Origin of the sequence: Spirosoma endbachense (assembly GCF_010233585.1) — a bacterium.
Taxonomy (GTDB): Bacteria; Bacteroidota; Bacteroidia; order Cytophagales; family Spirosomataceae; genus Spirosoma; species Spirosoma endbachense.
In genome coordinates this window covers 3,059,450-3,174,792 of the sequence record NZ_CP045997.1, presented here as the reverse complement: position 1 = coordinate 3,174,792, position 115,343 = coordinate 3,059,450, and the positions used below count along the sequence as shown (strand labels likewise).

General features: G+C 48.1%; 99 protein-coding genes (2 of these 99 running past the window's edge). 53 read left to right on the top strand and 46 right to left on the bottom strand.

The window, feature by feature from the left end; translation table 11 throughout:
- The 5 genes from GJR95_RS12630 to GJR95_RS12610 all read left to right on the top strand — a co-directional run.
- Nucleotides 1–3,270 carry the 3' portion of a SusC/RagA family TonB-linked outer membrane protein gene (locus GJR95_RS12630; RefSeq protein ID WP_162386206.1) on the top strand. Its footprint begins 180 nt before the window's first position, so only the last 3,270 of its 3,450 coding nucleotides appear in the window; the start codon falls outside the window, past its left edge; its stop codon occupies nucleotides 3,268–3,270.
- Between the two features lie 21 nt (nucleotides 3,271–3,291).
- Nucleotides 3,292–4,827, top strand: a complete 1,536-nt coding sequence (locus tag GJR95_RS12625; protein WP_162386205.1) for a SusD/RagB family nutrient-binding outer membrane lipoprotein — start codon at nucleotides 3,292–3,294, stop codon at nucleotides 4,825–4,827.
- Between the two features lie 129 nt (nucleotides 4,828–4,956).
- Nucleotides 4,957–6,270 carry a bile acid:sodium symporter family protein gene (locus tag GJR95_RS12620; protein ID WP_232541168.1) on the top strand — a complete coding sequence of 438 codons (1,314 nt, stop codon included), beginning with the start codon at nucleotides 4,957–4,959 and terminating at the stop codon, nucleotides 6,268–6,270.
- A gap of 27 nt (nucleotides 6,271–6,297) precedes the next feature.
- Nucleotides 6,298–7,221, top strand: coding sequence for an RraA family protein (locus GJR95_RS12615; RefSeq protein WP_394370003.1), 924 nt, complete (start codon nucleotides 6,298–6,300; stop codon nucleotides 7,219–7,221).
- Between the two features lie 73 nt (nucleotides 7,222–7,294).
- Nucleotides 7,295–8,773, top strand: coding sequence for a mandelate racemase/muconate lactonizing enzyme family protein (locus tag GJR95_RS12610; RefSeq protein WP_232541167.1), 1,479 nt, complete (start codon nucleotides 7,295–7,297; stop codon nucleotides 8,771–8,773).
- A 51-nt stretch (nucleotides 8,774–8,824) separates the two neighbouring features.
- Here the strand turns inward: GJR95_RS12610 and GJR95_RS12605 are convergent, their stop codons facing one another.
- The 5 genes from GJR95_RS12605 to yidD all read right to left on the bottom strand — a co-directional run bounded on the left by GJR95_RS12605 (nucleotide 8,825) and on the right by yidD (nucleotide 12,082).
- Complete coding sequence (locus tag GJR95_RS12605; protein ID WP_232541166.1) at nucleotides 8,825–9,742, bottom strand: YihY/virulence factor BrkB family protein; 918 nt, start codon at nucleotides 9,740–9,742, stop codon at nucleotides 8,825–8,827.
- 132 nt (nucleotides 9,743–9,874) lie between these two features.
- A complete protein-coding gene (locus GJR95_RS12600; protein WP_162386202.1) occupies nucleotides 9,875–10,561 on the bottom strand; it encodes a CAP domain-containing protein in 687 nt (228 codons plus the stop codon).
- Nucleotides 10,562–10,839: 278 nt separating this feature from the next.
- Nucleotides 10,840–11,277, bottom strand: a complete 438-nt coding sequence (locus GJR95_RS12595) for a DUF4174 domain-containing protein (protein ID WP_162386201.1) — start codon at nucleotides 11,275–11,277, stop codon at nucleotides 10,840–10,842.
- An 84-nt stretch (nucleotides 11,278–11,361) separates the two neighbouring features.
- Nucleotides 11,362–11,742 (bottom strand): co-chaperone GroES, encoded by a 381-nt coding sequence (locus tag GJR95_RS12590; RefSeq protein ID WP_162386200.1) that lies wholly within the window; start codon nucleotides 11,740–11,742, stop codon nucleotides 11,362–11,364.
- Between the two features lie 130 nt (nucleotides 11,743–11,872).
- Nucleotides 11,873–12,082 (bottom strand): membrane protein insertion efficiency factor YidD, encoded by a 210-nt coding sequence (gene yidD, locus GJR95_RS12585; RefSeq protein ID WP_162391679.1) that lies wholly within the window; start codon nucleotides 12,080–12,082, stop codon nucleotides 11,873–11,875.
- A 97-nt stretch (nucleotides 12,083–12,179) separates the two neighbouring features.
- On the opposite strand from yidD, the gene lgt reads away from it, so the two are divergent.
- The 6 genes from lgt to GJR95_RS12555 all read left to right on the top strand — a co-directional run bounded on the left by lgt (nucleotide 12,180) and on the right by GJR95_RS12555 (nucleotide 17,343).
- A complete protein-coding gene (gene lgt, locus GJR95_RS12580; protein ID WP_162386199.1) occupies nucleotides 12,180–13,028 on the top strand; it encodes a prolipoprotein diacylglyceryl transferase in 849 nt (282 codons plus the stop codon).
- 249 nt (nucleotides 13,029–13,277) lie between these two features.
- The gene (locus tag GJR95_RS12575; RefSeq protein ID WP_317167057.1) at nucleotides 13,278–13,892 is read left to right on the top strand and encodes a transposase; all 615 of its coding nucleotides are present in this window, start codon (nucleotides 13,278–13,280) and stop codon (nucleotides 13,890–13,892) included.
- A gap of 172 nt (nucleotides 13,893–14,064) precedes the next feature.
- Nucleotides 14,065–15,204 carry a serine hydrolase domain-containing protein gene (locus tag GJR95_RS12570; protein ID WP_162386197.1) on the top strand — a complete coding sequence of 380 codons (1,140 nt, stop codon included), beginning with the start codon at nucleotides 14,065–14,067 and terminating at the stop codon, nucleotides 15,202–15,204.
- Nucleotides 15,201–16,253, top strand: a complete 1,053-nt coding sequence (locus GJR95_RS12565; protein ID WP_162386196.1) for a sensor histidine kinase — start codon at nucleotides 15,201–15,203, stop codon at nucleotides 16,251–16,253. Before GJR95_RS12570 ends, GJR95_RS12565 begins: the two co-directional genes overlap by 4 nt.
- Entirely contained in the window at nucleotides 16,234–16,935 is a 702-nt protein-coding gene (locus GJR95_RS12560) for a LytR/AlgR family response regulator transcription factor (RefSeq protein ID WP_162386195.1), read from the top strand. The genes GJR95_RS12565 and GJR95_RS12560 overlap by 20 nt, the downstream gene beginning before the upstream one ends.
- Before the next feature lie 120 nt (nucleotides 16,936–17,055).
- Nucleotides 17,056–17,343: a hypothetical protein gene (locus GJR95_RS12555; protein WP_162386194.1), complete on the top strand. Its 288-nt coding sequence runs from the start codon at nucleotides 17,056–17,058 to the stop codon at nucleotides 17,341–17,343.
- Nucleotides 17,344–17,430: 87 nt separating this feature from the next.
- Here GJR95_RS12555 and GJR95_RS12550 read toward each other — a convergent pair whose 3' ends face one another.
- The 13 genes from GJR95_RS12550 to GJR95_RS12490 form a co-directional block, all read right to left on the bottom strand.
- A complete protein-coding gene (locus GJR95_RS12550) occupies nucleotides 17,431–17,766 on the bottom strand; it encodes an MGMT family protein (protein WP_162386193.1) in 336 nt (111 codons plus the stop codon).
- A 52-nt stretch (nucleotides 17,767–17,818) separates the two neighbouring features.
- Nucleotides 17,819–18,385, bottom strand: a complete 567-nt coding sequence (locus GJR95_RS12545; protein WP_162386192.1) for a DUF3109 family protein — start codon at nucleotides 18,383–18,385, stop codon at nucleotides 17,819–17,821.
- Nucleotides 18,386–18,453: 68 nt separating this feature from the next.
- A complete protein-coding gene (locus tag GJR95_RS12540; RefSeq protein WP_162386191.1) occupies nucleotides 18,454–19,839 on the bottom strand; it encodes a T9SS type B sorting domain-containing protein in 1,386 nt (461 codons plus the stop codon).
- 169 nt (nucleotides 19,840–20,008) lie between these two features.
- Nucleotides 20,009–22,378 carry a lytic transglycosylase domain-containing protein gene (locus GJR95_RS12535; RefSeq protein ID WP_162386190.1) on the bottom strand — a complete coding sequence of 790 codons (2,370 nt, stop codon included), beginning with the start codon at nucleotides 22,376–22,378 and terminating at the stop codon, nucleotides 20,009–20,011.
- Between the two features lie 41 nt (nucleotides 22,379–22,419).
- Entirely contained in the window at nucleotides 22,420–23,061 is a 642-nt protein-coding gene (locus GJR95_RS12530; protein WP_162386189.1) for an O-methyltransferase, read from the bottom strand.
- A 141-nt stretch (nucleotides 23,062–23,202) separates the two neighbouring features.
- Nucleotides 23,203–23,580: a DUF2237 family protein gene (locus GJR95_RS12525; RefSeq protein ID WP_162386188.1), complete on the bottom strand. Its 378-nt coding sequence runs from the start codon at nucleotides 23,578–23,580 to the stop codon at nucleotides 23,203–23,205.
- The gene (dtd, locus tag GJR95_RS12520; RefSeq protein WP_162386187.1) at nucleotides 23,580–24,032 is read right to left on the bottom strand and encodes a D-aminoacyl-tRNA deacylase; all 453 of its coding nucleotides are present in this window, start codon (nucleotides 24,030–24,032) and stop codon (nucleotides 23,580–23,582) included. Before dtd ends, GJR95_RS12525 begins: the two co-directional genes overlap by 1 nt.
- Nucleotides 24,033–24,119: 87 nt before the next feature.
- Nucleotides 24,120–24,860, bottom strand: a complete 741-nt coding sequence (locus tag GJR95_RS12515; protein WP_162386186.1) for a hypothetical protein — start codon at nucleotides 24,858–24,860, stop codon at nucleotides 24,120–24,122.
- Nucleotides 24,861–25,141: 281 nt separating this feature from the next.
- Entirely contained in the window at nucleotides 25,142–25,678 is a 537-nt protein-coding gene (locus GJR95_RS12510) for an arsinothricin resistance N-acetyltransferase ArsN1 family B (protein WP_162386185.1), read from the bottom strand.
- Between the two features lie 16 nt (nucleotides 25,679–25,694).
- Nucleotides 25,695–27,047: a magnesium transporter gene (mgtE, locus tag GJR95_RS12505; RefSeq protein ID WP_162386184.1), complete on the bottom strand. Its 1,353-nt coding sequence runs from the start codon at nucleotides 27,045–27,047 to the stop codon at nucleotides 25,695–25,697.
- A 57-nt stretch (nucleotides 27,048–27,104) separates the two neighbouring features.
- Nucleotides 27,105–27,929, bottom strand: coding sequence for a 16S rRNA (adenine(1518)-N(6)/adenine(1519)-N(6))-dimethyltransferase RsmA (gene rsmA, locus GJR95_RS12500; RefSeq protein ID WP_162386183.1), 825 nt, complete (start codon nucleotides 27,927–27,929; stop codon nucleotides 27,105–27,107).
- A gap of 283 nt (nucleotides 27,930–28,212) precedes the next feature.
- Entirely contained in the window at nucleotides 28,213–29,220 is a 1,008-nt protein-coding gene (locus GJR95_RS12495) for an ankyrin repeat domain-containing protein (protein ID WP_162386182.1), read from the bottom strand.
- Between the two features lie 83 nt (nucleotides 29,221–29,303).
- Nucleotides 29,304–31,091: an Ig-like domain-containing domain gene (locus GJR95_RS12490; protein ID WP_162386181.1), complete on the bottom strand. Its 1,788-nt coding sequence runs from the start codon at nucleotides 31,089–31,091 to the stop codon at nucleotides 29,304–29,306.
- Between the two features lie 313 nt (nucleotides 31,092–31,404).
- Between GJR95_RS12490 and GJR95_RS12485 the strand changes: the two genes are divergently transcribed.
- The 6 genes from GJR95_RS12485 (at nucleotide 31,405) to GJR95_RS12460 (ending at nucleotide 40,847) form a co-directional block, all read left to right on the top strand.
- Complete coding sequence (locus GJR95_RS12485) at nucleotides 31,405–32,721, top strand: hypothetical protein (protein WP_232541165.1); 1,317 nt, start codon at nucleotides 31,405–31,407, stop codon at nucleotides 32,719–32,721.
- Nucleotides 32,722–32,730: 9 nt separating this feature from the next.
- Nucleotides 32,731–33,105, top strand: a complete 375-nt coding sequence (locus tag GJR95_RS12480; protein WP_162386180.1) for a hypothetical protein — start codon at nucleotides 32,731–32,733, stop codon at nucleotides 33,103–33,105.
- Nucleotides 33,106–33,190: 85 nt separating this feature from the next.
- Complete coding sequence (locus tag GJR95_RS12475) at nucleotides 33,191–34,687, top strand: hypothetical protein (protein WP_162386179.1); 1,497 nt, start codon at nucleotides 33,191–33,193, stop codon at nucleotides 34,685–34,687.
- A gap of 107 nt (nucleotides 34,688–34,794) precedes the next feature.
- Nucleotides 34,795–38,355: a hypothetical protein gene (locus GJR95_RS12470; protein WP_162386178.1), complete on the top strand. Its 3,561-nt coding sequence runs from the start codon at nucleotides 34,795–34,797 to the stop codon at nucleotides 38,353–38,355.
- A 4-nt stretch (nucleotides 38,356–38,359) separates the two neighbouring features.
- Entirely contained in the window at nucleotides 38,360–39,178 is an 819-nt protein-coding gene (locus tag GJR95_RS12465) for a hypothetical protein (RefSeq protein ID WP_162386177.1), read from the top strand.
- 103 nt (nucleotides 39,179–39,281) lie between these two features.
- Entirely contained in the window at nucleotides 39,282–40,847 is a 1,566-nt protein-coding gene (locus GJR95_RS12460; RefSeq protein WP_162386176.1) for a WG repeat-containing protein, read from the top strand.
- A 67-nt stretch (nucleotides 40,848–40,914) separates the two neighbouring features.
- Here the strand turns inward: GJR95_RS12460 and GJR95_RS41835 are convergent, their stop codons facing one another.
- Genes GJR95_RS41835 through GJR95_RS12445 form a run of 3 tightly spaced genes read right to left on the bottom strand, consistent with a single transcriptional unit; the run spans nucleotide 40,915 to nucleotide 43,982 of the window.
- Entirely contained in the window at nucleotides 40,915–42,654 is a 1,740-nt protein-coding gene (locus GJR95_RS41835; RefSeq protein WP_198424839.1) for a hypothetical protein, read from the bottom strand.
- Between the two features lie 12 nt (nucleotides 42,655–42,666).
- Nucleotides 42,667–43,644, bottom strand: coding sequence for a hypothetical protein (locus GJR95_RS12450; RefSeq protein WP_232541164.1), 978 nt, complete (start codon nucleotides 43,642–43,644; stop codon nucleotides 42,667–42,669).
- Nucleotides 43,645–43,646: 2 nt separating this feature from the next.
- Complete coding sequence (locus GJR95_RS12445; protein WP_162386175.1) at nucleotides 43,647–43,982, bottom strand: PKD domain-containing protein; 336 nt, start codon at nucleotides 43,980–43,982, stop codon at nucleotides 43,647–43,649.
- Between the two features lie 203 nt (nucleotides 43,983–44,185).
- On the opposite strand from GJR95_RS12445, the gene GJR95_RS12440 reads away from it, so the two are divergent.
- Nucleotides 44,186–47,881, top strand: a complete 3,696-nt coding sequence (locus tag GJR95_RS12440) for a PAS domain S-box protein (protein WP_162386174.1) — start codon at nucleotides 44,186–44,188, stop codon at nucleotides 47,879–47,881.
- Nucleotides 47,882–47,954: 73 nt separating this feature from the next.
- Here GJR95_RS12440 and GJR95_RS12435 read toward each other — a convergent pair whose 3' ends face one another.
- Nucleotides 47,955–48,392, bottom strand: a complete 438-nt coding sequence (locus GJR95_RS12435; RefSeq protein ID WP_162386173.1) for a WapI family immunity protein — start codon at nucleotides 48,390–48,392, stop codon at nucleotides 47,955–47,957.
- 350 nt (nucleotides 48,393–48,742) lie between these two features.
- Between GJR95_RS12435 and GJR95_RS12430 the strand changes: the two genes are divergently transcribed.
- The 4 genes from GJR95_RS12430 (at nucleotide 48,743) to mnmE (ending at nucleotide 52,548) form a co-directional block, all read left to right on the top strand.
- Nucleotides 48,743–49,123 carry a response regulator gene (locus tag GJR95_RS12430; protein ID WP_162386172.1) on the top strand — a complete coding sequence of 127 codons (381 nt, stop codon included), beginning with the start codon at nucleotides 48,743–48,745 and terminating at the stop codon, nucleotides 49,121–49,123.
- 84 nt (nucleotides 49,124–49,207) lie between these two features.
- Nucleotides 49,208–49,969: an MBL fold metallo-hydrolase gene (locus tag GJR95_RS12425; protein ID WP_162386171.1), complete on the top strand. Its 762-nt coding sequence runs from the start codon at nucleotides 49,208–49,210 to the stop codon at nucleotides 49,967–49,969.
- A gap of 96 nt (nucleotides 49,970–50,065) precedes the next feature.
- Complete coding sequence (locus tag GJR95_RS12420) at nucleotides 50,066–51,097, top strand: oxygenase MpaB family protein (RefSeq protein ID WP_162386170.1); 1,032 nt, start codon at nucleotides 50,066–50,068, stop codon at nucleotides 51,095–51,097.
- A 74-nt stretch (nucleotides 51,098–51,171) separates the two neighbouring features.
- Entirely contained in the window at nucleotides 51,172–52,548 is a 1,377-nt protein-coding gene (gene mnmE / locus GJR95_RS12415) for a tRNA uridine-5-carboxymethylaminomethyl(34) synthesis GTPase MnmE (RefSeq protein ID WP_162386169.1), read from the top strand.
- Nucleotides 52,549–52,773: 225 nt separating this feature from the next.
- Here the strand turns inward: mnmE and GJR95_RS12410 are convergent, their stop codons facing one another.
- A complete protein-coding gene (locus tag GJR95_RS12410) occupies nucleotides 52,774–53,223 on the bottom strand; it encodes a TonB family protein (protein ID WP_162386168.1) in 450 nt (149 codons plus the stop codon).
- Between the two features lie 475 nt (nucleotides 53,224–53,698).
- Here GJR95_RS12410 and GJR95_RS12405 point away from each other — a divergent pair, with 475 nt between their 5' ends.
- The gene (locus tag GJR95_RS12405; protein WP_162386167.1) at nucleotides 53,699–54,388 is read left to right on the top strand and encodes a TlpA family protein disulfide reductase; all 690 of its coding nucleotides are present in this window, start codon (nucleotides 53,699–53,701) and stop codon (nucleotides 54,386–54,388) included.
- A gap of 113 nt (nucleotides 54,389–54,501) precedes the next feature.
- On the opposite strand, the gene GJR95_RS12400 is transcribed toward GJR95_RS12405, so the two are convergent.
- Both GJR95_RS12400 and GJR95_RS12395 read right to left on the bottom strand, forming a co-directional pair.
- Entirely contained in the window at nucleotides 54,502–55,347 is an 846-nt protein-coding gene (locus GJR95_RS12400) for a M23 family metallopeptidase (RefSeq protein ID WP_162386166.1), read from the bottom strand.
- Between the two features lie 148 nt (nucleotides 55,348–55,495).
- Nucleotides 55,496–55,831 carry a hypothetical protein gene (locus tag GJR95_RS12395; RefSeq protein WP_162386165.1) on the bottom strand — a complete coding sequence of 112 codons (336 nt, stop codon included), beginning with the start codon at nucleotides 55,829–55,831 and terminating at the stop codon, nucleotides 55,496–55,498.
- A 581-nt stretch (nucleotides 55,832–56,412) separates the two neighbouring features.
- Between GJR95_RS12395 and GJR95_RS12390 the strand changes: the two genes are divergently transcribed.
- The 5 genes from GJR95_RS12390 (at nucleotide 56,413) to GJR95_RS12370 (ending at nucleotide 63,716) form a co-directional block, all read left to right on the top strand.
- Nucleotides 56,413–58,494: a T9SS type B sorting domain-containing protein gene (locus GJR95_RS12390; protein ID WP_162386164.1), complete on the top strand. Its 2,082-nt coding sequence runs from the start codon at nucleotides 56,413–56,415 to the stop codon at nucleotides 58,492–58,494.
- Nucleotides 58,495–58,636: 142 nt separating this feature from the next.
- Nucleotides 58,637–58,849: a helix-turn-helix transcriptional regulator gene (locus GJR95_RS12385; protein ID WP_162386163.1), complete on the top strand. Its 213-nt coding sequence runs from the start codon at nucleotides 58,637–58,639 to the stop codon at nucleotides 58,847–58,849.
- A 799-nt stretch (nucleotides 58,850–59,648) separates the two neighbouring features.
- Nucleotides 59,649–59,984, top strand: a complete 336-nt coding sequence (locus tag GJR95_RS12380) for a hypothetical protein (RefSeq protein ID WP_162386162.1) — start codon at nucleotides 59,649–59,651, stop codon at nucleotides 59,982–59,984.
- Entirely contained in the window at nucleotides 59,977–61,911 is a 1,935-nt protein-coding gene (locus GJR95_RS12375) for an FAD-dependent oxidoreductase (protein WP_162386161.1), read from the top strand. The genes GJR95_RS12380 and GJR95_RS12375 overlap by 8 nt, the downstream gene beginning before the upstream one ends.
- An 11-nt stretch (nucleotides 61,912–61,922) precedes the next feature.
- Nucleotides 61,923–63,716: an ATP-binding protein gene (locus GJR95_RS12370; RefSeq protein WP_162386160.1), complete on the top strand. Its 1,794-nt coding sequence runs from the start codon at nucleotides 61,923–61,925 to the stop codon at nucleotides 63,714–63,716.
- 322 nt (nucleotides 63,717–64,038) lie between these two features.
- Here GJR95_RS12370 and GJR95_RS12365 read toward each other — a convergent pair whose 3' ends face one another.
- Complete coding sequence (locus tag GJR95_RS12365; protein WP_162391676.1) at nucleotides 64,039–65,058, bottom strand: transglutaminase domain-containing protein; 1,020 nt, start codon at nucleotides 65,056–65,058, stop codon at nucleotides 64,039–64,041.
- A gap of 72 nt (nucleotides 65,059–65,130) precedes the next feature.
- Here GJR95_RS12365 and GJR95_RS12360 point away from each other — a divergent pair, with 72 nt between their 5' ends.
- The 3 genes from GJR95_RS12360 to GJR95_RS12350 all read left to right on the top strand — a co-directional run bounded on the left by GJR95_RS12360 (nucleotide 65,131) and on the right by GJR95_RS12350 (nucleotide 68,802).
- A complete protein-coding gene (locus GJR95_RS12360) occupies nucleotides 65,131–65,598 on the top strand; it encodes a PPC domain-containing DNA-binding protein (protein WP_232541163.1) in 468 nt (155 codons plus the stop codon).
- Between the two features lie 637 nt (nucleotides 65,599–66,235).
- Nucleotides 66,236–68,002: a histidine kinase dimerization/phosphoacceptor domain -containing protein gene (locus GJR95_RS12355; protein ID WP_162386159.1), complete on the top strand. Its 1,767-nt coding sequence runs from the start codon at nucleotides 66,236–66,238 to the stop codon at nucleotides 68,000–68,002.
- A 41-nt stretch (nucleotides 68,003–68,043) separates the two neighbouring features.
- Nucleotides 68,044–68,802: a response regulator gene (locus tag GJR95_RS12350; RefSeq protein ID WP_162386158.1), complete on the top strand. Its 759-nt coding sequence runs from the start codon at nucleotides 68,044–68,046 to the stop codon at nucleotides 68,800–68,802.
- Nucleotides 68,803–68,908: 106 nt separating this feature from the next.
- Here GJR95_RS12350 and GJR95_RS12345 read toward each other — a convergent pair whose 3' ends face one another.
- The 3 genes from GJR95_RS12345 to GJR95_RS12335 form a co-directional block, all read right to left on the bottom strand.
- Nucleotides 68,909–69,505: a bifunctional nuclease family protein gene (locus tag GJR95_RS12345; RefSeq protein WP_162386157.1), complete on the bottom strand. Its 597-nt coding sequence runs from the start codon at nucleotides 69,503–69,505 to the stop codon at nucleotides 68,909–68,911.
- A gap of 93 nt (nucleotides 69,506–69,598) precedes the next feature.
- Entirely contained in the window at nucleotides 69,599–70,561 is a 963-nt protein-coding gene (locus GJR95_RS12340) for an electron transfer flavoprotein subunit alpha/FixB family protein (protein WP_162386156.1), read from the bottom strand.
- A 75-nt stretch (nucleotides 70,562–70,636) separates the two neighbouring features.
- The gene (locus GJR95_RS12335) at nucleotides 70,637–71,374 is read right to left on the bottom strand and encodes an electron transfer flavoprotein subunit beta/FixA family protein (RefSeq protein ID WP_162386155.1); all 738 of its coding nucleotides are present in this window, start codon (nucleotides 71,372–71,374) and stop codon (nucleotides 70,637–70,639) included.
- A 318-nt stretch (nucleotides 71,375–71,692) separates the two neighbouring features.
- Here GJR95_RS12335 and GJR95_RS12330 point away from each other — a divergent pair, with 318 nt between their 5' ends.
- Nucleotides 71,693–72,022, top strand: coding sequence for a tetratricopeptide repeat protein (locus tag GJR95_RS12330; RefSeq protein WP_162386154.1), 330 nt, complete (start codon nucleotides 71,693–71,695; stop codon nucleotides 72,020–72,022).
- 63 nt (nucleotides 72,023–72,085) lie between these two features.
- Here GJR95_RS12330 and GJR95_RS12325 read toward each other — a convergent pair whose 3' ends face one another.
- On the bottom strand, nucleotides 72,086–72,889 hold the full coding sequence (locus tag GJR95_RS12325; protein WP_162386153.1) for a hypothetical protein: 804 nt from the start codon (nucleotides 72,887–72,889) through the stop codon (nucleotides 72,086–72,088).
- A gap of 224 nt (nucleotides 72,890–73,113) precedes the next feature.
- Between GJR95_RS12325 and GJR95_RS12320 the strand changes: the two genes are divergently transcribed.
- The 4 genes from GJR95_RS12320 to GJR95_RS12305 all read left to right on the top strand — a co-directional run bounded on the left by GJR95_RS12320 (nucleotide 73,114) and on the right by GJR95_RS12305 (nucleotide 76,934).
- Nucleotides 73,114–73,938 carry a hypothetical protein gene (locus GJR95_RS12320; RefSeq protein WP_162386152.1) on the top strand — a complete coding sequence of 275 codons (825 nt, stop codon included), beginning with the start codon at nucleotides 73,114–73,116 and terminating at the stop codon, nucleotides 73,936–73,938.
- 246 nt (nucleotides 73,939–74,184) lie between these two features.
- On the top strand, nucleotides 74,185–75,204 hold the full coding sequence (locus tag GJR95_RS12315; RefSeq protein ID WP_162386151.1) for a SlyX family protein: 1,020 nt from the start codon (nucleotides 74,185–74,187) through the stop codon (nucleotides 75,202–75,204).
- A 182-nt stretch (nucleotides 75,205–75,386) separates the two neighbouring features.
- Nucleotides 75,387–76,202: a DUF6597 domain-containing transcriptional factor gene (locus GJR95_RS12310; protein ID WP_162386150.1), complete on the top strand. Its 816-nt coding sequence runs from the start codon at nucleotides 75,387–75,389 to the stop codon at nucleotides 76,200–76,202.
- Nucleotides 76,203–76,271: 69 nt separating this feature from the next.
- Entirely contained in the window at nucleotides 76,272–76,934 is a 663-nt protein-coding gene (locus tag GJR95_RS12305) for a response regulator (RefSeq protein WP_232541162.1), read from the top strand.
- Here GJR95_RS12305 and GJR95_RS12300 read toward each other — a convergent pair.
- Nucleotides 76,900–78,798 (bottom strand): sensor histidine kinase, encoded by a 1,899-nt coding sequence (locus GJR95_RS12300; protein ID WP_162386149.1) that lies wholly within the window; start codon nucleotides 78,796–78,798, stop codon nucleotides 76,900–76,902. The genes GJR95_RS12305 and GJR95_RS12300 overlap by 35 nt on opposite strands.
- 147 nt (nucleotides 78,799–78,945) lie before the next feature.
- Here GJR95_RS12300 and GJR95_RS12295 point away from each other — a divergent pair, with 147 nt between their 5' ends.
- From GJR95_RS12295 to GJR95_RS12245, 11 genes are all read left to right on the top strand, one after another.
- Nucleotides 78,946–79,140, top strand: a complete 195-nt coding sequence (locus GJR95_RS12295) for a LuxR C-terminal-related transcriptional regulator (RefSeq protein WP_162386148.1) — start codon at nucleotides 78,946–78,948, stop codon at nucleotides 79,138–79,140.
- 21 nt (nucleotides 79,141–79,161) lie between these two features.
- Nucleotides 79,162–79,497, top strand: coding sequence for a DUF6616 family protein (locus tag GJR95_RS12290; RefSeq protein WP_162386147.1), 336 nt, complete (start codon nucleotides 79,162–79,164; stop codon nucleotides 79,495–79,497).
- A gap of 50 nt (nucleotides 79,498–79,547) precedes the next feature.
- Nucleotides 79,548–80,891, top strand: a complete 1,344-nt coding sequence (locus GJR95_RS12285) for an aldehyde dehydrogenase family protein (protein WP_162386146.1) — start codon at nucleotides 79,548–79,550, stop codon at nucleotides 80,889–80,891.
- A 110-nt stretch (nucleotides 80,892–81,001) separates the two neighbouring features.
- Entirely contained in the window at nucleotides 81,002–81,148 is a 147-nt protein-coding gene (locus tag GJR95_RS12280) for a hypothetical protein (RefSeq protein WP_162386145.1), read from the top strand.
- 28 nt (nucleotides 81,149–81,176) lie between these two features.
- A complete protein-coding gene (locus GJR95_RS12275) occupies nucleotides 81,177–81,488 on the top strand; it encodes an EthD family reductase (protein ID WP_162386144.1) in 312 nt (103 codons plus the stop codon).
- A gap of 41 nt (nucleotides 81,489–81,529) precedes the next feature.
- A complete protein-coding gene (locus tag GJR95_RS12270; RefSeq protein ID WP_162386143.1) occupies nucleotides 81,530–82,405 on the top strand; it encodes an SDR family oxidoreductase in 876 nt (291 codons plus the stop codon).
- 7 nt (nucleotides 82,406–82,412) lie between these two features.
- Entirely contained in the window at nucleotides 82,413–83,234 is an 822-nt protein-coding gene (locus tag GJR95_RS12265; protein WP_162386142.1) for a Cif family virulence factor, read from the top strand.
- 168 nt (nucleotides 83,235–83,402) lie between these two features.
- Complete coding sequence (locus GJR95_RS12260; protein WP_162386141.1) at nucleotides 83,403–84,452, top strand: hypothetical protein; 1,050 nt, start codon at nucleotides 83,403–83,405, stop codon at nucleotides 84,450–84,452.
- Between the two features lie 167 nt (nucleotides 84,453–84,619).
- A complete protein-coding gene (locus GJR95_RS12255) occupies nucleotides 84,620–85,438 on the top strand; it encodes a hypothetical protein (RefSeq protein WP_162386140.1) in 819 nt (272 codons plus the stop codon).
- 4 nt (nucleotides 85,439–85,442) lie between these two features.
- Nucleotides 85,443–86,069: a DinB family protein gene (locus GJR95_RS12250; RefSeq protein WP_162386139.1), complete on the top strand. Its 627-nt coding sequence runs from the start codon at nucleotides 85,443–85,445 to the stop codon at nucleotides 86,067–86,069.
- Nucleotides 86,070–86,093: 24 nt separating this feature from the next.
- Complete coding sequence (locus GJR95_RS12245; RefSeq protein ID WP_162386138.1) at nucleotides 86,094–86,534, top strand: nuclear transport factor 2 family protein; 441 nt, start codon at nucleotides 86,094–86,096, stop codon at nucleotides 86,532–86,534.
- Nucleotides 86,535–86,619: 85 nt separating this feature from the next.
- Here the strand turns inward: GJR95_RS12245 and GJR95_RS12240 are convergent, their stop codons facing one another.
- From GJR95_RS12240 to GJR95_RS12215, 6 genes are all read right to left on the bottom strand, one after another.
- Nucleotides 86,620–87,810 (bottom strand): NRAMP family divalent metal transporter, encoded by a 1,191-nt coding sequence (locus tag GJR95_RS12240; RefSeq protein WP_162386137.1) that lies wholly within the window; start codon nucleotides 87,808–87,810, stop codon nucleotides 86,620–86,622.
- Between the two features lie 86 nt (nucleotides 87,811–87,896).
- Nucleotides 87,897–88,370 (bottom strand): Dps family protein, encoded by a 474-nt coding sequence (locus tag GJR95_RS12235; RefSeq protein ID WP_162386136.1) that lies wholly within the window; start codon nucleotides 88,368–88,370, stop codon nucleotides 87,897–87,899.
- A gap of 93 nt (nucleotides 88,371–88,463) precedes the next feature.
- Nucleotides 88,464–89,402 carry a sugar phosphate isomerase/epimerase family protein gene (locus GJR95_RS12230; protein WP_162386135.1) on the bottom strand — a complete coding sequence of 313 codons (939 nt, stop codon included), beginning with the start codon at nucleotides 89,400–89,402 and terminating at the stop codon, nucleotides 88,464–88,466.
- 121 nt (nucleotides 89,403–89,523) lie between these two features.
- Complete coding sequence (locus tag GJR95_RS12225) at nucleotides 89,524–90,747, bottom strand: dipeptidase (protein WP_162386134.1); 1,224 nt, start codon at nucleotides 90,745–90,747, stop codon at nucleotides 89,524–89,526.
- Nucleotides 90,748–91,310: 563 nt separating this feature from the next.
- Nucleotides 91,311–92,669: a hypothetical protein gene (locus GJR95_RS12220; protein WP_162386133.1), complete on the bottom strand. Its 1,359-nt coding sequence runs from the start codon at nucleotides 92,667–92,669 to the stop codon at nucleotides 91,311–91,313.
- Between the two features lie 137 nt (nucleotides 92,670–92,806).
- A complete protein-coding gene (locus GJR95_RS12215; protein ID WP_162386132.1) occupies nucleotides 92,807–93,535 on the bottom strand; it encodes a class I SAM-dependent methyltransferase in 729 nt (242 codons plus the stop codon).
- Nucleotides 93,536–93,964: 429 nt separating this feature from the next.
- Between GJR95_RS12215 and GJR95_RS12210 the strand changes: the two genes are divergently transcribed.
- Nucleotides 93,965–94,921, top strand: coding sequence for an amidohydrolase family protein (locus GJR95_RS12210; RefSeq protein WP_162386131.1), 957 nt, complete (start codon nucleotides 93,965–93,967; stop codon nucleotides 94,919–94,921).
- A gap of 171 nt (nucleotides 94,922–95,092) precedes the next feature.
- On the opposite strand, the gene GJR95_RS12205 is transcribed toward GJR95_RS12210, so the two are convergent.
- A complete protein-coding gene (locus GJR95_RS12205) occupies nucleotides 95,093–95,509 on the bottom strand; it encodes an OsmC family protein (protein WP_162386130.1) in 417 nt (138 codons plus the stop codon).
- Nucleotides 95,510–95,671: 162 nt separating this feature from the next.
- On the opposite strand from GJR95_RS12205, the gene GJR95_RS12200 reads away from it, so the two are divergent.
- Nucleotides 95,672–96,280 (top strand): Crp/Fnr family transcriptional regulator, encoded by a 609-nt coding sequence (locus GJR95_RS12200; RefSeq protein WP_162386129.1) that lies wholly within the window; start codon nucleotides 95,672–95,674, stop codon nucleotides 96,278–96,280.
- A 28-nt stretch (nucleotides 96,281–96,308) separates the two neighbouring features.
- Here the strand turns inward: GJR95_RS12200 and GJR95_RS12195 are convergent, their stop codons facing one another.
- The 4 genes from GJR95_RS12195 to GJR95_RS12180 form a co-directional block, all read right to left on the bottom strand.
- The gene (locus GJR95_RS12195; protein WP_162386128.1) at nucleotides 96,309–96,629 is read right to left on the bottom strand and encodes a hypothetical protein; all 321 of its coding nucleotides are present in this window, start codon (nucleotides 96,627–96,629) and stop codon (nucleotides 96,309–96,311) included.
- Between the two features lie 176 nt (nucleotides 96,630–96,805).
- Nucleotides 96,806–98,038, bottom strand: coding sequence for a PQQ-dependent sugar dehydrogenase (locus GJR95_RS12190; RefSeq protein WP_162386127.1), 1,233 nt, complete (start codon nucleotides 98,036–98,038; stop codon nucleotides 96,806–96,808).
- A gap of 115 nt (nucleotides 98,039–98,153) precedes the next feature.
- Nucleotides 98,154–102,026 (bottom strand): hydantoinase B/oxoprolinase family protein, encoded by a 3,873-nt coding sequence (locus GJR95_RS12185; RefSeq protein ID WP_162386126.1) that lies wholly within the window; start codon nucleotides 102,024–102,026, stop codon nucleotides 98,154–98,156.
- 3 nt (nucleotides 102,027–102,029) lie between these two features.
- Entirely contained in the window at nucleotides 102,030–102,782 is a 753-nt protein-coding gene (locus tag GJR95_RS12180; protein WP_162386125.1) for a DeoR/GlpR family DNA-binding transcription regulator, read from the bottom strand.
- Between the two features lie 55 nt (nucleotides 102,783–102,837).
- Here GJR95_RS12180 and nudK point away from each other — a divergent pair, with 55 nt between their 5' ends.
- Together nudK and GJR95_RS12170 are read left to right on the top strand one after the other, a co-directional pair.
- Nucleotides 102,838–103,443 (top strand): GDP-mannose pyrophosphatase NudK, encoded by a 606-nt coding sequence (gene nudK, locus GJR95_RS12175; protein WP_162386124.1) that lies wholly within the window; start codon nucleotides 102,838–102,840, stop codon nucleotides 103,441–103,443.
- Nucleotides 103,440–103,805: a DUF4406 domain-containing protein gene (locus GJR95_RS12170; protein WP_162386123.1), complete on the top strand. Its 366-nt coding sequence runs from the start codon at nucleotides 103,440–103,442 to the stop codon at nucleotides 103,803–103,805. Before nudK ends, GJR95_RS12170 begins: the two co-directional genes overlap by 4 nt.
- A gap of 104 nt (nucleotides 103,806–103,909) precedes the next feature.
- Here GJR95_RS12170 and GJR95_RS12165 read toward each other — a convergent pair whose 3' ends face one another.
- The 3 genes from GJR95_RS12165 to GJR95_RS12155 form a co-directional block, all read right to left on the bottom strand.
- Entirely contained in the window at nucleotides 103,910–106,429 is a 2,520-nt protein-coding gene (locus GJR95_RS12165; protein ID WP_162386122.1) for a PIG-L family deacetylase, read from the bottom strand.
- 106 nt (nucleotides 106,430–106,535) lie between these two features.
- Nucleotides 106,536–107,966, bottom strand: coding sequence for a SusD/RagB family nutrient-binding outer membrane lipoprotein (locus GJR95_RS12160; protein ID WP_162386121.1), 1,431 nt, complete (start codon nucleotides 107,964–107,966; stop codon nucleotides 106,536–106,538).
- Nucleotides 107,967–108,047: 81 nt separating this feature from the next.
- On the bottom strand, nucleotides 108,048–111,335 hold the full coding sequence (locus GJR95_RS12155) for a SusC/RagA family TonB-linked outer membrane protein (protein WP_162386120.1): 3,288 nt from the start codon (nucleotides 111,333–111,335) through the stop codon (nucleotides 108,048–108,050).
- Between the two features lie 740 nt (nucleotides 111,336–112,075).
- Here GJR95_RS12155 and GJR95_RS12150 point away from each other — a divergent pair.
- Nucleotides 112,076–113,956: a beta-N-acetylhexosaminidase gene (locus tag GJR95_RS12150; protein WP_162386119.1), complete on the top strand. Its 1,881-nt coding sequence runs from the start codon at nucleotides 112,076–112,078 to the stop codon at nucleotides 113,954–113,956.
- Between the two features lie 251 nt (nucleotides 113,957–114,207).
- The gene (locus GJR95_RS12145; protein ID WP_232541161.1) at nucleotides 114,208–114,732 is read left to right on the top strand and encodes a DinB family protein; all 525 of its coding nucleotides are present in this window, start codon (nucleotides 114,208–114,210) and stop codon (nucleotides 114,730–114,732) included.
- 85 nt (nucleotides 114,733–114,817) lie between these two features.
- On the opposite strand, the gene GJR95_RS12140 is transcribed toward GJR95_RS12145, so the two are convergent.
- Nucleotides 114,818–115,343, bottom strand: the 3' portion of a protein-coding gene (locus GJR95_RS12140; RefSeq protein WP_162386118.1) for a hypothetical protein. 170 nt of this gene lie beyond the right edge of the window; only the last 526 of its 696 coding nucleotides appear in the window; its start codon lies beyond the right edge, outside the window; it ends in the stop codon at nucleotides 114,818–114,820.

Below are 115,343 nucleotides of genomic sequence, written 5' to 3'. Positions count from 1 at the left end.
ACTCAGATCGAGAAAATCGCCAGTGTTAAATTTGTCTATAGTACCCAGACGATTCAGACAGGTAAAAAAGTATCCGTATATGCCGATAATCGAAAATTATCTGCTGTTTTGAGCGAGATATTAACGCCAATGGGCGTTGCCTATGAGGAAGTTAGCTCGCGGATTGTTCTTCGGAAGGTGGAAGTAGAAAGCGGGGCCAACCGCCCAAACGTCGAAGCCCCCAATCCGATGGCCGTCGTAACCGGTCAGGTTTCCGATGAGAAGGGGGCTCCCATCCCAGGCGCAACAGTCTTAGTGAAAAACAGCCAGCTAGGAACCACATCCGATGCGGCCGGTAAATTTTCGATCAATGCGCCCGATAATTCGATTCTCGTATTCAGCGCCATTGGTTTTGAAGGAAAGGAAGTGACCGTGGGTAATCAAACCCAGATCAATGTCGTCCTGAAAGAGTCATCACAAAACCTCAATGAGGTTGTCGTTACAGCGCTGGGTATTAAGAAGGAATCCAAAAAATTAGGATACGCTACAGCCACAGTAAATACGGACCAGATCACCGTTAACCGGACCACGAACCTGGGAAATAGTTTGCAGGGGAAGGTTGCGGGCGTAAACGTCACGGCTCCGGCGGGTGGACCCGGCGGCACATCTAAAATCCGGATTCGGGGCCAATCGTCATTTAAAGGCGATAACTCCCCATTGATCATCGTCAACGGGGTGCCGATCAACAATACCAACTTTTCGAGCCGTCAGGGCGATGTTGACGGAACATCGAACCGGGGTGGTTCGGCTGCCGATGGCGGAGATGGTCTACAAAGCATTAATCAGGATGATATTCAGACACTTACCGTTCTGAAAGGGTCAACGGCTGCGGCACTTTACGGATTCAGAGCGAAAGATGGTGCCATTGTAATTACAACAAAAACGGGTCGATCTGGTGGCGGAATCGGTGTTGATTATAACTCCAACTTCACTGCCGATCAGGCCCTCGATTACACTGATTTTCAGTATGAGTACGGCCAGGGTGAACACAATATCCGCCCGCAAACGGTTGGTGAAGCGCAAAGTACGGGCGTCTATAGCTTTGGCGAAAAAATCGATGGTAAGCCTACCTATCAGTTTGATGGCGTACAACGGCCCTATACAGCGAATAAAAACCGGATTCGTCAGTTCTATCGCACCGGTACAAACTGGACGAATACGATAGCCCTGTCGGGTGGCAATGATAAAGGAGCGTTCCGGCTATCGTTTGCCAACAATGATGCCAACTCCATCATGCCCAACTCGGACTATCACAAACGAATCATCAACCTGTCGCTGAATTACCAGTTCACGCCCAAGTTTACGGTTCAGCTGAACGGGAACTACTCGAACGAGTTCAACCACAATCCTCCGCAGATCGGCTTGCAGGATATGAACGCCAATACAACGGTCTATACCACGGCCAATACGGTTGATATGCAGGTGCTCAAAGATGGTCGATATGACGAAAATGGGTACGAGCGGGCTACGTCCCGGCTTACCAACCGGAACAATCCGTACTGGGTTGCCTACGACCGTTTCGAGAATATCCACCGGGACCGGCTCTTTGGCAATGCTACCTTGCGGTATCAGTTTACCGACTGGCTTTATTTGCAGGGTCGGGCGGGGCAAGATTACTATACCCGTCCTTATGATTACGACAAACCGACCGGTACACGTTCGTTAGCGGCAGCGGCCAGCGGTTTTAATGGCTATTATTATCAGGAAGTAATCACCTTCCGGGAGAAGAATTTCGATTTTCTGCTGGGGGCGAACCGCACATTTGGCAACTTCAGTATGGACCTGACCCTGGGCGGCAACCAACTGCAACAGGAATATACCAACAATAGCGCGGCTGCTACCAACTTCTATATTCGGGGTCTGTATACGATCATGAATGGTCAGATTAAAGACCCCCAATATGCCTATAGCAAGAAGAAGGTCAACTCGTTGTATGGAGCCGCTGAGTTCTCCTATAAAAACGTTGTGTTCATCAATGCAACCGCGCGGAACGACTGGTTTTCAACGCTGAACCCACAATCGAACAGTTATCTGTATCCATCGATCAGTGGTAGCCTGGTGTTGAGCGATGCGCTCAAACAGCGCCCGACCTGGTTGAATTATGCGAAAATCCGGGCAGCCTATGCTGAGGTTGGCGGTGATACGGACCCGTATCAAAGCAACCTGTATTATAGCCTGAATGCCAATTCGTTTCAGGGACAGGCGCTGGGAACAATTGGCACCAATGTCAGCCCAAACGCCAACCTCCGACCGCTGAAAGTTAGGGAAGCTGAAGTCGGTATCGAACTGCGTGCGCTGAACAACCGGGTGAGTTTAGACATGGCGGTGTACCGTAAAAACACGGTCGATGAAATTCTGAACGTTGGTATTTCCAATGCGTCGGGTTATGACAACACGAAAGTAAACGTAGGCCGTCTGCGCAATCAGGGGGTTGAAATGCTGTTAACCCTGGTGCCTGTTAAAGCCAAAGACATTAACTGGGAAACGAGCTTCAACGTTACCTATAACGAAAGCCTGGTACTGGCGCTGGCCGACAACCAGCCTGGGTTTAAAGTCGGTCAGGGGGACTTTTTCGGCGAAGTATGGCAGGAAGTAGGCAAACCAATGGCCTCTTTACGGGGCTTTGCCTACAAGCGTGATGCACAGGGGCAAATCATTACGGCGGGCGGGAAGCCTGTAGCCGGTGATTTCGTGACCTTCGGCAGCGCCATTCCGAAGTGGACGGGTGGCTGGTTGAACACGGTTACGTATAAGGGTATCCGTATCTTTACGCAGATCGATTTTAAAGCGGGTAACAAAATTATTTCGAACTCGAACCTGAACTTCCTGCGTCATGGCTTGTCGAAAGAGTCGCTGGTTGGGCGTGAGGGTGGTGTGGTTTTCAATGGTGTCAATGCGGATGGGTCGAAGAATACGCAGGCGGTCGATGCCGAAGATTTCTACGCCAGTTACCGCAGCACGAACCTGGCCGAACCGTTTATCTATAACGGTGGATTTGTTCGGTGGAGAGCCCTGTCAGTTGGTTATGATCTGTCGCGTTTTGTCAATAAAACCTTTATCAAAGGCCTGACACTGTCGGCAATCTGTAACAACGTACTGATGATTAAGAAATTTCTGCCGAACCTGGACCCGGAAGCCGTTAACGGAGCATCGGATAATATTCAGGGAATTGAAACCCATACCTTACCGACAACACGTAGCTACGGCCTGAACCTGAGTCTGAAACTTTGATCCTTTTTTGCTTATAACACTATGAAAAATAAACTCTGTTTTCTGGCCCTTACGGTAGTAGGCATAGGGCTGAGCAGTTGCGATAAAGGCTTTCAGGAAGTAAACATAAATCCGGTACAGCCAACGGTCGTCGATCCGATCTACCTGTTTTCCAATGCCGAGTTTTCAACTACAATATCCTCTCAGACTATTATTTACGAAGAGGCCATTGTTCAGCAGGTTTTGACGCCCTACAATGGTGTCAACGAAGGGGGCAATCACAATGTCGACGTTCGGGCGAATACCATGATCAACTGGAACTACCTCTACAGTGGGACCGGCAATGGCAACAATGGGCCAATTAAATTATTGGCCGATGTCATGAATCAGACCAAAGCCAACACGGCCCGCAGTAATCTCTACAACATGGCTCGTATCTGGAAGGCCTACGTTTTCCTGATTCTGGTCGATACGTATGGCGACATACCCTACAAACAGGCCGGGCAGGCGTATCTGTCGGGGGTTAATTTGCCGGTTTATGACAACCAGCAGGAGATTTATACCGACCTGCTGAACGAAGTCGATCAGGCTACCACCGCCCTCGATGCGACGAAAACCATCGAAACCGGCGATATATTCTTCAAGGGTAATATTGCTCAGTGGAAGCGATTTGGAAATTCGTTACTGCTCCGGATGGCGATGCGACTGACGAAAGTCGATGCGCAGAAAGCCCAGACGCTGGTTCAGAAGGCGTTTCAGAACGGGGTGATGCAATCGAATGACGACAATGTCAAAATACAGTTTACGAGCATTTTCAACAGTCCGCTCAGCAATCTATGGAATGGTACCGAGAAGGCCAATTTTTACCTGGCCCAGCCTTTTATCGATTACCTGAAAACGACGAAAGACCCACGCCTGAAGGTAATTGCGACCAAATATGCCGAACCGTCTAAAAATCCGGATGCAACCACCGAGGATAACACCCCGGCTAATCAGGTGGGTATTCCGGTTGGCTACGATGATGGTAGTATCAAAACGGCTCCTGGTTTCCCCGGAACCGTAGGATCGGGTGGCTGGAAGTACTCGCAATTGAACCGGCGCACGCTGGGTAAGGTCGATGCGGTTCAATATTACATCACGCATGCACAAACTCAGCTCTTGCTGGCCGAAGCTGCACAGCGGGGCTGGATTCAGGGAAAAGCCAGTGACTTTTATCAGGCTGGCGTTCGGGCGCACATGAGCCAGATAACCGATCCGGCCTACCCCATTACGGCGGCTGATATGGACGCATACCTGACAGCCAATCCATTCGATGCAACGAATGCGCTGAACCAGATTAATTCGCAGTATTGGGTGGCATCACTGCTCAACGGCCCCGAGGCATGGGCCAACTGGCGCCGAAGCGGTTACCCAGCCCTGGCCCCTAACCCATATCCGGGTAAAACCATTAAAGGGGATTTCATTCATCGATTGACCTACCCATCCAACGAGCGTTCGGTGAACGTGACTAATTACAATCTGGCTGTTGCCCGGCAGGGTGCCGACGATCTCGATACCCGACTATTCTGGGATAAATAAGCAACCTGGTTCTGGCTGGCATAAAACCTCCCGCTACACGTGCATGAGTACGTGTAGCGGGCAGGCAGAGGATTGCTGTGCCCACCTGACTGCATTTCTGTATCGTTGATTTGCCTTGTTTCTGATGTCATGAAGAATTTACACGCCGTTGCACTGGCCGGAGCGGGATTGCTGCTGGTAATTGCGGCCAGTATGGCCATCGTGGGTTATGGTGCTTCTGCTGGTTGGTTCGTTATTGGTGGTTTGTTGTTGCTGGCATTTGGCGTCCGGCGCTTTCCGGCCTATGCGGGTCTATCGTTTACGGTACTGATATCGGTAGCCGTTGCCCTGGCTATGTACCACCCGGACTGGCTGCAGAATTGGGGTGGTTTTGAATTGAAAAAGCTGATCATCCCCTTGCTTCAGATCATCATGTTCGGCATGGGGTCACAATCGAGCCTCGACGATTTTGCAGGGATTCTCAAAAACCCGAAAGGGGTACTGGTAGGCATTGGGAGCCATTACATCATTATGCCTTTAATTGGTTATCTGCTGGCCACGTTACTGCCGCTTCCGCCAGCCATTGCCATGGGAATTGTACTGGTGGGTTGTTCGCCAAGTGGTTTAGCCTCGAATGTAATGGCATTTATTGCCCGAGCCAATGTGCCGCTTTCGATCACCGTCACAGCTTTTTCAACGCTACTATCGCCTTTTCTGACGCCAGCCCTCCTGAAGCTATTAGCTGGTCAACTGGTTCCGGTCGATTTCTGGAAGATGGTCATGGAAATTCTCAACATTACCATTCTACCCATCGTGGCCGGACTTCTGTTCAACGCCTTTGCCTATGCCAATCAAACGCGTCGCAGCGTGGGTATTCAACTGGTTATCTACCTGGCAATCATTGTGCTTAAGAACTACCTCGCCATCCAAACAGGCGAAGGGTCTATGCTGGAGGGTACACTCTGGAATATTGGCTGGTTTTTGGTAGTACCGATTGTTGGCGGGTGGTTGTTTCATCGGATCTCGGGCGGTCGACGCGATATTCTCGACCGGGTTTTGTCGATGCTATCGATGGTGGGCATCACGGTTATTGTAACCGTCATTACGGCAGCGGGCCAGAAAAGCCTGCTCGACGTAGGGTTACTGTTGCTCCTTGCCTGCTTTCTTCACAACACGCTGGGGTATCTGCTGGGTTACTGGACTTGCCGGGCAGTTGGCCTCAATGAGCAATCAAGTCGATCGGTGGCCTTTGAGGTGGGTATGCAAAATGCGGGCATGGCTTCTGGCCTGGCGTTGCAGATGGGCCAGCTAGCCACAACCGGATTAGCCCCTGCCATTTTTGGACCGCTCATGAATACATCGGGTTCGATGCTGGCCAACTGGTGGCGGAATCGCTCAGGCGACGATCGCGAAGAAAATCTTGCCCAGCCGTTAAGCCAAACCCCGAAGGCATTGGAATCCTGAAAATTGATTATACCTAATCCTGCTACGATCATGAAAACGACTTTACTATTCACCGCTGCCCTGTCTGCATTGTTCATGCAGTGGCAGGCTCAACAAATTGCCGCAACCAAAGAGACGATTTCGGCCTATTCTCAGGAATGGAAGGGGGAGCGCTACCCCGATGGCCGTCCTAAAGTATCCGACGATTTAGTAAAACGCCTGAAAGATATATCCATCGAAGAAGCCTGGGGTGTGTTGAGAAACGAAGGCTACACCAACCAGTTTGAAGCCGGTTGGCAGATTATTCACCCCGATAAGGTGCTTGCCGGGCGTGTTGTAACGGCTCAATACATGCCATCGCGCCCAGACATGGAAAAGCCGATCAAAGAGAAAGGGAAAACCGAAAAACGCTCGGGAGGCCCCAATGCCTGGCCAATTGATGTGCTTCAGGAAAATGACGTTTATGTGGCCGATGGGTACGGTAAAATCATTGATGGTACGTTGATTGGCGACAATCTGGGCAATTCTATTTTCGCCAAATCAAAAACGGGTATCGTATTCGATGCCGGGGTACGTGATCTGGAGGGCCTGGAAGAAATCGACGGATTCGTCGGGTTCGTGCGTGGTGTCGACCCGTCCTTCATTAAAGACATGCTGATGACCGGCATTAACTACCCCATTCGCATTGGGCGGTCAACGGTGCTGCCCGGCGATCTTATTCTGGGCAAAAAAGAAGGCGTAATCTTTATTCCGGCCCACCTGGCCGAGAAAGTGATTACCAGTGCCGAGTGGGTTGCTTTACAGGACGATTTTGGCCATCAGATGCTGCGGGAGGGAAAATACACGCCCGGCGAAATCGATATGAAATGGAGTCCTGCCATTATTACAACGTTCCGGGCCTGGCTCAAGCAACATCCCGAAAAAGTAAAAATGTCGGCTCAGGAGCTGGAAAAACGGATTACCGCTCTGTAATCCATGCCCCAGAGTGCACAAACAAGACAAACGCTAGTAATCGATTGATCCAATTTAAAATCTCAGAATCAGCATGACAACTATTCTTGATCGCTTCCGCTACAAAGGGCCTGAAGCGCCCACCCAAAAACAGGTTGAACAGGCTGTCAATCAGTCTATAAATCCGGCTGCTGACCGTCGCGGTTTCCTGAAGAAAACTGCGTTGGGAGGCCTATCACTGGGTATGTTATTTGACCACGATGCCCATGCCGAGATGGAGTTTATTACGCAGAAGGTAAGTCGTGATTCCAAACCATCGGAACTGAAAATTACCGATATGCGCATTGCAGTGCTAAATGGTGTGCCCTTCAGCAGCCCCATCATTCGCATCGATACCAACCAGGGACTCGTAGGCTGGGGGGAGGTTCGCGACGGAGCCAGCGCCAACTATGCCCTGATGCTTAAAAGCCGCCTGCTGGGTAAAAATCCCTGCAACGTTGAACAGATCTTCAAACAGATTAAGCAGTTTGGCGGGCACAGCCGGGCAGCCGGTGGCGTCTGCGGAGTTGAAATGGCCCTTTGGGATCTGGCCGGTAAAGCCTATAACGTACCAGCTTATCAGTTGCTGGGCGGTAAATACCGCGATTTCATTCGGTTGTATGCCGATACACCCGAAGCCGATACTTACGAAGGCTTTGCCGAGAACATGAAGAAACGCCGGGATCAGGGTTATACCTTCCTGAAAATGGACTTTGGTATCGGCATGCTGGCCGATCAGCCGGGCATGCTGGTCAATGCCAATAACTGGAGCGTGAAGCAGCAGTGGAACGATCGGGAAGTCGGGAAACTGGGGAATTATGCCAATACGAAGCACCCGTTCACCCGTATTCAGGTGACGAAGAAAGGGCTTGATCGACTGGTCGATCACGTTGGCAAAGTACGCGAGATTGTCGGTTATGATACGCCACTGGCTGCTGACCACTTTGGCCACTTCGATGTGAACACGGCCATCCAGATTGGTAAGGCGATGGAGCCTTTCCGGCTGGCCTGGCTCGAAGACCTTGTTCCCTGGATGTACACCGACCAGTGGAAGCAAATTTCGGATGCGATCGATACGCCCACGCTGACGGGCGAAGACATCTACCTGAAAGAAGGCTTCATCAAATTGATCGACGCCAAAGCCATTGATATGATCCATCCGGATCTGGCGACCTCGGGTGGTTTGCTGGAAACCAAGAAAATCGGGGATTATGCGGAGGAGAAGGGCATACCGATGGCAATGCACTTTGCGGGTTCACCGATTTCGATGATGGCCAACGTGCATTGTGCGGCTGCCACCGAGAATTTTGTGGCGCTGGAACACCACGGTGTGGATGTGGCGGGTTGGGAAGATCTGGTAACGGGTATGAAGCCAATTGTTGATAAGGGCTTTGTTCGGGTGCCCGAAAAGCCGGGCCTTGGTGTTGAATTGAATGAGGATGCGGCCAAGAAGTTCCTGAAAAAAGGAGCCACCTGGTTTGCACCGACCGATACGTGGAATACCCGTGATTCGGCCGATCGGGAGTGGAGTTAGGCGGTGAGCAGTCTTCAGTAGGGAGTACTCAGTAGACAGTCAACCCACTGTCTACTGAGTACTCCCTACTGCATTTTCAGGATTCTCGGTAATGGTGTAGGCGACCGCACGGCTGTTGGGTGCTGCGTTTAAATGAGTCCACTCGCTATACTGACGGGTAAAAGCGGCTCCGTAGTAGAAAATCAACGAGGAGTAAAAGACAAAGAGAAGCAGTAAAATAATAGACCCTGATGTTCCGTATAGCGACGCTATCTGACCATGAATCAACAGCCGATTTAAAACAACCTCACCTATTTTAAACAGAACGCTTGTAAAAAGGGCCCCGAGCCAAATGGCACGCCAGGCAATTCGGATATCCGGCAAAAACTTGAAAAGTAACGCAAACCAGACCGTGCGGATAAGGATAGAGGTTAAGGAATTCCAGAGCGTTACCATGCCACCGTAATAGGCGAGGGAAGAAAAGAATGATTTGATCGGTGTCTGCGCCATAAACTGCTCCAGCGTTACGGATAAACTGAATAGAAAGCCAGATCCAACAATAATAGCCAGTGCAATCAGCTTATCCGTCAACACATACAGGAAGTTACGCCCTGGTTTCGTTTTGATATTCCACAGTTGATTTATTGAGTTTTTGACGATTGCAAACAAGGTAGTTGAGGCCACAAAGAGTAATACAACACTAAGCACCGTTAATGGGAGCCCGGCCCTGGGTTGTTGAAGTCGATGCGAAATAGCTTCCAGTTGATTGGCACTTTTAGGGCCAAACAAGCCTGCTAACTCATCGAATAGCTGGCCACTGACTTGCTGATAATGGTCGTTGAAGACATGGCTAAGTACATTGCTGAGAATAATAACAATGGGTGGTAAAGCAAAGAAGGTAAAAAAGGCCGTTGCCCCGGCCATGCGTATCGGATCGTTAGACCGTAAGTTGTCGAAAGCTTGCTTTAGGAGTAAGAAGACAGGGATCACGTTTTTCAACGGCTAAACAGGTCAGGTACAATGAAGTAACCCGATGTGCAGCCATAGAGTTTTACCGATGTCCTGATTTAATAATGGGCACCGATCTGCCAACTCACTATGGCTGGACTTATTTGGATGTGGTTAGTTGGAAGCCTGGGAAGAACCATGTTTCGCGCCAAAATTTTGCACCAGCCGACCAAAAGGAGCATGAAGCTCGACGTACGGATTAGGTGATAAACGACCGGCACAACCTACGTGCGAGTAGGCCGGATTGAGCAGATTAGCCCGGTGATGAGGAGAAGCCAGCCATTGCCGAACAGCATAGCGGGCAAAATCAGCATAGCTGTAGGGTTGATACAACTGCTTTGTCTCACTATCTAAATACTCATAACGCCCCATACGGGCATTACGACGAACACCAAACCATTCGGGCGTATCAATGGTCTGGTATTGTCCGATGTTCTCGGCCGTCCAGTTGAACCGATCCGTTCGCTGACGGATACGCCTATCTGCGGTTAGCTCAGCTAAACTGTATAAGTTTTCGTGACTGTAGTACTTCATTTTAATCATCGACTCGGCATGAGAACTGGCCGCCAGATAAAGTGCCAGGTCATACTGCAAGGGTTGTAAGCCTGCATGATGGCGAGCCTCATTGGTAGCATGAAACAGAGCGGCATCCAGCAGCAGCGTGTCGGGGTTGGCCAGCGCTATGAGTTGGCAGCTCGCAGGTTGGGCGAAAAAAGCTTCATCCGTCAACTGGTAATAAGCAGGTATGGTGTTCGCTGCGGTTATCCAGTGGTAAAGTTGAAAAATGATCCACCAGTTCATGATTTCAGAACTACGTTAAGGCATTCTCTGTGAGTCGAAATGAATGATGCAAGGCGAAGGAAAAAGCGGCTGAAAACACTATTCTACTTTAGCCGGGCTTTTTGTCTGGAGGTGTGCCACGCTTTACAATGATGCGCAAACAAACCGTGACACACCTCCAGACAAAAAGCCCGGCTAAGCACAAAAAAAGTCCCGCAAAAACGGGACTGAAAAAGAATAGCGCTATATATAGGCAGCTGTAGATCGTATCGCAAGCCAGCCCGTCAACGCAAGCCGGGTTATTGCTTTGTTTCCTGTTTCCGCATCGGCATACTATCAATGGTGCGAAACAGGTCCTGCGAAGTAACAGGCTTTTGGTAGGTTTGCTTGACACCGCCATCTTTACCGATGAGCCAGCCAATGAAATCTTCGGAAGGGATCAGTTTGTAATCGTGCATCAGAAACTGGCGGTCGGGTTCCTGTAATTCAGAGGCTACGATGACAATAACATCAAGGTCGCGCTCGGTGAGGCCATCTTTCGCTTCATTAAGAGATTCCTGCTGCTCAATGAGGTAGTGCTGAGCGTCGTCGCGGCCATAAAGCAATAACACACGCCGATGGTCTTTCTTTTCACTCAATATCGCCTTAAGTGATTTCTGCTGATTCGCTACGCTTTCCATAATAGGGGTGAGTCCAATTAATAAACCAATTAGTGGTATCAACCAATGATAGCGCATAGTGTTTATCGACGATAAAAGATGTTGGACTTGGATACTGGACGCTGAATTAAATCAGGCTAGCGTCCGGTAGCTATGTTCAGCTCAATTAAATAAATCCTCAGACCGCTCCAGCATTAGAATAGAAGCCTGTGGAACAATGACATATTGCTCGCCTTCGTATTGCAGATCAATGGCATTTCGTTGCAGGTAAATCGCAACGTCACCTTCCTGCGCCTGAAGCGGCATATATTTCACTTTCTCTTCCGTTTCTTTCCAGGGTTCATCATCAACAGGCGAAGGAATCGGATAACCAGGCCCCACTTTAATAACGTAACCAGACTGGACTTGTTCACGCTCCTGCACCGTTGGAGGCAGGTATAAGCCACTGGCCGTGCGGTCGGAGGGATCTTTGGGTTTTATAAGAACCCGATCGCCAACCACAATCAGGCGTGTAAGTTTATTATCAGCTGTAATATTAACCATGTCAGTTGCTAGTCAAAAATCAATAATCGTCAGGGAAGGGTAGAAGCAACTTTGGGACAAAAGCTGCGTAAACAGACAAATTGACAGTCAGAAAATACGTAGTCGTCAGAAGGACCGACTGTCGGTGCAGTTAGGGTACCGGATCGTAACCCTGACCACCCCAGGGATGACACCGACTGATCCGTTTCAGGCCAAGCCACCCGCCCCGAATTGGTCCATGCTTATGAATAGCCTCAATCGCATACTGCGAACAGGTTGGCGTATATCGGCATGCATTCGGGAAATAAGGGGAGATTGCGGCCTGATAAATCCTGACCACCCCAATCAGAACAGATTTCATCATACGTCTATAACACGAAAACGACTAAAAACTTTCCCGCAATCCGTATATTTGTCCGCCGTCGCTCGTTATCAATCGACGTTGACTCTGATTCGTTATGCTGCAATACGTGATTTGGGACGTTAATCCCGAAATTTTTCACATTGGGTCATTCTCAGTGCGTTGGTATGGCCTGTTATTCGCAATGGGTTTTTTGATCGGAATGCAGATCATGACCTACATCTTCAAAAAAGAAAACAAACCCGTTGCCGACACCGATACCTTGTTGATTTACATGGTCGTTGCCACCATTCTGGGCGCTCGTATTGGGCATTTTCTGTTCTATGAACCCGAAGTTCTGTTTAAAAATCCGCTCGAAGTAATTCTGCCGCCCTATCGGGGACTGGCCAGTCATGGTGCTACGATCGGTATTCTGACTGGTTTGTGGTTGTATTCGCGCCGGAAAGAAAGCCGCCTGACGAAGCAGACTTTCCTCTGGGTAACCGACCGTATCGTGATCACGGTAGCTCTGGGTGGAGCCAGCATACGGCTAGGCAATTTGATGAATTCCGAAATTGTTGGCCGCCCAACAGACGTTCCCTGGGCGTTTATTTTCCTGAATAACAGCGAATACGCGAAAATTCCGCGCCATCCTGCACAGTTATATGAGTCGCTGTCTTGCCTGGTTCTGTTCTTTTTTCTGCTCTGGTTCTGGAATTATTACAAAGAACGTACTCCTCGCGGCAGTATGCTGGGGATCTTCCTGATCTGGGTATTCGGCCTGCGTTTCTTCTACGAATACCTGAAAGAAAATCAGGTACCTTTTGAAGATAGTCTGCCATTGAACGTAGGGCAGATTCTTAGTATTCCGGCCGTTTTGCTGGGCGTTTACTTCCTCGTTCGTAGCTACCGAACACCGGTCGTATTGGCAGAGCCGGACGATATACCGAAGAAAATCAAGTCATGATTGTCTGCTTAAAAAGTAGATGAAAAGGGGGCATTTCGCCCCTTTTTCGGTTTTACGACGATTCGGCCATACGTTTACTCAAAAGATTGACGGTTGCGTTGCCAGAAACCCGTTATTTGAATCCAGAACCAGAGCTTAAGTCGTTCCGTTAGCCAGATCAGGTTTTAAATTCATGTGGTAAACACGATATGGTTGACAGAATGGCGAAAGTTCTGGTTTTCTTTTATAACCCTTTTTCCTGTTATGCAAATGAGTAATAACCTGCTCTATACCGGCCTGCTTTGTGCGGCACTTCTGACCAGCTGCGGGGGCAATAAAGAAGAAGAGAAAAAAGATGAAGAATCCGTTTCGGCATTGGGTGCGGTAAGTGCCATGAAAGAAATGGCTGAACAGGCCGAAGAGTTACAAAAAAACGGCCCTGTTGAAGCGATTGATTTTCGAACGCTAAAAGAGTTGCTTCCGGCTGATGCTGATGGGCTGGCCCGTAAAGAAGCAAACGGCGAGAAAAATGGGGCAGCTGGCATGGTCATTTCGACAGCCAATGCAAAATATGCCAATGACGATAATAGCGAAACGGTTGAACTGGCAATCGTTGACGGGGGCGGTTCCAGCATGCTGATGGGACTGGCTGCCTGGTCGATGATCGAAGTTGATAAAGAAACCGAGAACGGCTACGAAAAGACAGGTAAAATGGGTGATTATAAATCGTACGAAAAGTACGATAATGCCAATAAAGAAGGTGAGATCGCCGTATTGGTTGCGAAACGGTTTATCGTAACGGTTAAAGGGCGGGGCATGAGCATGGACAAAATAAAATCGGTACTTGAAGACGTTGACTTGTCGAAGCTGGCCGGTTTGAAATAAAACCTGTACCGGTATTCGGTTGTGTTCGTACGATCTAAACCAAATACCGGCAGCAGGTTAACTGCCAGAATGGGCCTTTCGCAGATAAAAAATGGCTGTATGCAGACTGGTTTTAGGAACGGGAACAAGGCGTTGCAATTTTGGTCTATAATTCAACGAACAACGCCCTGCCATGAAAAAACCAGTATTATTTTTTTGCCTGATTTCGTTTAGTGCTGCTGCCCAGTTCTCCTCATCACCCGACGCTCTCAAGGACAAAGCCCACCGTCGGGCCATTCAAAAAGCAGAACAATTTGTCGATTCACTCCGGATCAGGCAAGACATTCCCGGCATCTCGATAGCCGTCGGAACTCATGATAAAATACTCTGGGCGGAAGGTTTCGGCTATGCTGATGTCGAAAATAAATTGCCCGTTACCGTGCAGTCCCGGTTTCGATTGGGCTCGGTCTCCAAATCGGTTACTTCGCTGGCAGTCGGCAAACTGGTTGAAGACGGAAAACTGAATCTGGATATCCCCATTCAGCAGTATGTGCCGGGATTTCCCCTGAAAAAATTTCCAATCACCGGCCGGCAACTTGCTACCCACACTGCCGGTATCCGTCATTACCGAAACGACGATCCGCTGAATTGCCTCAAACGATACAAATCTGTCAACGAAGCACTAATTATCTTTCGCGACGACAGCCTGTTGTTTCAACCGGGCACGGCCTACAATTATTCGACCTATGGCTACAACCTGCTGAGTGCCGCTATTGAAGGGGCCAGCCACACCGATTTTCTGACGTTTTTGCAGACTACAGTTTTCAATCCGCTGCATATGGTGCATACCGGACCCGACTACAGCGATAGCATTGTGGTGAATCGTGTGCGGTTTTACGAACACAGTAAAGGCCGACTGGTCAATGCGAACCAGGTTGACAATAGCTACAAATGGGCCGGTGGCGGCTTATTATCAACTCCTTCCGATTTGGTTAGTATGGGTCGTGAGCTCTTGCAGCCAGCGCTTTTCAAAAAAGAAACCCTTGCGTTATTGTTTACCCCACAGTTACTCCAGAATGGAAAGAATACAGAATATGGCCTGGGCTGGCGTATTGGGAAGGACAGTAAGGGCCGGAAAATTATTCACCACGGCGGAACAATTGATGGCGGAAGGGCTTTCCTGATCCTATATCCGGACGATGATCTGGTTGTTGCAATTACGGCCAATATGAGCGGTGTTAACATCAATTTGCCCGAAATGGAGGCATTGGCCAATTTTTTCCATAATGCTGCGCCCATTAGGTCGACGGCTGGCAACGGCGCAAACCGATGAAAAAGCCGGTCATTATTTTTCTCCATATTGGCTATTGGCTGCTCTACTGGTTTCTGTTCACCTTTCTCTATTTCCTGTCCAGAGCTACCTCGCAGGCCATTTTCGACGACGATTGGGCGGTCATTATTGGACTGGCATCACTCACCGGATTTATCAGTTTCTACGCATTTTACAGCTGGCTGGTTCCAATTTATCTGACGAAGCAGCGAGTCCCGGAATTCATCGCGTACGGGCTGGCCGTCAGCGTTGTCACGGGCTTTCTGACGACGCTGGTTATATCCCTTACAGTTTATAGTATTGCGTCAATTTTTCCGGAAGTAGAAGGGGAGGTGACCCTGGTGAGCACCTTTACCGTGCTGGCGTTGGTCAATGGATTGCTGGGCACCATCATTCGCGGATTCATTACCTGGTTCGCCGAAATCCGCATAAAGGAGGCTTTAGTCAACAAGAATCTGCAAATTGAACTGTCGTTGCTGAAAGCCCAGATCAATCCTCACTTTTTGTTCAATACGCTCAATAATATCGATGTGTTGATCGAACATGATGCCAAAACGGCGTCACTTTATCTGAATAAGCTCTCTGATTTGCTGCGATTCGTACTGTATGAAACCCAGGCCGATCAGATCTCGCTGACTAATGAGCTGGAATACATCCGGAAATACGTTGAATTACAGAAAATAAGAACGACCAACCCGCACTTTGTCGATCTGCAGATCATTGGTCAAGCCGGATCGCTGACCATTGCGCCAATGATCTTTATTCCTTACATTGAGAATGCCTTTAAGCATGCCACCAATAAAAAAGTGAACGATGCGATTCGTATTCAGATTGCAATTGACGGTGAAGCAGTACGATTTTGCTGTGTCAATGTGATCGACAAAGGCAAAACAACCGTGCAGACTCATGGCGGCTTAGGCAATCAATTATTAAGACAACGGTTAGCTCTCCTGTATCCCGATCGGCATAAGCTGGACGTACAGGCAAAGGAGGACGAATACTGTGTCGATTTACTTGTACAGGTAAAAGCCCATGAATTGCCTCATCGTTGAAGACGAACCTCTGGCCATGCTTCGGCTCAAAGAGTACGTACAGCGCGTACCGTTCCTGCACCTAAACCACGCGCTGGACAATGCGCTGGATGCGATTGGTGTCCTGCATAAAGAGAAAATCGATCTGCTTTTTCTGGACATTGAGATGGATGGTTTTTCGGGAATTCAGCTTCTGGAGTCATTACCCAAACGACCCGCCGTTATCTTGACGACTGCTTTCGATCAATACGCCCTAAAAGGATTTGATTTGCAGGTGGTAGATTATTTACTTAAACCCTATACATTTGAGCGTTTCCTGCAGGCCGTAACGCGGGCCTACGAATCCATACATACGGGCAAAGAAAACGAAGCGACACAAAGCAGTTTCCTGTTTGTCAAGACGGAATACCGGCTCCAGAAAGTATCCCTTGATAACATCCTGTTTGTTGAAGGAATGCGGGATTACCGACGGATTCATCTCGACACGGAGAAAATTATGACGCTCGAAACATTCGGCGAACTGGCGCAGCAATTGCCCGAATCGACGTTTTGTCGCGTTCACAAATCATACCTGGTTGCCCTGAATAAAATAGAAGCCATTGAGCGCGACCGGATTCGGATTCAGAATACCCTGATTCCTATATCGGATACGTATCGGGAACGTTTTTATCAGTCGATTGGCCGCCCCTTGAAAAGCCCCTAGTAGAGTGCATCTAAAAAAGCAACTAGACCATTTACCCGGAAAATTACACCGTTGGCTCAGTGGTATTGACTTCGTTAAGCATTAAACTAACTTCGCTTATCGGTTTCGATAAATACTACTATGCCAGACGATCCACATGAATGTTTCCGTGCTGCTGTTCGTCAGCTCTGTAGGCTACCCGATACGGCCAGTACGCTCGACATTACTCGGGCTTTCGTAGAGGTTCGAACCGAAATGCACTGTTTGCTCGACTCTGTGGAAGACGATGACGTAGTGCCTTATATACCAGCGGGCAGGCTCGTGGAAGAGATTTGCAGGACGGAGCTTGTTGCTTATTTAGAGGGCGATGACTCAGCTTTGTGGCGACTTCGGAACAAGGCCAGGCAGGCTGCGAAGCTGTTGCCCTAAACTTTCTACGACTTTAATAAAGATCAGCCCTGGCCGCTTTTCTTCAACTCGGTTCACCTAATCAAGAAGTCAGAATTATATCAAATACTAGATAGCTAATTCCAGCGATGGGTCCCAAAGTAGCGTTTTGAAATCCACCACCCGGTCTTTTTCGATCCGAACCCCCTCGTCTTCCAGCAATTGCTGCATGATGGTTGGGCCACCAAAGAAATGCTTGCCAGATAATAGCCCAACGCTGTTAACCACCCGATGTGCCGGTACATCGGGGCGATTGCGGCAACCGTTCATGGCCCAGCCAACCATACGGGCACCCGCCCGCAGGCTCAGGTAGCGGGCAATGGACCCATAGGTTGTGACCCGTCCTTTAGGGATAAGACGCACAACCTCATACACTTCTTCAAAATAGTCGCGCTGTTCGGCCATCGGGAAATTCAGAAAGCAGGATAACTGATCAATTCGTTTTTGCCATCAGCCATTATTCCTTCTCTTCGATGGCTTTTGTCAATCGGCTGTACCATTCTTCGCCGTAGGCCCGAACCAGGGCTTCGCGAACAAACTTATAGATGGGTACATTCAACTGTTCGCCGAAACTACAGGCAGGGCTGCAAATGGGCCAACGGTCGTAATTAAGGGCATGAAATGATTCATATTTGGTAACGCGGATCGGGTAGAGGTGGCACGAGATGGGTTTTTTCCAGTCTACTTTGCCATCGTTGTAGGCTTCTTCAATGCCACATTTTAGAATGCCGCGATCGTCCCAGGTAGCATAGACGCACTCACGACCGCCAACTGTATTAGTGACGTAGCCGCCATCACCATCGGATTCGTAGCCACCCTTTTGCTCAATTACCCGAATACCTTCCGGCGAAAGGTAAGGTTTTATATCGTCATAAATCCGGTCCAGAATAGCTGGTTCGTCGCCTTCGAGCGGGGCACCCATATCGCCCTCAACGCAGCAGGCTCCTTTGCATTTATCCAGATTACAGACGAAAAATTTTTCAGCAACATCGTCACTGATGCACGTATTGTCAATAAGAATCATAGCAGTAAAGCGGATAGAAAACCGCCATATCGTATCAGATGCAGGTTTTCCCTGCTTTATACTGAATTCTATCGTGCCAACACAACCGATCCGCGCAGCGGCTCGGCATCGGGCGATAGCTTCAGTATGTAAAGATACACTCCTGTAGGCAAAGGTTCACCATTGTATCGTCCATCGAAAGGAGTGATATATCCGTCCTGAGAACGGAATACGACCTCGCCCCAGCGGTTTAAAACGGTCATTTGCGCCTTTGGATATGTCTCGATACCAGGCAATTTCCAGGTGTCGTTGATCTGATCACCATTGGGAGTAAAAGCATCAGGAATGCTGGCTTTTGAGCGGACAATGATTCGTATCGATCCTTCAGCTACGCAACCGAACACATCCCGCACACGAACGATATAGGTCGTATCCTGCCTGGGAAAGATTACCTTGACCACCGGTTGTGTTGAATTGTTAAGCCAGATGGCCGGGCGCCACTGGTACGAAAAAGGTCCGGTACCTGTTACGATTGGTTCAAGCGTGAAAATACCCTGAGGACTAGTCTCGATTTGTTCCGGAAGCTGGACCGTCGGTAGCGGATTCACGCGAATTAGCCGCTGGTCGTTTTCGCCTGAACAGCCATTGGCAGGTGGAGACAAATAGCTGATCGTATGGACCCCGAATCCGGCCAACTTTGGGTCGAACGACGAACCACTGACGCCCGGCCCGCTGAATGTACCTCCCGGCGGAGAGGCACGAAGGCTGATCGCCGACGCATCGATTCCGCAAACCGGCGGAATGGAATCGATTGCAGGTTTCGGACGAGCCTGTACCGTAATCGTAAGTGGGTCTGAATTAGCATGGCAACCGTTTGCATCAGTTACCGTTGCCGAATAGCGTCCGGCCTGTTTAGCCTTAAATGTTGGGCCATGTGGTCCAATAATCTCCCGATCGTTTAAAAACCACTGATACGAAAGGCCACCTCCGGCTGTGAGTTGTAACGAATCACGTTCGCAGAAGGTACCCGTAGAATTCGCTGCACTAAGCGTGGCTGTTGGATTTATTGCTTTGCTCAACGTGATGGTATCGGTATTCGTTTCCAGGCCAGTACTCTTGTCCCGAACGCGGGCATAATAGCTGCCCGGTTGCGAAACAACCTGCGTATTGGCGTTTAAGCCGCTGATCGCTGAACCGTTCCAGTACCAGGTGTACGTTGCTGGTAATTCGGGCGCTTTCAGTACGATTGCGTCAGAACCCGGACATAGGGATGTTTTTGCCGGACGTTCGAGCTTTATAGGTCCATAGGCCTGAACTACTACCGATTGGGCATAACCGCTTTTACAATCACCCCACCCACCAGGGGCAGCAAGGGTTGTCGTAACGTCCGCATGCATTCCCCAAAGATGATACGTTGGTAGTAGCCAGGAAAACAGAACTGCCAGAACTCCGCCTAAGCGTAGAAACCGGTTCATTTATGAGTAGTTGAATAAAGGTAAAGCAGTTTATACAGCCATACCGATTACTCTAAATTAAGTGTATAATTGATGCGTATCAATTGGTGTTGTAAGTTGAATGCATGAAAAAAGCCGCTCTGTTATCACTGAGCGGCTTTTTTGAAAAAAAATGAGGCAATAAACTTATCTACTGCTTCAGTATTTTAATCCGTTGACCCACTTTGACACTATTGTCGGTGAGATTGTTCCATTCCTGAATCTGTTCGATCGTTACGCCATACTGCTTCGAAATGCGGAACATCGTTTCGCCTTTTTCGACGGTATGATAGGTCACGTCTGCTTTTGTTGCCGGGGCATCACTGGTGCGCGATGGCTGAACTACACGGCCAGCGGTTGGTTTTACCGTTAACTGCTGACCAACTTCAAGCACGTTGTTCATGGTCAGATTATTTAACGCCAGTAACTCCTCAACACGTAAGCCATATAGTCTGGAAATACTGTAATAAGTCTGGCCAGGCTCAACCGTGTGGGTAGCGGCTGATTTATTGACCGAACTGGTTGGCGGAGTTGTCCGATTCATAACGGATGGCGATGGCTTAACCGGCTCTGGCAAAGGTTTTTCGGCAGGAGGAGTTGAGCGGGGTTCCGTTTTGACGACCGCTGGTGGAGTTGGGCGGGACGATGGGGGAGTTACTGCCGATAAAGTACCATCGGCCTGCTGTTCACGTGGGCCTTCGTAGCCGCTTTGCTGGATAGGCGCTGCCTTGGTGGTCGGGCGGTTACTGGCGTACGTGTCCGATGGCTTCGTTGTTTTTACGGGCGTGGCTGGCATCTCTGTCGCCGGTTGCTCGCGCTCAGGAGCAGTCGCGACCGGAACGGTACGGGGTGCTTCTGATGCATCGGGGGTGCGAACGATTACCACACGCTGCGAGCCGTCGGTGGTGGTTGACCGACTGGTTGTGGTTGGAACCGGACGATCGTTGGAAACCGGATTATTATCGCCAACGGGACTGATCGACGGGCGCGCTGGCTCCTGACGGGGCGCAGTTGCTGGTTCCGACGTACCATCGTTAGGCGTAATCCCTCCTTCAACCAGTTTAGGCTGGTATTTTTTTCGCTCTGACGCATTCCGGGGAACATTGTCAATACCCGTTACCGGTCGATTCGGCCCCCCGGAGCTGCGGTCAGCCACATCTGCACGGGTGGGCGGAGTAGGCGTCTGATCATAAACTGGTGGTGTTGGCGCATTGATGATCTCAATGGGCTTGTTCGCTGGCCGACGTTCGCGCAGCCACATGACCCGGCCAACGGCCAGTTTCTGAAGCCGGTCGAGACGGTTGTAGCGCATCAGTTTTTTGAGCCTGATACCGTAGCGTTGCGAGATGCTGCGTGATGTTTCGTCCTGGCGTACTGTATGAAAAGGCACCAGGGCTTTTTTCATTTTCTTGGCCAGGTAATACACATCATTGACAATGATCGGATCGCGCTCGTTCATGTCATTGTAACGCAGAAAGCTCGACAGGCTGATTTTTGCTTTTCGAGCCAGTGAAGCACTGTTGTCTCCCGCTTGTGCCTGAATGCCCGGCAGACCATTGATTTCATACAGGACCGGCTCGTTTTTGCTAAGGCCCGTTGTTACGCGACGCAGAACCGGGAAACCCACATCATTCTGCACAAAATCGGGAGTTTTCCGGGCCCCAACGCTAACGATCTTCTGCCGAACGTCATTGATCTGATTATTTAAAACCGGGATGGCCATCACATAGGCCTTGTCTGTCGGAACCGCGTCGCCCAGAATCCAGCGATTGTATTTACGAAGTTCGTACTCATCAACACCCAGCTCATCCGAAATGGATTTAAGGCTTTTCCCACCACCGTTTGCATATTCAATCAGCGCGAATTGATTCGTTGTCTGGTGGAATTTCAGAGCATTTTCGATGGCTACCTTATGGGCGAAGAAACGTAGAATATACCGATCCGTGCGACCATCCAGTGCTACCTCGCGGGCATAGGACCAATCGGGCGGAATCAGTTTGGAAATACCGCCCGCACCAAGGTAATATGAATAGAGTGATGCAACCCAGTTGTTAAACTGCGCATTGCTCTTTTTTAAGTATTTAGCAGCCCCGTGGGTAGAAGCCGTAATACTTTTACGCTCATCAATCTCGTCATCGACCCGTAAGCCATGATCCGTGGCCGTTTCGCGCTTGAACTGCCAGTAGCCAACAGCCGTTGACGCCGAGACGGCATCGGGAGTGAGCGAGCTTTCCTGTACGGCAAGGTATTTGAAATCGGTAGGTACATCTTCATCAATCAGAATCGCTTCGATCATCGGAAAATACAGGGCCACACGATCGAGTTTGGCCGTCCAGTATTGTCGGTTCGACAGTAAGGCATTGACATCCTGTTGCACGATGCGTCGGGCGTCGGGGTCTAACCGAACCGAAATATCGGCAAACGTCACTTGCTCAGGTACAACGGGCACCGACGTTTGGGCTGCTACTACCAGGCTGATTAGTGCGAATAAAAGGGTTAGGGAGTACGTCAATTTTTTCATAAATCGTACCGCTACGGCGGCCCGTTTTTGTCAATCGTAATTCAGCGTTTGCGTATCATCATTATCCCGTCCCGGACGGGCAAAAGCACATTTTCGATGCGTGAGTCGGCCTGTATCTTCTGATTAAAAGCCAGCACGGCGGGCGTATCCTGATCAGATGATTTTACGGATTCAATAACCTTGCCACTCCACAAAACATTATCGGCCAGGATGAAACCACCCGGTCGGAGTTTGTCGAAAATCAGGTCGAAATACAATGAATTATTGCGCTTGTCGGCGTCAATGAAGACCAGGTCGAACGTCTCGTCGAGGGTTGGAATAATGTCAGCGGCCAGACCAAGGCGAAAATCGATTTTAGTATTCAGTGGCGATTGCTGCCAGTAGGAGCGGGCAAAACCTTCCAGTTCTTCGTTGTGATCAATCGTGATCAGCCGCCCGTCTTCTGTTAGCCCTTCGGCGAGACAAAGCGCTGAATAACCTGTGTAAGTGCCTATTTCGAGAATGCGCCGGGGGCGAATCATCCAGGAAATCATGGATAGGAAACGACCCTGCATATGTCCGGACAGCATCCGGGGAGCCATAATGTGGGCATGGGTATTGCGGTTGAGCTGACGCAGCAGATCGCTCTCGGGCGATGTGTGCGCTTCGGCATAGGCAGTAAGATCGGAGGGCAAAAAATCCATTCGGCTGACTTAGTTATCCCGTCGCTTTGGGCGAATGGCATAACCAATGGGCTGGTTTAAGTAAAAGTAGTGTTTTTTAGGTAACGAACGTTCAAAATGGTTTCGTAGTACTAAAAAAATAGAAATGGGAACTTAAGGTAGTTATTCTTCGAATGCAAGCTCACGTAACATATCGATGGTAACGTACTGGAGAGCGCGTTCATGCGTGCAGGCCAGCAATATAGGCGGGGCCATGCCTGCTTCGTAAGCTTCGAGCCAGCGAAGGACAGAGAGACACCACCGGTCGCCGGGTTTTAAGCCGGGAAATTGAAATTCCGGATAAGGTGTCGAGAGGTCATTGCCCCGGCTGCGGGTGAATCGCAAAAAAGGCTCGGTCATGATCGCACAAATGACGTGATGACCCGGATCCTGCGCATTCGTCCGGCAAAATCCGTCGCGATAGAACCCGGTCATGGGGCTGGTGCAGCAACAGCCGAGGCTACTTCCCAATACATTCCGGGGTTCTGGATTTGTTGGCATCAGCTTCGGTTTTTTGAGTCGATCACAATTGTTACAGGGCCATCATTAAGTAAAGATACTTTCATGTCGGCGCCAAATTCACCGGTCTGAACGGGCTTGCCTAAGTCAGCCGATAATTGCTTAATCATTGCTTCGTAGAGCGGAATGGCTATATCAGGCCGGGCCGCTTCGATAAAGCTGGGGCGATTTCCTTTTTTGGTGCTGGCATGGAGCGTAAATTGGCTTATGAGCAAAATATCTCCGCCAACAGTAGCCAGATCGAGGTTCATTTTATCATCGGCATCGTTGAAAATCCGCATACCAACGATCTTCTTGCTGAGCCAGTCTACATCGTCGCGGGTATCTGAATGAGTTACACCAACCAGAACAAGAAAGCCGATCCCGATCTGACCTTTCACCTGATTGTTGATGGTAACGGAAGCGTGAGAAACACGCTGAATAACGGCGAGCATAGACCAATACAACAGTTAAGCCCATCCTGCTTTGCGCAAAACGGGGCTTAAAAGTAACGACGAACAGTTGGAAGTCGAAAAGAAATGTCAATCGGGTTGTTTGCGGGTTATGTAAACACTCTCGAAAATATAAGCCGGATTCGCGTTAAAGCTTTCATTCTCGTAGCGTAAATAAATCGCCGGTTTTTCAAAATCTAAAACGGGCCTGCCGGGGCTTGGCTCGGTCAGTACCGGCACATTCAACCGATTGGAAGCGGTTCCTTCCCGCGTACCAAATACGGTAATATTGTAGGTTCGGGCAGCAGGTCTAAGCGAAATAATGATGGTGTGTGTTTGCGTTGGGTTAAAGTGGCCAAGTACTTCCCGTGTACCCGTGCCAAGGTTGATCGTGCGAACAAGCTGGCCGTCGGGCAGAATACGAAGGCGGGCAACCCATAAGCCCTGTACGCCCTGAATATCGATCATCAACTGCCCCTGCGAGTTCCGTTGTTTGGCTGTCCAGTAGAACCAGATCGGTTGGGCGTAGTCAGATACGGTGCCTTTGAAGGCAAGCCACTGATTAAAAGCGGTTTCACCCGTGATTGGAGCTTCCGAAAAAACCAGCGATTTACCGCCGGATGTTACACTGGAAGCCTGAATGCCAAGCCTCGGATGAATCACCGATGTATACGAGACGGAGTCGCCAGCTGGATCGCCAGGAATATAATGCAAAGGCAAGCTGCCGATGGCATCGCCCGAAAAATTTTCCTTGAGCAAATAGGTAGATCGGCAAGACGAAAGGGATAGAATCAGGAACGTTAACGCGACAAAATAGGCTAATCGATTCATGGCAAAGAGGTTTGATGTTGCCAGTTGAGTCGCGATAACCTATCGAGCTATTAACATAGCATAGCGTTTCGATGTCTTCTTTTGAGTGAACGGTTTATGGTTGATCGCTAACAAATCGTTAATACGGTCGCTAAAATTGCTCAACTCGTGAATCGACGTGTTAATAGAGAATTCGTGATAAAGATAGACAAAGCCCATATTGACTACATGAAAGCCAATGACACCACTTTCTGACCGCGCAACTGGCAAAATCAGCCTCCAACAAAATGAGTTGTCGGTTGTTAGATAATCCGGGTAATCGGTACCGGCCTTGTCGGATTGACCTGATGAGGCTGCAAAATCAGTTTAAACCAGGCAACATCGTGCCAGGCACCGAGTTTATAGCCCACGTTTGGGTAGATGCCGATTGGCTCGAAACCCATAGCCTGATGAAGTGCTTCACTTTTCTGATTGGGCGCGGTTATCCCGGCATAGGCATTGTAATAGCCCTGACGGCGTAGAAGGTCGAACAGGGACGTATAAAGCTGTCGGGCAATTCCCTGCCGTTGCCCATCCGGATGAACGTAGACCGACGTTTCGACAGCCCACTGGTAGGCCATTCGATCGCGGTGCCGCGACGCATAGGCGTACCCAAGTACCCGGCCATCTGATTCGGCAACCAGATAGGGAAACTGCTCCTGAATGATCTGAATACGCTCCGAAAAATCACTCAGGGTGGGGACAACATACTCGAATGTAATCGCCGAGTTATTGACGTAAGGTGCATAAATGGCCAGAATAGCTGGCGTGTCGGTGAGTTTGGCAAAACGAATGGTCATGGTACCTGCAAAATAATCAAACTTCGGCAAGTAACCACTGGGCAATCAGGAAGTAAACACCAATGCCGATCAAGTCGTTGGCCGTTGTAATAAACGGTCCGGAAGCTACGGCCGGATTTATGCCAATGCGGTTGAGGAGCAATGGCGTTACCGTGCCCATAAACGAGGCCAGTAGCACCACCGCCAGCAAGGACGTGGCAACGACAAAAAACAAACGTGGTTCACCAATAATGAAGGTGTAGGTTCCGGCAATTAACCCAACGACCAACCCATTGATAATCGCGACGAGCAGCGTTCGGAGTAATCGTTTGGCAAGTGTCATGCTTAGCCCTGAGGTATCGGTCAGGCTTTGCAGAATGAGCGAGGAGGTCTGAATCCCGACATTTCCTCCCGTTGACCCAATGATGGGAATGAAAGCTGCCAACGCTGCTACTTTGCCCAGTTCGCTCTGAAAGCCATTAATGACCGTGGCCGCCAGCAAACTCCCGATAGCACCCGCCACCAGCCAGGGTAACTGTACTTTCGAGCGTTGCCAGACACTATCAGCCTCTTCCACTTCGCCCGACAAACCCGAAATAACCTGAATGTCTTCTTCGGCCTGTTCGGTAATAACGTCGACCACGTCATCAATGGTGATCCGGCCGAGTAATCGTTGCTGAATATTGACGACCGGAATCGCATCTAAATCGTACTTCCGCATCACTTCGGCCACCTCCGTCACCGGGCGATACGTTTCTACGAAAACAACGTCGTCGTCGTAGATGTCAGCGATTTTAGCATTCTTGCGGGCGAGCACAATTTTTTTGAGCGAAACCAGTCCCAAGAGTTTACCAACATCATCGACCACATAAACGGCATATACGTTTTCGACATCTTCGGCCTGTTGCCTGATTTCTTCAATACAGGCATTGACGGTCAGATTCACGTTGATTTTGATGAGCTCTTTCTGCATCAATCCCCCCGCCACACTGTCGTCGTAATGGAGCAGATCCAGAATAAAACGAGCCTGTTCGCGGTCTTCGAGCAAACCGATAACTTCTTCACGAACCTGAATGGGCTGTTCGTTGAGCAAGTCAACGGCGTCGTCGGAATCCATCTGGTTGATAAACGGGGCCAGTTCTTCCGACGTAAAGGTTTTGATCAGGTTCGTGCGATCGGTGGGGTTGAGGTTCGCCAGAATCTCAGCACCAACGGGTTGATCTAATAAGCTCAGCAGGTAATGAGCAGGTTCGGGTTCTAATTCATAGAGAATTCCCGAAATATCGGCTGGATACAACTCCTCCATTTCGGTCCGAAGCAGCGCGTCGTCGCCCGCTTCAATAGCCGACTGGATATGCTCAAGATAGTCTTTGGTGAGTTCGAAAGTCATAGTCAAGAATGAGGAATGAAAGGTGAAAATGAAGAGTTACTATAGATTCTTCACCTTTCATTCCTCATTCTTCATTAACAGCGTCAGTTGCACGAACTCAGCCACGCTTAGCTGTTCAGCCCGCTTGTCCATGAACGGACTGGCCAAAGCAGCTTCGGTCGGATTAAGCGGTTTAAGGGCATTACGGAGGGTTTTTCGACGCTGACTGAAGCCGTGCTTAACGACCTGAACAAACTTTCGCTCGTCGCAGCCAAGATCGGTTTTGTCGTTGCGTCGGAGCGAGAGTACACCTGAGTATACTTTGGGCGGAGGGTTAAAGACCCCCGGATCGACGGTAAATTCATACTTGATGTCATACCAGGCTTGCAGCAGCACGCTTAGAATGCCATAATCTTTATTGCCGGGTCCTGATGCCACACGCTGGGCGACTTCGCGCTGAAACATGCCGACTACTTCGGGAACACGATCACGCATATCCAGCACTTTAAAGAGGATCTGGGTTGAGATATTATACGGGAAATTGCCGATCACCGCAAAAGGCTCGGTATTGTCGGGCTGTTTAGTCGGTAGCAGATCGGGCCGGATATTCAGAAAGTCGGCCGCCAGGATGTGCCCCTCCAGTTTAGGGAAATGTAGTTTGAGATAATCAACCGACTCGCGGTCAATTTCAATGACATAAGTTTCGAACTTGTCATTGGTCAACAAATATTGCGTCAGCACACCTGTGCCTGGCCCAATTTCGAGTACTTTTTTATAAGATCGTACCGGCGCATTACCATCATTGCGGGTACCATGACCGGTCAATAATTCGGCAATACGCTGGGCGATGCTGAGGTCTTTCAAAAAATGCTGACCGAGTTCTTTTTTAGGCTTAACGTACACGATGCTGGAGGGTCAGATCGCAGGTTGCTGTCGCCGAAACGGAACGGCAACCCATGCGATTAGTTTTCGACCACAAAGGTACGGGGCATTGGGCGAATTATATGGACGGTTTTCGTTTATTGTGTGTAACCTGAGTCGTCTATTGTTTCGAATCGAAGCTACTACACGGCATCAATAGCTGTAAAAGCCTGCAAATGATCTGGTAGCCACTTTATTGACTTGTGAAAATGGTGACTGTTCATCTGCGCTGAATCCAAGTCTGCAACTGTCTGTGTACATGCGATTACTGTATGGTACGCAAACGTTCTTTCACGGCAGTAAGCGCTTGTGGTGGTGTTTTGCCAAAATCGGTATACCCTTTTTCTTTGTAATCAATTACCCGATATACATCGAGGCCACTGGCTGTTTTATAGGCCGGGCTGGCTCCTTTATCCAGCAGCAACTGACAGATATCCCACAGATCGTTGTCGGTTGCATACATCAACGCTGAGGTAATAATAACGCGCTCATCGTATTGGGGTGGAATGGCGTTTGGGTTAGCCCCATGCGCCAGCAATAGATTTACCTTTTGAGTTTTAAAGCCATCATCATTCCCCGAATAGAGGGCATTGAACAGGATTGGCGTCCCTGTAGGGTATTCGGTTGCATTTGGATTGGCGCCGTTCTTTAAAAACCACTCTAAAAGAGTTGGGTCGCCGTCGGTCACCAGAAAATGGGTTGGTGATCGAAGCTTATCCGCAGTTTCTACCGTGGCTCCGTGAGCCATGAGCAAATCGAGGCACTGAATGGCTTCGGGTGAAGGATTCTCTTTCGCGCGAAGAGTGGCAAAATCGAGTAATGTCGTATGATCAGTGCCGCTCTCGTTTATGGCAGCAATCGGCTGTTGTAGACCAAGTTTTAGTTGTGCCACATTCCCGCTGGCTATAGCTGCGGCAAGCTGCTGTCTGACAGGGTCCTGAAAGTAGTAAGCACCATTGGCTCGGTCGCTGAGTTCCTTGTCGTAACTTTTCTGTCGCCGATCTGCAATAATGGGCCCGAATACCAGACTCAGCAGGTAGCCGACTATTGGAAATCCGCTAAGAATGAGGGTTAGTATTTTTGTAAAGGAATAGGGTAGCAGGTTTAAGCCCACAAGTACTAGCAGCATGATAACAGCCAAAAATAAAATTCCAGCAGCCATTCCGCGACCAGCCGCATCTTGCCCGGAGCCAGCCGGCGTTAGAAACGCCCAGAGTAGCATAAACCCATAAAAGCTTAAAATGGCCCAGTTAATGAGTGTGATCGTTTTCATGCCGCTAACTAAGCGCTTATGGATGAGCATGTCTATCGGTAATTCATAACTGGTAGTAGGGAGCTAATAACTAGCGGGTGAAATCAAAAATCGATGTCCGTCAGCTCAAAATTCTGCTTGAGTGGAATTATACCCCCTTCTTCGGCACCGGGATGATAAATAATGGTTTCGGGTTGAATACCCTTCTGCACATTGCCAATGTCGCGCCTTCGGTTACCATTGGCGTCGATGATTAGGCGGACCCGGTAGCGGCCTGGTTTGAGCCGGGGGAAACTGTAGTTTGTTGTTCCGTACGACGATCGGATAACCGCGTATTTATCGTCAAGTAGCTCAACGATAAAGCTCTTATTGGCCCCGCCGACGGTTGCAGGGTTGATACGGCCAGCAATCAGGCCGTAGCTGTCTTCATCCGCAATTTTATACCGACCATTGTACCGGGCCAGCGTATCGCCCTGCACACTGATAAATGCCCCTTTTAGTAGCCTGAAGAGCAGTGTGTCTTTAAGATTCGTTTTTCGTTTTATGACCAGTTGACTGAAGCTATTACTCCAGGCCAGCTCTTCTGATGTAAATTTAAAGGGCTTTGTACTGTCGGGGCCAATGATGATAAGATCGGTGCTGAAGCGAAGAATGGGTTTAGAGAATTTGATGGTGAAATCCAGATTGTTATCAATCGGTTCACTGGCCGGTGGTGCCACCTGAACGGTCAGGGGTTTTCGGTCTTTTGCCCGCGATTTGATGGGCGAAAAATAAATTCGCTCCCTGAGTTCCGTGATATTGCCGACCGAATCCTGAGCCATAATGATCAAATTGATCGTATCGTTAGCCGCCCGGTTAGCTGGCCGAAAAAGCCGGATCATCTTGGGACTTTCTAAAAATGACACCAGCGTATCGGTCGACGGGACAAACGACATTGAGGTTGGAACAGCTGTTACCGACGTTGCTGTTGACGAGACCGCTGAGGTTGATACGCCTGTCGTGGATACAGCCGACGTGGAAGCGGCCGACGTGGAAGCGGCCGATGTAGATACGACGGTTGTGGAGACCATTTTGCCAAAGCGCAGTTGATAGCTGGCAATGCCACTACTAAGTTCCAGACCCAATGTTTCGTCGGTGCGCTCGCGTCGGCTGATTCGGGGCTTGGACGATCCCCGGAAAGCCACCATGTTGATGTCGGTATAATTGCGGTTGAGGTTCACAAGACTGTCGCGGAAGGCCACCCGTTCACCCGGTGTGTTGTTAACCAGATTCAAATCTTTATCGTCGAATCCATACACTTTATACTGGCCTGCTTTCACGTTTTCAATGCGATAAACGCCATTGCTATCGGTTCGGGCGTAATAGGCGGGGCGCTTCCGGTTGATAGGCAGCGTATCGGTCGGCGCAAACAGCCCGATTACGAAGTTGAGGATGGGCAGGCGGCTTTCGTCATCCAGAACAGTACCGCCCAAATAAAGTGAATCAATAACAGGGCCGGTACTAAACACAATCTTCGCATCTTTAGCGATATTTCGCTCGGTAATATCCTTTATGCCGTCAGAAAAGTTAATGGTATAGGTGGTATTCGGTTGCAGGGGCCGGTTAAAATTCAGCCGCAGGCCTTTTGGTAAGGCTTTTACGACAAACGTATTGCTATCCTGGGGCGTAACGGTGACTTTTTGCTGGATATTTTCGACATTGACGTACTCGTCGAATTCCAGTTCAACTGTTTTGCCGGTATAATTCAACTGTCGGGCCGTTGGCATGCTGCTTACCAGTTTGGGCGACAGGGTGTCTTTCTTGCCACCGGGTGGCTGAGCAACCTGAGCGCAATTTTGAAGCAGAATGGGAAGTGACAGTAAAAAAAATACTATAAAATGGCGAAGCGTCATACGTTAATTGGCAGTATACAGTTGGCAGTCGTCAACTGAGCGACTTGTTGTTTATGTATTTGCCTGTGCAGAGACTGTCAGGAATAATTTCTGACAACAATCAGCCACAAACTTAAAACCATAAACTAAGTATCCAGTGCAATCAGGCTACAAAGGTAAACGTCCGTTCATCGTTAAACTGTACCGACTGACATAAAATGGACGTCTGCTTCGTTACCTTAAGTAGAATTTTAAGAAAAATTAAAGGTCTCCGCCACAACGGAGGGTAGAGAACGGGGCAGTTTGGTACTTTTGCTCCTCACACATTCCCGTAATGACGAAAAATTTATTCATGGTCCGCACACGAGTCTGCCGGTTCCACCTATTTCTTGGCTTAGGGGTGGCTATCTTTTTACAGAGCTGTAATCTGGCTCCTAAAGAAGAGCAAAAGCCAACCGTTAAAGCTGATACAATAAATCAGATCAATTTTTTTCTGGAAACATCGGCCAGCATGGGCGGTTACCTGAATGGAAGTACGGAATTCAAAAATATTGTTTCTGAGTTTGCCAACAAGATCAGCCAGATTGAACCGGTGCGTAAACCCCTTGCCATTTATACCATCAGTGCCGAAGCGCAGGCCTATCCCGGCGATGTGGATAAGTTTGTGACAAGTCTGGCCACGGTTCCGCTGGCCAACGCCCGTAGCTCAGAACTTCACACGATTTTTCGGCAGGTGGGCGAAAAGGCGCGCAACAACAGCGTGGCGCTTCTGGTATCCGATTGTATTCTCTCATTTCCGGATGGAGACATTAAGAAAAATCCGCAGATCAACGCGACCGATGCATCGAGTGTCCTGAAAAACGAGATCAACCGGCAGTTTGCTGCCTTGAGCAAAGACACCATCAATGCAACGGTTTATGCCTATTCGTCGGCTTTCAATGGTACATACTACGATTATCAGAACAAAAAGCAGAAACTGAATGGCGAATCGCGGCCGTTTTATATCTGGGTTATCGGTAAACAGCGCATCCTGAATCTGTTTAATCAGAAATTACAGGCTGCCTTAACGACTAAACCCGATAAGCAGCTTGATTTTGGCGGGGGAGGCTCAACAGCGGGTTACAACCTGTTTTTTACCCTCAATCGGAAAGGCGAAAACTGGAATGCCGATGGGCAGCGAATCACGAACCTTAAAGGAGTTCGGGCCGATAGACCAGCTGAGTTTGCCATAGGGGTTAATCTGAGCGGATTGCCTGCCTACGCACAAACAGAAGCCTATCTGACCAAAAATCTGATCGTTGCGGCTGGAAATGCCGGGGTTAAATTGCTGAAAATTGAGCCAAAAGACGATGTGAAAGGTACCGAAAAGCTGAAAACCAACGAAGCCCGAATGCTGAGCGAGGCTACCCACGTGCTGACCTTTCGGGTAACACAGCTTTTTGAAAATGAAACGCCTGTTTCCATCAAACTACCTGTTCGCTACGATACCTGGTACCTAAATCAGTCGACGATGGACGACCGTACTTCGGCTGGCCGGGAGGGCAAAACCTTTGCACTTGAACACCTCATGAATGGTGTCCGCGATGCCTATGAAACGGGCTCCGGCGCCGATAAATCGTTTCTACAACTTACCATCACCCTCGAACAATAAACGGCACCCATGTTCACTGCTTTGTATGAATTGCTGATTGGCAAAAACCCTGATCCTACGTACCGCAACACTGTTTTTACACCCGTCGGCCTGCTAACGCTGGTGCTGATGCTGGGCCTGGCGGCTATTTTTTACCTGTTGCTGGGTCGCTGGAAAGCGATTTTTCACCGAACCAGTCACTGGGTGATTACGCTGGTTGTCGCCCTGATTATCGCGTTTTCGCTGGCTGTCAGCTACGCCAAAGACGCAACCGGCGAGCCCGAAGCCGATAGCTACATGCTTGGTTTTGGGGGCGTTAACTTAATTCTGGCCGGACTATTGTTTTTTGGTTTTTCGCTCCTGTTTCGGCGTGGATCGAAGTTCGCCCGGTACACACCTTTTTAAATTTCAGTTTAAAAAAAGTCTTCCGTTTACTGGGTCGAAGCCGTATTGCTCCACGCAGGAAACTAAAGACTGAAATCGTTTAAGTATGAAACTTTTCGTTTTTGCCATCGGTGGTACGGGTGCACGTGTGTTGCGCTCGCTAACGATGCTGCTGGCAGCCGGGGCTAAAGTGCCCGACAACCTGACCATTATTCCGATTCTGCTGGATATGGATATGCAGAACGGCGATACGGCTCGTGCCCTGAACGGCGTCGAACTGTACCGAACGATTCGCAATGCGGCTTATCCAAACGGAGCGCCACCGGCTGGTCAGAGTGATGCACCCCGGCCATTCTTTGCTACCCCGATCCAGTCGCTGGGAACACTCCAGAGCGAAACTACTCAGGAGCGGATCGGCGATTCATTTTTGCCCCAGCTGACCGAGCACCAGGGTACGTTCGAAGAGTTCCTGAATGTCAGTACCATGGACGACATCGACCGTGAACTGCTCAAAGTGCTCTACGATAATTCGGCAAAACCGACCAGTGCCGAGCTTAAACTCGACCTGTCGGTTGGTTTTAAGGGTAATCCGAATATTGGCAGCGTAGTTTTCAACGCGCTGGAAGATTCGGCACTTTACAAATACTTCGTCGGAGCGTTTAACAACGAAACGGACCGGATTTTTATCATCAGTTCCATCTTTGGCGGAACCGGATCATCGGGTTTCCCGCAGTTGGTGAAGCTGTTGCAGGAACCGAGCCAGAAAATGCCGATTCGCAACGCCCGCAAGGGAGCCGTTACGGTGATGCCCTATTTTGCGCTGGAAGAAAACGGGCAAAGTGCCATCGACCAGAATCGCTTTAATTCCAAGACTAAAGCGGCACTGTCCTACTATCAGAACCAGATTCATCTGGATTCGCTGTATTACATTGGCGATAAACCCGGCGCTAAACTTTATGCGAACGTAGAGGGAGGCTCCAAACAGGCCAACAATGCGCATATCGTCGAATTGCTGGCCGCCGAAACCGTACTGGATTTTGCCAATCGGGGAGCGGGTGAGTTTGCCGGGGCGAAAACCTATTACGAATATGGTCTCCGGCGCGATGACCGACAGTTAGACTTCGTTCATTTTGCCGATTCGACTTTTCGCAATGTGATGCAACCGTTGATTCGGTTTGCATATGCCAGTAAGTTCTACACGGAATACATACCGGCAAACCTGCGGGAGTCATTTGCCAAGAGTCTGGGGCTGCAACAGCAACTGGGTAGCAGTACCTATTTTGTGGCGCTGACGAAATTTATGGGTGAAGCTTTCCGGAAATGGCTCGCTGAAATGGGCGATAATGACCGGAAATTTGACCCGTTCAACTTCCAGACGGATTTCAATGGGCTGGTTCGTGCCAAACAGATTGAACCCAAAACGTTCATGGGCTTTGGCGATAAAGGTATCAGCGAAAGCTTCCTGCTCAATGAAGCGGGCGACGCCGAACCGAAACTACTCGCGCAATACCCACAGCCCGAAACGCGCCTGATGCAAATGCTGATGGTCGTGGCGGACAAGTGTATGCAAAAACTTGGCGACCTCAACCGGCAACTTGTTTAAAATGAGTTTGCAGGGTATCGTTTTGGGTGGATTACCTGCTGCGATTATACGCTCGCACGTTGCTACCGAAACATATACCCTGAAAACTGAAAACGGAAAATTTCAGTATGCCCCATATCCTTCGCATTGACAACGACCCGAACGTGGTCGAACAGAATCACCTCGGCTGGACGGGCGGAACCGTCGGGCTGGTTGGTAATCGCATTGAACACATTCCCGACACACTGCTGAATCAGGCTGGTCTGGCGGCCAAAGCAGGTACGTCGATTCCGTCGCCGTTTGCCCGGCTTTATTTATTCGACGCGGCTTTCCGGCTGGTCATGAACGACCTCCGACCGGCTCAGCCGACCATGTATCACGTACTGGTGTCGCACTGCCTCGATCTGCTCGAACTGTTGTTTCAGGCAGGTGGCAGCCCCGATCTGACCTACCGTGTCTGGAGCCGGGCCGATCGTTTGAGCGCCCTGAACCAGAAAGCTCCCTTGCCTAATGCGCCGAATCGTCGGCATCCGCATCGGGTGCTGGCTAAAGCGCTTGAGCTGGATATGCGCCACGATCTGGCCAATCTGCAAACGTTCACCCTGATTTATTACAAAGGGGCTTTGCTGGGTGGTACATCACCTCTAACGCTGGTATTTACGTCGCCCAACTGGGAACAGGAACGTCAGAACAAGTTTCTGGACCCACCCAAGAGCAGTACTGGCCGGGTATTGTTCCAGCAGGAATATGTACCGCTCGAAAGCCGCGACCGGACGTTCGTGACGTATTTAAGCCGGTTATTTGAGCAATACAAAAGCCTGTTGCCTGAAAACAGCGGTCTGACCAAGTTTCTGGACAAACTCTTCCGCGATAACCCGTACCCATTGCCGGTTGACGGTGGCAAAACGCTGAACGATTTCAATCCGATCAGTACGAATATCGAAGGGTTCAGCACGCTTCAGGTTGTAACGGGATTACCGTTATACAGCGTACGCGCCGATGATGTGCTGCGTGAAGTGGAGGGTAATAGTGATTTTGTGATGTTGCCAACCGTTGGGTATTACAAAGAAGAAACCAACAAAAACGGCGTAAAAACCAATGTGCGGCCACCTCTGGCGCTGGCTTCGCGCATGGATGTGCGTGGTCGCTACGTGAAAAACACCGATTGGGATTCGCGGACGGTCATTCCGTCATCATTGCTGAACGATCTGGGAGCGGGTGGGCTACTGGCCGACCGTCGGCTACCGGGTGTTGACAATGTGCAGTACCCGTTTGTCTCGACCGACGATTTCCTGGAGGATTTCCTGATTCGGATGCCGTTCAAGATCAATAACGAACGGTTTTTTACGGGAACGGTCAACCGCGCCGATTGCGATTTTCTGCTGCCGATCCGAAAAGAATACTTTAATTTTTTCACGCTCGCTGATCTCCGGAATTACCTGGTTCTGGACATCAGCGATCTGCGGGTAACGGCTACGCTCAAAGTCCCTGTTCGGGGGCAGGGCGTGCGCTTTGTGGAGTTCCGGAAAACCTATGAACTGAACGAGCCCGAAAAAGTGCTTGATTTGCCGGTCGGTATGGGGTTCTTCCCATTTTACCGACTCACGATTCCCGACCAGCAGGCGCTGAACAAATACACGGTTCTGCTGGCCGATGGCACAACATCGCAGGCGACCCAGGCCAGTTTTTACCGCTTTTCGGATGTCGTCAATCGACACGCGCTCACGAGTGGAAAACCACAGCCCCGAAGCCCTAAAGTGGGCGAACGGCCAGCTTCGTACTACTACAAAGTCAACGAAGCCTTCGATCTGGTCGAGATTCAATTGGCGCATAATGACATCCCATACCGGGGGATTGTGATGCCGGAATTTACAACGGTTTCCAATCGCGGTTACGAAGAGTTTACATTTGCTATCGATTTCGGAACGTCGAATACACACGTGGCCTACCTAGTTAAAGATCAGGGTGGAGCCAAGCCCGATCCAGAGCCATTGACCGTTACAGAAGAAGATCTTCAGATGGTGCTGCTTAACAAACCCTATTCGGGGCCGGGTATTAGTCGCGACTATGATCGGTATAGTGTCAAAAGCAGCTTCGGTGCGTTCGAACAGTTGGAGCCGTTGGTTCGGAGGGAGTTTGTTCCTCCACTCATTGGCCGAAATCCACGGCTTGGAACGCCGTTTGCCTTCCCGCTACGAACAACCATCTACGAGCGTGAGGGATTGACCCAGGGTGGCGATTACCTGTTTACGAAACTGAATCTTGGTTTTAATATTGACCTTGAGCAGGTTACCGTTGGCGACAATAACCGCTATGTATCGACCCTGAAATGGCTGTTCGAAAACAAACCGAACGACACGCTGAATGATCTTCGTGTTCGAGCGTTTTTTGAAACGCTATTGCTTCTGATCCGCCATAAAGTGGTTCAGAACAAAGGCGACGTTGCGCTGACAAAGATTGTCTGGCTGGCACCGTCGAGCATGACCCGGCGCACCCGAAATCGCCTGACTGCCGAGTGGAATAAAGCCATGCAGGAGGTGTTCGGTACTACGGCTTATTTCCAGGATGAACCGATTCTGGAATCACTGGCACCGTATTTTTATCTTCAGCGTCAGGGTGTTCTGCCGACAGCCAATGCCGTGAACGTCGATATCGGAGGGGGTACGTCGGACCTGATGTTTTTTGCGCAGGGTCAACGTCACTACTTCAATACGTCGTTCCGGTTTGCAGCCAACGACATCTGGGGCGGTGGTCTTGACGAAACCGGGGCACCTTCGGGCCGGATGGACAACGGATTTGTGTCGAACTTCCTGACATACCGCAGCAATAACCCATCGAGCCAGAAAACGGGAGCCGATCAAACGCTGGATGCCTTCCTTGACCCCAAACGTCGGATGTCGCCCGAAGATGTGGTCAGTTTATTGTTTAAATACGATGATCACTTCCAGTTTACGAAGGCCATTCAGAATCAGCAGCCTGCTTTGTTGATTGTGCTGTATCTGCACTATGCGGCCATTATTTATCACCTGGTTCAACTGATTGAATCGCAGGAAAAACAGGAAGGTGGTACTGCGCTTGAACTGCCGCGTTTCCTGACGTTTACGGGCCGGGGTAGCCAATACCTGAACCTGCTTGGAACACGGGCCGATCTGGTCGATTACACGAAGCGGTTGTTTGCGGCTTACACCACGAAACCCGTACCGACCAATTTCCAGATTCTGTTGACCGATAATCCGAAGGAAACGACGGCTAATGGAGCTGTGCTTTATCAGACGGCTACGGATCGGGATCAATACCGGGGTAATCAGACTACGGCTTATTGGGGAAATGAACCGACGCATCCGGTAACGTTTACCTATAACGAAACGACCGTTGATACCGTTGGGCATGAGAATGATTTCCATGATTCGGTGTTACGCAACGTGCGTGATTTTCTGGAGAAAACACTGAAAAATAACTCCGTATCAGCGTTTCTGGGTGATTTTGGTATTCGCCGGACACAGGATTATTACGACTTCCTGGTTGGATCAGACGTAACCCGGAGCAGTGTGCTGCATGATAGTTACATGCTGGCTAAACTACCTCTTGAGCGTGATGCTGATGCGCGACTGGCAGAAACGTTCTTTTTCCTGCCACTTAAAAACGCGCTCTACGAACTGTCGAAATACATTGCCAAAAACCAGTCGTAACGGAATGATGATGCAACGATTCAGAAAAGGCTGGCTGTTGGCAATTGGCTTGACGGTCAGTCTGGTAGCGCAGGCGCAGGATGGTGAAACGGCGTCAAAACCATCTTTTTATACGTACCTGGGGCTGATTCTTGCCCTGCTTGCCCTCATTGGTCTTGTTCTGCTCTGGTGGCAGAATCGGCTGGCCTGGGATAAGATCAACTCGGAAAGACGATCCGCTACCGGTAACTCCGATGGCGTTCGGGAGTTAAGCGGGCGGGTGATGTCGCTGGAGCGCGATAACAAAGCGCTGATTGTTAAACTGAAAGCTCTGGACGAACAGGTGATACAACTACGGCAACTTGTTCGCAGCGATAACCGGCAAGTGGCCACGGCTGTTCCGCCAACACCAGCTGTTGAACCACGGCAAGCTCCTGTGCAACAACCGGTTCGGCCCAGTGAACCTGCGCAAAAGTCGCCAGTCGTATCAGCACAGTCGCAGCGGCCAGCACCGGTCAATACCCCCCCGGTTAAACTGTATGCCCGCACTGCCGATGTACCTGGTGGGTTTAGCGTAAGCAGCCTGGTCGAAACGCCCAATCGCCCAATGGTATTTGTGATTACGCCAACCGGGCCAACTCAGGCCACCTTCCGCGTAACCGACGATCCTGAAGCGCAGCGATTGGCTCTGAGCGATCCGTATTCGTACCTGAGCGATGCCTGCAATTACCAGTCACGGCCCGAGATAAATAGTCGGATTCACGTGATTTCCGACGGAAAACTGCAATTACAGGGCGAAAAATGGCATATTGTTGAAAAAGCGGAAATTAGTTTCTATGTCTAATGTGTTAGTGTTTGGTAAGTAAGGTAACTGGGGAATTGGGTTTCGCTCGTTGCCATTTACCTGACTTACCCAATTACCTTTGCTACGTATTTAGGCAGTCAAGATGACGCTTACCGAACTAAAAGAACGAATTAAGGAAGAAGTTGTCCTGCATGAGGGTGACTTGAAAGAATGGCAGTGGCGCAGAAATGGTCTGCTAACCGAAGCCGAGCAGGATGGTATTCCCTCCGCTGAATTCATGCGGCTGGTCAATGATGTTAGTTATCAGCTTGGCGGGCTGTTCCCTCGGATCAATGCGCTGAAGTCCACGGCCGAGACCTATGCCCGTGCCGATAAAAAACAGCTTCTGCCACTTCATCTCGACGAACTAGTTGCTGAAGCCGAGCGATTGACATTATCCAAAAACTTCGTAACAAAACGCTGGCTCCCGGCTATTCTGGCAACTATTCCAGATCCGCCAAAATCAGAAACGGTTGCCGTACCGGTTCAGCCACCAGCGCCCGTTACTCCGCCCTCTGTTGTTCCCGTTGTTCCAACAAGTCTGAGCCGGGACGAGGTGCGCCGGAAGGTTGCCGCCAAACTTGACGACTATAAATCACAACGGACCATTCCTGCCTGGGTATTGCGCGATTTGCTGTATGCGATCAATGGTGATGAGTCGATCGTTACGGAGGAGATATTTTCGTATCTCGTCAGCAATTTTTTCAAAGCCGCGCGCGAACCCCAGGGCAATACCCTGCGCGAACGACTAGTGTCGGCCGATTGGGAAAACGTTCTTTTTAAAGTCAATCCGGAACCTGCTCCCGTTGTAACGCCCGAGCCTTACCGTCAGGAGCCATCGCGAATTCCCGAACCTCAGCCTATTGTACGCTCATTTACGGCCCAGCCCGCCCGTGTCCGTAAAGGCGAAGCCGTAACGCTGGCCTGGGAGGTGGAGAATCTGCTGGCGGTTACGATCGATGATCTCGGAGCCGGGTTGTCTCCTCAGAACAGGGGTTGGGTAAAGCCGACAAAAACCACAGATTATACGCTGTTCGATGTCAATAATAATCCGTTGAGTACCGTTCGGGTAGAAGTTATACGCCCCGACCGGAGCGGAGTTTATGGGGTGCTGTTCGCGCTGGCGTTGCTGGCTCTGATCTATTGGTTTATTAAAAATACGAATTCAGAGAAAACGGAACCAGTCGAAAAGCCACGAACGGAAAAGACCTCCGAACGGTCTGGAAAAACGCCTGTGCATTTGGCTGGAAAAAAGCGAAAAAAATCAGCCAGAACGACTAAGCCGGAGTCAGAAAAACCAACAGAAACCATTGCAAAGGCTGAGCCTGCACCGAAAGCCAAGCCTGAAAAGCAGGAAACGCCGGTTCAGACAACGTCCAAGCCAATCAGAAGCGAACCATCCGAAACACGGTCTTCGTCGCAGGCCGCCAAACCACAGTATTCGGAACCCAGCGATAAACCTTACGACAAAGTAGACAATCGCACCGATGAGCAGGGCTGGCGGATGGCCCGAAAAGGGAAACGCTGGGGTTACGTCAATGAATTCGACGAATGGGTAATTGAACCCCAGTTTGAGGCAACAACCCCTTTTCGGGGAAATGTAGCGTCTGTTTTTTTCAACGGCCAGCTTATGAAAATAAATCGGGCGGGCGAACAGGTGAAGAATTAGTGACAGTGTGCAGTTTGCAGTTCACGATAAGCTCCCTGCTTACTGAAGACTGCCCACTGCTAACCGCCTACTGGCCAGGGGTAATTTCTACATTTAAGTTCTGAAATTTAACCGTTTTAGAAGCCGTTATAACCCCAATTTTATTCCCGCTGAACTTCCTGAAAACGTGTGGACTATCCTCTACTTCTTCACCATTAATGTAAAAATGAAGTTGATTCAACTCTTTTTTTACCATTAATGTATTCCGTTCCCGACTCACATTTACTCGGGGTGGCGTGGGTTTTCCCGGCATGTAGTTCGCAAATGTACCCCCGTTGATGAGCGACTTAATGGATACCTGATTGGTTCCCATCAGCCGGAATTGGCAAAAATTGTTCACATCTTTTACCCCAAGCAGTAAGCCGCCATCGGGTTGGACACCCGGTGGTACGATCATATCGATCGTTACTGTAAACGATTCCGCTTTATTTAAATCAATCGTTGGTGGTAGGCTGATATAGCTGCGAGCGGGATTTACGGTCGATGCAGACGTTTTGTGGATGTAGTAATTGCCAAGACTTATTTCAAGCTCATACCCATTCTTCTGGCCCACCAGCCAGCGATTCTGGTTTTTGGTGAATGTCTCGCTGAACGTGTTTGGCGTAGTGTTCACTGGTTTAGGCGCTTCACTGACGGGAGTTTCCACGATGGGAGCCGATTTTTTTTCCGGGATCGGTGTACTCACGGTTGGTGCTGGCGTCTCCACTATCGTTGTGTAAGTCGTGGGAAGGTCGGGCCCGGATGCCCCTAACGTGACGCTTAATTTCTGAAAAGCAGTCCAATAGGCAGAGGAGATCATACCAACGTTATTGCCTGCCAGCATTTTGAAGCGATACGGGCTGTCACGAATTTCCCGTTCATTGACGTAGAAATGAAGCGCATACCCCTTGCGCCGGATAGTAAGTCGATTTCGGTTTCGATCGACGGGGACGCCCGGCTTGAAAAAATCACCCGGCATATAGTCGGTAAATGTTTCGCCATTGGTCACCCGGATAATCGACACTTCACCTTTGTTATTTAAGGTAAAGGCGCTGAAATTCAACGAATCTTTTACGCCGAACAGCAGCCCACCGGTTGGTACTCGCCCTGAATCGGCTAATACGTCGATCTTGATGGTGAACAGGTCGGCAGCGTTCAGATTAATGTCCGTTGGCAGGGGTACATAGCTGAAGGCGACCTGCTCCGTATTAACATTCCGTTTGCGGATACTGTAGCGGCCCATCCCGATCTGGTAATGATAATCACCTTTAATACCCGCTTTCCAGCCATTTCGGTTCGTGGCAAAATCGCCGGTGAAAGCGGGTCGGAAATCGGGAGACGAGGTAGTTGATGGGGCCGTTCGGCTCGGTCTTGACACCGGTACCTCCGGAACTGACGACTGCTCGGCCGGAACTGTAGCTGGCTGTGTAACCGGCGGGTCAACGCGCGTCGGTGTTGGCACCTCAGGTCGGGGCGCATCGGTACGAACTACGTTTGGCTGAGCGATATCAGGCTGCGATTGGCTCGGTTGGGTAGTAGCGGGTTGAGTTGCTGCTGGCCGATCAACGGGTGTTGCAGCTGGCTGGGACATGGTCACCGGTGTATTGGCGGGCTGAGCAGGCTGGTTTGCTACCGATTGGGCTGGGCGAGTCCGGGAAGTAGACTTGAAGGTAATCTTCTGCCAATCGCTGGTGGCCGAATAAATGAACGGTTTCGAGCGTCGGGGCGCTTGCCCAAAGCTGGCTGTGCTTAGCAAAACAAGAGCGGTAAGGAATGAAAACAGTCTCATGATCGTGTCTGCTTAGAATGAATACCGGACAACGGCTGTTGGCTGGCCAGCCTGTAATCCAGGATAAACCGTAAAGGATTGAATTCGACGCGCTTCTTTCTTCAACTGGTTGTTCCGTAATCCTTTCAAAAATGTCAGAACTACATCGGCGGCTGCCACAACAAGGGCTCCCCGTGTTGCCAGAAAATAGCGATGGTGATGGTCGTTGGCAGTCGCATAATACGGTTCGGCGGCTGCTGTATTTTTCTGTTGTTCATAGATGGCGAAATTATCCATGGCCTTCTCACGCTCCAAGATCCCATAAGCTACCAGCCCGTAACACCCGATGGTTAGTAACGGTCGCAGCCCAATTTTAGGCTTGGGCCATTGAACAAAAATATTGCCAATGCCAGGGGCCACTGCCGACAGCAACGCCCAGGCAGGGCCAGCATATCGTTCTTTTCGGAAGCGGGTCGTATCGGGTTGGTATCCAGGCTCGTTAAGCGTACCAGAAGGTTTTGTTGTCGATTGGGGATCAGGTATCGAGGTTGGCCGCTCGGTTTTAGGCGGGTCGGCAGTAACGACAGGATTAGTCCGGGCTGGTTTTTCCGGAATAACTTCCGGCCTGGGTGTCGTTGAAGCCGGATTGGTGGCTAGTTGGGCTGCATCTGGAATGAGACCGGTTTTAACCCGAATAATTGCCTGTATTTCTTCATTCAGCGAGTAGCCATTGGCCAGTGCATTCCAGACGATTCGCCGGTCGGTGCCAGCGGTGATACGCATGCCAATATCTCCCCGAACAAACTGAGGCAGGACATGTAATGTTCCACGCAGTCGGCTCCGGATATCAAAATAAACGGAGTCGCCAGGGCGGGCTGTAATCAGATCGTAGCGAATTTCCAGTTGCGATGAGTCGACAACGCGCATCCTGATGTTGCGTACGCGTTCCTGAGCCAGACTGGGGGAGATGGCTAACACACTAAATAGAGTGATAAACAACAGACGCATCATATTCAGTTACTGACGGTGATTTGGCGGGTAGTCGTGTATGTATCATCGCAGGTATTGCCGATGGCGATTGATACGGTATAGGTTCCGGCTTTTTGGTAATTATAGGTTACCCGCGTTCCGATGCGATTGACGCCTTTGCCATCGCCGGGATCCCAGCCAACAATGCCAATATCTCCCTGCGCATTTTCCAGGAAAAAGGTCACATCCAATTCATCGATGATAAAGCCAATAGTTGCCGATGGTTTGGCACAGACAGGAAAATTTTTTCGCTCTAAATCAAAAGGTTCACAACCCATCAATGTGAGTACGAGTAACCAGAAAATAGACCGTTTCAGCATAGTCGTGGAATCATTCACAGCAAATTAAGCAATATTATACCAACAGATTGCCGTTCGTCTAATAAATTGGTACCCAAAGGCTAATTCAGACACCTTGTCAAATACCAATATTTTTTTTAAATTTAATCAGTGAGTTATTCACAGATTTTTAGTAACTCACTGATACACTACTTGTATAATTACCCACTCACTGACTGTTAACTATGCGCTGGTCTGCCAAAACGAAAGATGAATTGGTCGCTGAAATTCAACGACTTCACCACGAACGTGATGGGGTAATGCTGGCGGATACGGCTCCGCCTTATACCGATGTTCGTCAGACTCTGGATCAACTCAATCTGATTGGAGTGACCGTTGATCACCAGGGAACCCTGATTTATGCCAATCCCTATACATATCGCGTAACTGCCTGGCAACCAGATGATGTTGTTGGGAAAAGTTTCTTCGATATTTTTATTCCAGCGGCTGATCGGGCACGCCTTGAAATGGAATTTGAGGAAGCGCTGACGAAGCGGAGCGTTCCTGAACAAAAAGAAATCAGTTTGCTGGCGCGTAGCGGAGCCGTCCGGAATGTGCAGTTGAATTCGTTTGTCATTAATCCGTCAGACGATCAAAAGGCCGCGTCGTTTACACTGATTGGCGAAGATATTACCAACAAACGACGGGTAGCCTCGGCATTGTCGAATACCAATGCACAATTGCAGGATCTGGTCGATAATACGTCTGACCTGATTCAACTACTTACCCTCGACGGTAAATTTATTTTTGTTAACAAGGCCTGGCGCGAAGTGCTTGGCTATGGTTCCGACGAAATTGCCGCTCTGAATCTGCGCGATGTGCTCCATCCCGATTATGCAGACAGTACGCTGGCATTGCTCAAGCGGATTCAGGAGGGTGATAAGTTGCCCTATTTTGAAACCGTTTTTCGAAGCAAATCAGGCAAAACGCTTTTTCTGTCGGGAAGTGTAAATTGCCGTTTCGATAATGGACGTCCAACAGCGTTCCGCTGTATTCTGCACGATACGACCGGCAAAATCCGAGCCGAAAAATCACAGAAACTGTACTATAGCATTGCCAACTGGACGATCAATACGCCCAACCTGGATGAGCTATACCATAAAATCCATGAAGAGCTGGGCAACATTATTGATGCCCGTAACTTCTTCATTGCGCTTTATGACTCCAGCAAAACATACCTCTCGTTTCCCTATTACGTCGATGAGTATTTTGGGGGCAACATGCGATTCACGAAGCGCAAGTTGGGGAATGGCCTTACGGAATACACCATCGGAGCGAATAAACCGCTGTTTCTGTACGAAAAAGACATTCGGCAACTGGCCGAAAAACACCAGATCGATTTATACGGGCAGCTTCAGCCGCAGGTAATGCTAACGGCTCCGCTTCGAATTGGCGACGAAATTACCGGCATTATCGGTGTCAAATCGTACGATGATCCGCTAACCTATGGCCCTCGGGATCTGGAACTGCTGGAGTTTATTTCGGGGCAGGTCGCACTGGCCATTGCCCGTAAGCAGTCGGAGGCTGTGCTGGACAAGCAAAATGCACGACTCAATGCCATTTTTGATAGTAGCACGTATCTGATCTGGTCAGTCAATAAGGCGTTGCAACTGACTTCGTTCAATAAAAACTATACCCGGCTTATTGAATACCAGCTGGATGAACTGCCTACGCTTCATGCCAGCGCTCCGAAGCTTGGCTGGCGGATGATTGGGGAAGAAAACCGCCGGATGCTGGAAGAAAAGTATCGGCAAACGTTTCGGGGATTTCCACAAAACTTCGAATTGTTTTTCGAAACGATACGGGGCGAAACGTACCTTGAATTTCACCTGAATCCAATTCTGCTGGCTGGCGGAGTGATTGAAGAAGTGTCGGGTATTGCCCGTGATATTACGAACCGGAAACGCGCCGAGATTGCCACCCGGCAAAGCGAAGAAAAATTCCGTGGAATCTTCGAAAACCTCCAGGACATCTATGCTCGTGTAGATCGGAAAGGCCGGATCACAATGATTAGTCCTTCTGTTTTCAAACGCATGGGCTACACACCCGAAGAGGTTCTCGGACAGGATGCTACGCAGTTTTTTGTCGATAAAACCATCATTCGGCGGGCTATGATCAAGCTGGGCCGAAATCATAGTTTACGCAATTTTGAGGTGAGTATGCGCCGGAAAGACGGCACCGAAAGGCAGTTTATGTTCAACATGCTGCTGCTAAAAGACGAGCAGGGCATCTATTCGGTGGTAGCCGTACTAGCGCGTGATATTAGCGAACTCAAAAGGCAATCGGTCGAGTTAGTCAAAGCCAAGGAGGAAGCCGAACGGTCGCTGAAGGTCAAAGAGCGATTCCTGGCCAATATGAGCCACGAAATTCGGACGCCGATGAACGGTGTTATCGGTATGATCGACCTGCTCAACGATACCCAGCTCGATGAAGAGCAGCGTAGCTACGTCAAAACCATCAAACGTTCGTCAGAAACGCTGCTTAACATCCTCAATGATATTCTGGACCTCTCTAAAATTGAGGCTGGAAAAATGGCACTCCATGAGTCGCCAGTAGCCTTCAAGGAAATCTTTGAGAAACTTATCGCGCTCTTTGGGCAGCAGGCCAGCTCTAAAAACAACGAGCTGACTTATCATATCAGCGCGGATTTGCCGACGTTTGTGATTGCCGACCAGACACGGCTTTTGCAGATTCTGTCGAACCTGACCTCAAATGCCATAAAATTCACCGAAAACGGTACGGTACGCGTCGAAGCGTCGCTGATCAGTAAGCGTGGTAAGTTTAATCGAATCCGGGTGGATGTGAAAGATTCAGGAATAGGCATCTCTCCGGAAAATATCAATCTGCTGTTCAACTCATTCAGTCAGGTTGACACATCATCGCGGAAATCGTTTGGGGGAACTGGCTTAGGATTGTCTATCTCCAAAGAACTGGCTCACTTGATGAAAGGGGAAGTAGGCGTGGAGTCGGTAGTAGGCATGGGCAGTACGTTCTGGTTTACCATCGAACTTAAAGAAACCGCCATCAGCCCAACGCAACAAACAACGGAAGTTGCTGAAATTGCACTGGCCAACTTTTTCAGCGATTACCACCCGAATGTGTTGCTCGTCGATGATAATGCGGTGAATCGTAAGGTTGCCAGCGAGATTTTACGTAAAGCAGGCTGTGTCGTGGTTACTGCCGACAGTGGTCCAGCGGCAATTCTGGAAGCCGAGAAAGGGCAAAGCAGCAAAGAAAAAGGCGAGTTTAACGGCTTCGATGTCATCTTTATGGACATCCAGATGCCCGACATGGACGGGGTAGAAACCACTCAGAACCTGCGCGAGAAATTTGGGAAGCAGCTTCCAACGGTTGTGGCCATGACAGCTTATTCCATGCGTGAAGATCGCGAACGATTTATTAGTCAGGGTCTTGATGATTACATCGCCAAGCCGATTCGTGCCCAGAGCCTGATTGCCAAGGTTAAAGAAATAACGGATGCCAACCGGGCTAAACAGACATCAGCCCCCGTTCAGCAACCAAAACCCGTTATTGCAGCATCCGAGCCTGTATTGCCCGTTATTGACGACGAGATTGTGGGCCAATTGCGCGACATTGGTGGACAGGAATTAGTAGATAGCATTATGGAGGAGTTTGTCACAGAGGCCGACGAACTGGTTAGCGGTGCCGTTAAAGCCTACACGCTCGGCGACATTCCAACGGTTAAAAGCCACCTGCATACGTTAAAAGGCAGTGCCGGAACGATTGGGGTTGCGCGTGTCGCCGATATTGCCCGTACGGCCGAAGGTAAACTTAAAGTGAATGATACGAGCGGCTTAGCGGATGCACTGAAAGCCCTGGAGCAAGAGTTCACCTTGTTTTTGAAGGAATGGAAAAAATAAGTTTTCAGCAGGCAGTAAGCAGTTTTCCGTTGGTAATGGTTAGCTACTTACTGCCTGCTGACGATTTATTCCCTTAGTCTCTAACCGGGAATTGGCTCAGTTGCCGTTCCAGATCAAAAATAGCTCCCTGCAATTCACGCTTATCGGGTGAAACCGGTAAATAAAAAGGTGTTCTGTCCCGCTTCCAGTTAGGAAGGGCATCAGAACTAAGCTTAATGCGAAACCGGTAGTCACCGCGGCCAATCGAAATATTACTGAAACCCAGTGCCGGGTCAATAAACGTCAGCTTAGCGCTTAATTCATCGCCATCGGCAATTGAGCGCATCCATTTCAGGAGTAGCTCCATTTCCCAGGTCGATAGAATTGATGCGGTACGAACGTAGTCGTGTTCCTGATATTGAGTTTTTACGCTCACAATCAGCCAGTTGCGATCCATAAAATAGGGTGAGTCACTACACTCATAATCCAGAATGTTCAGCTCAAAAGAGCCTTCGGGTCCGGTCAGTTTCATGGGTTAGATTAGATAAAAAAGAAGGCCTAACAACGATTGTCTGCTATAACGACGCGGTGTGGAAAGGAAACAGAAACCGTTAACTAACTGTAAGACAGTTGTATGACGGAGCGGAGAGCAGTAACTCTATTGACGTAGTGAATTGGAGGACTAAAATTAGAAAGAAAGTTGGATTGTTGTATTAATTGCGTGTAATTTTTTTAGAATAATAGTCCTAGTAATAAAAAAAGCATACGTAGAGCCTTAAGAATCAAAGTCATTCTGATTAATGAGTAACAAAGCCCTTTTTTGCGTTTGCGGATAAAATGCTAATTTCACCACGCTAAATGTAACATGATTCCCAAAGCCCTATGTCAGCTTCCAAACGCGTCCTGATTGCCGAAGATAGCTCCGTTATCCAGAATCTGGCCCGCAAAATTCTAGAATTTCAGAACTACGACATCACAGCAGTTAAAAACGGTGAACAAGTACTGCAGATTCTGGAGAAAGAAGATTTCAGTATCCTGCTGTTAGATATTAATATGCCCGTAATGGACGGTATGGAGTGTGTCCGGCGTGTTCGCGCATTACCCGAAAAAGAGAAAGCTGCGGTTCCTATCGTAGCGATCACAGGTAACGCTAAGAACTATACGGAAGAAGAATTTAAAACGGCCGGCTTTAACGATGTTCTGGTTAAACCGCTCAACTTCGATCGATTAGTTGAAGTGGTTAATCAATTGACCGATAAATAAAGTATGTAGGAGTGAGGAGCGAGAAGTGAGGAGTTGCTGATGCAACAGTAACTCCTCACTTCTCGCTCCTCACTCCTCATTCCTATGATTATCACGCTGCTTGGTACAGGAACGTCGTCGGGAGTGCCGTTAATTGGGTGTGAGTGCGATGTGTGTCGATCGGTTGATTTTCGCGATAAACGATTACGCTCGTCCATTCATATTGCTATTGACGGGCGCAGTTTTGTTGTCGATACAGGCCCCGATTTTCGGCAGCAGATGCTTCGGCTTGATCTAAAACAGCTCGATGCAGTCCTGTTTACGCACGAACATAAAGATCATACGGCTGGTCTGGATGAAGTTCGCGCGTTTAATTTTCGATCGGGCCAGGATATGCCCATCTATGCCCGTTTACCCGTACTGACTCAACTAGAGCGGGAGTTCTCGTATATCTTCGCCGAGCATAAATATCCTGGAATTCCTCGAGTCAGAGCCCACGAAATTCAGAATGAGACTTTCGACGTATTAGGCGTACGAGTCACGCCAATTGATGTTCTGCACCATAAACTCCCGGTTTTTGGTTTTCGTATTGGTGAGTTCACGTACTTAACCGATCTCAATTACATTTCTGAGGAAGAACTGGAAAAGGTGTACGGGACTAAAGTTCTGGTGCTTGATGCACTCCAGCGTTTACCTCACCTTTCTCACTTCACCCTCAATGAGGCCATCGAACTGGCCAATCGAATAGGGGCCAGTAGAACCTATTTTACGCACATCAGCCACAAACTCGGTCTGCACCGGGAAGTTGAAAAAGAACTGCCTTCTCATATTCGATTGGGGTATGATGGCTTACAAATCAACTTGTAGAGTCGCCACACTGATTGGCCGCCAACCACCAGCGAATAGTTCTACAAACCAATTCCCGTCACACGGCGTTATCCGTTCAGACCAGTTTCTAAAGCGATGTTAACGCCCATAAAGCCGTCCCGAACGTTTTCCGATATTCTGCTACAACAATACCGTCAGCAGGGCGATCCGCCCGCCGATGCGGTTATTACGGCGATTGTTGAAGCCGGTGGGAAAAACGAGCTTCGTTTGCTAATGAACTGGCTGGCCGATAACCAGGATTTTACTGTTAACGGGCAACCAGCCCCTGTTCGTGACTTTTTTGCCAGCTATACGCAACTGCCAGCCTGGGCAGACTCCAGACGGATGGAAAGCGGCATGGAATTCTTTAAAAAACACGCCGGCCAAATTGGCTTGATTCTGGGTTGTTTTTCGCTCCCGTATTGTTATCTGGGAGCTAATGGAGCGCAGGTACTCTGGCTTACAGAACGAATCAAAAACGATACCATTCGCCGGTTGCAGGAAACAGGGGAGTGGGTGTTTGGCGTGAACAATTCGAAGGAATGGGTAACGGGGAAAGCCATAGTCAGGACGCTTAAAATACGATTGATTCACGCAGGTGCGCGCTGGTTTTCCATTCATTCAGGTCGTTGGAATAACGATTGGGGGTATCCTGTCAATCAGGAAGATATGGCCGGTACAAACCTGGCCTTCTCCTACATAGTGCTGCGCGGCTTACGAAAAACGGGGATATCGGCGACTGAACAGGAGGAGGAAAACTACCTTCATCATATCAATGTCATTGGTTATCTAAACGGCGTTGTTGAAGAACTTCTGCCGGAAAATCTTCGCGAAGCCTATGTACTGGATCGGTCCATCGCCCGGCGACAGTTTGTTTCATCGGAAGCAGGCAGAGGGCTTACTCATTCGCTACTTACGGGTATTACGGAGCAGGTAAGAAAGACGACAAAGCGGTCAGTTGATGATCGGCCAGAAGCAATCCGGAACCTCGCAGCGGGTGAAATGCGTTTCTTTCTGGGCGATCAATATGCCGATTGGCTCGGTATTCCTAAAGCTTCCGTCGAAAAACGGATGGCTGGACTGGTTAACCGTCTGCCAATTTTCTCAGGTCAGTTACCGAATTTATAAGTTCGACGTTTGCCGTTCGTGGTTCGTAGTTATCGCTACAGCATCGACTGCAAACTACAAACCAAACACAACACTTGTTTCAGTTAGAACCTATTGCTGCTCTGGCTACTGCGCCAGGCATTGGTGCCATTGCTGTCCTTCGGGTATCGGGCGAAGGCGCCATTGACATAACCAACCGTATTTTCAGAGGGAAAGACCTCACAAAGCAGGAATCGCATACGGCCCATTTTGGCACATTGCGCACGGCTGACGGTCATATTATTGATGAGGTCCTGGTAACGGTTTTTCGAGCACCGAAGTCATTTACAAAAGAAGACGTTGTCGAAATCTCCTGTCATGGATCAGAGTTTATTATTCAGCAGATTTTACGTCGGTTGACGCAGGAAGGAGCCCGACTGGCCCGCCCCGGCGAATTTACCCAGCGAGCCTTTTTAAATGGGCAGTTTGATCTGGTTCAGGCCGAGGCCGTAGCTGACCTGATTTCGTCTGATTCGGAGGCCAGCCACCGTGCTGCTTTGTCGCAGTTGCGGGGGGGCTTCTCAAAACAGTTGAAAGTATTACGTCAGCAATTAATTGATTTTGTTGCACTGGTAGAGCTGGAACTGGATTTTGGCGAAGAAGACGTTGAATTTGCGCATCGCGACCAACTCAGGCAATTAATGCTCGATATCCGGCGCGTATTGCATCCACTGATTGACTCATTCTCGACAGGCAACGCGATTAAAAATGGGGTGCCTACCGTGATTATTGGCAAACCGAATGCAGGAAAATCGACGCTGCTGAATGCCCTGTTAAATGAGGAGAAGGCAATCGTTTCGGATATTCCGGGTACAACGCGTGATGTCATCGAAGATGAACTGTTCATTGATGGCATCCGGTTTCGGTTGATTGATACCGCCGGTTTACGGGAAGCTACCGACCAGATTGAAGCGATTGGTATTGAGCGCACCCAACAAAAAATGCGGGACTCTGCCCTGGTCGTTTATCTGTTCGATGGAAAGAATATTTCGCCTGACGAACTCCAGGAATCACTTGCCGACATACGTTTATCGGGCAAGCCGTATTTACTGGTTGGCAACAAACTGGATGCACTGACTGATGAAAAGAAACAGCTACTGGAAAGCATTGCTGCCGAACCCATTGTCTGGATTTCTGCCTCGCAGCAAACCTACCTCGACGACCTGAAAGCTGCGTTATCGGCCCGCGTTCGGACCGATTCGGCCGTGCAGACGGGTAGCGCTGTCGTGACCAATGCCCGACATTACGAGCACCTGACGGGCACCGATGACGCGCTGGCTCGTGCCCTTACAGGACTGGATGCCGGAGTAACCCCCGATTGGCTGGCTATGGACTTGCGGGTTGCTTTGCGTCATCTTGGTGAACTGACGGGAGAGATAACAACAGATGATTTACTGGACTCAATTTTTAGTAAGTTCTGTATCGGAAAGTAATCGAATTTATTGATTCAATAATATTGCGCTGCTAAAGAACATTTAAATAGAAGTAGTATAGGCAATGGATATAGCTATGCACTTAGTTTTGTACAATTAGGACTTTCCTTCAGAGGTGTGCCACCGCAACCGCGGACGGTCGCAACCGCAGACGGTGGTTATCAGGAGAAGCATCAGGAACCGTGGCACACCTCCTAACGAAAGCCCAAGCAATATATCCCTTAACTAGTTTAGATAGGCGACCACATAGGCGCCCTCTAAAAGCAATCCTTTCGGTAACGATTCGATAAAGGAGCGCTCTTCTTCTTGAGGCTTAATTACCCGCTCACTGCCTTCTAACTCAAAGACAATAGGAAGAACATAAGTACCCGTATACGCTTGTTTCTGAGCTGGAAGCTGGCTCATCAGGCGATTGACTTCTTCTTTAAACGAAGCATCCACGTTGGCTTGGTTCAATACCTGAACATCGGTCACCTTCCCTTGACTATCTACTTTAAATTCGACATACGCTTTGGCTACTTTTTCCGCTCGCTGAGCCGCTGCCGGATAGCGTATCAGTTGCGAAAATGCCTGACGAAAATCCGGATCGTTACCTAACGAACGATCAATAACTTGTCCATTCGACAAATAAGGACTGAGTAGGAGAATGCCTAAATAAACAACTAAAGTTTTCATAAACTATTTTATTTTGACGTTAAAGGCCGGTATCTGACTAAGATGCATAAATCGAACAGAATCCATAATTATCCACTTTTCTGTTGCATACGTGTCCATGATTTTCCAGAGCTGATGAAACGGATTGGAGCTAGTACGTAAGATCGGAGTATTCGCCCGTCTTGAGAGCCTGGAAGCCCTTTTGGCATCGTTCAGTACCATATAGCATAATCTGAATGACTGTTCCAAAAACTGATACTGGTTTAAATCTTCCTACTCAGTAGCATCTATGTATAGAGCAAAATGTAGCCGTAAGAGGTGCATTTACCGAGCTTGATGATTTTGCAACAGCCACTGTAGACAAAGCTATTTAGTAAGTTCGGTGATGTTTTTAACCATTAACTAAATAGATAGTTTCTATGGGTAGATCGTATAAAAGAATAGCACTGGGGCTTCGTTTGCAGAATAGATGTTACATAAAATCCCTCCCTGTTCTATGCGTCCTCGACTCTTTATTTCTTTACCAGTATACGTAGCAACGTTGTTTTGCCTGCTTCACCTGGGAAGTTCGATCTCGTACGCGCAAAGCAATACGCTGGAGCACTGTCTTGAAACAATGCATAGAGCCAGGAAAGCCATAAGCGAGAGTAGATCGCCAAACCAGCAGACGCTTTTTCCTGTTCTTGACCCTACTTACCAAAAGCACCAACAGAATTACGACAACTGGGCAGAATGCGTAAAAGGCCAGAAAGCACCTTTATCAGCTTTCCAGACGATAGATGGTGAATCGTATGATATGGCGACCTTATCGGGTAAGGTGCTGGTGGTAAACTTTTGGTTCATGAGCTGTGCCCCCTGCGTAGCTGAAATACCCGCTTTGAATAAGCTGGTAAAGGAGTACAAGGGCAAAAATGTCCTTTTTCTTGGGTTTTCAAGTGATAAAGCAGCAGCCTTGAAGCCCGCCTTTTTTGAGAATCATCCCTTCGATTTCAAAATCATTGCTGACGCCAGAAATATCATTATTCCCTTCCATACAAATAGCTTTCCTACGACCTATATTGTAGATCAGCGAGGTATTATTCACCAGGCCTGGATTGGGTTTGTGGGCAACGGAATGGATAGCTTAGCTCCCTATCATAAAGCTAAATCGGCCATTGACGACCTATTGACAACGGCGAATAAATGAGTTGAGAGTTGTACTTTATGTAGGAATTATGATTGAACTGGTTGATTCTGCCATATAATTTTCCCCTTTACAAATTCATCGTACTAAAATAAAATACTGACATACAGCAAGTTTTATTTTACGGCCGCTAAGTCCGAAGGATCAACTAGCAGAAAACCAGGGTTGATACAGGCCCCCTGCCAGCGCACGCCAAAATGCAGATGAGGACCCGTCACCCGACCCGTTTCCCCAACCAAACCGATACGTTCCCCTTTGGTAACCGTCTGGTTGGGTTTAACCATGAAGCTCTTTAGATGAAAATATTCGGTGACCAAACCGTTACCATGATCAATAAAAACCGAATTACCACTATAGAACAGATTGGCCGCCAATACTACCCGACCATTAGCAGCACTTAATACCGGCTTGCCTGCCGATACCGGATAGTCCTGACCGGTGTGACGGTCTCGGGGTTGTCCATTTAAGGTGCGACAGGCCCCAAAATTGCCAGCTCCTTTGGGTAGTGGACTGGCTGGCTTACCGATTGGCAGATCGAAGACGGCGGGGCGAGGTTTCGCCTGGTAAGCAATCAGGGGATTAACCCGACTGGCTTCCTGGGCCGCCCGAGCCTGATTTTGAGCGGAGACATTTACATATTCTTTTTTAGGAAAGTTATCCAGATTCTCGTCAACGCAGCGCTTTTCGGTGACGGTAAGTTGGGCGCTTTCCAGCTTTCCTCCGGTCGTACGTCGAGACATGGAATAGTGTCCGGGCTTCATGTCCATATCAACGGGATAATAACAGGTGCCATTAACGGCTGCCCAGGCTCGTTTTTCCAGGCTACAACGTAAACAATTACCCGCCCATCGAGCAACCTCACCCTGAGTAACGCTAACCGATAGAGTCGGGGCCATTGGCCGAAGCCCCATTGACAAAGTCATCGCCAGTGCCATACTGACGGAGAAGGGCAGTCTATTCATGCTTCTGAGCTTAAACGTTGATGCTTCTCAACAAGGCAGGCCGTCTGATAGTTTTAAAAACTTAGTTTAACCAGGCGCATTCAGGCTTGCTTGTGAAGCAGGGTCGTTTTCAGATCAGCAACACTCCAGACAATGGGTTGAATTTGACTCACAGGCTATTTATAAAGCCAGAATAAACAGGTGATTGAGTCAGACCAGGAATAGTGCGTTGTTGTTGCTGTTGGCGTAAGCGCTTGGCAATCTCGATTAGCTGACTTCCTGACTGCCCTTGTTCTTCTATACTGAGTTGATCATAATAGTGTTGCCGAATGGGTTCCCATTGAAACAGCTCTGTTTTGGCATCATACACGCCCAAAAACTCTATATGTTCATCAATAACAAGCTCCTGTAAGCGAGCCTTGACATCAAAGGAAGAATCGCAGCTGATTTGGCAATACTGATTATAGGCAATATAAATTATTGAGAAGCGGTTTAAACTTAACATAACGTATTGAGTAGTGATTCAACTATTAAACGGAAAATGCCGTAGATAGTTTTTCCGTTTAAAACCCACGGCTTCCTGATTCGACTGTAAGCCACATCAATCTCATTGACACTAACCGCTTGATTTGACTTCTTATGCTTGCCTGCCACCTTGATAGTCTTCGTGGCATAGCCAGACTTGCCGGTTGGGTTGAGGGGCCTGGGGTATACTATTGGCCAATATGAATGTGGTCTTGTTCTGCTCGGCCTGGCTCTCCAGAATTAAGCAGGGCCATATTGTTGTTGCAGGTTGGCGACCTACGGGTTCAAACTACTATTATGAATCGTTGTCAATCGATGGATTAAAGCCAATCGTTCCACTAACTGAAAAGAGATGCGAGGGAGCTAGATTTCATATGAGCTAACCGATTTCAGTAGAAAAGTATACTTAAGCTTGTTGACCTATTAATTAGACAACTAAGTCTATTTGTATTGTATACGTTTAATAAAAATAGAAAAATAAGCATAAAGCCTAAACGATCATCATGGGCAGATACTAGTATTTTTAGATGGATAAGCAATTAAAGTCTAACGCGAATCGGTATGCTTGACGTCAGCCACCTTCGATGGCAAATCTGTTTAATTTATTTTATTTTTATTCAGGCTTGTGAGTTAAAAGCTCAATGCAAACAAACTTATTCGTGGGCTAATTGGCAAAACTTTACTGGTAATCAGGCAACTGGCAATATTCTCGTCGATAATAAAGTAGTCAGTGTGACGATGTCGGCTAACTACGGCTTCTTTTCAACTACTGGAATCTATCGTGTTGATGTGTTCAGTAAATTCAGCGGCTACAATGCTATCCCCAATGCAACGGTACCAGCAACACAATGGTCGATCGGATCGGGGGGGAAAACAACCATGTGTTTTTCAGAACCGGTTACTAATCCCATACTATTGTTAGCCTCATTAGGCCGGACAGACTTTGGTAATATTATAAAAGTTACATTAACCTTCTCTGAACCATATACTGTTCTGCATGACGCTGGCGGAACAACCTTTATCGATTCGTACTCGTTAAGTGCAACGGAAGGCAACGCTATTATTTTATTTCCGGGAACATTTACCTGCCTGACAATCTATTCGGAAACACCCGAGAACTATACAAATCTTACCTGGGGATTACAGCCTCCCCTTTTCCCTGTCAATATTGCAACCTCGCAGGAGTGCGATAAAGTTACCCTAACGGCAAGTGGCGGAAGCACTTATAAATGGAGTGGAGGAGAGACGCCAAATGGGGCGTCAAATGTAGTTAGAACAAGCGGTGTTTATAGTGTGACCGCTACTGATCAGAATGGCTGTACATCCATTGCGTTAAAAACTATAACGTTATCTCCCAAAACAGCCCTTACATCCGCCCTGAGCAAAACCATTTGTCAGGGAGATTCGTATGCAGGCTATAAATCCAGTGGCACTTACGTTGATATTTTTAAGACAACTGGTGGCTGCGATAGCACCAGAACGCTTAATTTGAGTGTTTTGGACATTCCTAAAATTACGTTGGATAAAAGCCGCGAAATTTGCGAAGGACAGAGTACGGAGCTTAATCCAGCTCTTACATTGACTAATTCGCCCGTCAATTATAAATGGACAACGGGTGAAACAACGCCAAAGATTTCAGTTAAACAAGCCGGTTTATACAGTGTCACAATCGCTAATGGTATCTGTTCGACTATAGCTTCTACAAGCGTAACGGTCAATCAACAACCTACCATCAAACCCGATGAAGAGATTTGCTTAAACTCAGCTCCTATTCGCTTAAGTTCGGGGGCAGTAGCGAATCGGTTGACCTATTTGTGGCAACCGGCAAACTCGACCGATTCGACATTGGTAGTTATGCAAGCAGGTCAATATCAGGTTACTGTAACTACTGGAGCAGGTTGTAAAGCGTCTCGTACTATAATGGTCCGGGCAACTCCACAAATTGAATTGGGCGCCGATCAAATGATATGCGATGGGGCAACGGTTGACTTAGTCCCCACGATTAGCAGCTCTGGCCAGAGTTCTACCTATAGATATCAATGGTCATCCGGCGCTACCACCAAAATGCTAACAGCTGGCAAACCGGGTCTTTACAAGTTGACCGTTTCGCAAGGTGTTTGTCATGCAACTGACTCAGTCAAAGTTGACGTCAGTCCAGTACCCAGGATTCTACCAGATACGACGACCTGTACAGATAAACTTCTTTCTGCAGGCGGATTAGAGAGCAATCTGACATACTTCTGGCAACCTTCTAATGAAACTACATCAACCATAAAAGCGCAGCAGGCAGGTACCTATAAGGTTACAATCACAAATAAATATAACTGCTCGGCCATACGAACGATTCTGGTAACGGGTTCTTGCATGGCAACCGTTTTTGCACCTGATGTTTTTACTCCTAATGCTGATCAGGTTAATGATACATTCAAACTAATCGTTATGGATGGTCTTCAGATCCGACTCACAATTTATGATCGCTGGGGGGCGGTTATTTATTCGGGGGAAAGTAGTAATCCTCAATGGGATGGTAAGTATAAAGATGAAGAATGTTTACCAGGCGTTTATCCGTTTGTTCTACTTTATAAATCCCTTAACAATGATGAACTTCATGAACATCGAGGTAGCCTTTCACTGATCAGATAAGTTAGTTTTTTGAAAACCCTTTGCTCATAAGCTGTATTTGCTAGTAATCATGTATTTAGCTAGCCAAATTAGTGTACTATAATGCACTTTCTCATTAAACATCCACCAAATTTTACTGTATTTGCGTAAAAAGGGCGGCATAATGCACCAACTTAAGCTAATACAAGCCCTTAAAGAACGTCGAGATATACTCCATATCACTCAGGAGTATCTGGCAGAGCTGTCCGGGGTGGGACTACGAACCATCAAAGAGATCGAATCCGGTAAGGGTAATCCAACCGTTGAGACGCTCAGCAAATTGGCTGATATATTGGGCATGGAACTCCCGCTCGAAATCAGGAAGCTAAGCGAATAATCCGATGCGGCAGGCAGCAGTCTATCATAATGGCCTGAACGATGCCAGCAAGCGGGCCTATCAACTAGGTTATAACGCCAAGCGTAACAACCTGAACCAATGAGAGTAAACCCGTAGAAATTGGGATTTACCCCGCCTATTCAATCATGTGCCCGAGTAAACGGATAATTTTTTCTTTTCAGAGACGGTCATTTTCGGTTTGTAGATCAATTAAATGACGAACCTGTTCTTTTTGTGGTTTCACCAGATGCCCCTTATTCAGGTATTTCTTCGGTTGATGAAAAAATGGGCTCTCGTTTCGACTAGTTGACAAAAAAAGCCTTATGAGTTGATCAACTTAGTAATAGGATAGATTTACGGTATTATCTAAAATGTATAATTATTTGCCATAATTTTGTATTTTTTATCGATAAAATACAGTAAGGGGTTGAATATCAGTCATTAGTATTTTTGTATTACTTTCTGTAGCGATTAGCGAGTGATAACTATAGTATTGATAATAAAGTATTAATATGATCAGCTAATTGATCATAAAAAGTAAATTTTTGTAGTTATTAATAACTATTTATTATAGAATATTTAATCATAGTTTAATATTTTCTTTTAGGCTAAAAACGTCACTGCCGATTCAGTCTTTTAGTAGAATAAGTCATTGATCGATTGGGAAATAGCTATCGCAACTGCTGATTGCTTCCCAATTGATCAATGACTAAGAGCTTTTAATAAATCGACTGTTATTACTAAAACAAGAATATATATATTTGGAAAAGTACGCAGAGAGCTAAACAATCAGGTCCCGATGCAATACCTGTTAGATCTATACAAGGACGATGAAGAGGGAATTAAGCGAGTATTAACAGGTATACAATCCCAATTTGATGTATTACCACTTCAGCTCAGTACTTACCAATCCTGCAATGATTTAAGAGGTGTTGCCGATTTATGTCATACGATGCGCATAAGTTCAATGATGATTGATTCATATGACATACAAATGAAATTTTATCAGCTTGAAGCGGATATTTTAGATAATAGGCTTACTACTGAAGAATTAATCAAACGGATCCAGGAGATCCAGACACTTTTGCCCGACGTAATCGAATCGATACACCTTTATCTTGATTTCTATGATTGATTCATCATCTACTAAAGTTGTAATAATAGGGGGTGGAGTGGCGGGTTTGAGCGCAGCACATGAATTATTAAAAAGAGGCTATGAGGTCACTATTGTAGAAAAAAGCGAAAGCCATTTAGGAGGTAAAGCTCGTAGTGTTAAATTTCAACCCTCCAATACAAATTTCTTTTTACCAGCTGAACATGGCTTTCGTTTTTTTCCTGGATTTTACGGAAATATAACGAGGACCATGAAAGAGATCAAATTGAGTAACAATAAAACAGTATTTGATAATCTTACCCGGGTCGAGTATTATACTTTTCTGTTTACTGATGGCCGAAAGCCAATTGATATACCCGTTAGCGTTGGCCAGGACATACGTAGAATGCAATGGAGTAAAGCCATAAAAGACTTTCAAAACTTAAGAGAAGCCTTTAAAGATGGAAGGATAACAATCAAAGACGAAGGGCGCAATTTCTTTACTGAACGATTATTTCAACTATTTACAAGCTGTGAAGAAAGATATATTACAGAATATGAACGAATACCCTGGTCAGAATTTATTGAAGCAGATAATGAAGATTTCGGAAAGGATTATAAAAAACTACTAGCTGAAGGTTTAACAAAAAATCTGGTTGCCTGTCGTGCAGACAAAGCCTGTACGAGAACAGGTGGAAAAATTCTATCACACATGATATGGCAAATCGTTAACCCATTTGGAGGGGGAGCGGATCGGGTATTGAATGCCCCGACCAATGACTCGTGGCTAATACCATGGGTTGACTTTCTTAAAAGGGAATATAAAAATAATTTTAAAATAATCCAGGGAAAGCGTGTTATAGAATTAGAAGTAAAAGGAAAATCATATGCTGGAGATAAAGATACAATTCAATATATTACAGTTAATGATACAAACAACCCCAAACCTGATACAGAGATTATTAATGGTGAAATTTTTATTGCGGCAGCGCCAGTTGAACGATTATATAGCTTGTTAAACAGGAGTCCGGCGGTTTCGGTAGTTGATCCAACATTAAAACTGATAGATGAACTTCAGAAAGAAACCGAATGGATGAATGGTATAATTTTTTACTTAAACATTGATGTAGAAATTGCGAATGGCCATGTTACAATTGCAGATACGGATTTTGCCATTACAATTTTTTCGCAAACACAATATTGGCAAGAGTATTTGAAAAGTAACCCACTTCCTGAATATAATGGAAAGCAAATTAAATCGGTATTTTCTGTTATACTTTCAAATTGGAATGAACGTGGTGTAATCACTCCAAAACCCTTTAAGGAGATGACACATCAGCAAGTAATAGATGAGGTATGGAATCAAATTAAACAATGCACTATATTAAACCAAAAGAATAAACAATATTTTAAACTGACGGATAGTGATTGTTTTTTACCACTTACTTACCTTGATGAGTCTATTGTAAGTAATCGCAATAATAGGGGCACACTTTTTAATAAAGAGCCTTTATTAGTAAATACAATTGTAACGCATTCGCTGCGACCAGAAGCTCATACCAGAGTGAATAATTTGTTACTTGCTTCTGATTTTGTTAGTGCAAATAGTGATCTGGCAGATATGGACACTGCCAATGAAGCGGCTAGAAAAGCGGTGAATAATATTTTATTTAAATCTGGTCGGAAAAATTACTGTAAAACGGCCACCTATGTTTTACCTTCTCTTTTGGGCCTTTTTAGCTTAGCCAGAAAGCACGATAAGGTCAACTATTTACGCGGATTGCCGTGGAAAACATTCAAACCATTGTATTTATTTTTTCACTATAGCTTTTTGTTTATTACCTATATTCTTCGCTTTCCAAAACCAGTAATTATAATTTGTGTATTATTGTATTTAATACTATTAGCTATTATGTTAGTTGCGAACAGAATAATAAGCGTATTTTTTAGCCTATTCTACAGGCTTTAACTGGTATGAATATGAATATTATCAATTATAGGCCGCCAGTCGATATTTCTTCCGAAACAGAAAAAGGAAAACATAAGCTGTTTTATAATTGTTGCTTAATAACCGTATTAACTATATTGTCTACCGAAATTAATAATATTATTTTTGGTTTTAGTCAGGCTTTATTTCCTACCTTATTCTTAGGGCTGGTTTTTTTAGTGATTTCTATCTTATTCAGGAAACACAAAATAAGTTTATATAAAGCAGCTAATCTATATATATTATCTGGAAGTGCGCAAGTTGTTATAAGTATATATTTGTCAAATGGTTTTCAAAGCCCAGTGCTTTTCTGGAGCTGTTTAATTCCTGTATACGCATTCTGGTTACTTAATAAAAAATACGCGATATTTTGGCTACTTGTTTCAATTAGTATCCCAATATTGTTTTTAATTTTAGATATTTTCAATTTCAAATTTAGCAATAATTACGATTTTTATTATGAGAACCATAAAGTATGGGCATTGCTGGTTTGTCTGTTTCTAATTATTAATATATTCTTTGTCGTTTATGATTTTGAAGTAAAGAAGAAAAACGCCATTGATGAGGTAAATGTTAAAAACGAAGAATTAAGGTTAGCTTTAATAAGGCTTGAAGCGGCCAAAAGTGAATTAGAGCTTGCGGAGAAGCATAAAGACTTATTTATAGCACAGATGAGCCATGAAATGCGAACTCCGATGAATGCAATAATGGGAGTTGGGGAGTTGCTTAAAACAAGTGATAAAAAAGAACAGGACGAATTAGTAGACATTCTTAATCGTTCGTCTAAACATTTATTGTACATAATTGAAGATATTCTTGATATTACTAAAATTCAAACAGGAAAATTTCAATTCCAGACGTTGGGATTTGACTTAAAACCGTTGCTTAAAAGTGTTTACGAATCAAATAAGATACAAGCAGACCATAAAAATATCGGTTTCCGATTTCATTTTGAAAATGAATTGCCTGATAAGATTACAGGCGATCCACATAGAATTTCACAGATATTAAATAATTTACTAAATAATTCAATAAAATTTACTGATAAAGGCGAAGTGAGATTTATAATAAAATATGATGTAGTAGAAAAATTGATAATTTTTAAGGTTACTGATACCGGAATAGGAATGTCGGAACAAGAAGTTAATAAAGTCTTTGATATTTTTAGCCAGGCAAATTCAGATATTCACCTAAAATACGGCGGTACTGGAATGGGATTAAGTATCACTCGCCAGCTGGTTGATTTGTTTAAAGGTAAAATTATAATAAAAAGCAAACTTGGAAAGGGCACTATAATTACCGTTTCCTTACCTGTAGAGTTTGAAGTACAGGAAGATAGCGAAGAAGTTATTGGCGACGCTAATCAATCTATGATTAAAGAAGATCTTGCCGGACTAAAGATATTAATTGCGGAAGATAATGAAACCAATAAGTTAATTATTCGGAAAATACTGCATTCAACAGTTCCCTCTATATTAATAGATTTTGCCTCTGATGGAGATGAAGTATTAGCTAAGATTGAGAGATCAAGTTATGATATTATTCTAATGGATATCCAAATGCCCAAAAAAAATGGCCTCGAAACCACTAGATTAATAAGAGCACATCAGGATGAAAGAATAAATAAAACAAAAATAATTGCATTAACTGCATATGCCAGGAAAGCCGAGATAGATAAATTTTTAGAAGCCGGGATGAATGATTATGCTACTAAACCAATTGTTAAAGATGAGTTAATAAGAAAAATTCACGATTCAACAGTGGCTAGCCATTCTTTTTTAGCTTAAACGTTCATTCACTATTCTTTTTATAGCAGACTAACACCCAAGTTCAGAGATAGATCTATTTAATCTGACTATTTCTTGTGCAATCATAAAAAAAACTCACTTACACCCATTTGCCGCTACTTGGCTTATAGCTTGGAGAAGAGCTAGAATAATTACTCTTGCCACACGGATGTAATTCGGCGAATTTGTTTTTTTTTAGATAATTAGTTAAAATTCGTCAATATGGTTATTGAATTACTAAAAATCGCCTAAACTCACTAACTCTAGATCGGTCCTGTTTAATTGGAATTCAAAATAGTGCTCAATCGGTCTCCTAAACTCATCAGCTTTTGACGACGGTAAAGGAGGCTATCCCTTCGTACGATTTTACGCGTTCTGTACGAGGGCCTTTCGATTTGGCAAAAATGTAGAGCGTAGAGTTACCCCGTTCCGAAATCGGCACCGTTAATTGATAGGTATTGCCCGTTCGTCGGATGGTAACAGGCAGATGAGTCGCCGTTGAACCTCCCAGTCGGCCAATTGAACACATAAACTCGATATCCTTATCGTTTTGGAGCGATAAGGTCAAGGCGTCTCCAGTCCGAAGTAAACCAGTTTTAGGGAATTCAGGATCAAATCCCAACCGGAAATAAGCATCGTAAACCTTCGGAAACTGATCAAATTCCGTTTTGCTGACCGTCGGATTTAATAACTGCCAGCGTGGATCGGTTGGAAAATGATTGGCCGCAAACGCAAGCGGTTCGGTCAGGAAAAAGAAATCGTTCGGGCGTAAATCACCATTAGGATCAGGTTTGGCAGTTGTCTGTGCCCAGGCAATATCAAGTAAATACCAGTCGCCATCAAGGCTAACCGCATTCCACTCATGATCTACGCGCTGAATCGGTTGACCGGCTTCACTATCATTGGTACGGGAATAGCCTTTAATCGTAACGACCGGAATGCCTGTTTTCCCTAATAAATGCTTGAACAGAAGGGAAAAACCAGTACAAACCGCTCTTCGGCTGCGTAACACCCGATTGGCATAATCTATCTCCGACGAATATCGCTGACCGCTAAACGCTGACTCGTCATAACGAACGTGCGATGTGATCCAGGCGTATACAGATCTGGCTTTTGCCAGATCTGTCCGGGCTGGTGACGTTAAATAGTTACTGAGTGTATTCAGGTTTTTAGCGGCTGATTCAGGCGTGTTTCGGGCGAAGTTGTCAATCGTCGTATAATCGATCGCGACATACTTCGATGGACGTGGGATGCCTGGCCCCAGAATGGTCGGGAAAGTCAGGGCTGTGCTAAAAAATAGAAGAAAAAAGGCCAGTAAGGGCCGGATTTTGTAGTTTCGCATTCCTCGATTCTGTCTCACAAGTTGATAACACAAATGCGGACTTTTTTATTGCTAATCGCTTTCTATTGCTTTATGACAACTTCTGATGCGCAATCACAGCCTGATCACTCAACACCGCAAGCCGTTGATGCAACGATGTTTACGTACTCGATTCGATTGCGGCCGGGACAGGATGTAAAGAAAGAACTCGATGCTTTGGTACAAAAGCGACGGATAGGAGCAGGGGCAATGTTGACCTGTGTAGGCAGCCTGACGGATGTAACACTACGCCTGGCTAATCAGGAAGGGCCTACTGCGTGGAAAGGTCATTTTGAGATTGTTTCGCTGGTCGGTACGCTCTCCATGAATGGTAGTCATTTGCATTTATCCGTATCAGATTCAACCGGACATACGATCGGCGGGCATCTGCTGGACGGCTGCAAAATCTACACAACGGCCGAATTAGTAATCGGGGTCATGCCCGATCTGGATTACGTTCGCGAACCCGATCCAACCTTTGGTTATCGAGAGTTGGTGGTCAAAAAGAGGAAGAAGAAATAGAACGGGAATGCTGGCCTACAACTTTACGTAGGGGACTGTGCATTAACCACTAGCAATAACTAACAATACTTACGACGGAGGCCTATTGATCGTAATAGACGATTTTTTCGGTCTGTGGCGATGTGGGAAATATCAGTCGGACGAATAAATAGATTTTCATAGTTTAGTGAGGATAGAAACGGAAAGCAAATCGATTAATAGAGCACGTACTGTTTATAAAAGAGGTGTGGACAGAAATAAAAAGTAGCCTTACTGGAGTATCGTCAGTTGGTGTTTACTGCTACACTTGACCTTAGCCGCATAAGTACCCTGTATAGTGTTGGGGTCTTGTGGTGGGTTTGAAAGTTGGGTCATTGGTAGACATAATTGAATCGAAAATTCTGTAATCACCACGAAGATGATCTTTTTTCAATAGATCGATTTCGTAAACTTCCCAATGCCGGAATATTACTGACGAATGCCTACTTTTTTCAAACGAAGAATTATGGTTTCTTGGAAAGCTTAATCCACTGGTATTAAAGACTAATGTAACTGCTCACGTCACTGGCATACAGAAGTTGGCTTTTTGTCGTATTATTACAAGTAACAGCGCTATTTCCTTTTCATGATCGACTAGTCCTATAGATTCTATTTTTACATGCAATTCGTTAACCTCCGTAATTCATTTATCCGATTACTTGTCCGGCTGATATGTATTGCTGGAGGTATGCTACTGACATTTCTGGCTCCCGCTCAAACACCAGTGGTTGGCAAAGTTCTGTACGAGAAATTGGCAAAAACACAGCAGGAATACCAGGAAGCGATGGCTACCGGAGATTCGCTGGAAGTGGCTGAAGTATGTTATCTACTGGGGAAACGGTATAATGCTTTGGGCGATTATGTAAACGCACAGGCGTGGTATATCCGGTCATTACGAATACGGGAGCCATTGGGCCCTTCGGAAAATATTGGGAAGACCTACCTGCGAATGGCAGAGAACCAGATTCGGCAAAAACAGTATAATCAAGCCAAACGTCTTGTGAGTCAGGCTACTGCTAATTTCCGGCATATTCATTCCCAACATGGCATGATGGGCGCTACTATTGTTATGGCTGGTGTACATGAATTGGGTTGGCGAATGAATCGTGATAAACCGGGTTCAGCGCCTTTTTCTTCGCTGGATAGTTCCCTGTATTATTTTAAACAGGCAGAGCAATTAGCCATTTCGCTGAAAAAACCATTCGACATCGCCAATGTGTATGCATGCATGGGCAATGCGTTGATGCAGAAAGATGGGAATCTGGCACTTCCTTATCTAAAGAAAGCCTATGCAATTAATAGACAGGAAAGGTCTCCATATGGTATCATTAATAGCTCGCAGGGGTTAGCAAACTGTTATCTGGCTCTCGGACAGCCATTGATTGCCAAAAAATGGCTGGATGAGGCAAAATTTATCTGTGATACAGCCAGGCATGGCGATTACTGGCAAAATGACCAGCTGGAAGAATCCTATACCAGAGTTTACGAACGCATGGGTAACTGGAAACAGGCCTTTCTGCACCAGCGAAAATACTATTCCTTTCAGGTCGATGCGTTAACCGCCGATCGGGAAGGAGCTATTGCCAGGGCAGGAATGCTGTATGAAAGCGAAAAAAAAGAAGCGAAACTAAAAGCGCAGCAGAATGAGCTGGAACTTCGTCAGCAGAACCTGAATACGCAGAAAAGGCTTTCGCTCATGACAACGGTGTTGTTTGTGCTTGCTGGTCTTGCCTGCCTGGTTTTTTACTGGTTATTCAGAAAATATCGGCGGATCAGTGAGCATAATGCCAAACTGGTTAAAGAACAGAACCACCGGGTCAAAAACAACCTCCAATCCATTACGAATTTGTTGGGCTTACAGTTTAACCGATTAACGGACCCTGCCGCCCGTAAAGCCGTGGAAGAGAGTTTGTTACGAGTGGAAGCGATGGCCCTTGTACACCGGCGTTTATATGATGGCGACCGGTTAATTGAGGTAGATCTCATGCAGTTTATTCCGGAACTGGTCAATGGCGTTTTGCGTAGCTATAGCTTTGGTCATATACAGCCAATATACAGCCTTAGCCCAATCTGGCTCAATGCCGATGTTGCCATTAATGTGGGTTTGCTTCTGAATGAGCTGGCCACTAACTCGTGTAAATATGCGCTGCCGCTTCATTCCAATCCTGTTTTGACCGTAGGTTGCCAGGAAGAAAATGGGCGGATACTGTTTTGGTACGAGGATAATGGCCCCGGTTTTACTCCTTCCACAAAAGGAAATTCGTTTGGAATGAAACTAATTGACATGATAACCCAAAAGCTGAAAGGGAAGGGCCATTTTAGCGCAGAAAATGGATGCCGGTTTACGCTATCATTTGATGCAAAAGCTATGGAGTTCGTGCACTAGCCCAGGTTTATTAGGCTTGCCTCTTAAAGATAAGTACTCATATGGATGCCCCGCTACGTATTCTTATCGTTGAAGATGACCTGTTTATGGCCACAGATATTGAAGAAAATCTGGTCAGATCTGGCTACGAAATCTGTGGAAAGGCCCATAGTTACGAAGCTGCCATAAAAAGTATGAAGCAAAGCCAGCCCGACCTCGTTTTGGTTGATATTGTCCTGGATGGGCTGCCCGATGGCATTGCTACTGTAAAAGAGTTGATGCGCATTAAATGGGTGCCCATCATTTATTTGACCGGTAATTCGGAAGAAGAAACCTTTAATCGGGCCAAAAGCACTTTTCCGGCCGCTTTTTTACATAAGCCGTTTCGGGTGCGGGAGTTGGCGGCTCAGATTGATCTGGCCATGCACAATTTTTATGCAGGCAATATTTCAGGAGCTCCCGGATTGCCCGATCACACGTTCCTGCCAACGGGTAGTGGGTACATTCGGGTGGTTAAATCAGAAATACAGTTTGTGAAAGCCGACCGTGGTAACAGTGAGCTTTTTCTGACGAAATCAGGCTTTCATCGAATCTATCCGGCCAAACCGTATCAGGCAATTAACATTTCGCTGAATCTGGGAAAGCTCGTTCCTTATCTGTCGCCGGGTTTTTACCAATTATCGCGTTCATTGGTCATCAACCTCGATTATCTCGACCGTATCGAATCAAACCAATTATACATCGGTTCGCACGAAATTACGATTCCCGAAGGAGCCCGAAAACCACTGATTGACCGACTACAGGTTGTTCGAACACGCTAGTGCGGCACATGCCGGATTAACCGGTTGGATCAATAAACGAAGGGGTGCAGATACTTGAATTTATCTGCACCCCTTCGTTTATGTTTAAATAATGAGTGTTGTGTAGCTAGTTTCGTTTACTCATTTCATCGCGAATCTTGGCCGCCCGCTCGTATTCCTCGTTTCCAAGAGCCTCCTCAAGCATTTTCTGAAGCTCTTCAGAAGAGGCATTTTTCAACTGATCGCCAAACGACCGGGCTGATGGACGATTTGAGGAACGAACCAGTTCTTCCTGTTCTTCTTCCTCATCGTTGGAACTGGCTGTGATGCCAGCTTCGGATAAGATCGACTCATTCGTATAAATCGGTACGTCGAATCGAATACCAATGGCAATGGCATCGGATGGACGAGCATCGATCACGGATTCACGTACGCCGTCGAAGCAAACGATTTTGGCGAAGAAAATACCCTCGCGTAAATCAGAAATCACGATCTCTCGTACCGTAAACTTAAATTGTTCGGCAAATTGCTTGAACAAATCATGCGTCATCGGCCGGTTTGGCACAATCTTCTCGATTTCGATGGCAATGGCTTGTGCTTCAAACATGCCAATAATAATCGGCAACCGGCGGTTCCCGTATTCTTCACCTAAGACCAGCGCAAACGAGCCCGATTGCGACTGGCTAGGTGAAAGTCCTAATATTTCCAGCTTAATCTTATCCACGGCGCGAATTTAGCAATTTTTAGTCGTCTGTCGTCTGTCAAAAGCCGTCAGTAATTGTAAGTTTCTTTAAAACTCTTCACAAACGACTCTTGACTATAAAGCTTTCACCGCTTTTGTCAGGCGCGGCAGTACATCGAACACATCGCCGACGATTCCATAATCTGCCGATTTGAAAAACGGTGCTTCGGGGTCCTTATTGATAACAACAATTACCTTCGAGGAGTTTACTCCGGCTAAATGTTGTATGGCCCCCGAAATTCCACAGGCAATATACAGATTTGGGCTAATTTTCAAACCTGTTTGCCCAACGTGTTCTGAGTGAGGCCGCCAATCCAGATCAGATACGGGCTTCGAACAAGCCGTAGCTGCATGGAGAGCATGCGCTAAATCCTCCACAATACCCCAATTTTCGGGACCTTTCAGCCCACGACCTGCCGATACGACCAGGTCCGCTTCTGGTAAAAGCACATCTCCGGAGGCTTTTTCCGAACTTTTGACTGAAATGACAAAATCGGCGTCGTTCAGTGTAGGGATAAAGGAGTCGACTGAGGCCGTTGCATCGGTTTCTTCGGGTGTGATCGTATTTTTCTTGATCGCCAGAATTTTTATATCCGCTTTGAGGTCGTTGTAAGCAAATGCTTTGCCCGTGTAAATACTACTTTTCACCCGGAAACCGTTCGACAAATCGGGCAGTTCAACCACATTGGCGGCCAGACCCGCTTTCAGTTTACCGGCCAGCCGGGCAGTCATAGCATCGGCCAGCGATGATTTGGCCAGTACAATCACTTTAGAACCTTCCTGCTGAACGGCTGCTGCTACAACAGTCGCATAGGCCATGCCATTCGGCTCGTTTAGCTGTGCATTCGATGCATGAAGCACTTTAGTAACGCCAAAACGGCCAGCCGAAGCCAGTTCGCTGTCATCGGCCTGGCCAATAATAATGGCCGTAGCTGATGTGCCTGTTTGTTCGGCAACTTTGGCGCCGTAGAATAGGGCTTCCTGAGACGATTTCTTAATTTTGCCCTCGTCTAATTCGGCAAATATGAGAACAGACATAATTCAGTTTTCAGTTTAGAGTTTACCGTTTTTAGTGCTGACATGAGGTTGAATGCAGCACCTACCGTAAACGAATTAAATAACTTTTGCTTCGGTGCGGAGGAGTTGAATGAGGGTTTCGGCCTCATCAGCCTTGATCATTTTTACTGCACCCCGTGGAGCCGGGAGTTCGTAGTTGGCAACGGTCGTAAGTTTGTCGGTGCCGGTTGGCTCAACAATTTTGAGTGGCTTTGTCCGGGCGGTCATGATACCACGCATATTCGGAATTTTCCATTCGGCAATTGGCTCCTGGCAACCGAGTACTAAGGGCAATTTAGCCTCCAGTTGCTCTTTTCCGCCTTCAATTTCCCGCGTAATTTTTGCTGTATCGCCATCAATGTCCAGTTGCATAACGGGCGATATGGATGGAAAACCAAGCATTTCGCCAACGATTCCATGCACCTGACCCCCATTATAATCGATGGATTCGCGACCCATCAGAATCAGATCGTAGCTGTTTTCTTTGGCGATAGCGGCAATTTGCTCGGCTACGAAATAAGCATCGGTCGGTTCGGCATTTACCCGGATAGCGTCATCGGCGCCAATCGCCAGACATTTGCGGATAACGGGCTCCGAATCAGCTTCGCCCACATTGATGACGGTTATAGATGCTCCTGTCTTTTCTTTAAGCTCGACGGCTCTGGCAAGTGCATAGTCATCGTAGGGACCGGTAATGAATGTCACCCCTGCCTTATTTAATTTGGTGTTATTGTCCGTAAAGGCAATTTTGGTGGTGGTGTCGGGCACACTCGTCACGCACACTAAAATTTTCATGCTAATTGGGGTTTTGTTGAAGGTAATTTGGATAATCAGGGATCATTTGATTTTTGAGAATTGGGTAATAGGTCCAGGACTTTGGCTTTGAGCCGTGCCACGGTTAATAAGATCGTATAGGCAAACCACGGTCCGCCGTTGCGACTGTCCGCGGCTGCGGTGGCACGGCTCAAAGCCAAAGCCCTAAGGTCAATTAGTCGTGAACATGAACTTATTTCCCCATACCTCTAATTACCCAGGATCAAATCCTTAATTTGGCGGCTAAATTACGAACTGTCTTAAATAAAAGTATGCAAGCATACTATTTTTTCTTGATGAATGAATAACGACCGTATCCAACAATTAATTCGATTTGTACAGGAAGAACCCGGTGAGCCATTCAATGTTTATGCATTGGCGATGGAATACATGAACGGTCAGCCCAAACAGGCAAAGGACTATTTTGATCAGCTCCTCACCGAACACCCGGACTATTTACCGACCTATTATCACGCAGCGGCCTTGTATACCGATCTCGATGAACGTGACAAGGCGGCCGAACTATATGAGAAAGGAATTGAACTGGCCCGTGAGCAGAACAATCAGAAGGCACTTCAGGAATTGCAGCGGGCGCAGCAGGCGTTTGAGGATGATGAAGATGAATGGTAAGTAAACAAAAAGGCCACCATTGACGAAATGATGGCCTTTTTGTTTTGGTTCGTGCAGATATAGTTACCGGCGTTGCTTTTTCTGCTGGACAAATTCCTGCCTAAATAGTACGGGCACTGTTGCCAGCTCGGATACACTATAAGTCATGGCCAGGTATTTCGCGCTGGCTAGTTTTGGCACGTAAACGAAACCTCGTACCGACTCACCCGGTGCGAGTGTATTTGCTTTGAGTGCCAGCTCACGCCAGCGATATTCTTCGTAATCATAGCGTTGCATCCGATCGGCGAATGTGCTATGATCAATGGCCCGTTTAACCGCAATTCCTTGATAGGCAAGATAATGGGCAGCTCGGTTATTGGCGAATTCCCGGTATGAACGACTGTTGCCCGATGAAGAAACATCCGACGCAATGGCCGCTACCATCAGAACTGTGTTGAAAATCTTAGCTCGTTTCAGCCGCTTTTCTTCCTGCTTTCGCTTCAGTTTCACGCGCCCAGTCTCATAGCTCGGGTCGGCAGCTTCACGCTGAAGCGCAAGGCCAGCTTTGGCAGGGTCGGAGAGGGTATCTTGCGAAGCACCAAGGGCAACAAAGTGGAAGTCGGCCGGATTGACCTCAATCGGATGGTCAGTACGGTTTTTTACTTCAATATCGAGCGTTACGAATTCCATATCCTCGCGCTCAAAAGAAGCGACGACACCAACCCCATTTTGCTCCGCTTTGGTAACAGGGCGCCCCTCAATCATCGCCACATCGCCCGAAACAGGTTCAAGCAGGTAGGAAGTAGTAACCGTTGGTGCACAACTACTTAACGCGCCAGCCAGAAGGCCAGCGGCCATCATATTAGTCAGAAAGGAAAAAGGCTTCATAGGCGAATGTAGTAAAGCAACCGATTCGGTTTGATCAACGTAAAGTTACACATTACGTTGATTCTGTAGCGTTAAAAGCAAGTTAGTTTTTACTATTTGGTTATGAGCTCTGGTAAAACCGCTTACGAACCGTAATGTGAAGCCGGAGCCTTTATAGTGTAAGTTGCTTTTGTATAAGGCCGGGTTCTGTAAAATTTAATTAATTGAGTCTATTTCAGGCATTTATGAAATACATTTTTTTTGGAATAATCGCTCTGTTTGCCATAATTGGTCCTTATCAGGTCATTGGCCAGGGACTTGGAGGTACATGGACAGGCTCCCTGGTATCAGCCGATAATTCGGCAACTGCTTTAGGAAGTACGGTTTTTCTTCGTGTTTCCGGCGGAAAACTAAGCGGAACGGTTCGGGTTCAGACGGGAAATAAACAGGACGAATACACGCTACAGGGGACAACCAATGGACAACAGGCTCAGGGAACAGCAACGTATCCTGCCGATGGAACCATGTTTCAGTTCGAAGCTGCTCTACAGAGTGGTCGACTTCTGTTTACAATAGGTTTGAATGGAACATCCATACGATCAGGAACCTTAACCCGCGATGTCGCTGGCACTTCTGGCGCACGCAAACCAGCTACATCCAGTATATCTTCTAAACCTGATGGTCTCAATCGTGATCCTGCCTTGGTTGGTGCCTGGCGTACGTCGAGCAATTACGGAGGAGGAATTACGGATGGTGGTTTCTATGGAAGCACCTCCACCACACTACTATTGAATGCCGACGGAACCCTGAGTGATGGCGGTTCATCAGGTTATGCGAGCGGATCGGACGTATCGGTGGAGTCGTCGGGGGGAGGTAATGCAAACTTATTTGCGCAACTGGCCGCGGCAGGAGCAAGGTGGTTCACAAAAGGCAATCAGGTTTATATTCGGTTACAGGTAAATAACCAGACTCAGGACGTTCCGGCGTCGAAATACTATGTTGAAAATGGGAAAATGCTGATTACAGATCTGAAATCCGGGAAGAAGACGCTTTATTATAAAGTAAACTAAAACGGTTAGTCAATTAGCCCTGAATAACCTGGATTGTCAGTTTCTTTTGAAGAAAAGGACTCAATATCAGCGCATTATTGTCTCTGTTAGAACGAATTACGTCACTCATTTATGACTAACCTTGTTAAAGTAGTGCCGATACACCTTATTGTTCGGAAAAATGGAACGCCCCGAAAAAAGAAAATTTATAGATTTAGCATTAAAAAATAGTATCTTTAGTCGCCATATCCAAAACCGTTTTAGCGTATGAAAATATTTACTATTAGTTTGATAGTCGCCACTATTGGTTTGACTGTGAGGACGTTTGCCCAAAGCCAGATTGTTACTCCTGATAATCAGGTTGTCAGTTTTCAATCGGTCAATGGTACAAATAACCTCTTCATCGGGCAGAGCACCAGCGCCGTCGTTGGCGGAACGTATAATACCTTTATGGGAAGTTTTGCCGGTCAGGGCAACACCACTGGTTCCTATAACACGTATTTTGGTTATAAAGCCGGTTCCCCGAATACTATCGGTAGTCATAATACCTTTATCGGCTATGAAGCAGGTAAGTTAAATACTGATGGTGATGACAATGTGTTCATTGGCTATAACGCTGGTATGAACAATCGGCGTGGTCGTAATAACCTGATTATTGGGCCTAATGCAGGGTTTGATGCTGTTGATGGTGAAAGCAATACATTTCTGGGCGCAAACGCGGTTGGAGTAGGTGTGGGGCTTTCGAATGCAACGGCCATTGGTGCGAATGCTCGTGTGCTAAGCAGCAATGCACTCGTGCTGGGAAATAATGTCAATGTTGGTATTGGAACGTCAACGCCTAACAGCCGGCTTGAATTGACGGCCGGTGTTGACGGTAGCAGTGGCCTTCGCCTGACAAATATGACGGCTAACTCCCCGGCTTCTACGGCTACTGCGGGTAAATTTCTGACAGTCAACGAAAAAGGTGATGTGATGCTGGGTAGTCGTTTATCCGCTCTTGCTATGCAGATTCAGCCAGTATCTGAGAATCATTGGGCCGACTATGTCTTTGCGCCGAGCTATAAGCTTCAACCGTTGGCTGAAGTCGAACAATATATCCAGCAAAACAAACATTTGCCAGGTATTCCAAGCGCAGGCGAGATGGTGAAACAGGGCGTAGATCTAACAACGTTGCTGGCCACGCTGGTACAGAAAAATGAAGAACTCACACTGCACCTGATCGAGCAACAGAAACGAATTGAGCGGTTGGAGCAGCAGAATCGTCAATTAAGCAAAAAGAAGAAGTAAACGTTAGTTTATGTTTTCAACCAGTAAGCGGGTTAAATAAGCTACTAATTTCTGTAGCCTATTTAACCCGCTTACTGGTTGAAAACCAGGACAATACTACCGCAGAATAAAAGGTAGCTATAGGGTTTCTGTTTAATGCAATAAAAGCGACAAATTGAGGTAGAAATTCTATCTGCCCAATCATGCTTTATCGTAAGTTCTACCCAGCCAGCCATTTATCAGCATTAATTGAGTGCTATTTCGTTTGGGAGAAACGAAATAGTCTGACGCAGCCCTTATGCATCGAATCTCCTCCAACGGGATTTGCCTCGATGGTATTTAACTATGGGGACACCTACCGGGTTGAGACGGGTAAACAGACTTCCATGCTGGCTCCTTCCATTTTTCTGACTGGGCAGGCTACCCAAAGCTATAAGTTAGAATTGAGTGGCCGGGTTGGTATGGTCGGTATTGTATTCAAACCCGCCGGTGTGTCGTCGTTGTTAGGCTTGCCGATGTATGAATTTACCAACGAACGAATCAATCTGGTTGATATTCTGGGGCGTAGCGTGCAGTCATTGCATGAGCAGATTGCCGAAGCCAGCGGCCCGGTTGAGCGAGTTCGTCTCCTCGAACAGTTTTTAAATCAACAGCTTCTTAAAAAAGGCAGTACGTTCGATCGAACCGATTATGTCGCTAACCTGATTGTAGAGCGAAAGGGCATCGCCAATATCAGTGAAATGATGGACGATCTGTATGTGTGTCGTCGACAATTTGAACGGCAATTTCTGCAAAAAGTAGGCGTCAGCCCGAAATATTATGCCCGTATCCGGCGGGTTGGATACCTCTGTGCTCAATTGGCCAGCCAACGCTGGAAGGTATCCGACTGGCACGACCTGATCTACCAATGTGGTTATTACGACCAATCACACTTTATTCGGGAATTTACTCAGTTTACGGGTAAACGACCATCTCTTTATATAAAAGACAATCTTGAACTAACGCACTATTTATCGTGATGTTATAAATGTCATATTTCTACAATTAAGGGTCAGCTGGCCGACTATTTTTGTCTATATAATCCCACCATGATGAGAACAAATACAAGAATTTCTACCGCTCGTCTGTTGCTTGTTGACGATCACCAGATCGTGCTGGATAGCCTACAATTGCTATTTCGGGAAATGCCTGGTGTGGAGGTTGTTGGAACACTTAGCGATAGTCGGAAAGTAATAACATTTGTCGATACGAACGACGTTGATATTCTGATTTGCGATCTGCATATGCCCCGGCAATCGGGCCTGGAATTGACAATGGCGCTTCGGTTGCGTCATCCTGATCTGAAAATACTGATACTGACAATGGCTGAAGATGCGACCGCTATTCGGGAGGCCGTTCGGGCGGGTGTGTCGGGTTATGTTCTAAAGCGAACAGGGCGCAATGAACTTCAGTGGGCAATTGACCAATTGATGAATGAAGGTCATTATTTTAGCCCTGAACTTGTCGGGCAACTTGCCTCCTTTAATACCAATGGCAGCAACCCGATTGACGAACTGGCTATACTGACCGATCGTGAAATAGAAGTATTAACGCTTATTGCCGATGAGCGTTCGACCCAGCAAATCGCCGATCGTCTTTTTATTAGTGTTCCTACCGTTGAAACGCATCGGAGACATCTGATGCAGAAACTGGGGGCTAAAAGTGTAGTGGGTATGGTCAAATTTGCGATGAAGCATGGATTGGCCCATTAATTGGTACCGAAATTCGATGGGTTACTCCTTTATTGGGGAGTGACTCCATTAACCAGCTACCGCCCAGTGCTTCCACACGAGCCGCAATGTTTGTCAATCCCTGTCCAGCCTCACGTTTTTCATTTAATCCTGTTCCATTATCACCCAGGGTTAGGTAAATCATATCGCCTGATTGCGTCAGCGTCAGGCAAGCCTCTGTTGCGTTAGCATGTTTGAGTATGTTGTTGAACAACTCCAGGCAAATACTATACAGCTCAAATTCAGTCTGACGGGCAAGTCGCTGATAGGGATCAGGTATTGATACAACAAATCGAACGGACGTATTCCGGTTCAGTTTATTGATCAGAATTGGCAGCGCGACAGATAAGCCCTGTTTGGCCAATTCGTCGGGCAGAAGATTATGCGAAAGTAGCCGAACATCCGTGTAAGCCTGATTGAGTTGTTGGTCAAGTGTCACATAGACGGCCTGCTCTGCCGGGGTCAGTTTTGTTTTGTCGATCGCTTCCAGCGCCCACCGCAACGATGAAAGCGTACTTCCCAGTGTGTCGTGAAGGTCGGCCGCAACACGCTTACGTTCAAGCGTTTGCCCCTGAAGGAGAGCTGCCGAAATTTCGGCATTTTTCGACTGCAGTGCCAGAATCAGTTCTCCCTGCGATTGTTCACGCTGGTGTCGGGTTCGACGGTAGTCGTCGGCTATGGCCAGGGCAAAGAAAAGCTGCTCAAAAGCACTTCCCAGATTGATGGCATTGTTGGTAATAAAGTTTTTTGGGAGCACTTCCAGTAACCACAATACGGTGGCGGCAAGCCCCATTAGAAACGAGACCGTTGCCAGCAGGTAAAACCGGGCAGGAGAATAGCCTCTTCGCAGGCTCGTCAGGCAGGCCGGTACGATGAGCAGATTGGTTGCTACACCTAACCCAACCGTGAGCAGGATGATATTTTGTGAACCCGGAGAAATTAGATAGCCAGTAATGAGCCCTAATGCCACTAGTTTGCCCAGTAACAGGGCACGGGCCCAATTCGGGGCATAAATCCGTAGCCGCAGACCGTTGGCATAAAAAAGTAATCCAAAGAAAATGGCGAGTAGAGCGGCTAATACCAGACCATTTTGTTTCAGGAATTGTTGATTCGGCCAGAGGTAGCGGTCGCCAATGAGCCCGTTACCACGGGTAATTTCTACGGCTAAAAACGCTACGAGATATAGGGCATAAAACAGAAAATCGCGCGAACGGGTCACGGCAAAAAACGTGAACTGTAACAAAATCACGCAGAGCAGAAACCCCAGCGAAATACCCCATATCCAGGTTTCCTTTTGGTAATTCGTGTAAAAGGTGTGGGTTTCGAGTATCGCAAGGTTAAAGACCTTGGCTCCGTTTCCCGCAATGCGCAGGTAAATGGTATAAGTCTGATCAGGAGCTATCTCAAGTGGAAAGGCGTGCTCATGTGCATCGATATCACGCAGTCGCGACAAGCGCATTCGTCCGCCTGGCTTCGTCATAACGGCTCCGGTATGCTCATTTATCTGGTAGCAATCTACAGAATCCAGCAACGGGTAGTAACAATCAACAACCCACTGCAATGGTCGGGTTGTTTGATGGCGAACCTGAAACCGGAGCCAGAAGCTGGACGATGAGAACCCAAAATTGGGTCGATGCTGACGACTATTGACAAACTGCTGGGCATGGTCTGGGCTACGCACCTGCTGTAGCGTGAGTTGATGTGACGTGTCTTCCAAATACGCAATCTGGCCTTTCCTCCAGGGGTATATTCTCCGGGTGTTGTCGTCCAATACAATGGGATCCATCGGAGCCTGTCCAGCCAGCCAGCCGGGTACTAACAACAGGAGCAGGCAGATTCGGATCATAACTGCAAGCTATCGTATTGCGTGTTTGCTGACAATCAGCGGCTTTAAAATCATGGAAAACCATGACCTAATATCCTTGTAAACCCTGACAGATCAAGTCGGTTTATTGGGTCAACTTTGCTTCACCTCTCTGTTCCAAAAGAAGCTATGCTCCTGACCATCCGCGAAACGGAGGTACTGCACCTGATTGCTGCCGAACTGACTACTGGCCAGATTGCCACTCAATTAGGAATTAGCGTACCGACCGTTGAAACACACCGCCGAAACCTGCTGCGTAAAGTGGGCGTTCGGTCGGTGGTTGGGTTGATGAAGGAAGCCATACGGTTGGGATTGATTCATTAAGATTTAACTAAACAAACTATCATGTATCTCTTTGTAGAACTCTGGAAGCCCAAACAGGCGTGGCTTGATCTCTCAACAGCCGAACGGGCTGCTTACTTTGAACCGCTTGGCCCGGTTATCGGTGGATTAGTTGAGCAGGGGCTCGAGATCATCGGCTGGTCAATCAATGATGCAGTAACCGATATGCGGGGTGATTACACCTACATAGGCGCCTATCGTATGCCAAACCTTGAATTTGCCGAGACGTTTGAGAAAATGGTTCGGTCGGTGGGGTGGTATGATTACTTTGAGCAGATCAATGCCCGAGGGCCACTGATGGCTCCGCCTGATGTACTGGGACACTCTATCGGACTATAGTTACCCGATCAAATTAATTCATAAGTCCAATCATCCTTTTTCTAAACCTCATGGAAACCCTACTAACCAAACCTACGACCAATCTGGATGATCTGTTCAGGCGGCAACAACGCAAAGCACAGCAATTAAAAAGGTCAACGGCAGCCGAGCGGGTGGTGCGGCTGGAGAAATTTAAGCAGGTCTTAATTGACTATACTGACTCCATTCTGCAGGCGCTGTTTGAGGATTTTAAAAAGCCAAAGGCAGAGGCCGAACTGGAAATAAGTCCTATTATTGATGAAATTGACTTTGCTATTGCGAGCCTGGCCACCTGGATGGAGTCGCAACTGGTACCGACGCCCGATGTGATGGGCGGCAGTGCGGCAACCTCGAAAATAGTTTATGAACCCAAAGGTGTATGCCTTTTAATTACTCCCTGGAACTACCCGGTTCTGCTCACTTTTCGACCATTGGTGTCCTGCATTGCTGCCGGGAACACCGCTATTGTGAAGCCCTCAGAGCTAACACCACATACGTCGACTGTGATTCGACAGGTGGTTGAGGCCGCTTTCGAGCCCAACGAGGTAGTTGTCGTTGAAGGTGGAGTTGAGGTAGCCAGCGAATTACTCAAATTGCCGGTTCACCACATTTTCTATACGGGAGGATCACGAGTTGGTAAAATCGTGATGAAAGCAGCCGCCAACTATCTGGCTTCCGTTACCCTGGAATTAGGTGGTAAGTCGCCAGCCATCCTTGATGACTCGGCTAATCTGGCCGATGCTGCCGGAAAGATTGCCTGGGGTAAATATTTTAACTGCGGCCAGACCTGCATTGCACCCGATTATGTATTCGTATCGGAGGCTCGTAAGGATGAGTTTTTAGCCACTCTGAAAGCGACTATTGAAACCATGTATGGGGCTGATGGGCCCGGTATTGCCAGCCCGGCCTACGCCCGAATGGTTAACGATAGCCACTATCGGCGGGTAAAAAACTTACTCGACGATGCCGTTGAAAAGGGCGCTAATGTGATTGTGGGCGGTAAAACAGACGCTTCGGAAAACTACATTTCCCCTACATTGCTGGCTGACGTAACCGCCGATCACGCGATCATGAAAGAGGAAATATTTGGCCCTGTTCTACCCGTATTGACCTATAAATCAATCGACGAAGCAATTGATTTTGTAAATCAGGGTGAGCGCCCGCTGGCATTGTACGTATTTGGTCAGGACAAAACGGCCACCGATCATGTCATCAGTAACACAACGGCGGGCGGAAGTGTTGTCAATCACGTGATCATGCACTATTTCTCGCCATTTCTGCCCTTTGGTGGAGTGGGTAATAGCGGCACCGGTCGAGGACACGGGCATTTTGGTTTTCTGGATTTCTCGAATCAGCGCCCCGTTTTTCAACTCTGATCCTACCCTTGAAAGTCTCCAGGCTTCCAGCTATCATAAATCCACCTATTGCCTGAAAGTACGCGGCTGATAGCACGAGTCTTACGATTCCGCAATCGGGCGATTTGGGCATGGCAACGGGAGTTAGTTCCATGACAGCGGTAGCGGCCGACGGGAAAACGGGCATTTATAAAGATGCTTTTACGAATACCCTGCGCTGTCTCGACGGGAAATGGATGTTTACCAACAGTCAACACCCCAAAATTGATTACCAATAGCCTTTTTTGATAAACTCTTTCCAAACTCATGATTAGTGCCACAATTCTTTACCCAAAAACGGCTGATAGTCGGTTCGATCTGGACTACTACCTGAACACGCATACACCGTTTGTGCGCGACACGCTCACTCCAGTTGGGTTGGTAAGTGTTGAACTCGAAGAGGGCCTGGCGGGAGGAGCGCCCGACACTCTACCGGCTTTTACAATAATTGCCCGGCTCAACTTTCCAACTGTTGAGGTGTTGCAGGCGGCTTTGGCCGTTCATGCCCCCTCGCTCCTGGCCGATATCCCCAATTTTACGGATGTACAGCCAGTACTCCAGATCAGTCGCGGAGTATGATACCCCACCCTTAAACGTACTTTCCTAAATTCCTTTTTCTTATGGCAATCATTTTAATTACGGGTTGTAGCACCGGTATCGGCCTGGCTACTGCCGAATATATGGCGCGTACTGGCCACACCGTATATGCTACCATGCGAAACCCGAACCGTTCGCCCGAGCTGGCTCAACTCGCTGAGCAAAACAACCTGCCAATTGTCATTTTGCCGATGGACGTAGATTCTGACGAATCGGTTCAGACGACGGTCGATCAGGTACTGGCGCAGGCAGGCCAGATTGATGTATTGGTCAACAATGCAGGCATTGGGCCGACTGGCCCGGTCGAGGAAGTCCCACTGAGCGTATTTCAGGATACCATGCAAACGAACTACTTCGGTACGTTGCGCTGCATTCAGGCGGTGCTGCCGTCAATGCGTGAGCGTCGGCAAGGATGTATTATTAATATCTCGTCGGTGGCAGGTCGGCTTTATAGCCCGTTTCATAGTGCTTATTGTGCCTCAAAAGCGGCTGTCGAAGCGCTCAGTGAGTGCCTTGCAGGAGAAGTGGGCCAATTTGGTATTCGGGTAGCTCTGATTCAGCCGGGGGTTATTGATACGCCCATTATCGACAAGTTAGAAACGATGCCGGCCAACACAAATTACCCCAATCAGGCGCGTTTACTGGCCTATTTAAAAACGTCGGCCGCCAATCATGTACCGGCTTCAATGGTTGCCGAAGTTGTTGAGGCTATCGTGACTGGGGAGGGCAGTATATTCCGGCATCCAACCGGAGCAGATGGGCCTGTTTTGCTGGGCTGGCGGGCATCCCTTACAGACGAGGACTGGATTGCTTCCGCAGGTATTGACGATGAATCCTGGATTGCAGGCATGGGGCAAATGGGCATGGACGTTCGACCGTATTTGTACCCCGTAAACTAAATCATCCATGAAAGCCATCAAGCCATTCCTTTTCAGTCTACTGCTGGCCTTTGGCTCGACCAGTTATGGGCAAGCCACTTTTACGAAGGTGACCTTCGATGATTTAATGGCTCGCTACGATAAGGACCCGATTAAGTTTCTGAAAACCGAAACGGCACCTGATTTCCAGTTTCTGGGTTCTACAATTGAGGATGTAAACGGTACACTGGCTATCTACGACCGCTTGCAACAACTCAAACGAGACTATGCGGCCGTTAATGTTCGCCAATATGGCCAGACTGGTGTTGCAACGGGCTTGCTAACCCATATGTATGCCGTAAAAAGCAGCGGAAATCCATACAGTATTCGAGAGCTTTTTACCTACGTTTTTACCAACGAGAAAGGGAATACCTGGAAACTGGTATCGGCTCAGCACCGGCCTTTTGTGCCACCGGTTGCCGACGACGAAGCTGCTATCAAAAAAGTCCTTGAAGGATTAACGGCGGCCGTGTATGCCCGCGATTTTAAAACGTATCTAAGCCATTGGGCCGACACAAAATATGCCTCGCGGATAGGGAGTGATCTGGGAAACGTAGTTACTAAAATGGTGGGCGATGAGTATCGAAAATTAATAACTGAAGCCGCCACTAAACCGGGTGAACCGAGCAAAGACAAAGTAACCCGCGAAAACTACCTGATTCGGGTCAATGGTGGCTCCGCTTTTGTCATCTTCGATCAGTATAACACTCGCCCGGATGGAACGATCCGGCACAGTGTAGAAGAACGCTATCTGGAACGAATGAATGAAGAATGGAAAATCGTGAACGTAACCGTACTGGTCGCGAAATAAGACATAGGTAACTAATTCCTGTCCCCGATTTTTGTGCAGGAGTTGTGCTTTTAAGTTGATGCTCTAATGATGTTATCTGCCCGTTATCAATGCTGACAACTCTGTTTTGTGCAGTATTGATAACGGGCAAATCATATATTTTTTGATAACTATTCCCCACCAAATAATATGAACAGTTTAGATGAATTGCCGGAAATACCTAAAATTCAGAACAAATGGCTAATGGCTAAATACTTCCCTAAAATTCGACTGCTCGACGAACTGGCACAACTTCGCCTTCGGCTTATAATTAAGCAAAATATAAATCCTGATATGCCTGACAATACGTGGTATATCATGGCTCGCGGGTTGTTTTCATTGGCTGTTAAATCATATGAGGCAAAAAACCTTGAACTGGCCTGGCGGTATATTAAGTCGGCGAACCGGCTGGAAATAAATGACCTGACAGAAGAAGGATTGCTGGAAAAAGCACACCAGATTTTCCTGGAGCGTACCAGCAAGCTAAAAGGTTGGCGACTCGAACTGGTTGAGTCGTTGTTAGGCGAAAAGAAAGGCAATACAATAGGGTTTAAGTATGAAGCCTTTCGTGAACGAGCAGCAGAACCTGATAAAAAGAAAGCTGAGCCGAAACTTGCGAAGCAAAGCCTGCTGACAATCGTCTTGAAAGCGGCTGAAGTGTTAGATGAAGCAACCAACGATCAATATTACCGACTGGGACTCTATCACCGTAATCTAAGACGAATTCTATGGGGATTCGGCGGTTTAGTGATTGGGTTTACCATTGTCTATGCGCTACTGACGACTTATGCCGAGTCAGTATTTGTTCCGGTTATTGGACCCTGGACCAATCTGGTATTTGTTGAGTTTCTGGGTTTACTCGGAGCAATGTTTAGTCTGGCCAGCCGTCAGTACGAATCCAGTACGTCGACTCCTCTTTTATACCTTGGTAATCAGGGTGCTCTACAACGCCTATTGATTGGACCAGGTGCAGGATTAGTCATTTATTTGATCCTCCAAACCAATTTTTTCAACCCTGAACTCATCAATTCTGTCGGCAATGGATGTGTCGATTGCAAACAGGTCGGGGATTGTCCGGCCTGTCAAACGTTATCATTTGTCGAGATGTTTTTTGCGTTTCTGGCTGGTTTTTCTGAAAAACTCATTACACCGATGCTGGAGAAGTATGCGAAACCGGGTAAATCCGAGGTTGTAAGTTGAATTATTGGTTTCGATCAAAGGGCAATGCTCCGGTTATTCCTGAAAATAACCGGAGCATTTTGCATTCTCCGTATCAGTAAAGTTCTGGAAAAGAGAATGTCGCATTTTTACAATCACAGGCTCTGCACTGCCGGTAGCTTTGTCATCAAATCTACGTAAACAACAAGATGATGAAGTACATTTTAAGTCTGGCCTCGCTGCTGACCATGCTGGCGTTCGAGTCCGAAGAGCCGGTGAGTAAGCTGAATGGAGCCTTTCGCCAGGCAAAAAACAAGTATGGTTCCATGACCGAGTGGAAAGCCCGAGACTCGGTTACAGTGATCAAGGTGTTTCGGGACGGCTACTGGCTGGGAGCGTTCTATGACGACAAACGACGGGGCAGCTACGATGAAAAAACCACGGGAATTAAGCCATTTAATGGGGCTTGTGGAGGTACGTACGAGCTGAAAAACGGCAAGTACATCGAAAAGGTTGGTTTCTACTCCTGGGATTCTACCGCTGTTGGCAGTGTCTTTTCATTCGATTACAAAATCAGCGATAAGCAGTATGAACAGTTTGGCGTCATGAACTCTGAGAAGTACCCAAACTACCCCATCAATGAAGTCGCAGAACGTATCAAAAGCACTGAGCCGCTAAAAAATGCAGGTCTGGAGGGCGTCTGGTTTATGAAAGAAGGGCAGTGGGGTGGAACAGATCGGTTGGGCGAAGGCAAGTATAAAAACATGCAGGTAGTCAAAATTTTCAGTTACCCGATGGTTGTCTATGCCTATTATAATCCCATAACCCGGCGGTTTGATGGAGCGGGAGGAGCTATGTATCAGTTCGATGGTAAAACGCTGACCGAAACGAATGAATTCTGGTCGTGGCAGGCCGACGGTAAGCGTAAAGGCAATGCTGAGACGTTTAAAATTTCGCTCAATAATGGCCAGTATGTACAGCAGGGATGGGATGGAAAACTAAAGGAAGTATTTACAAAGGCAAACTAATTTCATGAAGAATCAACTCATTATCAGTATATTACTAATTGCTTTGTTTGGAATAAACAGTGGGGCCAATGCCCAGAAACTCTGGACTGAAGCCGACCGGACGTATACGCTCGATAACCTCAAACGTACGCGTGATGCATTGATCCGGGAAACCGAAAATCTCACGGATGCCCAATGGCACTTTCACGAATCGCCCGACCGCTGGTCAATTGCCGAGGTGGTAGAGCATCTGGCCCTTTGGGAGATCATCTGGGCGCGGGAAATTGGTATTAGTAGTCGCAATACACCCCAGCCTGAACTGATTAAGACCAGCCATCCCGACAGCTATTATCAGGACTTTATTATGGAAGAAAAGTCGCATATTTCGCCTGCCTTTTCACGGCCCACGGGATTTATCAGGGGCAAAGATAATTTAACGTTTTTTACGCGGCTACGCGATCAGAACATTGCCTTTACCGAAAAAACAGATGCCGATATGCGGGCTTGTTTCGAGTTGACGGCAACAAAAGATCCGCGCAACCTGCATCAGGTATACATTTATCAATGGGGTCATGTCGATCGCCATCTGCGCCAGATTCGTAAGGTCAAAGCGCATCAGAATTACCCAAAAGAGACTGTATCAACTAAATAGTGTATGTGATTTAATAACAAGATTATGGAAACTGTTAGCAAAACTTCCCTTACCGAACAGACCCGCAAGGGCGCTTGTCTGGCTTTTTTCTCGGCCTATCAGGACATGGACACGGCTCGTATGATTCAACTGGCTACCCCCGATGCAACCGTACACTTCGTGCCAATGGGTGATGACGGAAAGGGTTCATTCTGGGAATTTGGCAAAGGTATCTGGCAACTGCTCATTGACTGCTTCCCCGATTTAGATAACACCGTCGATAGCCTGACTACGCAGGACGATACAGTTGTTGCTAATGTCGCGATTTTTGGCACACAGGCGCAGGATTTTCTGGGTATTACAAACAAAGGACTCCGTTTTAACAGCGATCATGTCTTTATTTTTCGCTTCAATGATGACGACCGCATTACCCATCTCGACATTAGCTGGGACCATGCCGGATTTAGTAAGCAGTTGGGCGCATAGGTGCGCTAGTTAAGATTAAGATGTTGATTTTAAGTGATATTGGGCTAATGGTTAGCTTGCCAGTTACGTGTTGGTAAGCTAACCATTAGCCTGCCTGGATTGCCAGCCAGATGTTCCAGATCCCGAGTACAGCCGTAACGATCACTACGAGTCCCATGGCCAGATTCTGCATCAGGGAGTTGCGGTAGGTATCGCCGAGAAGCGCCCGGTTGTTGACGGCGGCAAACAGGAAGATAGTCACAAACGGAAGCAGGATGCCATTAATGGCCTGCACGGCTATGATGACCGGAATGGGCGTCACATTGAGCAAACCGAATGTCAGACCAGTAGCCATCACGGTAAGCCAGATACCCCGATAGACAGGTGAGTTTTTGCGAATGCCAAGCAGACTTTGTGCTGTTATGGAAGCCGCCAGCGGAGCCGTCAGTGAGGAGGCAAATCCGGCTGCAAATAAGCCAAAGGCAAATAACGATCCTGCCCAGGTGCCAAGCCGGTCGGTCAGTACCTGCGCCATGTGTACGTACGAGAAATCGCTGGGAATGAGCAGTCCCGCCAGTAGTAATACGACCGAAATTATCCCGCCTAAGATGACCGCAACCCAGATGCCAAGCCGCATTTCGCTCAGCGACTGACCCGGAACGATGCTGGAGCCAAAAAAGAGATTATAGGGTACGATGGTCGTGCCAATCAGGCCGTTAATGAGTAGCAACGACCCATCAGGAACGGCGGGTACAATCAGGGCTTTGGTTAATTCGGCGGGCGTAACGGGCGTACCGAAGGCCACATAGACGAAAGCCCCGCCCATGGCAAAGACAATCAGCCCCAGGAAGTTGGCCAATCCTTGCGTTGACCCAATCCAGAGCAGACCCACACAGACTAAACCGACTACTACGGTCAACGCCGGGACGGGTAATTTGGTAAGCAAAGCCAGACCCGATACGGCTCCGAGAATATTGCCAGCCTGATAGGCCGCACAACCCAAAAAAATAGCCAGAAACAAAGCCCACGCGATTCGGCGACCACTCTTTCCTGCATATGTCTGAGTAATGACCTGCCCTAGATCGCTGCCCGTAGCGATGGTGATGCGAGCGGCTGCTTCCTGCAACCAGACCGTGCCAAATGTGGCAAATGTTAAAACCCAGAGGAGTTGTAAGCCGTATGTTGATCCCGCAATTGCACAGGCTGTAACGGAACCTGGACCAATAAAAGCAGCCGAAATAACCGACCAGAATAAGACACTGCCGAGACCGGCACGCAGGGAGAGGGACTTGGGCACTTGCGGGAGTTATGAATGATGAGTGATAAATGATGAATGTAAAAAAAACTCTTTACAATTCGTCATTTATCACTCATCATTCATCATTATGACAGATATTTTCTCAACATCCAGGCCATAGCTTCATGAGCTTCCATCAAACCAGTTAAAAAGTCGGCTGTACCTGCATCATTCAATTCTTCATCACATTTATCGACATCTTCGCGTAATTCGCGCACGATCTGCTCGTGATCTGCAAGTAGATTCTTGAACATGTCCGGCGTTCCTTTGGGCGTACCCGCATCTTCTTTCAGACTGGTGTTATGCAGAAATTCGGCCATAGTTGCCAGCGGCTTGCCGCCTAACTGACGAATACGCTCGGCTACAGCATCGATTTCTTCTTCAATGGCTTTATACTGCTTTTCAAAGAATTTGTGGTATTCCATGAAATTCGGCCCGGCCACGTTCCAGTGATACTTGCGGGTTTTGATATACAATACATGCAGATCGGACAGAAAATCATTCAGTAGGGTGTTGTCCTGTTTGAGGACATCTGCTTCAAGGCCAATATTGGGTTGCATAATAACGTGAGTTTGGTATACTAGTAATTCGTTTGTGGAGTGCTTCGTGCATGCCACTCTACTGAACAACAACCAATCAAACCGTTTGTTTTGTTATTCTATCAACCCGGCAAATACGGTTTTTGCATGCGCTAAATCCTGTTTATGGGCTTCTATTGGCCCCAGTGTATTGGGTGAGCCTTTTTCCAGACATTGCTCCAGAACCAGATTCGGGCGAACGCCTATTACTTTTAATTCAGCGGCCAGACGCCGATAATCAATATCGCCATCGCCGAATGTCTCCTGCCAGATACCGTCTTTCGACTGTCGGATGTGTACTTCACTAATCCGTCTGCCGTATAATTTCACCACATCAAACAACGCTAGTTGCGAATTGCCCGATCCACGATAGACCCAATGGGCATCCAGACACAACGATACATTTTTGGGATCAGAAGCCAGCAGCATATGGTGAAATTCGCGTGCCGCCTGACGATGTTCGGGGGCGTGGGTATGATAGGCGAGGGTAATGCCACGTTTCCGAAGTTCAGCACCCAGCCGGTCGAGGTTTTTGGCTTGCTCGGTCAGTTCGGTATCAGATTTGTCGGCATCGCTTCCCCATTTGAGCGGACTTGGATTCGTTACGAAAATAGATGTTCCGGCGGGTTTCGCAGCATCGGCAATGGCCAGCACCGAATCAATGGATTTCTGCGCTTCGTCCGCTTTATGGAGCGTGCTGTTGACGTATAGCGAGTGCATCGACAACTTGTATTTTTTGAGCAATGGCAGGAGTTTTGTGACGTCCTCTGCCGAATTTACGGCTGGTTCATAAGCTGTCAGCCCCGACTGGGCGAGTTCGGCCAGCGATGCATCGGGATCGGCCATCCAGGTTTTACCCTGACGATTGTAAAATGTCAGCCAGGTATAGGAATTGCAGGCAATGGGAAACGATTTGACTGCGGGTTTGGCCTGAAGTAGTGCATGATCAGGCAACATGACAGCTCCGCTTAATGCAGCCAATGATGTCAGGAAATGGCGACGGGTTGAGGACATAAGTAAATCAAACTAGCGGTCCTATAAGCAGGCCGAACGCTAGTTTCTACCGTTTATCCCTTACGTTCGCTACTTCTGTGTGGGAAATGAACCTGAACGGTTGACCCGCCAACATGCCAACTCAATGGTGACCTGCCGTGGCCGCTTCGAACACGCGGCAGAAGTTTCTACCGCCTACTTTGCCGATTTCTTCTTCAGTGAAGCCCGCTTTCAACAGGGCATCGACAACGGCATAATAAAAACCGACCTGCTGATCCTGCCAGGCTTCGTTCGTGCGTTCACCGATTCGGCCGCGATTTTGACCACCATCCGGACCATTCGGAGCCTTAGGGTCGCGTGGAGGCCCGCCGGGCTGATTGCCGGGATTGCCCCCCGGTTTGGTACCCCCGGCAGATCTGTAAGACGGTGTCATTTTGGTATCGGTGCCAATGCAGACATGGTCGATTCCGATGACCTCAACCAGAGCCCGGACATTCTGGGCAAACTCAAGCGGAGTGTCGGCCAGGTGGGTCCATACGCCAATCACTCCACCGGCATCGGCAACGATTTTTGCCTGCTCTTTGCTGATGAGTCGGGGTCGCATCATTTTGGCCATGAACGGGTTAGCGCCTAACTTAGAGTCGATGCCAGTGTGGGAAATGACAACAGGTTTGGTCGTTACGTTAAGGGCCGCGTTTATTGTTTCATTGCTGGCGTGAGTCAGGTCGACCAGCATGCCCAATCGGTTGCACTCCCTGATGACGTCGGTACCAAACGCGGTCAGACCACCCCATTGGGGCGGCTTTGTGTAAATATCGCCCAGGGGTACCGACGCATCGTTGTCGTGGAGCAGCCCGAGCTGGCGCAAACCCCGGTTGTAGGCCTCCCCAAGCCGCTCCAGACGCCCTTCAAGGAAATGACCACCCTCGACCGATTGAATGACGATCGGCTGACGCCTTTGGTGAGCGGTTTGAATGTCGGTCAGGTTCAGCGCCCGCTTCATGTTGTTGCTTTCCAAAACCTTGTCCATGGCATTTAATCCGCTTATGAATCGGTCGTAGCCCTCTGCGGGTTGGCGAATTTGTTGATAGTCTACGGCGAAGGTCATGCAGATGGCCGATAAGCCCGACTTTTTCATTTCGCCAACGAGATCGAGTTTGGGGCCGGGTAGCTCAACTGCGTTTATAGGGACATCGATATGATTATGCGTGTCGATGCCAATCGTTTTGGCTACGATCGCAGCTACCCGTGGGTCGACCTCATCGAGCGCCCATGCCAACACAGGATTCAGCATCATCGCTGCCCCCGCCCCGGTTATGGTGGTAATAAATTTCCGCCGTGAGTATTCCTGTTTTAAGCTGTTCATAGTTTTCAAGTAAGCAAATGGACGGAAAAATTCAAGAAGTCCTGTTTCGTATCGGGGTCTATGAGCCGGAAGGTTATGCGTTCATCGGGATGTAACAACCCGTGGCTAACTGATCGAAAAAGTAAAACGAGAACCTGGATGTGCCAAAACAGCGGATACCGTACAGAGTTCCGGTAGGAGCAGGATAACTTGCATCAATTTCATGAATAACGATAGTCCAGACGGCTTTTAGTTGTGTGAAGAGAAGTTTAAGCCACGTTCTACGGTAAGCCTGTCGGCGCTAAAAGTAGCCATCAGCCTGGTTGTTTACCTGGTTATGTTTTAAAAGTAGCTGACATTGATTGATTCATATCCATATAAGACGTACGCTTGGAGCCGTACCACGGTTACCAGTGATAAGTAAACAAACCGTGGCACGGCTCCAAGCGAAAATCCTACCATATAAAAGGGCCATTGCTTATTGCTAAAGTATGCCTGCGTTTTATGTGAGCAATAATTTGCCTGATTAGGCCGCAATAGGGCCTCAGTTAGCCTTCGGAGTGTATTCATAAGTAGGAAAAACACTATTGAGAGACACCTCTGAAGCGGGCGCTTAGTTTAACAATTTTGTCTGCCTTCCGGTCACTGTGCAGCGTACCGGCAAAAGTGCCTTCAGTAGTTAGGCCACTATCCGTTAGTTTGGTAATATTGACAGTAATAGGTTCTACCAGCAACGGACCTGCCTCGCAATTGCAACTGCCCCAGTACAGGTTGGAATACTGTGGGTCGTTGCCCAGCTTGTAATAGATCTCATACGTCATGTGTACGGATTCATCGTATCCGTTACCCTGCAAGGTAAAACGGCCAGCACCCTGAAAGTTGGGTATCGACAGATAAACTTCGATGGGTTTGCCGCTTTTATTGGTCGTGCTCAGGCGAACCGAATAGGAAGCCCCTAGGTTGTCGTGGGGAGCCGAGTACTCATACGCTACTGCGACATCGCTGTAGGTAGTGCCATCGACGGTCAGTTCGGCTGCGGGCACAATGCGAAGGCTAGCTATCAGCATAAGCTTGGCTGAACCGGCTGTTTCCAGTTGGAAATACACGGCTTTGATTCGGTTGCTGGCGGCAGGCAGCGTTCGTGGGGCGGTGTACTCAATGTTGAGGGGTGATGTTGCCGGATCGATGATAAGCGAGCCATCCACGTCTGGGTCACTGAACAACTTTCCGTTGACACCCCACTCACGAATGTCTCGCAGGCTGCTGAAACGTACGGGAATCGGCACAATCAAATCGTCGTCGTCATTCTTGGGTTTTCGGAAGCCTTCTTCGGAGTAATTCAGGTGCAGCGTCGTTGTTTCTCCCGGCACCAGTTCGCTTTTGGCGGCCTTTAGTTCATACTGCGTAACCAGGGTCCACCAGCTAAAATGAGGTAGTTTGGCAGTAATTGTTTTCTGCGTCTTATCGATAGTGGCCCAGCGGGTGAGCGTCCAGCTATGATCAGTTTGTTGGTTGGCCAGACCCAAATGTTCGGTGTCGATTCCGGATACCTCCTCATCGGTGAAGTGGTAAGTGAATGTAGCGGGTTTGGCAAACTGCGTACCTTCGGGCATAAAGTGGTAGCTGGTGCCTACCCCTAACGGCAGTGTCGTTTCAACCGGCTCAATCGAGATCTGGGTTTCTTTGGTGAGGGCTCCCGCCGGGATGCTGAGCGTCAGCTTGCCGTCTGAAGTGGTTAGGCTACCGCCTGTAGGGCCGATGGTCTGACTGCTCATCGCGCCAATCGATTTGCCAACGTCAGTAGGCGTGCCGGCCTTGGTGTCAGGTGTCGTATTTCCTGAATCAGGCTTACTGGGAACAACCTCTTCGGTGCCTTTCTTGCAGGAAAAGGTTGTTGCAATCAGGGAAAGACTAACTAGTATGGGCAAAAATAACTTGTTCATTGTATCGTTTGGCCTGGGGTGTTGTTTATGTTGGCCAAAATTGCAGATGTACCAATGCAGGGCCAGTGACGAAGCTGCTAAAACGGAAAAAGCCGCTACTGAAGCGACTTTTCGGTGGTATGCAGTTAATCGAATACCTACCCATAAGCTACCCATCCCCGGAAGCAGAAGCCCGCGTAGAATAAGCTAACCCCAGAAAAACCTGTATCATATAGCATGGCTTCATCGTGTTCCGGTGACAAAAGAGGGAGTCGTGCACTAATCGCAGCGCTAGCTTTCTGAGCCTTATCTGAGTCGATGCCACTGGTAGTAGCAAAGCCAGCATAACGTGACAACCAGAGCGCCCGTTCAGGCTCGTTTTGCGGAAAACTCAGATGGGCCACCACAAATGGAGCGCCTGGTTTCAGACGGCGACGAACGTCAACCAATGTACGACGGCGTTCTTCGGGGGTTAAAAAGTGCATCGTCAGTAGACAGGTTGCGGCATCAAAGGGGCCCTCAGGCGCCGTCTCAATGTAGCCTTGGTGGAGTTGAACCTGTTTCATAAGGGGACCCAGCGTAGCTCTGGCCAACTCCAGCATTTCCGCTGCTGGATCAACGCCATCAAATTGCCAGCCAGGGTTTGCTTCTGCGAAAACTTTTAGTTCCAATCCGCCACCCGCTCCCAGGACAAGCACACGGGCATTGGCTGGAGCTCGTTCGGCTATTAGTAACGCAGTCATGCGTTGCAGGTCGACAAATCCAGGTACTACCCGTGGTGGGTTTTGGGCGTAACTGGCTACCGCTGCCGGATCGGTATAGGGGTTTGGATTTGCAGACTCAGAACTCCCTTTCTGAGCGTTTTGTGCGTCTGATTCTTCGTTCATACAGTTTACTTGATGGGTTGCTATGACCAATCGTACCGGTCGCCAGCAATGGCATAATTCCGCAGCCGCCTTTAAGTATGTGTTGTAATACTAGTCCAAATTCTGGAATAGCTGGCCACCGACGAACGGAGTAAGCTCCTCATTTGCAGTCGCCAGGTCAATGGTATTGTCCTCAATGCCGTTCGAAATAAGCCTGTTCATCGTATTTTGCGGTGGTGAGAAGAGAAATATAACTTTTATTTTTCTTCATCTTTGTTCAATACGTATAGGACGTTCGCTCAGAGCCGTGCCACGGTTTGTTTGCATATCAGTAGTAACCGTGGCACGGCTCTGAGCGAACGTCCTAACATAGAAATCGGACAATGCCGTCGCTGGCCCTGTTCTTTTATAGACTACCCAGGTTTTTCTGAAATTACTAGTTTCCTGCCAATGAACCGAAGAGATTTTCTTGCCCTGGCCGCCAGCGCTTCCGCTGGGCTCCCCTCGCTGCGCTGGCAGGATGATACCACCATCCCCATTATCGACACGCATATTCACTTGTTCGACACAACTCGCTCTCAGGGTGTGCCCTGGCCGACTCCCAAAGATGGTGTTCTTTACCAGCCAGCACTTCCCGAACGTTATCGCAGGATCGCGGTGCCCCTCGGAATTGTGGGCGCGATTGTCGTGGAAGCCAGTCCCTGGCTTGAAGATAACCAGTGGGTCCTCGATGTCGCTGCCAAGGACAAAATCATTGTCGGAACCGTAGGCAATCTCGAGCCGGGCAAGCCGGACTTCCGCCAACAGCTCGAACGCTTTCAACGTAATCCATTGTTTCGCGGTATTCGTTACGGAAACCTCTGGAATAGTGATCTCGCTCGCCAACTGCCGAATCCTAAGGTTGTATCGGACCTTAAATTTTTAGCCCAGACTGGACTCGTGTTGGATACGGCGAACCCGAATCCGGCCCTGCTGGATGCCATCGTGCGGGTTACGGATCAAGTACCTGAGTTGAGGGTAATCATTGATCATCTTCCCCAAATGACAACTCCGGTAGAAGCAGCGGTACGGAAGGTCTATGATGCCAACCTACAGGAGTTGGGCAAGCGGCCTCAAGTTTATGTGAAGATCTCAGAGGTTCTACGCCGGGTAGACGGAAAAATTCCGCAGGCGCTCAGTTTCTACCGTGGGCGACTGGATGAGTTATTCGGCATCTTCGGTGAAGATCGGCTATTCTATGGTAGCGATTGGCCAAATAGCGATCAGTGGTTGCCTTTTGAGGCTGGGTTGAATCTGGTGAGCGAATACTTCTCTGCAAAAGGTCGAACCGTAGCTGAAAAGTACTTCTGGAAGAATTCGGCCGCTGCTTACCACTGGCTGAAGCGCAACCCTTCACAGCCCGGATAAAGACTAGCCATTCTGCGACCTCCGCAGGACTGGCTTTTGTAAATAAGGCTTTGGCTTCGAGGTTTAGAGGTGTGCCACGGTTTTTTGTGCATCAGTAGTAACCGTGGCACACCTCTAAACCTCGAAGCCAAAGCCTTAGTATTGGCCCATTTTATTTATTTCTCTGACTCGTTACGCTAACGTAGCATCCACGCTGATCGTGGTATTAAATAGTTTTGAAATGGGACAGTTGTGTTCAGCATGATCGACCAGTTCATCAAACTTAGCTTTGTCTAAGCCCGGTACACTAGCCGTAAGGGTTAACTTAGAGCTGGTAATACCACTGTCTTCGAGAGTAATGGCACACGAAACGTCGATCGAATCGGCGACAAAACCTGCCAGTTGAATGTTAAACGCCAATTGCATGGTAAAACAGCCTGCATGAGCCGCAGCTACTAACTCTTCAGGATTGGTGCCTACACCATCGGCAAACCGCGTATTATACGAATACTGTGTCTGATTCAGAACTGTGCTGGCAGTTGATAGTGTTCCTTTACCATCTTTACCGGTTCCGGCCCAGTGCGCGGATGCATTACGGACAATTTTCATGTGTGTTTGATCTAGATTTGTTTGTGATTTGTTTTTTGACGGATCAAAGGTAAACGACGGCGTACTCCATATTTTTCACCTATGTTAAAAAGCGTCCGCAATTACCCAAAAAATGATAAGCCTAAGGAACGCTGTGAATACCAGATAAGCTAATTTTTGACAATGACTCCTAATAAAATAGTTTCGCCTAAACAGGCTAATTTACACCAACACTTACTGCAATTTGCCGAGCTTTCTGAAGCCGATTGTCAACTGGCCGATGACTTCTGGTATTTTAGAGCCATTGCCAAACATGATTCCTTCAATTTTCAGAATTCGGTCTGTCGGCAAGTGGGTTTTATCCTGAAAGGCATTTTTCGGGTTTACTACATAGACCCTAAAACGGAGTTGGAGCATAATCTCTACTTTATTACGGAAAATACTTTTCTAACTTCCCTGAAAAGTTTACTAACAAAAACGACATGCCCCTATCTGATTGAAGCCCTTGAAGATGCTGAATTGCTTGTCATTGATTATGACCGGCTACAGCAACTCTATCGTCAATCACACGGCTGGGAGCGATTCGGCCGATTGCTGGCCGAGCAGTATTTCTTGTTCAACCAAACCCGGTCAGAGAGTTTATTGACCCAAACCGCCGAAGATCGCTACCGTGATCTAGTGGAAAATTATCCGGCTATTCTAAATCGGGTATCGCTGGGCCATATTTCATCCTATTTAGGTATAAAAGGGCCGTCTCTCAGCCGAATCCGGTCGCAGGTGGCGCGTAAATAGGCTTCCACACGAGTGCTCATCCGCCTGGCTAGTAGCCTTCGTCGGAAAGCAGGTAGTAGTTTTTATGAAAGATCGACAGGTCTTCGTTTTGAATGGTAACGGTAAGCCATTCAACGTGTGTGTAGGCGTTAAAGGGACTAATATGACTGTCGATTACCTGCTGATTCTGGATAGAAAGCTGCGTCTGAACAAAGGCCAGTACTTCTTCCTTTGAATCGAAACTACCCAGCAGATCGCCCAGATCAAGCGTTGGTTCCTGATCAGGCAGCTCACCCGTCGTGTTAGATATTGGGGATGTAACTATTGCTGGTGAATCAGAGGAGGAGAGGGAATATAATTCTAAGGTCATCCGAATAAAAGGTTTCGTCTCGTTAATTAACTCGTTATGGCCGTTTTTGGTTGATTATTTCTAACAACTTCGCTGTTAATCGTGTAAATCTGCCCGGTTACCAGGAGAACCCCTAAAGACATCCGGCAACTACACCGGAAGTCAAAATGGCCATCGAACAGCCTGACCCATACCAATCAATTTGCAGCGCTGAACCGCTTGATGGTTCCCTGATGGTCGAGCAGGTAGACTTCCCCGGCGGCATCCTCCCCGAAAGCCGAGATAGTGCCTGAATGCTCCGTTAGTAGTTGATTATCGGTCTTTTTGTCGTTTTCGAAGGCCAATGCCCAGACTTTACCGCTGGCGTAATCGGCATACAGGTATTTGCCCTGTAAAGCCGTATGGCGCGAGCCCCTGTAGACCACACCTCCCGTAATTGACGTTCCTTCATCGCGCCCGTAATGATGAACCGGGTCAATCAGGCCGCCAGAGTCGCAATCGTTGCGGGGGTTATAGCACCGGATCGCTTCTTTTAAACGCCAGCCGTAATTGCCACCCTTTGTTATAATATCAATCTCTTCGAACTGATTCTGTCCCACATCCCCGGCCCAGATCCGACCGGTTTGCCGATCAAAACTGAATCGCCAGGGGTTACGAAGCCCATACGCATAAATTTCTTCCCGATAGCCTTCCCGGTTACTGACAAATGGATTGTCGGCCGGGATGCCATAAGTACCTCTAGTCGTCTTGTCGACGTCAATGCGAAGGATTTTGCCCAGCCAGGAAGCCCGGTTCTGAGCGTTTTGATGCTGATCGCCCCAGGCTCCGCCATCACCGGTTGCGATATAGAGGTAACCATCGGGGCCGAACGCAATTTTTCCACCGTTGTGGTTGTCATAAGGCTGATCAAATCGCAGAATAATAGTCTCAGTGGTGGGATTAACTATTTTCAGGTCAGGGGTTGTTGCCTGATACCGGGCGATGACCGATTCCAATGGATTCCGCTTCGTATAGTAAATGTAAAAATAACCGTTCTGGCTAAAGTCGGGATGGAAAGCCAGTCCGAGGAGCCCCATTTCGCCTTCGTCCGACACGTTCTTCGTAACATCCAGGTAAACCGAAGCGGCCTGAACGGTGGGTTTGTTCTCAAATACCCGGATTATGCCTTCCTGTTCCAACACAAAAATCCGGTTGCTGCCGTCCCGTGGGCACGTAAATTCAACCGGGCGATGGAATGTCAGGTTCGGAAACGCATTTTCTAATTTCCAGACCGCAGGCTGTCCTGGCTGCTGTTTTTGCGTCGGGACCGGAAGGTTGATATCCGAAATTAGAGCGGTTAAGCTGCACAAAATCACAAAAACAACCAGGACAACGGTTGTTTTTTGCAAGTTTTTCGGCAAAAGGGGAGCCTGTAAAACCGTTTTTTTCATCTAATTGGATACTCAATCATGAGTGCGGCTACGTTAAATCTGATTTCCTGAAATTGTAGGGTAGAAGCCAGTTAAAATTGCCAAAAAGTATAAGTAGCCCCTTCCAGGACTTTACTCACTTTGTAGTCGCACCAACCCCACCACCGCCTGGCGTTTCCACCCGTATGCGTTCACCAGCCTGCATGGCCCGTGTGAAAATGCCCGGTAAAGTTTCCTCCTGTCCATCCGTATGAATTAACGTTTGGCGACCGGTTGTTCCTGATTCACCACCATGAAGGCCATATGGAGCTACTACCCGGTGCTGACTCAAGAGCGTTGCCTGTACAGGTTCCAGAAACTCGATTTCGCGGATGATGCCATCACCACCATTCCACTGACCGGCTCCTCCCGACCCTTTGCGAATGCTGAACTCATGCAAACGGACGGGATAGCGTCGTTCCAGTTCTTCGGGGTCGGTCAGTTTGGTATTCGTCATGTGCTGATGAACCGCCGAGCGACCATTGGCACCCATAGTAGCCCCCGAACCACCACCGATGGTTTCATAATACCCAAAGTTTTTATTCCCAAACAGAAAGTTGTTCATTGTTCCCTGGCTACACGCAGCCAATCCTAACGCTTTAAGCAGGGTATCGACCAATCGCTGGCTGACCTCCGTATTGCCGCCTACCACCGCCGGACAGTCAACCGGATTATCGGGAAAGACTGGATTCAGAAACGACGATTCTGGCAGAATAAAATCAACGGGTGTCATTAAGCCTTCGTTCAACGGAATGCTTTCGGGGGTCGTATCCGACTTGCACCAGAGACGAAGCACATACAAAACGGCGCTGTACAGAATCGATATGTTGGCATTGAGATTGTGGGGATGCACACCGGATGTTCCTGTAAAATCGAAGGTAACCCGGCCGTTGTTTACCAAAATGCTAACCCGAATAACATGTCCATCGTCGAGGGATTCCTCCGCCTGGAAAGTTTGTCCCTGCAACGGCTCCAGAATAGTCGAGATCGCGTCTGTTGCCGATTGTTTCAACCGGGTCATGTAGCGATGTACGGTCGATAAACCGTGCTGCCTGACCAGGTTCTGAAGCGCGCTTTCTCCCGCTTTTAATGAAGCGAGTGCGGCTTCGATATCGGCCCGGTTTTCGGCCAGTGCCCGCGTTGGATAGGGTGCATCCGTAAAGCGGGACTCTAGCCCGTCGGTAACCTCTTCACTACGGCTATCCCACTGAAAGATGCCTTTTTTTACGACATATTGGGGCTCCAGCACGACACCTTCTTCCACTAGTGTAGTGGCATCGGGCGGCATCGAACCCGGTACTTTTCCGCCGATTTCAGCATGATGGGCGCGATTGATGATGTAGCCGATCAATTCCGGTTTATCAGTATGGCCCTCATCCCTGAATACGCCACTAAGCAGCGTTACATCGGGCAGGTGTGAGCCACCATATTTGGGATGATTCGTAATCACAACATCGCCCGGTTCGAGCTCAATATTGGCAAGTACCAGCCGTGCGCAAATACCCAGACTACCCAGATGCACCGGAATATGAGGTGCATTGGCAACCAGTTCCGCATTGGCATCGAGCAGGGCACAGGAGAAATCGAGCCGTTCCTTCACATTAACCGAAAACGCTGTTCGCTGTAACTGGGCACCCATTTCTTCGGCAATTGCACGGAATCGCTGCGTGAAAAGCTCCAGCTGGACAACTTCATTGTGAACTTCACTCGTATTGTTTAGAGAAGGAAGGTCGGCATCAACATCAGCGATGTAATCGACGACGACATTTTTTTCGGACTGGACCACAACGCGCCAACCCGATTCGATAAAGGCCGATGAGGTTGTGTTGAGGAGCAAAGCCGGACCTCGAAACGTGTCGCCTTCCTGCAACTGGGTCCAGTCATAAGCCGGAAACGAATCGGTTGTAAACGACGGCACGGCGTGACGATGGCTTACAGGCGGGCCGCTCACGGGATTTTCGTCGCGAATCGTGCTGGCAATGACCCGGATGCTTTCCACTTCGACAGGCCGCGGTTGACCGCTGGAATCTGAAGGGAAGTGCCCGTAGAGTTGTTGGTATTTTCTTTGGAAAGCGGCTTCCAATTCGGAACGAATCTCAGACCCTGACTGATTTTTTTCAGCCGTTGATAAGAACGGATAAGGGATCTCGATGGATGATTCCTGCCCCTGTAAACGTACATAAATCAGCGCCGATGAAAGCCTGATTGGCGTATCGGAACCGACATCTGACCGTAATGCATCGATAGCCTGGTGACCTAGCCCGTTAAATAAAGCAGGTAATTTGTCCGAAATGATTGACAGTGGCTGCAAAATCGATCGGGAGGCTATCCGCTCGATTTGCGCTTTCCCAATGCCATAAGCACTCAGCAAGCCACCGTCGAACGGGAGGATCAACTGCTCCATGTTCAGCAATTGGGCAATGGCACAACCATGTAAGCCGCCTGCACCGCCAAAAACCAGCAGGCTATAGGCAGCAGGGTCGAACCCGCGCGCAACGGATATTTTACGAATTGCTCCGGCCATCGTTTCATTAGCGATGTGCTCGAAGCCTCGTAATAATTCCAGTGGATCGGGCCGATTGCCGGTTTTAGCGGCTATTTGATCACAAATTTCCTGCAAGGCAGCCTGCGCTTTTTCGGGGAAGACCGGAATGCCAAATTGCTTTGGATGAAGTTTGCCCAGCAATAGGTTGACATCGGTAATGGTGAGCAGAAGCGTCTGCCCTGGTGCTGTGGCACCATAGCAGGCCGGACCCGGATTGGCACCTGCACTTTGGGGGCCAACCCGAAGCTGCCCAGAGGTGGCACCGTGCCCCTCGAACCAGCACACCGAGCCACCACCAGCGGCTACGGTTTCAATGGCCAGTGAAGGCAGCTGCAAATCGAATGGGCCAATTTTGGTAGAAAATCGATAATCCAGACCCCGTTGCACGCGGGCTACGTCGGTACTGGTGCCACCCATATCGAGAGTAAGTACGGGCTGGTCGTTGCTGGTTGCATAGGCACCAATTACCCCGCCCGCCGGGCCACTTAACAAACTGTCTTTCGGCTGGAACAGATCGGCACGAACTAACCCGCCCGAACTCGTCATAATCCGTACCGATGAGCCACCCAGCTGTTGTTGCACATTGTCCAGATAAGAGCGCATGACTGGCGTGAGATAGGCGTCGACAACGGCTGTTTGCGTACGGGACACATACTGAGGAGCCACGGAAACGTCGGTCGAACGAGTTACATAGGCAAAACCGGCAGTGCTCAGAGCATCGCAGAGTTGACGTTCATGAACAGGGTTCCGGTAGGCATTCAGCAGCGATATGGCTACGGAGTCGGGTTTCGTTTTCCGGAGCAGATCGACCAGATCGACAATAGTCTGATCAGATAGAGGAGTCAGAACCTGACCGTCGGCAGCGATTCGTTCGTCTACTTCGAGTACCGAATCATAGAGCACTTCGGCGGTCGGTATGGCCAGTTGAAAGAGATCCGGGCGTTGCTGGGTTCCGATCGTGAGCAGATCGTTAAAACCTGTTGTGACCAGCAGAGCCACACGTCCTCCTTTTCGTTCGAGCAGTGCATTTGTGCCTTTCGTCGTTCCCAGACGCATTTCCAGAGTAGGAAACGGCTGACTTAAGGGCGTTTGCGTTAATAGGCGAGTAGCCAGAACCGGGGCTTCTTCGCCGGTCAGGAGTTCGACTGTAGTTGGTTGAGGAATGGGCAGAAGTGGATGGCCCAGAACGAGTGTACCATCGGTTCGTAGCGAAACAACTTCATAGCAGTCTCCGGTATCGACGGTGCGGAGTTGATACCCATCAAAAATAGGGGCAGTCAGCCAGGGTGCAACGAGTTTACCATCGATTAGCTGCCCGCGTAGGCGGCTACTGCTCAGGACTTTAGTGCGATGTATTGTTCCATTGGGGTCCTGGGCGAGGCCATCAGTAAAGGTGCCGCCCGTATCAATCCAGATTTGCCACATGAGTTAATTAATCAGCGTAATGCCTGCCTGTCGATAAGCCGCGATAACGTCAGGATTCGCTTCCTTGTCGGTGATCAATACGTCAAACAGGCTTAAAGGCGCAAAATAGAGGTATTTGTTGGTTTCTAATTTCGATGAATCGCAGAGGAGGTAAACTTTTTCGGTTTGGCGGGCCATCGCAATGGCCGTACTGGCTTCTTTCTCGCTGTTAGCGCTCAGTCCATGTTCCAGGGATAGGCCATCGACGCCAATAAACGCCCGATTGGCCCGGTAGCGAGCCATGTGCTCTTCGGCCATCAACCCATGCACGGCCTGCCGTTCTTTATCAACTTCGCCACCCACCAAATTGACCGATACGTCTGACGTCATCAGTTCAGCGACGATGGGAAGCGAGTTTGTGACAACCGTAATTCGTTTGTTTCGGATGAACTGGCAAAGCCTGAATACCGTACTGCCGCAATCCATGAAAATGACATCGCCCTCCTGAATATCCTGAGCGGCTAGCTGGCAGATGTAATCTTTGCGCTCGGCATGAACGGCCGTTTTGTTCGCAAAGGTGTGCTTATCAGTTGCCAGGCTCACTTTCATGGCCCCACCACGCGTACGGTAGATCAGGCCCGAAGCGGCCAGTTGGACCAGATCGCGTCGGACTGTCATCTCGGATGTCTGTAACAATTCCGCCAATTCGCCCACGTCGGCCGAACCGCGTTCTTCGACCGTTCGTACAATTAGCTGCTTCCGGTTTTGGAAATTCATGCTCGATTGAGTTGTTTTGTTCAAAAATAAACAAATTCAAACAATTTTAAACAATATGCTTGCTGAACGCGTGCAAATAACGGAAGAGAAATTATTGTCCGACAACTGGTACATCCTGAAACGGTTCACCTTTAATTACCTCGGCAGGAACGGGCAATGGACAACTCAACAACGTGAAGCCTATGATCGGGGAAACGGAGCCACGATTTTACTCTACAATCCGGAAACTGACCGGGTGATTCTGACCCGCCAGTTTCGGTTGCCAACCTTCGTTAATGGTAACCGAAACGATGGCCCGCATTCGGGAATGCTGATCGAAACCTGTGCGGGTCTGCTCGATAACGATGATCCCGAAACCGCCATCCGACGCGAAACGGAAGAGGAAACGGGTTACCGGATTCAGTCGGTACAAAAGGTGATGGAAGCATATATGAGTCCGGGTTCGGTAACTGAGAAGTTATTTTTCTACGTCGCTCACTATACTGCCGATACCGAACGAAATGCTGGTGGCGGTATCGATGAGGAAGAAATTGAGATTATGGAATTGCCTTTTCAACAAGCCCTGGCCATGATGGAAAGTGGAGAAATCATGGACGGAAAAACGATTATGCTGCTGCAATATCTGCGGCTCCAACAACTGACTAACGCATCGAACTCATGAAAAGCCTACTGATTTTAGTGGCTGGTCCCTATCGATCCGGCACGAATGACGATCCTATTCGGATGAATGAAAACCTTCGTCGTCTCGAATCCGTAACACTGACTCTGTTTCGGGCAGGACATATACCAATGATTGGTGAGTGGGTGGCATTACCATTACTTCGCCTGGCCGGTGGCAAACGACCTGGCGATGAGGCTTGGCAAGAGATTCTTTATCCGGTTGCAAATCGGCTTATCACCCGTTGTGATGCCGTTTTACGCCTGCCGGGTGAATCCAAAGGAGCTGATGAGGATGTTCGCCTGGCTACTGAACTTGGGCTGGCAGTTTATTATAGACTGGAAGATGTGCCTGGATGTGCATAAAAAAACAGTATCAGATTGCTACATCCGATACTGTTCAGGGTTTGCTTACTTGCTCTGTCAATTTCTCGAAACCGACACCGCGCTCAGGTAATGACTGGGTGTGCTTATTTGCCTACTGAAATCATATTGGCAAATAGTCGATAAGCACCCGGAACGCCAGCCGGTAACTCCCGGAAGAACACCAGACCGGTGTACATGAAGTTCCCTTTGCCGTATTTGGCGTAAATCAGACTGCCCTGCTTGGCCGCTTCGTTCTGGTCGTGGGATGAAAAAATGGGCTCATAAGCTTTGTCCCAGTCCTGAGCGAAATAGATACCCCGCTCCTGAATCCAGCCCGAAAAGTCGGCTTCTGTAATTTTATTCGGGTAATTGAGCAATGGGTGTTGCGGATTGATGAACGTCATGGGCGCATCTTCTTCGGTCACGCGTTCGTTGACAACCTTGAACGGATAAGGGCCCATCTGGCTGACTTTGAGGCCATTCTGAATAAATCCTGAACCGCCCGGTGTAACATATTGCACGATCATTGTACCGCCATTTTTTACATAATCCATCAGGTTGGCCTGATAGTTGGCTAAATAATCGCTGATATTATAGGCACGAACACCAACAACGATGGCGTCATAGGCCGCCAGGCTACGGCTTAGTTCGGCGGGGCCGAGAATCGTAACGCGACAACCCATCTGTTGTAGCGCGGCAGGTACCTCATCGCCAGCGCCGACAATGTAGCCGATGTTCTTCGCGGTTACTTTAACGTCCAGTTTTACGAGTTTGGCTTCAGCGGGTGGAAACAGCGTTTGTGTGGGAATGTGCTTGTAGGCAATTAGGCGCAAACCGGTTGTGAAGGTGCCGTCACTGGTGGTCATCATGGCCTGTAATTTGCCGTTTTGAGCCTTAGCGGTTGGCGTTATTTTGAACGTTACCCGTTGCTCACTGCCCTTGCCCGCCAGCGAAAATGGGAGGGAAGCCGGTTCAACCTGCCAGCCCGACGGGGCGTCCAGTTTTATCGTTCCGGCTATATTGGCCCGGCCAGCTTTCAGCACAAGTTCAGCTGTTTTAGGAGCTGCGTCTGAAAAAGCATACACACGCTCAGTCAGGTTGGCCGTTACATCAGGTTGAATGATAAACGGCCTGTAAATCTCACCATCGACCGGGTCCGTTGATTTGTAGACCACCGGACGGCTAAAGGTAAACCGCTGACCACCAATTTCGAAGGTATAGCTGGCGGTCAGTGCAGCCGGGTTTTCGGGTAGGCCGATCAGTTGCTGGTTATCGACCTGGAAAAGCCCTTTTACGATAGGTTTTTCGAGCCAGTACGGTTGTGAAATTTTCTGCGTTTTCGGGATTGTGACCAGTGTTGGCAAGAGGACAACATCATTTGGCTTTAACGCCAGATCCAGTGTCGTGTCTTTGCCTGCCGAATACCGAATGCCTACTAATTTAACCGGCGAATCGGCCCGACTGACTATGTTGGTGTTGAGTTTAATGGTTTCGCCGGGTGTGGCTGCATAATCGGTTGGATTCGTTTCAAACCACAAACCCAAACATTGCCGGATCAACTGCTCGACTTCCTGACGCTTGGCTTTCACATAAATGCTGGTTGTGTCGAGCTTGTTCAGTGCGCCATATAGCTGAGTCAGTGCGGGCACCGATGCATCAGGCCGGTCGGGTTTGAACGTAGCAATAAGCTGGTTAACCTGTGCCTGCACCGCATCACTACCCGAAATACGTTTCCAGCTTATGTCGATACCGTCGAGCGGATCTTTCTCGGCAGGATCACCGCCTTTTAGCAAAAGATAGTCGACACGCGCACCCCGGCTGGCCGGTACACCGAAGCCCTGACTTTTATGCTGACTACGGCTTTCTGCGGCAATCTCACCGTATGATTTGCCCAGTAATGCATTATACAGGCCCGTTTCAATACCGATTAGATTACCCGCTTCGTCAGGCTTTTTGTTGCTCAAAAACGCCCCCGGAATAAATACGTTCCAGAGAATACGTTTTGCCTGCCAGGGCTTCACATAAGCCAGTTGCTCCGGGAATTTTTTGGGATCGTTCGAAATTTTGAAAGCTTCTTCTGCCAGAAATCCGGATGCGCTATGGTGGCCATGACCCGCGCGCGAATCGGGTGGGAAACGCGTAATAATCGCATCAGGCTGGTATTTTCGGATCATCCAGACCACATCGGCCAGTACTTTTTCCTGCCCCCAGGTACGGACGGCCTCATCGGTCGATTTAGAAAAGCCAAAATCGTAGGCCCGGCTGAAAAACTGATCGGGTCCGTCGACACGTCGGGCTGCGAGCAATTCCTGCGTTCGGATTACACCAATATTCTCACCCTGTTCAGGACCAATCAGATTCTGGCCACCGTCGCCCCGCGTCAGTGATAGATAGCCTGTGCGAACAAGCCGTTCTTTGGCCAGGTAAGCCAGCATCAATGTATTCTCATCGTCAGGGTGAGCGGCTATGTACAACACCGAACCGAGAACGTTCAACTTTTTCAGGTTTGAGAGAATTTCGCCCGGCGGTGTGGGTTTGATGGAGCCATAAGGAACCTGAGCGAATAGGGTTGACGTGAGGGAACAACCAAGGAAGAAAGAAAGCAGACGTTTGCGTACAGACACGGGAAGGAAGCAGATTATTGGCTAACAGCAAATTTACGATAAACATAAGAAAAGGCTACCTAAAAACATGGTAGCCTTTTAACACATTACCTAACAACTAAGGAGTTTACTGAAAAATAGGGATTTTTTGGAATTGATCAGCAATGGGTTTCGGAACATTTGGGTTCGTATTGATTTCTCCCTGAGGATATATGAATCGAGCGGGTTTTTGCGAGCCTACATACAGCGGAATCGTCAGCTGAACGACCGGTGTCGCTTTGGCCATTCGGCGTACATCATTGAAGGCTTCGTATTGCATTAGAAAGAAGATATAGCGTTGAACTACAATCTCATAGAGCAAAGCGGTCTGTACTGTCGTGGCTTTTGTTGGATTGGCTAACCCGGCAGGGCCGAAGTCATCCAGCACATAGGCATCATACTTACGACCCGTGGCAGAGAGTGTCTTACCATTGATGGCCCCGCCTGCCAAACCACTTCTGACCAAATTGAGGGCCGCCAGTGCTTTGGCAGTATCGCCCAGACGAGCCTGCGCTTCTGCCAGAATGAGCTGGTTTTCGTAATAAGTAAGAATAGGATGGGGCGCGTTTGACGTAAAAGCACCATCGACAACGTTCGGGTCTAATGTACCTGTACCAATGACACCGACTTTAAAATAGTGATTGTAGAGCGCCGTTTCGTCTGTTTTGGTGTTCGCTGATTTAATCCGCGACTGCATCAGTATGGGCAGATAAGCACCATCGAAACCCGTATCGCCCGGCCGGTTAACCCGGAAGAAATCGTAGTTCTGATTGTAGTCGATGCCCTGGCTTGTACCATGAGGAGCCAGCGCATCGCCCGCCGTACTGCTGATTCCTGACGCAGCACTTTCAACGGCTTTGGCGTAATTGCCTACGTGCAGAAAAAGCCGGGCTTTAAGTGTATAGGCAGCTGCCTTCCATTTTGTTACATCGCCTTTGTAGATAAAATCCTGATTGGCAAAGGCCAGGCCACTCGTTGCCGACAGATTCTGGATGGCATTGTCGAGCGTTGTTTGAAGCGCAGTGTAAACATCCGCCTGTTTGTCGAACACCGGTGTTGGGTATTTAACATCGTCGAACGCCTGGCTATAGGGCACATCACCATACAGGGCTGTGGCTTTGGCGATCAGTAAAGCTTCCAGTACCTGCCCAACTCCTTTCGTCCATTTGTCACCTACAGCATCCGCTTTGGTCTGAATGAGTCGTGTCTGACTGGCGGCTGGGTAAAGCGGATTCCAGGAAAAGTTTTGGGCCGATACGATATAATCGGCGTACCCCTGGTGCTGTCGGCTTAACCCATTGAGCTGGCCTGCCCAGATGGCAGCAATTCGCACATCGGTATCTTCATGGAGAATAGTAACCCCAACCAGGGTGCCTGACAACAGGGTGGCAATATCGACGTCGGTAACCGCATTCGGGTTACTCTGGATAGTGGGCTCGTCGAAGACCTGACTGCAACCGCTCAACAGCGATACCGTCAGTAACGAAGCAAACAATTTATGGATGAGCGCTTTATTCATGGCTTGAGATGAGTTTTCGCTTTTCGATTTGTCGGTTTCGGCTGGCCTCAGCTAACCGTAAATGATCCATCGAAAACGGGTTTAGTACGTGATTTTGAGCGAGAACAGCAAAGAGCGCGTATTGGGATTCGTAAACCAGTCCTGTCCACGCGAAAGACCTGCACCCGTGATGTTTACTTCCGGATCGGTACCTGTGTAATTCGTCCACAGGAGAAGGTTACGGCCGGTCAGACTAAAATCAACGTTCGATAGGTGCGTGAACCGGCGGAACCCTTCACTTCGCAGACTGTAGGTCATCGTTATTTCGCGCAGGCGGGTTGAGCTGCCATCTTCAATAAACTGCTTGTAGGAGGCCGAGTTGAACGATGTTCCCCGTCCCTGATACCAGGCCTGGTTCAGCGCGACCGGCCCTGCGCCAAAGTCTTTTATCTGGCCCTGAAATGACGTACCGGCTGCAATGACTTTGCCGTTCACGTCTTTAATGCCACCTGCTGGTGCAACAGCCGTGCCACCCTGATCAGCGTGAACGCCGAAACTGTAGAGCGCTCCCCGCGTACCGTTATAGAAGTCATTCCCTGCAACACGGTCGAAGAGTACCGACAACGATAAGCCTTTGTAGGAAAATGTGCTTCCTAATCCACCCCGCCATTTTGGGTTCGGATCGCCTATGATCTCGTTGCCTGTGCCTCCCTGCGGAAAACCGTTCGCATCCAGCTTGTACTTGCCTGATTCATCTTTCAGGAAATCGGTCGAATAAAACACACCGAAAGGTTGTCCTTCAATCAATGATGCGTTTTGTTGGTAACTGTCGGGCAGTGTCTGGGCGGCAGCACCCGCCAGCGAAATGACTCTGTTGCGGTTCAGCGAAAAGTTTGCTGACAGATTCCATTTGAAATCGCCCAGCGTGATCAGGTCGGCACCTGCTTCAAACTCAAGCCCTTTGTTCGATAGCTTGGCGGCATTGACATTCCGAACCGTATACCCCGTTTCATTCGGTACGTTCAGCGACAGAATCACGTCGTCGGTAGAGTTGTCGTAAGCCGTGGCCGAGAAGTTGATGCGATTGTTGAGGAATCGGAGATCAACCCCAATTTCTGTTTCTGTTTTGCGCTCTGGACGCAGAAAATCATTACCAGCGGTGGTACTCCGAACATAGCCGCCACCATACAGCGCACTCGCCGATTTCAGGCCACCCGCAAACGCATCGGTATAGGCTGCGGGCGAGAACGTTGTGAAATTCTGGTAGGGCTGGGGCTGAATACCCACCTGACCCCAGGTTACGCGCAGTTTACCAAAACTAAGCAGCGAGCTGGTTTCCAGCGCTTTTAACTTCGTGAATTGCCAGGCCAGCGCTGCCGATGGGAAGAAGAACGTGCTGTTGGTTTTGGAGCCAAACGTCGAGGCACTTTCGTTGCGGCCGGTCAGGGTCAGAAAGAGCATGTTATACGCCTGAACTTCGGCCTGAGCGTAGTAGGCATACGTCCGGATCAAGGACGTATAATTGCTGATGGCGCTATTCGAGTTGAGCGCATTGGTCAAAATATCGGGTGCGTTTGGAACAATAAAGTTAGTGATCTGATCGCTTACGTATTCTTTCAGACGACTGTTGTAGTTGACGCCAACCAGCAACGAACCACCAAAATTTTCATTGAATGTTTTGGTCGCATTGGCAAATACATCGGTGTTGAACTGCTTTTCTGTAATCCAGTTTTTCGATAACAGGCCCGTACCGTATGAGCCTGAGTTCCGGGCAAATCGCTCCAGCCGTTTATCAATAAAGTTATCGATACCTGTGCGCCCGGTAATGCTCAGCCAGGATGTTGGCGTAATGCCAAGTTCAGCCGTCCCGGTAATACGATCGACATCGGTCGTATTCCGGTTGTTGTTGATGTTCCAGACGGGGTTGGCATAAATGGTGTTTTGATCGACACCCAACGGGTTGCGGTATGAAACGTGTGCATTATTGAATGTCTGCCCGGCCTTGTTGGTGTAAATGCCGGTGAAATAACTGTTGTCAAAATCGCCGGGAGTCCGGAAACCACCCAGGATGATACCATCGAGGTTATCGCCCTGCTGAACCCGCGTTGAATAGCTTTTCGTATAGCCAACATTGGCCGATGCCCGTAGCCATTCGGTAAACTGACTGGCTACATTGATGCGGGCCGTGTTTCGCTGGTAGGAGCTGAACTTCTGTACAACACCATCCTGATTCAGATTGGAGTAGCTCAGCAGGAAATTAGACCGGGCGTTGCCCCCGCTAAAATTGATGCTGTTGTCGGTGAAATGACCCGTCTGAAAAACGTCTTTCGTGTGATCGTAGGTTTGTCTGGAGTTTTTGCCACCGTGCGGATTGGCGGCTGTTCCTGCGGCAATGGCGTACCGCTTTGTGCCATCCGGAAACGTTACAAAGCCCTGGTAGCCAGCCGCATTTGGATCCGTTATAAACGCATCGTCACCGCCTTTCCGATCGGCAATCAGGTCGCCGAATGTGTTTCGGCTTCCTTGCTGAAAAATGCCATCTGAACCCTGACCGTAAGTTGTTTGTAGCTTATGATTTTTGTTGACCTCATCGAAAGAAACGGTTGACTTGAAGGTGATATTCACCTTGCCCTTCGTATCCTTTCCTTTTTTAGTTGTAATCACGATAACCCCATTGGCGGCCCGTGTTCCCCACAAAGCCGCAGCAGAAGCTCCCTTCAGAACTTCCATACTCTCAATATCTTCGGGATTAATATCGTTGATCCGGGATTGCTGAACAATGCCGTTTCCGGCGGCAGTACCGTTGTTATCGCTGGAGTTACTGACCGGAATGCCATCGACAATAAACAGTGGCTGGGCATTACCGTTGATCGTGTTTTGACCGCGAATCTGAATGTAAGCCCCCGCTCCCGGATCACCGCCATTCCGCGTGATCACAACGCCGGATGCTTTGCCGCTAAGTCCTGTCAGTAAGCTGGTTTCGCCGGATTTAGAAATGTTCTTGCCATCGACGGTCGATACGGATGAGGCAAATTTGTCGCGTTCTTCTTTAATTCCGAGCGCCGTTACGATTACCTCGCCTAATTGCTTGGTGTCGCTTTTGAGTTTAACATCAATAGCCGTTCGTGTGCCGATGGGTTCCTCGACAGTTTCCATACCCACTGCCGAGAAGATTAACGCATTGCCCGAAGCTGGAACATTTATGCTGTATTCACCTTTAGCATCCGTGACTGTACCGATTGTTGTTCCTTTGACGACAATGGTGGCGCCCGCAAACGGAATGCTCCCTTCATCGACAACAACAGTGCCGCTTATTTTTCGGCCCTGTGCCCATACATAAGCACAACTAGAGCATGCCATGAGCAAGCTCAGCAGTAGTAGTTTTTTCATGAAGTTCTTTGGTTAAGAAAACGCAATGTTTACTGTGCAAAAGTAGATTTTATTCGCTTATGTCAAAATATTGTTCCTTATTTTAATGTGAATTAAAAATATTATTCTACGTATGCAAGAATATAGAAAATAAATTATATTTTAATTTTATTTTAATAATGCTTTTGTAATGACTATTATACCTAGTAAGTATTCCTTTTGTTGTATTGGGTATGCTACGCTAAGTAGGAAGTAGGTAATTTTCCTGATAAGATTTCTTCCAAATGCGAGTGTTTATTGACTTTTAAAATAGAATGCTAAGTTGATTTTCCTGATAATACTACCATTCAGAGATAAAGTCTCCGAATTTTACCGGCCCCGCTTCAGATCAATAGAAGAATGAGTTTATAGGTATTTTTTGCAGGAAAACCCTCTGATTTAATTTGACCGATCGCCCTTACAGAATTCAGGAGAATAGTATAGATCCGTGAATTCGTTTGAAAAGGAGTCGAAATGGTAATGTGGTGTCAGTTTCTTAAAACCGACACAGCAGGCACGGTTCGCCGATGCGACGGTTCGCCGATGCGACGGTTCGCCGTGCGATTCTCCAAACCTCATCCAGACTATTCACTCGGTTTTAAGAAACCTCGCAGAGGGCAGGTTTAAGAACCTGCCCTCACTCACTACACGAACAGGCAAGAGCCCTATATTAAAATAGTGCAGTAACTTGCTTTGGATTGTATTCATTAACCATCAATAGCATGAAAATACGTACAGCTGGTCTTCTGTTTTTTTTCTTATCAATTACGTTCGCGAATGCCCAGCAACCCATTTATCTTATTCCACAACCTGTTGATATACAGGTACAACGGGGCACTTTTGCCATTACAAAATCAGCCACTATAAGTTATAATAAACCTCAGGCTCAGGCCGTTGCTGACATGACGGCACAAAAACTGAACATGCCGACAGGGTTTGGGATAAGAGCACAATCCGGCAAAAAAGGGGCCATTCGGTTCGATTTGAATGACACCCCAGATTCGAAGCTCGGTAAAGAAGGATATATACTGGATGCATCACCGAAAGGAGTTATCATAACGGCCAATGAGCCAGCCGGGCTGTTTTATGGTATGCAGTCACTTTTCCAGTTATTGCCCAAAGAGATTGAAAGCAAGATCGCAGCCACCGCAACCTGGGCTATACCAGCTGTTCGTATCACCGATTATCCACGATTTGCCTGGCGGGGAATTATGCTGGATGTGAGCCGTCACTTCTTTTCAAAGGAAGACGTCAAAAAATACATCGATCAATTGGCCAGGCTGAAATACAACACGTTTCACTGGCACCTGACCGATGATAATGGCTGGCGAATCGAGATAAAATCGTTGCCCAAACTCACGGAAGTGGGTGCCTGGCGGGTACAACGGGCGGGCCATTTTGGGAATCGACTCGATCCCAAATCTGGTGAAACGGCTTCTTATGGCGGATTTTACACACAGGAGGATATTAAAGAAATTATCAAATTTGCACAGGACCGTAACGTTACGATAGTCCCCGAAATTGATGTTCCGGGCCACAGCATGGCAGCTCTGGCCGCTTATCCGGAATTGAGTTGTACCAAAGCAGCTGTCAGCGTAAACCCCGGAACGCCCTTTTCGGAGTGGTACGGCAACGGCACATTCAAGATGCTGGTCGAGAACACTCTAAACCCATCGGATGAGAAAGTCTATGAATTTCTCGATAAGGTTTTTACCGAAGTTGCCGCGCTTTTCCCGAATCCATACATTCACGTTGGTGGCGATGAGTGCTACAAAGGATACTGGGCGCAGGACCCAGGCTGTCAGGCTTTAATGAAGCAGTTGAACATTCGGCATGTTGAGGATTTACAGGGCTATTTTATGAACCGTGTCGAGAAAATTCTAAAGGCAAAGGGTAAAAAATTGCTTGGTTGGGACGAAATCCTGGAGGGTGGTATTTCGCCGGAAGCAACGGTCATGAGCTGGCGGGGTGTTAAAGGGGGCATCGAAGCCGCGCACATGGGCCACGATGTTGTGATGACACCTACCACGTTTGCGTATATCGACTACCAGCAGAGTGATATCGATCCACCGATCTACGCCAGCCTGCGGACAAAGAAAAGCTATAGTTTCGAGCCGGTTCCGGATGGTGTGGATGCCAAACACATTCTGGGTGGTCAGGCAAACCTATGGACTGAGCAGGTTCCCAACCTTCGCTATGCCGAGTATATGAGCTACCCGCGTAGCTGGGCGCTGGCCGATGTATACTGGTCGCCCAAAGAGACAAAAAACTGGGAGACATTTGTGCCCCGTATGGAAACGCATTTTGATCGGGCCGATGTAGCGCAGATCAATTATTCGCGTGCCGTTTATGACCCCATTACTAAAACAAGCCTGAAGAACGGCAAACTGGTGCTGGAACTGGATAGTGAAGTGCCTGGACTCGATATTTTTTACAGCATCGACGATACCATGCCGGATGCGTTTTCAACGAAATATAGCCAGCCCGTCGAGCTACCCGATGGCCCTATTACGCTTCGGGTGATCACCTATCGGGCAGGAAAACCAATTGGACATTTGATTATCCTTTCGCGGGATGCCTTGCAGAAGCGAGCTGGACGATAAACCGATGCATCGTGAGCCAACGTACAGATAAGCACGTTGGCTCACCGCTTATTGTTGAAGCGCAATACGCCCAATACTGTATGTGTGCATCCGAAAACCGTGTTGGGTATTCCTGAAAAACACGTGTATTTTATTTAGGCTAGTAGAATTGTAGCTGATAATCAATAATTTGTGCGATATTCTGGTTCTTCTCTACGGACTGGAAATGGTAGCACGAAGCCAAATAATTTTGTAATCTTGTAAAAAATACGATGATGGAAAGCACACAAATCGACATAAAAAGCCAACTCCTGGCCGATTGTCAGGAATTCGTTGCGGTCACGGATAAGCTTTCAGAAGATCAGTTTAAGCGGCAGGTCGATGGCAAATGGTCGGTGGCAGAGGTAATGCAGCATTTGTATTTATCAGCCCGGCCAGTAGCTCGATTAATGGCCGGGCCACGGGAAGTATTCAGCCAATGGGGGCAGGCCGAAATGCCGTCCAGATCGTACGAAACAATTGCAGCTATCTATCAGAAAGCACTCACGCTACGACGGCAGGCCCCCCCATCCATGTCTCCCCGGCCCGAAGATATGCAGGTTGAGAAACCTGTAATCATTGATCGATTTTCTGGCATTTATCAGGCATTGACCGAAGCTACCAATGGCTGGTCCGACGATGATCTCGATTTGTTGCTAATACCGCACCCCTTACTTGGTTATCTGACTGTTCGGGAGATGCTGTACTTCACCAGCACCCATACGCAACACCATCTACGCTTACTGCCGAAGCTGTAAAGCCTGGATGCCGGTAAGCATACAGGGGGCAACTACGTGGAGCCGGGTTTTTAGTTACCCAGTTAGTTCATTGCTCAATGCCCTTTTATCTGGCCAGCCGGAGCCCACGATTACCGACCTGACCAAAATAATAATTGACACCAAATTTTAGCCGGCCGCCCTTACCACGCCCAACGGTAGGGTCGAACTTGTTATAATAGTTTCCTTCATAACTAACCTCGGCCCCTAAACGGTGCAGAATCCAGAACATAACGCCTAACTCAAGGCCGACGCTGGTGTAGGTAGCTTTCGTTCCAGCCGGGATATTTTCTGAAAACTCGCGTCCGCCATTCAGACTGGCTCCAATGAAACTGCTTATCCGGGTTCGGAAGGGATAGTATCGGACAAACAGACCTGCCTGACGAGCATGGTATTTATTGCCTACGAGCCGGTCATAGTCATAGCGCAAACCACCCACAAAGCCTGGCTGAAAGAAGTACCCTAAACGGGCATTGATATCGGTGTAGACCTTACCGCTGGTAGCACCAAAGCCGACCCCACCGCCTACAAAAACGTTTCCCGGCTGGAACCAGCTGAGCTGGTTGTTTTGCATGTAATTGCGGGATTTTTCA

What these genes read in the sequence shown, in the direction of transcription:
- GJR95_RS12625 (WP_162386205.1), top strand. Translation starts at nt 3,292, where the DNA reads ATGAAAAATAAACTCTGTTTTCTGGCCCTTACGGTAGTAGGCATAGGG.
- GJR95_RS12620 (WP_232541168.1), top strand. Translation starts at nt 4,957, where the DNA reads ATGAAGAATTTACACGCCGTTGCACTGGCCGGAGCGGGATTGCTGCTG.
- GJR95_RS12610 (WP_232541167.1), top strand. Translation starts at nt 7,295, where the DNA reads ATGACAACTATTCTTGATCGCTTCCGCTACAAAGGGCCTGAAGCGCCC.
- GJR95_RS12600 (WP_162386202.1), bottom strand. Translation starts at nt 10,561, where the DNA reads ATGAACTGGTGGATCATTTTTCAACTTTACCACTGGATAACCGCAGCG.
- GJR95_RS12595 (WP_162386201.1), bottom strand. Translation starts at nt 11,277, where the DNA reads ATGCGCTATCATTGGTTGATACCACTAATTGGTTTATTAATTGGACTC.
- GJR95_RS12590 (WP_162386200.1), bottom strand. Translation starts at nt 11,742, where the DNA reads ATGGTTAATATTACAGCTGATAATAAACTTACACGCCTGATTGTGGTT.
- yidD (WP_162391679.1), bottom strand. Translation starts at nt 12,082, where the DNA reads ATGAAATCTGTTCTGATTGGGGTGGTCAGGATTTATCAGGCCGCAATC.
- lgt (WP_162386199.1), top strand. Translation starts at nt 12,180, where the DNA reads ATGCTGCAATACGTGATTTGGGACGTTAATCCCGAAATTTTTCACATT.
- GJR95_RS12575 (WP_317167057.1), top strand. Translation starts at nt 13,278, where the DNA reads ATGAGTAATAACCTGCTCTATACCGGCCTGCTTTGTGCGGCACTTCTG.
- GJR95_RS12570 (WP_162386197.1), top strand. Translation starts at nt 14,065, where the DNA reads ATGAAAAAACCAGTATTATTTTTTTGCCTGATTTCGTTTAGTGCTGCT.
- GJR95_RS12565 (WP_162386196.1), top strand. Translation starts at nt 15,201, where the DNA reads ATGAAAAAGCCGGTCATTATTTTTCTCCATATTGGCTATTGGCTGCTC.
- GJR95_RS12560 (WP_162386195.1), top strand. Translation starts at nt 16,234, where the DNA reads ATGAATTGCCTCATCGTTGAAGACGAACCTCTGGCCATGCTTCGGCTC.
- GJR95_RS12555 (WP_162386194.1), top strand. Translation starts at nt 17,056, where the DNA reads ATGCCAGACGATCCACATGAATGTTTCCGTGCTGCTGTTCGTCAGCTC.
- GJR95_RS12550 (WP_162386193.1), bottom strand. Translation starts at nt 17,766, where the DNA reads ATGGCCGAACAGCGCGACTATTTTGAAGAAGTGTATGAGGTTGTGCGT.
- GJR95_RS12545 (WP_162386192.1), bottom strand. Translation starts at nt 18,385, where the DNA reads ATGATTCTTATTGACAATACGTGCATCAGTGACGATGTTGCTGAAAAA.
- GJR95_RS12540 (WP_162386191.1), bottom strand. Translation starts at nt 19,839, where the DNA reads ATGAACCGGTTTCTACGCTTAGGCGGAGTTCTGGCAGTTCTGTTTTCC.
- GJR95_RS12535 (WP_162386190.1), bottom strand. Translation starts at nt 22,378, where the DNA reads ATGAAAAAATTGACGTACTCCCTAACCCTTTTATTCGCACTAATCAGC.
- GJR95_RS12530 (WP_162386189.1), bottom strand. Translation starts at nt 23,061, where the DNA reads ATGGATTTTTTGCCCTCCGATCTTACTGCCTATGCCGAAGCGCACACA.
- GJR95_RS12525 (WP_162386188.1), bottom strand. Translation starts at nt 23,580, where the DNA reads ATGCCAACAAATCCAGAACCCCGGAATGTATTGGGAAGTAGCCTCGGC.
- dtd (WP_162386187.1), bottom strand. Translation starts at nt 24,032, where the DNA reads ATGCTCGCCGTTATTCAGCGTGTTTCTCACGCTTCCGTTACCATCAAC.
- GJR95_RS12515 (WP_162386186.1), bottom strand. Translation starts at nt 24,860, where the DNA reads ATGAATCGATTAGCCTATTTTGTCGCGTTAACGTTCCTGATTCTATCC.
- GJR95_RS12510 (WP_162386185.1), bottom strand. Translation starts at nt 25,678, where the DNA reads ATGACCATTCGTTTTGCCAAACTCACCGACACGCCAGCTATTCTGGCC.
- mgtE (WP_162386184.1), bottom strand. Translation starts at nt 27,047, where the DNA reads ATGACTTTCGAACTCACCAAAGACTATCTTGAGCATATCCAGTCGGCT.
- GJR95_RS12495 (WP_162386182.1), bottom strand. Translation starts at nt 29,220, where the DNA reads ATGAAAACGATCACACTCATTAACTGGGCCATTTTAAGCTTTTATGGG.
- GJR95_RS12490 (WP_162386181.1), bottom strand. Translation starts at nt 31,091, where the DNA reads ATGACGCTTCGCCATTTTATAGTATTTTTTTTACTGTCACTTCCCATT.
- GJR95_RS12485 (WP_232541165.1), top strand. Translation starts at nt 31,405, where the DNA reads ATGACGAAAAATTTATTCATGGTCCGCACACGAGTCTGCCGGTTCCAC.
- GJR95_RS12480 (WP_162386180.1), top strand. Translation starts at nt 32,731, where the DNA reads ATGTTCACTGCTTTGTATGAATTGCTGATTGGCAAAAACCCTGATCCT.
- GJR95_RS12475 (WP_162386179.1), top strand. Translation starts at nt 33,191, where the DNA reads ATGAAACTTTTCGTTTTTGCCATCGGTGGTACGGGTGCACGTGTGTTG.
- GJR95_RS12470 (WP_162386178.1), top strand. Translation starts at nt 34,795, where the DNA reads ATGCCCCATATCCTTCGCATTGACAACGACCCGAACGTGGTCGAACAG.
- GJR95_RS12465 (WP_162386177.1), top strand. Translation starts at nt 38,360, where the DNA reads ATGATGATGCAACGATTCAGAAAAGGCTGGCTGTTGGCAATTGGCTTG.
- GJR95_RS12460 (WP_162386176.1), top strand. Translation starts at nt 39,282, where the DNA reads ATGACGCTTACCGAACTAAAAGAACGAATTAAGGAAGAAGTTGTCCTG.
- GJR95_RS41835 (WP_198424839.1), bottom strand. Translation starts at nt 42,654, where the DNA reads ATGAGACTGTTTTCATTCCTTACCGCTCTTGTTTTGCTAAGCACAGCC.
- GJR95_RS12450 (WP_232541164.1), bottom strand. Translation starts at nt 43,644, where the DNA reads ATGATGCGTCTGTTGTTTATCACTCTATTTAGTGTGTTAGCCATCTCC.
- GJR95_RS12445 (WP_162386175.1), bottom strand. Translation starts at nt 43,982, where the DNA reads ATGCTGAAACGGTCTATTTTCTGGTTACTCGTACTCACATTGATGGGT.
- GJR95_RS12440 (WP_162386174.1), top strand. Translation starts at nt 44,186, where the DNA reads ATGCGCTGGTCTGCCAAAACGAAAGATGAATTGGTCGCTGAAATTCAA.
- GJR95_RS12435 (WP_162386173.1), bottom strand. Translation starts at nt 48,392, where the DNA reads ATGAAACTGACCGGACCCGAAGGCTCTTTTGAGCTGAACATTCTGGAT.
- GJR95_RS12430 (WP_162386172.1), top strand. Translation starts at nt 48,743, where the DNA reads ATGTCAGCTTCCAAACGCGTCCTGATTGCCGAAGATAGCTCCGTTATC.
- GJR95_RS12425 (WP_162386171.1), top strand. Translation starts at nt 49,208, where the DNA reads ATGATTATCACGCTGCTTGGTACAGGAACGTCGTCGGGAGTGCCGTTA.
- GJR95_RS12420 (WP_162386170.1), top strand. Translation starts at nt 50,066, where the DNA reads ATGTTAACGCCCATAAAGCCGTCCCGAACGTTTTCCGATATTCTGCTA.
- GJR95_RS12410 (WP_162386168.1), bottom strand. Translation starts at nt 53,223, where the DNA reads ATGAAAACTTTAGTTGTTTATTTAGGCATTCTCCTACTCAGTCCTTAT.
- GJR95_RS12405 (WP_162386167.1), top strand. Translation starts at nt 53,699, where the DNA reads ATGCGTCCTCGACTCTTTATTTCTTTACCAGTATACGTAGCAACGTTG.
- GJR95_RS12400 (WP_162386166.1), bottom strand. Translation starts at nt 55,347, where the DNA reads ATGAATAGACTGCCCTTCTCCGTCAGTATGGCACTGGCGATGACTTTG.
- GJR95_RS12395 (WP_162386165.1), bottom strand. Translation starts at nt 55,831, where the DNA reads ATGTTAAGTTTAAACCGCTTCTCAATAATTTATATTGCCTATAATCAG.
- GJR95_RS12390 (WP_162386164.1), top strand. Translation starts at nt 56,413, where the DNA reads ATGCTTGACGTCAGCCACCTTCGATGGCAAATCTGTTTAATTTATTTT.
- GJR95_RS12385 (WP_162386163.1), top strand. Translation starts at nt 58,637, where the DNA reads ATGCACCAACTTAAGCTAATACAAGCCCTTAAAGAACGTCGAGATATA.
- GJR95_RS12380 (WP_162386162.1), top strand. Translation starts at nt 59,649, where the DNA reads ATGCAATACCTGTTAGATCTATACAAGGACGATGAAGAGGGAATTAAG.
- GJR95_RS12375 (WP_162386161.1), top strand. Translation starts at nt 59,977, where the DNA reads ATGATTGATTCATCATCTACTAAAGTTGTAATAATAGGGGGTGGAGTG.
- GJR95_RS12370 (WP_162386160.1), top strand. Translation starts at nt 61,923, where the DNA reads ATGAATATTATCAATTATAGGCCGCCAGTCGATATTTCTTCCGAAACA.
- GJR95_RS12365 (WP_162391676.1), bottom strand. Translation starts at nt 65,058, where the DNA reads ATGCGAAACTACAAAATCCGGCCCTTACTGGCCTTTTTTCTTCTATTT.
- GJR95_RS12360 (WP_232541163.1), top strand. Translation starts at nt 65,131, where the DNA reads ATGACAACTTCTGATGCGCAATCACAGCCTGATCACTCAACACCGCAA.
- GJR95_RS12355 (WP_162386159.1), top strand. Translation starts at nt 66,236, where the DNA reads ATGCAATTCGTTAACCTCCGTAATTCATTTATCCGATTACTTGTCCGG.
- GJR95_RS12350 (WP_162386158.1), top strand. Translation starts at nt 68,044, where the DNA reads ATGGATGCCCCGCTACGTATTCTTATCGTTGAAGATGACCTGTTTATG.
- GJR95_RS12340 (WP_162386156.1), bottom strand. Translation starts at nt 70,561, where the DNA reads ATGTCTGTTCTCATATTTGCCGAATTAGACGAGGGCAAAATTAAGAAA.
- GJR95_RS12335 (WP_162386155.1), bottom strand. Translation starts at nt 71,374, where the DNA reads ATGAAAATTTTAGTGTGCGTGACGAGTGTGCCCGACACCACCACCAAA.
- GJR95_RS12330 (WP_162386154.1), top strand. Translation starts at nt 71,693, where the DNA reads ATGAATAACGACCGTATCCAACAATTAATTCGATTTGTACAGGAAGAA.
- GJR95_RS12325 (WP_162386153.1), bottom strand. Translation starts at nt 72,889, where the DNA reads ATGAAGCCTTTTTCCTTTCTGACTAATATGATGGCCGCTGGCCTTCTG.
- GJR95_RS12320 (WP_162386152.1), top strand. Translation starts at nt 73,114, where the DNA reads ATGAAATACATTTTTTTTGGAATAATCGCTCTGTTTGCCATAATTGGT.
- GJR95_RS12315 (WP_162386151.1), top strand. Translation starts at nt 74,185, where the DNA reads ATGAAAATATTTACTATTAGTTTGATAGTCGCCACTATTGGTTTGACT.
- GJR95_RS12310 (WP_162386150.1), top strand. Translation starts at nt 75,387, where the DNA reads ATGCTTTATCGTAAGTTCTACCCAGCCAGCCATTTATCAGCATTAATT.
- GJR95_RS12305 (WP_232541162.1), top strand. Translation starts at nt 76,272, where the DNA reads ATGATGAGAACAAATACAAGAATTTCTACCGCTCGTCTGTTGCTTGTT.
- GJR95_RS12300 (WP_162386149.1), bottom strand. Translation starts at nt 78,798, where the DNA reads ATGATCCGAATCTGCCTGCTCCTGTTGTTAGTACCCGGCTGGCTGGCT.
- GJR95_RS12295 (WP_162386148.1), top strand. Translation starts at nt 78,946, where the DNA reads ATGCTCCTGACCATCCGCGAAACGGAGGTACTGCACCTGATTGCTGCC.
- GJR95_RS12290 (WP_162386147.1), top strand. Translation starts at nt 79,162, where the DNA reads ATGTATCTCTTTGTAGAACTCTGGAAGCCCAAACAGGCGTGGCTTGAT.
- GJR95_RS12285 (WP_162386146.1), top strand. Translation starts at nt 79,548, where the DNA reads ATGGAAACCCTACTAACCAAACCTACGACCAATCTGGATGATCTGTTC.
- GJR95_RS12280 (WP_162386145.1), top strand. Translation starts at nt 81,002, where the DNA reads ATGGCAACGGGAGTTAGTTCCATGACAGCGGTAGCGGCCGACGGGAAA.
- GJR95_RS12275 (WP_162386144.1), top strand. Translation starts at nt 81,177, where the DNA reads ATGATTAGTGCCACAATTCTTTACCCAAAAACGGCTGATAGTCGGTTC.
- GJR95_RS12270 (WP_162386143.1), top strand. Translation starts at nt 81,530, where the DNA reads ATGGCAATCATTTTAATTACGGGTTGTAGCACCGGTATCGGCCTGGCT.
- GJR95_RS12265 (WP_162386142.1), top strand. Translation starts at nt 82,413, where the DNA reads ATGAAAGCCATCAAGCCATTCCTTTTCAGTCTACTGCTGGCCTTTGGC.
- GJR95_RS12260 (WP_162386141.1), top strand. Translation starts at nt 83,403, where the DNA reads ATGAACAGTTTAGATGAATTGCCGGAAATACCTAAAATTCAGAACAAA.
- GJR95_RS12255 (WP_162386140.1), top strand. Translation starts at nt 84,620, where the DNA reads ATGATGAAGTACATTTTAAGTCTGGCCTCGCTGCTGACCATGCTGGCG.
- GJR95_RS12250 (WP_162386139.1), top strand. Translation starts at nt 85,443, where the DNA reads ATGAAGAATCAACTCATTATCAGTATATTACTAATTGCTTTGTTTGGA.
- GJR95_RS12245 (WP_162386138.1), top strand. Translation starts at nt 86,094, where the DNA reads ATGGAAACTGTTAGCAAAACTTCCCTTACCGAACAGACCCGCAAGGGC.
- GJR95_RS12235 (WP_162386136.1), bottom strand. Translation starts at nt 88,370, where the DNA reads ATGCAACCCAATATTGGCCTTGAAGCAGATGTCCTCAAACAGGACAAC.
- GJR95_RS12230 (WP_162386135.1), bottom strand. Translation starts at nt 89,402, where the DNA reads ATGTCCTCAACCCGTCGCCATTTCCTGACATCATTGGCTGCATTAAGC.
- GJR95_RS12225 (WP_162386134.1), bottom strand. Translation starts at nt 90,747, where the DNA reads ATGAACAGCTTAAAACAGGAATACTCACGGCGGAAATTTATTACCACC.
- GJR95_RS12220 (WP_162386133.1), bottom strand. Translation starts at nt 92,669, where the DNA reads ATGAACAAGTTATTTTTGCCCATACTAGTTAGTCTTTCCCTGATTGCA.
- GJR95_RS12215 (WP_162386132.1), bottom strand. Translation starts at nt 93,535, where the DNA reads ATGAACGAAGAATCAGACGCACAAAACGCTCAGAAAGGGAGTTCTGAG.
- GJR95_RS12210 (WP_162386131.1), top strand. Translation starts at nt 93,965, where the DNA reads ATGAACCGAAGAGATTTTCTTGCCCTGGCCGCCAGCGCTTCCGCTGGG.
- GJR95_RS12205 (WP_162386130.1), bottom strand. Translation starts at nt 95,509, where the DNA reads ATGAAAATTGTCCGTAATGCATCCGCGCACTGGGCCGGAACCGGTAAA.
- GJR95_RS12200 (WP_162386129.1), top strand. Translation starts at nt 95,672, where the DNA reads ATGACTCCTAATAAAATAGTTTCGCCTAAACAGGCTAATTTACACCAA.
- GJR95_RS12195 (WP_162386128.1), bottom strand. Translation starts at nt 96,629, where the DNA reads ATGACCTTAGAATTATATTCCCTCTCCTCCTCTGATTCACCAGCAATA.
- GJR95_RS12190 (WP_162386127.1), bottom strand. Translation starts at nt 98,038, where the DNA reads ATGAAAAAAACGGTTTTACAGGCTCCCCTTTTGCCGAAAAACTTGCAA.
- GJR95_RS12185 (WP_162386126.1), bottom strand. Translation starts at nt 102,026, where the DNA reads ATGTGGCAAATCTGGATTGATACGGGCGGCACCTTTACTGATGGCCTC.
- GJR95_RS12180 (WP_162386125.1), bottom strand. Translation starts at nt 102,782, where the DNA reads ATGAATTTCCAAAACCGGAAGCAGCTAATTGTACGAACGGTCGAAGAA.
- nudK (WP_162386124.1), top strand. Translation starts at nt 102,838, where the DNA reads ATGCTTGCTGAACGCGTGCAAATAACGGAAGAGAAATTATTGTCCGAC.
- GJR95_RS12170 (WP_162386123.1), top strand. Translation starts at nt 103,440, where the DNA reads ATGAAAAGCCTACTGATTTTAGTGGCTGGTCCCTATCGATCCGGCACG.
- GJR95_RS12160 (WP_162386121.1), bottom strand. Translation starts at nt 107,966, where the DNA reads ATGAATAAAGCGCTCATCCATAAATTGTTTGCTTCGTTACTGACGGTA.
- GJR95_RS12155 (WP_162386120.1), bottom strand. Translation starts at nt 111,335, where the DNA reads ATGAAAAAACTACTACTGCTGAGCTTGCTCATGGCATGCTCTAGTTGT.
- GJR95_RS12150 (WP_162386119.1), top strand. Translation starts at nt 112,076, where the DNA reads ATGAAAATACGTACAGCTGGTCTTCTGTTTTTTTTCTTATCAATTACG.
- GJR95_RS12145 (WP_232541161.1), top strand. Translation starts at nt 114,208, where the DNA reads ATGATGGAAAGCACACAAATCGACATAAAAAGCCAACTCCTGGCCGAT.